Source organism: Hydrosulfovibrio ferrireducens (assembly GCF_046883345.1).
Classification (GTDB): Bacteria; Desulfobacterota; Desulfobulbia; order Desulfobulbales; family Desulfurivibrionaceae; genus Thiovibrio; species Thiovibrio ferrireducens.
In genome coordinates this window covers 57,672-138,564 of the sequence record NZ_JALKCW010000011.1, presented here as the reverse complement: position 1 = coordinate 138,564, position 80,893 = coordinate 57,672, and the positions used below count along the sequence as shown (strand labels likewise).

General features: G+C 57.3%; 72 protein-coding genes, 3 tRNA genes, 1 pseudogene and 1 riboswitch (1 of these 77 running past the window's edge). Of the genes and pseudogenes, 12 read left to right on the top strand and 64 right to left on the bottom strand.

Going from position 1 to position 80,893, the window contains the following annotated elements; all coding sequences use genetic code 11:
- The first annotated feature begins 292 nt into the window (after window positions 1-292).
- Together MWR57_RS05235 and MWR57_RS05230 are read left to right on the top strand one after the other, a co-directional pair.
- On the top strand, window positions 293-1,156 hold the full coding sequence (locus MWR57_RS05235; protein WP_423123740.1) for a DUF2971 domain-containing protein: 864 nt from the start codon (window positions 293-295) through the stop codon (window positions 1,154-1,156).
- 233 nt (window positions 1,157-1,389) lie between these two features.
- The gene (locus MWR57_RS05230; protein WP_423123739.1) at window positions 1,390-2,040 is read left to right on the top strand and encodes a DUF6962 family protein; all 651 of its coding nucleotides are present in this window, start codon (window positions 1,390-1,392) and stop codon (window positions 2,038-2,040) included.
- Window positions 2,041-2,240: 200 nt separating this feature from the next.
- Here MWR57_RS05230 and MWR57_RS05225 read toward each other — a convergent pair whose 3' ends face one another.
- From MWR57_RS05225 to MWR57_RS05055, 35 genes and pseudogenes are all read right to left on the bottom strand, one after another.
- Complete coding sequence (locus tag MWR57_RS05225; RefSeq protein ID WP_423123738.1) at window positions 2,241-2,996, bottom strand: histidinol-phosphatase; 756 nt, start codon at window positions 2,994-2,996, stop codon at window positions 2,241-2,243.
- 166 nt (window positions 2,997-3,162) lie between these two features.
- Window positions 3,163-3,351, bottom strand: a complete 189-nt coding sequence (locus tag MWR57_RS05220; protein WP_307633377.1) for a hypothetical protein — start codon at window positions 3,349-3,351, stop codon at window positions 3,163-3,165.
- 308 nt (window positions 3,352-3,659) lie between these two features.
- Window positions 3,660-5,807: a DNA translocase FtsK gene (locus MWR57_RS05215; protein ID WP_423123737.1), complete on the bottom strand. Its 2,148-nt coding sequence runs from the start codon at window positions 5,805-5,807 to the stop codon at window positions 3,660-3,662.
- 54 nt (window positions 5,808-5,861) lie between these two features.
- Complete coding sequence (gene nusB, locus MWR57_RS05210) at window positions 5,862-6,275, bottom strand: transcription antitermination factor NusB (protein WP_423123736.1); 414 nt, start codon at window positions 6,273-6,275, stop codon at window positions 5,862-5,864.
- A gap of 6 nt (window positions 6,276-6,281) precedes the next feature.
- Window positions 6,282-6,749 carry a 6,7-dimethyl-8-ribityllumazine synthase gene (ribH, locus tag MWR57_RS05205; RefSeq protein WP_423123735.1) on the bottom strand — a complete coding sequence of 156 codons (468 nt, stop codon included), beginning with the start codon at window positions 6,747-6,749 and terminating at the stop codon, window positions 6,282-6,284.
- 194 nt (window positions 6,750-6,943) lie between these two features.
- A complete protein-coding gene (locus MWR57_RS05200; RefSeq protein WP_423123734.1) occupies window positions 6,944-8,173 on the bottom strand; it encodes a bifunctional 3,4-dihydroxy-2-butanone-4-phosphate synthase/GTP cyclohydrolase II in 1,230 nt (409 codons plus the stop codon).
- A gap of 39 nt (window positions 8,174-8,212) precedes the next feature.
- Window positions 8,213-8,872, bottom strand: coding sequence for a riboflavin synthase (locus MWR57_RS05195; RefSeq protein WP_423123733.1), 660 nt, complete (start codon window positions 8,870-8,872; stop codon window positions 8,213-8,215).
- Window positions 8,873-9,051: 179 nt separating this feature from the next.
- Window positions 9,052-10,152 carry a bifunctional diaminohydroxyphosphoribosylaminopyrimidine deaminase/5-amino-6-(5-phosphoribosylamino)uracil reductase RibD gene (gene ribD / locus MWR57_RS05190; protein WP_423123732.1) on the bottom strand — a complete coding sequence of 367 codons (1,101 nt, stop codon included), beginning with the start codon at window positions 10,150-10,152 and terminating at the stop codon, window positions 9,052-9,054.
- Window positions 10,149-10,619: a transcriptional regulator NrdR gene (gene nrdR, locus MWR57_RS05185; protein WP_423123731.1), complete on the bottom strand. Its 471-nt coding sequence runs from the start codon at window positions 10,617-10,619 to the stop codon at window positions 10,149-10,151. Before nrdR ends, ribD begins: the two co-directional genes overlap by 4 nt.
- 3 nt (window positions 10,620-10,622) lie before the next feature.
- Window positions 10,623-11,072 carry a deoxycytidylate deaminase gene (locus MWR57_RS05180; RefSeq protein ID WP_423123730.1) on the bottom strand — a complete coding sequence of 150 codons (450 nt, stop codon included), beginning with the start codon at window positions 11,070-11,072 and terminating at the stop codon, window positions 10,623-10,625.
- 6 nt (window positions 11,073-11,078) lie between these two features.
- Window positions 11,079-12,335 carry a serine hydroxymethyltransferase gene (locus MWR57_RS05175; RefSeq protein WP_423123729.1) on the bottom strand — a complete coding sequence of 419 codons (1,257 nt, stop codon included), beginning with the start codon at window positions 12,333-12,335 and terminating at the stop codon, window positions 11,079-11,081.
- 140 nt (window positions 12,336-12,475) lie between these two features.
- On the bottom strand, window positions 12,476-12,898 hold the full coding sequence (gene rpiB, locus MWR57_RS05170) for a ribose 5-phosphate isomerase B (protein WP_423123728.1): 423 nt from the start codon (window positions 12,896-12,898) through the stop codon (window positions 12,476-12,478).
- Window positions 12,895-14,142 (bottom strand): beta-ketoacyl-ACP synthase II, encoded by a 1,248-nt coding sequence (gene fabF, locus MWR57_RS05165; RefSeq protein ID WP_479723946.1) that lies wholly within the window; start codon window positions 14,140-14,142, stop codon window positions 12,895-12,897. Before fabF ends, rpiB begins: the two co-directional genes overlap by 4 nt.
- Before the next feature lie 118 nt (window positions 14,143-14,260).
- A pseudogene (gene acpP, locus MWR57_RS05160) lies at window positions 14,261-14,500 on the bottom strand (acyl carrier protein); the annotation flags it as partial.
- A gap of 158 nt (window positions 14,501-14,658) precedes the next feature.
- Window positions 14,659-15,402, bottom strand: coding sequence for a 3-oxoacyl-[acyl-carrier-protein] reductase (gene fabG / locus MWR57_RS05155; protein WP_423123726.1), 744 nt, complete (start codon window positions 15,400-15,402; stop codon window positions 14,659-14,661).
- Window positions 15,399-16,592, bottom strand: coding sequence for an FAD-binding protein (locus MWR57_RS05150; protein ID WP_423123725.1), 1,194 nt, complete (start codon window positions 16,590-16,592; stop codon window positions 15,399-15,401). The genes fabG and MWR57_RS05150 overlap by 4 nt, the downstream gene beginning before the upstream one ends.
- A 127-nt stretch (window positions 16,593-16,719) precedes the next feature.
- Window positions 16,720-17,499, bottom strand: a complete 780-nt coding sequence (locus tag MWR57_RS05145; protein ID WP_423123724.1) for an electron transfer flavoprotein subunit beta/FixA family protein — start codon at window positions 17,497-17,499, stop codon at window positions 16,720-16,722.
- Window positions 17,499-18,653 (bottom strand): acyl-CoA dehydrogenase family protein, encoded by a 1,155-nt coding sequence (locus MWR57_RS05140; protein ID WP_423123723.1) that lies wholly within the window; start codon window positions 18,651-18,653, stop codon window positions 17,499-17,501. Before MWR57_RS05140 ends, MWR57_RS05145 begins: the two co-directional genes overlap by 1 nt.
- Window positions 18,654-18,716: 63 nt before the next feature.
- Window positions 18,717-19,694, bottom strand: a complete 978-nt coding sequence (locus tag MWR57_RS05135; RefSeq protein WP_423123722.1) for a beta-ketoacyl-ACP synthase III — start codon at window positions 19,692-19,694, stop codon at window positions 18,717-18,719.
- Complete coding sequence (gene plsX / locus MWR57_RS05130; protein ID WP_423123721.1) at window positions 19,691-20,740, bottom strand: phosphate acyltransferase PlsX; 1,050 nt, start codon at window positions 20,738-20,740, stop codon at window positions 19,691-19,693. The genes MWR57_RS05135 and plsX overlap by 4 nt, the downstream gene beginning before the upstream one ends.
- A gap of 12 nt (window positions 20,741-20,752) precedes the next feature.
- A complete protein-coding gene (gene rpmF / locus MWR57_RS05125; RefSeq protein WP_423123720.1) occupies window positions 20,753-20,935 on the bottom strand; it encodes a 50S ribosomal protein L32 in 183 nt (60 codons plus the stop codon).
- A gap of 231 nt (window positions 20,936-21,166) precedes the next feature.
- Complete coding sequence (locus MWR57_RS05120; protein ID WP_423123719.1) at window positions 21,167-21,685, bottom strand: YceD family protein; 519 nt, start codon at window positions 21,683-21,685, stop codon at window positions 21,167-21,169.
- A gap of 166 nt (window positions 21,686-21,851) precedes the next feature.
- Window positions 21,852-22,232 carry a cyclic nucleotide-binding domain-containing protein gene (locus MWR57_RS05115; protein WP_423123718.1) on the bottom strand — a complete coding sequence of 127 codons (381 nt, stop codon included), beginning with the start codon at window positions 22,230-22,232 and terminating at the stop codon, window positions 21,852-21,854.
- Window positions 22,233-22,331: 99 nt separating this feature from the next.
- Window positions 22,332-22,964 carry an MlaC/ttg2D family ABC transporter substrate-binding protein gene (locus MWR57_RS05110; RefSeq protein ID WP_423123717.1) on the bottom strand — a complete coding sequence of 211 codons (633 nt, stop codon included), beginning with the start codon at window positions 22,962-22,964 and terminating at the stop codon, window positions 22,332-22,334.
- Between the two features lie 81 nt (window positions 22,965-23,045).
- A complete protein-coding gene (locus MWR57_RS05105) occupies window positions 23,046-23,978 on the bottom strand; it encodes an MlaA family lipoprotein (protein ID WP_423123716.1) in 933 nt (310 codons plus the stop codon).
- A gap of 130 nt (window positions 23,979-24,108) precedes the next feature.
- A complete protein-coding gene (mlaD, locus tag MWR57_RS05100) occupies window positions 24,109-24,555 on the bottom strand; it encodes an outer membrane lipid asymmetry maintenance protein MlaD (protein WP_423123715.1) in 447 nt (148 codons plus the stop codon).
- A gap of 5 nt (window positions 24,556-24,560) precedes the next feature.
- The gene (locus MWR57_RS05095; protein WP_423123714.1) at window positions 24,561-25,316 is read right to left on the bottom strand and encodes an ABC transporter ATP-binding protein; all 756 of its coding nucleotides are present in this window, start codon (window positions 25,314-25,316) and stop codon (window positions 24,561-24,563) included.
- A gap of 8 nt (window positions 25,317-25,324) precedes the next feature.
- Window positions 25,325-26,113 (bottom strand): MlaE family ABC transporter permease, encoded by a 789-nt coding sequence (locus MWR57_RS05090; protein WP_423123713.1) that lies wholly within the window; start codon window positions 26,111-26,113, stop codon window positions 25,325-25,327.
- A 232-nt stretch (window positions 26,114-26,345) separates the two neighbouring features.
- A tRNA-Asp gene (locus MWR57_RS05085) sits at window positions 26,346-26,422 on the bottom strand.
- Window positions 26,423-26,427: 5 nt separating this feature from the next.
- A tRNA-Val gene (locus MWR57_RS05080) sits at window positions 26,428-26,503 on the bottom strand.
- Between the two features lie 132 nt (window positions 26,504-26,635).
- Window positions 26,636-29,047 carry an endopeptidase La gene (gene lon / locus MWR57_RS05075; RefSeq protein WP_423123712.1) on the bottom strand — a complete coding sequence of 804 codons (2,412 nt, stop codon included), beginning with the start codon at window positions 29,045-29,047 and terminating at the stop codon, window positions 26,636-26,638.
- Between the two features lie 44 nt (window positions 29,048-29,091).
- Window positions 29,092-30,357: an ATP-dependent Clp protease ATP-binding subunit ClpX gene (gene clpX / locus MWR57_RS05070; protein WP_423123711.1), complete on the bottom strand. Its 1,266-nt coding sequence runs from the start codon at window positions 30,355-30,357 to the stop codon at window positions 29,092-29,094.
- Window positions 30,341-30,961 carry an ATP-dependent Clp endopeptidase proteolytic subunit ClpP gene (gene clpP, locus MWR57_RS05065; RefSeq protein WP_423123710.1) on the bottom strand — a complete coding sequence of 207 codons (621 nt, stop codon included), beginning with the start codon at window positions 30,959-30,961 and terminating at the stop codon, window positions 30,341-30,343. The genes clpX and clpP overlap by 17 nt, the downstream gene beginning before the upstream one ends.
- Window positions 30,962-30,981: 20 nt before the next feature.
- On the bottom strand, window positions 30,982-32,298 hold the full coding sequence (gene tig / locus MWR57_RS05060; protein ID WP_423123709.1) for a trigger factor: 1,317 nt from the start codon (window positions 32,296-32,298) through the stop codon (window positions 30,982-30,984).
- A 135-nt stretch (window positions 32,299-32,433) separates the two neighbouring features.
- Window positions 32,434-32,517 (bottom strand) — tRNA-Leu (locus tag MWR57_RS05055).
- Between the two features lie 252 nt (window positions 32,518-32,769).
- A riboswitch (cobalamin riboswitch) is annotated at window positions 32,770-32,907 on the top strand.
- Between the two features lie 137 nt (window positions 32,908-33,044).
- Here MWR57_RS05055 and MWR57_RS05050 point away from each other — a divergent pair.
- The 3 genes from MWR57_RS05050 to MWR57_RS05040 all read left to right on the top strand — a co-directional run bounded on the left by MWR57_RS05050 (window position 33,045) and on the right by MWR57_RS05040 (window position 35,304).
- Window positions 33,045-33,173 carry a hypothetical protein gene (locus MWR57_RS05050; RefSeq protein WP_423123708.1) on the top strand — a complete coding sequence of 43 codons (129 nt, stop codon included), beginning with the start codon at window positions 33,045-33,047 and terminating at the stop codon, window positions 33,171-33,173.
- Window positions 33,173-34,564: a peptide-modifying radical SAM enzyme CbpB gene (cbpB, locus tag MWR57_RS05045; RefSeq protein ID WP_423123707.1), complete on the top strand. Its 1,392-nt coding sequence runs from the start codon at window positions 33,173-33,175 to the stop codon at window positions 34,562-34,564. Before MWR57_RS05050 ends, cbpB begins: the two co-directional genes overlap by 1 nt.
- A gap of 161 nt (window positions 34,565-34,725) precedes the next feature.
- Complete coding sequence (locus MWR57_RS05040) at window positions 34,726-35,304, top strand: flavodoxin family protein (RefSeq protein WP_423123706.1); 579 nt, start codon at window positions 34,726-34,728, stop codon at window positions 35,302-35,304.
- Window positions 35,305-35,491: 187 nt separating this feature from the next.
- Here the strand turns inward: MWR57_RS05040 and recO are convergent, their stop codons facing one another.
- From recO to MWR57_RS04975, 13 genes are all read right to left on the bottom strand, one after another.
- The gene (gene recO, locus MWR57_RS05035) at window positions 35,492-36,238 is read right to left on the bottom strand and encodes a DNA repair protein RecO (RefSeq protein WP_423123705.1); all 747 of its coding nucleotides are present in this window, start codon (window positions 36,236-36,238) and stop codon (window positions 35,492-35,494) included.
- 20 nt (window positions 36,239-36,258) lie between these two features.
- Window positions 36,259-37,392, bottom strand: a complete 1,134-nt coding sequence (locus tag MWR57_RS05030) for a helix-turn-helix domain-containing protein (protein ID WP_423123704.1) — start codon at window positions 37,390-37,392, stop codon at window positions 36,259-36,261.
- 33 nt (window positions 37,393-37,425) lie between these two features.
- On the bottom strand, window positions 37,426-38,403 hold the full coding sequence (locus MWR57_RS05025; RefSeq protein WP_423123703.1) for a SurA N-terminal domain-containing protein: 978 nt from the start codon (window positions 38,401-38,403) through the stop codon (window positions 37,426-37,428).
- Between the two features lie 80 nt (window positions 38,404-38,483).
- Entirely contained in the window at window positions 38,484-41,975 is a 3,492-nt protein-coding gene (gene mfd / locus MWR57_RS05020) for a transcription-repair coupling factor (RefSeq protein ID WP_423123702.1), read from the bottom strand.
- A gap of 64 nt (window positions 41,976-42,039) precedes the next feature.
- A complete protein-coding gene (bamA, locus tag MWR57_RS05015) occupies window positions 42,040-44,709 on the bottom strand; it encodes an outer membrane protein assembly factor BamA (RefSeq protein WP_423123701.1) in 2,670 nt (889 codons plus the stop codon).
- 158 nt (window positions 44,710-44,867) lie between these two features.
- Window positions 44,868-45,584 (bottom strand): ABC transporter ATP-binding protein, encoded by a 717-nt coding sequence (locus MWR57_RS05010; RefSeq protein WP_423123700.1) that lies wholly within the window; start codon window positions 45,582-45,584, stop codon window positions 44,868-44,870.
- 13 nt (window positions 45,585-45,597) lie between these two features.
- Window positions 45,598-46,833 (bottom strand): lipoprotein-releasing ABC transporter permease subunit, encoded by a 1,236-nt coding sequence (locus MWR57_RS05005; protein ID WP_423123699.1) that lies wholly within the window; start codon window positions 46,831-46,833, stop codon window positions 45,598-45,600.
- Window positions 46,834-47,166: 333 nt separating this feature from the next.
- Window positions 47,167-48,642, bottom strand: a complete 1,476-nt coding sequence (lysS, locus tag MWR57_RS05000; RefSeq protein WP_423123698.1) for a lysine--tRNA ligase — start codon at window positions 48,640-48,642, stop codon at window positions 47,167-47,169.
- Between the two features lie 60 nt (window positions 48,643-48,702).
- Window positions 48,703-49,785 (bottom strand): uroporphyrinogen decarboxylase/cobalamine-independent methonine synthase family protein, encoded by a 1,083-nt coding sequence (locus MWR57_RS04995; RefSeq protein WP_423123697.1) that lies wholly within the window; start codon window positions 49,783-49,785, stop codon window positions 48,703-48,705.
- 182 nt (window positions 49,786-49,967) lie between these two features.
- The gene (locus MWR57_RS04990; protein ID WP_423123696.1) at window positions 49,968-52,442 is read right to left on the bottom strand and encodes a glycogen/starch/alpha-glucan phosphorylase; all 2,475 of its coding nucleotides are present in this window, start codon (window positions 52,440-52,442) and stop codon (window positions 49,968-49,970) included.
- 220 nt (window positions 52,443-52,662) lie between these two features.
- The gene (locus tag MWR57_RS04985; protein ID WP_423123695.1) at window positions 52,663-54,135 is read right to left on the bottom strand and encodes a CCA tRNA nucleotidyltransferase; all 1,473 of its coding nucleotides are present in this window, start codon (window positions 54,133-54,135) and stop codon (window positions 52,663-52,665) included.
- A 157-nt stretch (window positions 54,136-54,292) separates the two neighbouring features.
- Window positions 54,293-55,186 (bottom strand): GTP cyclohydrolase, FolE2/MptA family, encoded by an 894-nt coding sequence (locus tag MWR57_RS04980; RefSeq protein WP_423123694.1) that lies wholly within the window; start codon window positions 55,184-55,186, stop codon window positions 54,293-54,295.
- Window positions 55,183-55,983 carry a glycosyltransferase family 2 protein gene (locus MWR57_RS04975; protein WP_423123693.1) on the bottom strand — a complete coding sequence of 267 codons (801 nt, stop codon included), beginning with the start codon at window positions 55,981-55,983 and terminating at the stop codon, window positions 55,183-55,185. The genes MWR57_RS04980 and MWR57_RS04975 overlap by 4 nt, the downstream gene beginning before the upstream one ends.
- A gap of 678 nt (window positions 55,984-56,661) precedes the next feature.
- On the opposite strand from MWR57_RS04975, the gene MWR57_RS04970 reads away from it, so the two are divergent.
- The 6 genes from MWR57_RS04970 (at window position 56,662) to MWR57_RS04945 (ending at window position 60,385) form a co-directional block, all read left to right on the top strand.
- Window positions 56,662-57,192 carry an REP-associated tyrosine transposase gene (locus tag MWR57_RS04970; protein ID WP_423123692.1) on the top strand — a complete coding sequence of 177 codons (531 nt, stop codon included), beginning with the start codon at window positions 56,662-56,664 and terminating at the stop codon, window positions 57,190-57,192.
- A gap of 120 nt (window positions 57,193-57,312) precedes the next feature.
- On the top strand, window positions 57,313-57,972 hold the full coding sequence (locus tag MWR57_RS04965; RefSeq protein WP_423123691.1) for a GIY-YIG nuclease family protein: 660 nt from the start codon (window positions 57,313-57,315) through the stop codon (window positions 57,970-57,972).
- Window positions 57,973-58,126: 154 nt separating this feature from the next.
- The gene (locus tag MWR57_RS04960; RefSeq protein WP_423123690.1) at window positions 58,127-58,594 is read left to right on the top strand and encodes an NfeD family protein; all 468 of its coding nucleotides are present in this window, start codon (window positions 58,127-58,129) and stop codon (window positions 58,592-58,594) included.
- A 32-nt stretch (window positions 58,595-58,626) separates the two neighbouring features.
- Complete coding sequence (locus MWR57_RS04955) at window positions 58,627-59,520, top strand: SPFH domain-containing protein (RefSeq protein WP_423123689.1); 894 nt, start codon at window positions 58,627-58,629, stop codon at window positions 59,518-59,520.
- 137 nt (window positions 59,521-59,657) lie between these two features.
- Window positions 59,658-59,867, top strand: a complete 210-nt coding sequence (locus MWR57_RS04950) for a dodecin family protein (RefSeq protein ID WP_423123688.1) — start codon at window positions 59,658-59,660, stop codon at window positions 59,865-59,867.
- A 140-nt stretch (window positions 59,868-60,007) separates the two neighbouring features.
- Window positions 60,008-60,385, top strand: a complete 378-nt coding sequence (locus MWR57_RS04945; protein ID WP_423123687.1) for a DUF2784 domain-containing protein — start codon at window positions 60,008-60,010, stop codon at window positions 60,383-60,385.
- Between the two features lie 321 nt (window positions 60,386-60,706).
- Here MWR57_RS04945 and MWR57_RS04940 read toward each other — a convergent pair whose 3' ends face one another.
- From MWR57_RS04940 to MWR57_RS04930, 3 genes are all read right to left on the bottom strand, one after another.
- Entirely contained in the window at window positions 60,707-62,149 is a 1,443-nt protein-coding gene (locus MWR57_RS04940) for a tetrathionate reductase family octaheme c-type cytochrome (protein ID WP_423123686.1), read from the bottom strand.
- Window positions 62,150-62,490: 341 nt separating this feature from the next.
- On the bottom strand, window positions 62,491-63,240 hold the full coding sequence (locus MWR57_RS04935; RefSeq protein ID WP_423123685.1) for a hypothetical protein: 750 nt from the start codon (window positions 63,238-63,240) through the stop codon (window positions 62,491-62,493).
- 2 nt (window positions 63,241-63,242) lie between these two features.
- Window positions 63,243-63,887, bottom strand: coding sequence for a RibD family protein (locus MWR57_RS04930; RefSeq protein WP_423123684.1), 645 nt, complete (start codon window positions 63,885-63,887; stop codon window positions 63,243-63,245).
- A 117-nt stretch (window positions 63,888-64,004) separates the two neighbouring features.
- Here MWR57_RS04930 and MWR57_RS04925 point away from each other — a divergent pair, with 117 nt between their 5' ends.
- A complete protein-coding gene (locus MWR57_RS04925) occupies window positions 64,005-64,964 on the top strand; it encodes a ParB/RepB/Spo0J family partition protein (RefSeq protein WP_423123683.1) in 960 nt (319 codons plus the stop codon).
- On the opposite strand, the gene MWR57_RS04920 is transcribed toward MWR57_RS04925, so the two are convergent.
- From MWR57_RS04920 to eno, 13 genes are all read right to left on the bottom strand, one after another.
- A complete protein-coding gene (locus MWR57_RS04920) occupies window positions 64,961-66,517 on the bottom strand; it encodes a DUF3369 domain-containing protein (protein ID WP_423123682.1) in 1,557 nt (518 codons plus the stop codon). The genes MWR57_RS04925 and MWR57_RS04920 overlap by 4 nt on opposite strands.
- Window positions 66,501-68,462 (bottom strand): PAS domain-containing sensor histidine kinase, encoded by a 1,962-nt coding sequence (locus tag MWR57_RS04915; protein WP_423123681.1) that lies wholly within the window; start codon window positions 68,460-68,462, stop codon window positions 66,501-66,503. Before MWR57_RS04915 ends, MWR57_RS04920 begins: the two co-directional genes overlap by 17 nt.
- 23 nt (window positions 68,463-68,485) lie before the next feature.
- A complete protein-coding gene (locus tag MWR57_RS04910) occupies window positions 68,486-70,669 on the bottom strand; it encodes a TSCPD domain-containing protein (protein ID WP_423123680.1) in 2,184 nt (727 codons plus the stop codon).
- A gap of 209 nt (window positions 70,670-70,878) precedes the next feature.
- Window positions 70,879-72,936 (bottom strand): sensor histidine kinase, encoded by a 2,058-nt coding sequence (locus MWR57_RS04905; RefSeq protein WP_423123679.1) that lies wholly within the window; start codon window positions 72,934-72,936, stop codon window positions 70,879-70,881.
- The gene (gene der / locus MWR57_RS04900) at window positions 72,929-74,269 is read right to left on the bottom strand and encodes a ribosome biogenesis GTPase Der (protein WP_423123678.1); all 1,341 of its coding nucleotides are present in this window, start codon (window positions 74,267-74,269) and stop codon (window positions 72,929-72,931) included. The genes MWR57_RS04905 and der overlap by 8 nt, the downstream gene beginning before the upstream one ends.
- Before the next feature lie 90 nt (window positions 74,270-74,359).
- On the bottom strand, window positions 74,360-75,406 hold the full coding sequence (locus tag MWR57_RS04895) for an aminoglycoside phosphotransferase family protein (protein ID WP_423123677.1): 1,047 nt from the start codon (window positions 75,404-75,406) through the stop codon (window positions 74,360-74,362).
- Between the two features lies 1 nt (window position 75,407).
- On the bottom strand, window positions 75,408-76,307 hold the full coding sequence (locus MWR57_RS04890; RefSeq protein WP_423123676.1) for a nucleotidyltransferase family protein: 900 nt from the start codon (window positions 76,305-76,307) through the stop codon (window positions 75,408-75,410).
- Window positions 76,308-76,355: 48 nt separating this feature from the next.
- Complete coding sequence (locus MWR57_RS04885; RefSeq protein WP_423123675.1) at window positions 76,356-77,192, bottom strand: LpxI family protein; 837 nt, start codon at window positions 77,190-77,192, stop codon at window positions 76,356-76,358.
- Complete coding sequence (gene lpxA, locus MWR57_RS04880) at window positions 77,179-77,982, bottom strand: acyl-ACP--UDP-N-acetylglucosamine O-acyltransferase (RefSeq protein ID WP_423123674.1); 804 nt, start codon at window positions 77,980-77,982, stop codon at window positions 77,179-77,181. The genes MWR57_RS04885 and lpxA overlap by 14 nt, the downstream gene beginning before the upstream one ends.
- A gap of 64 nt (window positions 77,983-78,046) precedes the next feature.
- Complete coding sequence (gene fabZ, locus MWR57_RS04875) at window positions 78,047-78,493, bottom strand: 3-hydroxyacyl-ACP dehydratase FabZ (protein WP_423123673.1); 447 nt, start codon at window positions 78,491-78,493, stop codon at window positions 78,047-78,049.
- Between the two features lie 76 nt (window positions 78,494-78,569).
- Complete coding sequence (gene lpxD, locus MWR57_RS04870) at window positions 78,570-79,643, bottom strand: UDP-3-O-(3-hydroxymyristoyl)glucosamine N-acyltransferase (protein ID WP_423123672.1); 1,074 nt, start codon at window positions 79,641-79,643, stop codon at window positions 78,570-78,572.
- Window positions 79,644-79,905: 262 nt separating this feature from the next.
- Window positions 79,906-80,190, bottom strand: a complete 285-nt coding sequence (locus MWR57_RS04865; RefSeq protein ID WP_423123671.1) for an integration host factor subunit alpha — start codon at window positions 80,188-80,190, stop codon at window positions 79,906-79,908.
- A 50-nt stretch (window positions 80,191-80,240) separates the two neighbouring features.
- Window positions 80,241-80,893, bottom strand: partial view of a phosphopyruvate hydratase gene (gene eno / locus MWR57_RS04860; RefSeq protein ID WP_423123670.1) — the 3' portion only. The gene runs 640 nt beyond the window's last position; 653 of the gene's 1,293 nt are visible here — the last part of the coding sequence; the start codon falls outside the window, past its right edge; the stop codon is at window positions 80,241-80,243.

The following is an 80,893-nucleotide window of genomic DNA, read 5'->3' as shown; positions in this document are numbered from 1 at the left end:
TTCCCCTGAAATGAAGAAAAGTGCATCGAAATATGGCAGAATCTCCCACAGGGTGGGTGCAAAGTTTCAAAGAACAATTTGAAAATCAGGGCTGACGGCAAGAACGCCTTCAGTGAAGACTCTTTTTCAACATCCTGCTAGGCCGTTTCCAAAAAACTGCATGTTATTCCGCTGATGATCAGCCTAGCGTGACGGAGAATCTGTTGGAGGCCATCATAATTTTCGGAATGATGACCTGAACTGTAGAATAACTTTTCATACGTCTAGGTAAAGACGCTGGGCATGGTCCACAATGAACACTCTTTATCACTACTGCTCGACTGCCTCGTTCCATGCGATCGTCCAATCGCATTCTCTCTGGCTTTCGTCACTGTCTCTATCGAATGACACGATGGAGGGAAAGCTTGTCGCCCAAGCCTTTACCCGCCTCGCCGAAAGGGACTCACTTGACCCATACTCCGTTAGCCGCCTTCGAGACGCTGTCGGCATCTTAGAGGAAATCATTGATGGCCTGGGCTTCTGCCTATCTGAAGACGGCGACCTGCTAAGTCAATGGCGGGGGTATGCGGCCGATGCGACTGGAGTATCCATCGGCTTTTCTGCCGAGTACCTGAACTGGCTCTCTGAAACACACAAGATCCACAATGAGTTGCGATTTTCTCTTCAAAAGATTGAATACGAATCTTCCGCCCACGAATCACACATAGAACCGACGTATCGCAAAATCAGGCAGTTCATCGATGCTGGGGCTTTTAAAACACCTGGCAGGCGAATGCTCCTCGATACTCGTACCGACGACAAAATTAAACAAGACAATGCGGCTATTAAAAAGGCGCAATCCCAGTTATCTCTGACTGTGCTACCCCTTTTTTCCGAGTTGTTTCACCTAAAGGCCTATGCATTTCGAGAAGAACGAGAATGGCGCCTTCTCTCGCATCTGGTGAAGGGTGGGGAAGATCACTGTTCTCATCGCGTCGTGCATGACCGCATCGTTCCCTACCGCAAGATCGAACTTGCAGGGCTAGAGCGTAGCCCCATCACCGAAGTAATCCTTGGCCCCAAACACGGCACGCCACCAAGGGTAGTAGAAGACTTCTTGAAGCAAAACCAATATGCCGTTGTCCGGGTTAGGGGCTCAGAAGCAAGCTATCGGTGAACAAGAGGGGATATCCCATTGGCACGCAGCCGAGCACCGGAGATGCTGCCGAAAAGGGGATTTGCACTGTTTGAGGCGAAGCCGAGTTTGCAAAGCCCCGGCAGCATCGAGGCGCGCCGGGCATCCCGCCGCAGGCGGGACAAGGGACACAGGGTGCCCTTTCTTTGGTTCGTTTCTTTGGGCAAGCAAAGAAATGAACAAACCCATTTATTCACTAACGAAGCGAGTTACCAGTGGCTCTTATCTCCTCCCCAACCGAACTCACCACCAGCGCCACCGATGCCCTCCTCGCCATCGAATGCGCCGTAATCATCGCACTCCTTCTGCGCACCGCACCTGCCGACCGCTGGCGCACAAACCTCTGGTGCTCAGTCTTTGCCCTCCTCGCAACCGCATCTTTCCTCGGCGCCCTGGCCCACGGCCTGGAAATGCCAACGCCCATGCGCACGGCACTATGGACCCCGCTCTACCTGAGCTTGGGAATTCTCGTGGTGCTGTTCATCGTGGGGGCTGTTGCTGATTGGCGGGGAAAAATGGCGGCAAAGCGCCTTGTCCCCTGGGGCCTCGGGGTGAGCGCTGCCTTTCTCGGGCTGACCGCGCTGCTGGGCGGGGCGTTCATCGTCTTCATCGTGTATGCGGCAACAATTCTATTGAGCGCTCTGGCCATCTACACCTTTCTGGCCGTTACCCCCCGTTTGCAAGGCGCCGCAGTAATGGCCCTGGCAATCCTGCTCAATCTGGCCGCAGCCGCAGTGCAGGCAAGCAATCTCTCGCTCCACCTTGTTTTCCCCTTTGACCACAACGGACTCTTCCACCTTGTCCAGATAGTGAGCACAGCGGTACTCGGGCTGGGAGTGCACCTCGGCATGAAGTCCTCTCCGTGATAGGTCTCCTCGTAGGTCGGCTTAGCGTAGCGTAACCCGACGTCTCAGGCCTTGGTACCGCGCATGGCAATGTTGGGTTACGCGATGAAACCGCTAACCCAACCTACTACTCCCTCCACATGGGCGATGATTCCAGCTTCACAGCCACCAGATTTTAACCACCTCGAATTCGAGGGGATTAAAAAATTCCTGTTTCCCCCCTACCACAACCGGTCAAAAAACCGCCCCACCTCACCGGGCCGATGCGCATCCGACCCCGCCACCAGCGGAACCCCCAAGGCCACAGCCTCGTCGATCAATGTGCGCACCGGATACTGCTCCCCCCGATGGGAAAACCCGGAGGTATTCACCTCCAAGGCCATGCCCTTTGCGCGCATCCCCTGAAAGATCTCGCTGATCTGGTGCCGGTGCGCCGCAGTAAAATGCACCTCGGGGTGATGCCGAAGCACGGCGTCCAGATGGCAGAGCACCGTGCCGGGCAGGAGTTCGACCGCTTCCAGCAGGGTGGCGAAGTAGTCGGAGGTCACCCGCTCCACCCCCTGCTTGCCAAGAGGCTCCAGATTACCCTTGCGGCGGCTCACCACGTTGTAGTGATGGCCATCGATCTCGTAGTAATGGAAGGAAATACCGACGCGGTCCCAGGTGTACCGCTGGAGAAATGCAAGAATCGCGGGGACTTGCTTGGGGTTGTAGCCCACCTCCACCCCAATCCCGATGCGGAGCCGGTCTCCATACACCTGTTGCAGCCTCTGGCCTTCGCCATGGTAGGCGGCAAAGTCCTCTTCGGAAAGCCAGGTGGCCTCGCGGTAGCGGATGCCGCATTCCAGGTGTTCGAGAAAGATCAGCTCCTCAAGCCCCTTGTCGATGGCGGCCACGACATACTCCTCCATTTCGCCGGTGGCGTGATGGCAGAGCCGGGTGTGGACATGGCCGTCGCTTTTGGGGTTGATCAGCATGGGTTTGCCGGATAAGGGGGAATATTCCTAAAACTGGGAGATCGCTTGGTTAAGACCATTACCGTTCGCGGTGAGCCCTGTCGAACCGCTGCCCTTTTGCTACTACGGGCCTTCAACACGCTCAGGCCGAACGGTATTGTGTCCTTATTTTGCTTAAAAGATCTACTCAGGCGTTGCCGCGGGGGAAGAAATGCAGCACCCCGTCGATCTCCGAGGTGTCGCAGACCCTACCCGGCCCGAGCTCGACAAACTGTTCAATGCCTTCCATGTTGATGGAAAACTGCTGGCCGTCCGGCATGTGGTACACAACCGTGCGGACCTTGGTTATATCAATGGGCGATCCAGCCACTCTCATATGCATTCCTCACCAAAATCCTATAAAAAAACAGAACATCGCTGTTCTGTAATTTAGTCATTCGTTAAACTATTACAAGCTGCCTGCGGAAAATAAAATGGCGCTGACAACTGCCCTTTCAAGTCCGCCAAACTACCTACCAACTTGTAACTTTTTAACTGGCATCACATTAATTCCCTCCCCCCTGGCGGGGGAGGGTTAGGGAGAGGGGGAACTTGCTGGTATCTCGCCTGTTGCAACTACCCCCACCCCCAACCCCTCCCGCAAGGGGAGGGGAGTTTTTCTGAAATATTACGAGGCACAAGGTACTAGTAATTTTTCCGGGCCAATACCTCGCGGGGCTTGGAGCCGTCCGCCGGGCCGACCACCCCTTCCTTTTCCATGAGTTCGATCATCCGGGCGGCCCGGTTGTAGCCCACCCGCAGCCGCCGCTGCACCATGGAAATGGAGGCTTGCCCGGTCTCGCAGACCAGGGCCACGGCCTCGTCATACTTTTCGTCCATCTCCCCGGAGTCGTCGCCCTCTGCTGCCTCGGATTCCTCGGCAAGCCGCAGGACGGATTCATCGTAGCGGGCAACGCCCTGTTCCTTGAGAAAGGTCACGATCCGCTCGGTTTCCTTTTCCGAGATGTAGGCGCCGTGGATACGCTGGAGCTTGCTGGTGCCGGGCGGCATGAAGAGCATGTCGCCCGCGCCCAGCAGGTGCTCGGCCCCGCTGCCGTCCAAAATGGTGCGGGAATCGATCTTGGAGGAGACCTTAAACGACATCCGGGTGGGAAAGTTGGCCTTGATCAAGCCGGTGAGCACATCCACCGAGGGGCGCTGGGTGGCGAGGATCAGATGCATCCCTGCGGCCCGCGCCATCTGGGCCAGCCTGGCCACGGCATCCTCGACCTCGCGGGAAGAGACCATCATCAGGTCGGCCAGCTCGTCGATGATGATGACGATGAGCGGCAGCTTGTCTGCGGCCTCGGCGTTGTAGCTAGCCAGGCTCTTGACCTTGGCCTCTTCCATCAACTGATAGCGGCGCTCCATCTCCCGCACCGCCCACAACAGCGCCCGGCTGGCCAGCTTGGGGTCCACCACCACCGGGTGCAGCAGGTGGGGAATATCTTCATAGCAGGAAAGCTCGATGCGCTTGGGGTCCACCAGCAGGAGGCGGACCTCCTCGGGCGTGGCTTTGAGCAGGATCGAGCAGATGATGGCATTGACCGCCACGCTCTTGCCCGAGCCGGTGGCCCCGGCGATGAGCAGATGGGGCATGCGGGCGAGATCGGCGATCACCGGATTGCCCACCACGTCCATGCCCAAGCCTATGGTGAGCCTGGAGGCGGCCTTTTGGAATTTCTCATGGGCGAAGATATCGCGGACATAGACGATATGCCGGGTCGGGTTGGGAATCTCGATGCCCAAGGCGGCCTTGCCCGGGATGGAGCCGACGATGCGCACGCTCTCGGCCTTGAGCCCCAGGGCCAGGTCGTCGGCCAGGGCGATGATCTTGTTGATCTTGACCCCAGGGGCCGGGGAAAACTCGTAGGTGGTGATCACCGGGCCCGGCGAGATGCCGACCACCTTGCCCACCACCCCGAAATCCTTGAGCCTTTCTTCCAGCTCGGTGCTGACCGCGTAGTAATAGTCGCGGTCCACGGCCAGCTCGGGGTTTTCCGACTTATCGAGCAAGGAGAGCGGCGGCAGCCGGTACTCGCCGCTGGCCGCGGGCAGGAGCTGAAAGGAGTCGTCATCCGTTCCGGTCTCAAGCTTTACCGGCTCATGCACATTGGGCACGATGGGTGCACCGTCGCCAGGGTTCGCCTCGACGGCAAGGGGAGCAACGCCCTCTCCTTTTTTCTTGTCCTGCTTGGCAGCGCCATTGTCTTCGGACGCTTGCCTGCCAGCCCAACGGCGGGCCAGGGTTTCGCGCAGGCTATGGCCCATGCGATAGGGGGAGAACCTGCTGATCAGCATCAAGGAGATAACCAGGACCACGACAAACAACAGAAAGGAGCCGGGACCGCCGAAGAACTGCTGGGCATACTGGGCCAGAAGGGTTCCCAGAAAACCGGCAACCGGATAGGTGTGCTCAAAGACGGTGAAAGAAGCCAGGGAGGTAAAACCGGAGAGCCCGGCGCTGGCCAAAAGAATGCCGGTGCAGCCGAAGACGATCAAGGGCAGGGTCTCCAGGCTGCAGTCCGGCGAGAACATCCGGATGGCGAAAAAAAGCAGGAGAAAGGGCAGCCAGAGGGAGGTGATCCCCAGAAGATCCATGAGCAGCCCGGCGACAAATTGGCCCACTGCCCCGCCCCAATTTATAGTGACCGCCTGGCCCAAAGGCTCAACCGCAGTGTAGCTGACCAGACAGAGGAGCAAAAAAAGGGCGACAAACACCCCGAATACGGAAAGTATCTCTCGCCCCAATGTTGGTTTTTCTTTTTCCTGCTTGTTGTTTCCTGGCGCCATTATTCTCGCAGATCAGTTCCGGTGATGGGAGCGCAGGCGGCCCTGCAGTACATGCTACTTTGCCTTGCCGATATTTTTCAGAATAGCATCAAGAATCCCGTTGATAAAGCCGGGAGAATCCTCGGCGCAGTATCGCTTGGCCAACTCAATGGCCTCGTCGATGGCCACGCGGGGCGGCACCTCCTCCTTGAACATCATTTCATAGGCCGCCAGTCTTATAATGTTGCGATCCAGCACCGACATCCGGCTGACCCGCCAGTTCACCGCGCTTTCCGCGATCTTGGCGTTGATCTCCTCCCATTTGTCGGTGATGCCGTACACCAGCTCCTGACCGTAGGGGATGGCCTTTTTGTTGATCTCGAAATTCTCGCAGAGCAGCGGGAAATTCTCCACCGCCGAGGTTGCGGTCATCTCCCCTTGGAACAGGGCATTGAGGGCAAGCTCCCTTGCCTTGCGTCGGTTTCCCATGAATGATCAGGCGAGCTGCGGCAGGAGGTTGACCATCTCGATGGCGGTGGCCGCGCACTCGGAACCCTTGTTGCCGGCCTTGGACCCGGCCCGCTCAATGGCCTGCTCGATGGAGTCGGTGGTCAAGACCCCGAAGATGATGGGCACCCCGGACTCCATGCTGGCCTGGGCAATCCCCTTGGTCGCCTCGTTGGCCACGAAATCGAAATGGGGGGTGGAGCCGCGGATCACGGCGCCGAGGCAAATCACCGCGTCGTAGCGGCCGGACTTGACCATCTTCTGGGCGACCAGCGGGATCTCAAAGGCGCCGGGAACCCTGGCCACCTCGATCTCCTTGTCCTTGACCCCGGAACGCATCAGGGTGTCCAGGGCGCCTTCCAGCAGCCGCTCGGCAATGAACGAATTGAACCGGGCAATGACAATCCCGAATTTCTTCCCTTCGGCCTGCAGTTTTCCTTCAAAAAATTTGGGCATCGTTATCTCCTCCAAAAAGTGTGCGACCGCTTAAGGGCTCTGCAATTTTAAATATACCGTCTACAAAATAACAGGTACGTCATTCCCGCGAAGGCGGGAATCCATAAACTGCTGGTTCTGTCCCCTCCCATGGATTCCCGCCTTCGCGGGAATGACGTCGAAGATAAGCGGTACTTTTATAACTGCCAAATCACTTAGTTGTTTTTCGTTTCCTTGCTGCCGGTGAACAGATCCAGCATATGGCCGAGCTTGTCCTTCTTGGCCTTGAGGTAATCGATATTTTCCGGCTCCGCCACCATCTCGATGGGCTGACGGCCCGTAACCTTGAGGCCATAGCCTTCGAGGCCGATGATCTTCTTGGGGTTGTTGGTAATGAGCCGCATCTTGCGAACCCCGAGATCCCGGAGAATCTGGGCGCCGATCCCGTAGTCGCGCAGGTCGGCCTTGAAGCCCAGATGCACATTGGCCTCCACCGTGTCCATCCCCCCCTCCTGGAGGGCGTAGGCCTTGATCTTGTTGATCAGGCCGATGCCTCTGCCCTCCTGCTGCATGTAGAGGACAATGCCCGCGCCCTCATGCTCGACCATGCGCATGGCGCTGTGGAGCTGGCCGCCGCAGTCGCAGCGCTTGGAGCCGAAAACGTCGCCGGTCAGACAGGAGGAATGCACCCGGACCATGATCTCTTTGTTGGAATCGATCTCCCCCTTGACCAGGGCAACATGCTCCAGCTCGTCCACATCGTTGGTGTAGACAATGGCCCGGAAATCACCGTAGCGGGTGGGGATCTTGGCCTCGGCGGCCCGATGGACCAGCTTGTCCTCGCGGGTCCGGTAGGCGACCAAATCGGCGATGGTGGCGATCTTAAGATCATGCTCTTTGGCAAAGATTTCCAGATCGGGCATCCGGGCCATGGTGCCGTCTTCCTTCATGATCTCGCAGATCACCCCGGAAGGGTTCAACCCGGCCAACCGGGAAAGATCAACCGACCCCTCGGTCTGGCCGGTGCGGACCAGAACCCCGCCGCGCCTGGCGCGCAGGGGAAAGATATGCCCCGGGCTCACAATATCGCTGGGTTTGGCATTGGGGTCGGCGGCCACCAGGATGGTCCTGGCCCGGTCCGCGGCGGAGATGCCGGTGGTGACCCCGGTGCTGGCCTCGATGCTGACCGTGAAGGCCGTTTCAAAGGGCGACTTGTTGTTCTGCACCATCATGGGGATCTGCAATTGCTCGAGATGATCCGGGGTCAGGGTCAGACAGATGAGGCCCCTGCCATGGGTGGCCATGAAATTGATCGCCTCGGGGGTGACCTTTTCCGCGGCCATGTACAGATCGCCTTCGTTCTCGCGATCCTCGTCGTCAACCAGGATGATCATCTTCCCGGCCCGGATCTCGTCAATCACCTCTTCAATGGAACTTACCGCCATGGTATCACCTCAAAACTTTCGCCGCTTGTGGCCGCACCCTTATTTCAAAAAGCCGTGCTCAGCCAGAAAAGCGGAATTGATTCTTGATTGTGCCCCGCCGCCATCAGCATCCTTGGCAGAGAGCAATTTTTCCACATACTTGCCGATCAGATCCACTTCGATATTCACCACGCTCCCCTGTTTCAGCTCCCCCAGGGTGGTAACCCCGAGGGTATGGGGGATGATGGAAACGGAAAAGGCCTTCGCGTCGATGCTGTTGACGGTAAGACTGATACCGTCGATGGCGATGGAGCCCTTTTCGATGATGTACTTGCCAAAACCTGCAGGCACCTGGAAGCTGAAGAGCACGAAATCCCCGAGGGGCTGGCGGGTCAGCATGGGGGTCGTGGCGTCCACATGGCCGCTGACCATATGCCCGCCCAGCCGGTCGCTGAGGCGCAGAGCGCGTTCCAGATTGACCACGCTGCCCACGGCCAGATTGCCGAGATTGGTGCGCTTGAGGCTTTCCGGCGACACATCGACCACGAAGCGTCTGCCGCTGATCTCCTTGGCCGTGAGGCACACCCCGTTGACCGCGATGGACTCGCCTTCCTCGGGATCGGGCAGATCAAAATCCGCAGCCACGGCAAAGAGCATCCCGCCGCCGGCCGGTCTTTTTTCCAGTATTCTGCCCTGCCCAAGTATGATCCCGGTAAACATGCTCTAGTCTCTATCCCTAGCTGTTAGCCAAGCCTCTCGTAAGACTCTTCCAAAATATATCCCCCTCCCTCGACGGGAGGGGGCCTGGGGGTGGGTGAAGTTGCAACCGGCTGACCTCATAGCCGTTTCCCCCTCACCCTACCCCTCTCCCGCAAGGGGAGAGGGAACTTCTTAGACTTTTATTTCTCGATCAGCCCTTCGATCAGTACATCGTTACCGAACCGCCGCACCCTGGTGGTGCTGAAACGCGGAGCATCCGCAACCTGCTGCAGCCCCAGAGTATCCACCAGCGGCACCCCGTCGCTGCCGAGAAAGATCGGGGCGACAAAGATCTGCACCTCGTCCACCAGATTGGCCCGCAAAAAAGCACCATGCACCCGGCTGCCCCCTTCGACCAGAACGGAGGTGAGCTGCGCCCTACCAAGCTCGCAGAGCACTGCGTCAAGATCAAGCTGGCCTGCGGCAGTAAGCCTGACCTGCTTGATGATTGCGCCTGCCTTGCCCAGAACCTCGGCCCGTTTTACATCCGCATCCGGCCCGCAAAAAATCCAGGTGGGGGCAGAGGAGGCCTGCTGCAGCATCCTGGCAGAAACCGGCAGCCTGAGCGCGGTGTCCAGAACAACCCGCAACGGATCTCGGCCCCTGCGGCCCGCCAATCTGGTGGTAAGCGCCGGATCGTCGCACAGGGCTGTCTCGCTGCCGATGAGGATGGCGTCCACCCGATCCCGCAAACGGTGCACCTGGCGCCGGGACTGCTCGTTGGTGATCCAAGCGCACTGCCCGGAGGCAAGGGCCAATCGCCCATCCAGACTCATCCCGGCCTTCATGATCACCCAGGGCAACCCGGTGGTGACATGCTTGCTGAATGGCCGGTTCAAGCTGTAGCATTCTTCGGCCAGCACGCCCTGCGTCACCTCAACCCCCTGCGCAGCAAGGGTCTGGCAACCGCCTCCCGCCACCAAAGGATTGGGATCGAGCATGCCGACCACCACCCGCTTGATCCCTGCAGCCAGAATGGCCTGGGTGCAGGGAGGGGTTCGGCCCGTATGGTTGCAGGGCTCCAGGGTTACATAGATCGTGGCGCCCCGGGCCTTTGCCCCGGCAGCCCTAAGGGCGTGCACCTCGGCATGGGGGGTTCCGGCCTTGGCATGAAACCCCGTGGCAATGAGCCGGTTATTTTTGACCACCACCGCGCCGACACAGGGGTTGGGCGAGGTGCGGCCAAGCCCCTTCCTCGCCTCCCTGATAGCCAGTTGCATCCAGGCGCGGTCATCTTTCATTGCGGCGTTTCTTCCGGCCCGCCCAGCATGCCTTTCAACTCGGCCATGAATTCGCTTAAGTCCTTGAACTGCCGGTACACCGAGGCAAAACGGACATAGGCCACGCCGTCGAGCTTGCGCAAGCCGTCCATGACCCGCTCGCCAACGAGCTTCACCGGGATCTCGCGCTCGCCCATGTCCTGCAGCTCCCGCTCCAGGGAATCGACAAACTCATCGATCTGCTCCATGCTCACCGGTCGTTTCTCGCAGGCCTTTTGCAGACCTTCCACCACCTTGTGCCGGTCCCAGGCCTCGCGGCGCCCATCCTTCTTGATCAGCATGGGCATGGTCACCTCGAGCCGCTCGTAGGTGGTGAACCTGCGGCTGCAGGCGTCGCACATTCTCCGGCGGCGGGTGATGGTGAAATCCTTGTTCAGGCGGGAGTCGACAACCCGGTTTTCCAGGTGACCGCAGTACGGACATTTCATAGCTTACCCCAACTGGACAACAGGAACTTGCGCCTCGGCCAACAGCAACGAGGACAGGCTGTCGGCATACCCCTCTTTATAATAGATTTTTTCAATCCGTGCATTGATCAGCATCTTGCTGCAGATGGCGCAGGGCATATTGGTGCAGTACAAGGTCGCACCTTCAACGCTGAAGCCGTGCAGGGCCGCTTGGATAATGGCGTTCTGTTCAGCATGCAGGCCGCGACACAGCTCATGCCGCTCCCCGGAGGGAATCCCCTGCTGCTCGCGCAGGCAGCCGATATCCAGACAATGGCTGACCTTGGCCGGCGCGCCGTTATAGCCCGTGGCGATGATGCGCTTGTCCCGAACGAGAATGGCGCCCACCTTGCGACGCAGACAGGTGGAACGCTGGGCCACCATCTCGGTGATCCCCATGAAATATTCGTCCCAGGATGGGCGGGTATCGGTCATGATCGGCTACTCGTTGTTCCGTTCCATATCCGGATACAGGGGAAAGGCATCGCACAGGGCGCGAACCTCAAGCCGAATACCGTTCAGGATTTCCTTGTTGCCACGGTTCTCGATGGCCCGGTTGATCCAGTCACCAATCTTGGCCATTTCCGGCTCCTTGAGACCACGGGTGGTCACGGCCGGTGTGCCAATCCGCACCCCGCTGGTGACAAAGCGGCTCTGCTGATCAAAGGGGATGGCATTTTTGTTAACGGTGAGACCGGCCTCTTCCAAGGCCTCTTCCGACTCCTTGCCGGTTGCCCCCTTGTTGCTCAGATCGACCAGGAGCAGATGGTTGTCGGTGCCGCCGGAAACAAGGCGGAAACCGTGGCGAACCAGTCCTTCTCCCAAGGCCTGGGCGTTTTTGACCACCTGAACCTGATCCTTCTTGAATTTCTCTCCCATGGCCTCCTTGAAAGCCACGGCCTTGGCCGCGATGACATGCACCAAAGGGCCGCCCTGGATACCGGGGAAGATCTTGCTGTCGAGCTTCTTGCCGTACTCAGCCTTGGCAAGGATCAAACCGCCCCGCGGACCCCGCAGGGTCTTGTGCGTAGTGGTCGTGACAAAATCGGCGTAGGGCACCGGCGAGGGGTGGACCCCGGCTGCGACCAGCCCGGCGATATGGGCCATGTCCACCATGAACAGGGCGCCGACCTTGTCGGCTATGGCGCGAAACCCTGCAAAATCGATAACCCTGGGGTAGGCGCTCGCCCCGGCCACGATCATCTTCGGCTTATGCTCAATGGCAACGCGCTCCACCTCCGCCATGTCGATGCGCTCGGTTTCCCTGTTTACCCCGTAGGAAACAAACGTGTAGAGCTGCCCGGAGAAATTGACCCCTGCTCCATGGGTGAGATGGCCGCCGTGGGCCAGATCCATGCCCAGTACCGTATCTCCCGGCTGCAGCGAGGAAAAGTAGACCGCCATGTTGGCCTGGCTGCCGGAATGGGGCTGGACATTGGCGTATTCGGCGCCGAAGATCTTCAACGCCCGCTCGATGGCCAGGGATTCGATCTGGTCGGCGTATTCGCAGCCGCCATAGTAACGCTTACCAGGATATCCCTCGGCGTACTTGTTGGTGAAAATGGAGCCCTGGGCCTCAAGCACCGCCTCGCTGACAATATTCTCGGAAGCAATCAGTTCGAGCTGATTGCTTTGTCTTGCCAACTCATGGCGGATGGAATTGTACACATCCGGATCACTCTCTTTCAAATACGACACTGCAGTATCCTTCATGGTTTATTATGTGTTAAAAATCGCGTTCAGAAAAAATAATCACGGCCGAAAAATTACTCCAGGTAATTCCGGCCGCGCAATGAAAAAGCGTGCATGGAGGCCCGCAGCAAGGCAGGCCCTTTTTCCTAGAACATATCAATCCGGCGCTGGTGCCTGCCCCCGGCAAATTCGGTGCTGACCCAAGCCCGGACTATTTCCGCAGCCAGGCCGGGACCGACCACCCTGGCGCCGAGACAGAGCACGTTGGCGTCATTGTGCTCCCGGCTCATCCGCGCGGTGAACAACTCATTGCCCAGAGCCGCGCGAATCCCCTCGCAGCGGTTGGCCACCATGGACATCCCGACCCCGGTTCCGCAGATCAAGATGCCGCGGTCACAATCACCGTTCTGCACCTGCGTGCAAACAGCCTTGGCAAAATCCGGGTAATCGACGGACTCGGTGGAAAAGCAGCCCTTGTCATCCACCGTATGCCCCAACTCCTGAAGCAGCGGGACTATCTCACCCTTGAGGCTGATGCCGCCATGATCGCAACCGATGGCAATCTTCACGGCTTGGCCTCGTATTGCTTCATGATCAATACCGCATTGGTCCCGCCGAAGCCAAAGGAATTGGACATGGCGGCCCGGATCTTCATCTCGCGGGCCTGATTGGGTACGTAATCCAGATCGCATTCCGGATCGGGGTTTTCCAGATTCATGGTCGGCGGGGCAATCTGGTGCTTGATGGACAGAGCGGTGAAGACCGCCTCGATGCCCCCTGCCCCGCCCAGCATATGGCCGGTCATGGACTTGGTCGAGCTGATGGCCAGCTTGTAGGCCTGGTCGCCGAAGGTCGTTTTAATGGCCCGGGTTTCCACCACATCGTTCAACGGGGTGGAGGTTCCGTGGGCGTTGATGTAATCAACGTCTTCCGGGTTCATCCCCGCGTCCTTCAAGGCCATTTTCATGCAGCGGACAGCGCCGTTGCCATCCTCGGGAGGGGCGGCCATGTGGTAGCCGTCGCCGCTCAGGCCGTAGCCGGCAACCTCGGCATAGATCTTGGCGCCGCGGGCCAAGGCATGTTCCAACTCTTCAAGGATGAGTACGCCGGCACCTTCGGAGATGATAAAGCCGTCCCGGTCCCGTTCAAAGGGGCGCGAGGCTTTTTCCGGCTGATCATTGCGGGTGGACAGTGCCTTCATCGCGTGAAAGCCGCCGACTGCCAGAGGGCAGATCACCGATTCGCTGCCGCCGGTAATGGCCACGTCGCATTCATCGTTGGCAATGGAGCGAAACGCCTCGCCCACCGCATGGGTTCCGGCGGCGCAGGCGGTGGTAAGGCAGAGATTCGGGCCCCTGGTGCCGTAGATAATGGAGATCTGGCCGGCGCCCATGTTGGGGATAACCATGGGGATAAAAAAGGGCGTAATACGCTTGGTTCCCTTTTCCATGGCCACCTTGTGATATTTTTCGATGGTGGGCAGACCGCCAAGCCCGCAACCCATGATACTTCCGACCCGGGGCGCGTTTTCCTCGGTAATCTGGAAGTCGGCATTGCGCAAGGCTTCCCCGGCAGCGGCGACAGCGTACTGCACAAAGAGGTCGAGGTGTTTGGCAACCTTCTTGTCGATGTGATCCTCGACCTGAAAATCCTTGACCTCGGCGGCAATATTTACCCCGACCTCGCTGGCGTCAAACCGGGTAATAGGGCCAATGCCGCTCTTGCCTGCGCACAGCGCGCTCCAGGTTTTTTCCACCCCTGTTCCCAGGGGGGTAACCAGTCCAACTCCTGTGACCACGACTCTTCTGCCCACGCTGATCCTCACAATCTGGTTGCAGAGAAAGGAAGGCCTTGACAGGTGCAATCACCCGCCAAGGTCCGTCCTCAGTTCTTCCTGCCAAGTACCTGCTGCCGACAAAAAACCGTTCGGCTCAACCGGCAACCTTGTTGACATGGTCGATGGCGTGCTGCACGGTGGTGATCTTTTCCGCAACGTCATCGGCGATCTCGATATCGAAAGCCTCTTCCATGGCCATGATCAGCTCAACCAGGTCCAGGGAGTCAGCGCCCAGATCATCAATAAAAGAGGCGCCCGGCACAACCTTGTCTTTATCCACGCTCAACTGCTCGGCAATGATATCAATGAGTTTTTCCTGTACAGACATGATCTTTTCTCCTTGCTTGTTTAGGTGCCGTTAAAAAACAACCTGTGCTTTCTTGACCATTGAGTTACGGCACCGTATGCCGTTCGCTGGGCCATAATTATTCAAGTTATTTTTCAACAACGGCTTACGGTAATATCTTACCAAGTTTTTGCTTATACAATATATCACATGAACATGCCGCCATTGACATGGATAAACTGTCCTGTCACATAGCGCGCATCGTCAGACGCCAAATAGGCAACAGCCCCGGCAATATCCTCGGCCTCGCCCAGCACCCCCATGGGAATCTCACCCTTGATCGTATTGGTGACCTCTTCGGAGAGATCGCGGGTCATATCGGTGACGATATAGCCGGGAGCCACTCCGTTTACCGTGATCCCCCGGGAGGCAAGCTCCTTGGCCACGGATTTGGTAAAACCGACAATCCCTGCCTTGGCCGCGGCGTAGTTGGCCTGGCCCGCGTTGCCGGCAAAACCGATCACCGAGGTGATGTTGATGATCCTCCCCCAGCGCTGTTTCATCATACCCCGGCTCACCGCCTTGGTGCAGAGGAAAACGCCCTTGAGATTGGTATTGAGGACCTCGTCCCACTGCTCGTCCTTCATCTTCATGAGCAGACCGTCCCGAGTGATCCCGGCGTTGTTCACCAAAATATCCACCCGGCCGTGCGCTTCAAGAATCTTCTTGAACGCCTCTTCGATCTCCCCGGCAACCGCGACGTTGAACTGGACCGCTTCACCCTTGCCGCCCGCGCTCTGGATGCTCTTTACTGTCTCTTCCGCAGCGGCCGGATTGCTCACATAGTTGACGACAACCAAGGCGCCAAGCGCTGCCAAGCGCTGGCAGATCGCCCGGCCAATGCCCCTGCTGCCGCCGGTGACTACGGCTATTTTCCCGCTCAGACTCATGCGTTTTTCCTATTTTTAAATTTCTCGATAAGCTTGGGCACGATCTCGAACACGTCACCGACAATGCCGTAGGTGGCCACGTCAAAGATCGGGGCATCGGCGTCACGATTGATGGCGATAATGGTGTCCGCGGACTGCATGCCAACCAGATGCTGGATGGCGCCGGAGATCCCGCAGGCGATGTAGACCTTGGGGGCCACGGTCTTGCCGGTCTGGCCAACCTGGTGCGGGTAGGGAATCCAGCCGCTGTCCACCGCGGCCCGGGAAGCGGCAACCGCCCCGCCCAGCACATCGGCCAGTTCGCGGATCATGGCAAAGCCCTTTTCGTTTTCCAAGCCCCGCCCGCCGGCCACAACAATATCGGCTTCGGAGAGATTCACCCGGTCGAGATCCTCCACCACCGACTCAAGCACCTTGACCCGGGGTTTGAGCAAGGATGCCCCCAGATCCACCTTGACAATTTCCCCTGTGCGCCCGGCATCCCTGGCAAGGGGTTTCATAACCAGCGGCCGCACCGTGGAGATCTGCGGACGGGTGTGCGGACAAACGATAGTGGCCATGATGTTGCCGCCAAAGGCCGGACGGGTCTGCAGCAACGCCCCATCCTCATCCCGGATCGCCAGATCCGTGCAATCGGCGGTAAGGCCGGTGGCCAGGGTGGTGGCAACCCGGGGGATAAATGATCTGCCAATGGCCGTGGCGCCAGCGAGAATGATCTCGGGCTTATGTTTTTTGGCCAAAGCGCTCAAGGCGTTGCCATACGCGTCATCGGTAAAGGAGGCCAGGGCCGGATCATCGACAACATATACCGTGTCAGCGCCGTGGGCGACAAGCTCTTCGGCCATGCCCTCGATTTTTGAACCCAAGAGCACCGCGGAAAGGAGAACCCCTCTTTTATCGGCCAGCTTGCGCCCGGCCCCGAGCAGCTCCAGGGCAACGGGCGCGAGCCTGCCATGGCGGCACTCCGCGTAGACCCAAACCCCGGACCAGTCATCCAGGTTGCCCTGGGTTGCCTTTTCCTCCCGCTTGATGGAAAGAGCGCCGACCTCGCAGACATCCACGCAACTGCCGCACAGGGTGCAGGTCTCGCCGACCACGGCGACACCGCCTTCAACCTTGATGGCCCCGAAGGTACAGGTGCTTTCACAGACACCGCAACCAATACATGCTTCTACATCAATCTGTAACATGAAGAATTCCGTTCGTCTGAGGCCGTCATTATACGAAGCCGTAACATTAAAAATGCCGTAATTCCGGCATAATGGGCCGTAACGAAATAGTTAAAATCGAATCATTATTTCGTAACGGCTCCTAATTCTACAGGAGAGGCGACAATTTTTCATACAATTGGGCAACCTGCTCATCGGGTGTGCCGGTAAGCATGGCCCGGTCCCCTTTCAGTTCCGGAGAGAATACCCGGACCACCTGGGTGGTGGAGCCTTTGAGCCCCAACTGCTCCGGGTCCGCCTCGATATCCGCTGCGGTCATCTTGGTGATATCGATCTTTTTCGCCTTCATCTTCCCCTTGAGGGAAGGAATCCTGGGCTCATTGATCTCTTTGACCACGGTGAACAGCGCGGGCAGCGGTACTTCCAGCAGGTCGTAGCCGTCATCCATCAGCCGCTCCGCCCGGATGGTATTGGCGGTGCAGTCGTTGATCTTGCGCACGTAGGCGACAAAAGGGATATCAAGACGCTCGGCCAGACCCGGACCCACCTGGGCGGTATCCCCGTCAATGGCCTGCTTGCCGCAGAGAATCAAATCAAAATCATCAATCTTTTTAATGGCTTGGGACAGGGTATAGGTGGTGGCCCAGGTGTCCGCTCCGGCAAAGGCGCGGTCCGAAACCAGCACCGCCTCGTCCGCCCCGCAGGACACTGCCTCGCGCAGCATCTCTTCCGCCTGGGGCGGCCCCATGCTGACCACGGTTACCGTGCCGCCGTACTGTTCCTTCAGACGAACCGCCTCCTCAAGGGCATGGCGGTCGTAGGGGTTCATAATGGCTTGCACCCCTTCCCGGGAAAGGGTGTTGGTTTTGGGGTCCAGGCGGACATCCTTGGCGTCCGGCACCTGTTTTACGCAAACGATGATCTTCATTAGGACCTCGTATACTCCTTGTTGAGTTCCTGACCAATAACATTCCGCTGAATCTGATTGGTGCCCTCGTAGATCTGGAGGATCTTGGCATCCCGCATCATCTTCTCCACCGGATACTCGCGCATGTAGCCATAGCCGGCCAAAACCTGGACCGCATCGGTGGTGACCTTCATGGCCATGTCGGTGGCAAAGACCTTGCATATGGAAGAGGCCTTGGACATGTCGTTCTTGTGGGCATCGATATGCTTGGCAGCCGAATACACCAAGGCGCGGCCCGCCTCGATCTGAATGGCCATGTCGGCCAGGATATGCTGCACGGCCTGGAAGGAGATGATGGGCTTGCCGAACTGCACCCGCTGCTTGGCATAGACCACTGCCTCATCCAGGGCGCCCTGCCCCAAGCCAACGCCGAGGATGGCGATGCCGGGACGGGATTGGTCCAGGGTCTTCATCACGGTGATAAAACCCATGCCGATCCGGCCGATCACCCTGTCCTTGGGAATCCGGCAATCCTTGAAGATCAGCTCCCGGGTGGACGAGCAACGGATACCCAGCTTCTTTTCCTTGACCCCGTAAGAAAAACCAGGATCGGTGTCCTCGACCACGAACATGGTGGCGCCGCGGGGCCCCTTGCTTTTGTCGGTGATGGCAATAACCGTATAGATCTGGGCCTCGCCCGCATTGGTGATCCACTGCTTGGTGCCGTTTAAGACCCATTCGTCGCCATCGAGCACGGCGGTGGTCTGGATGCCCGAGGCATCACTGCCTGCGTTGGCCTCGGTCAGGGCAAAGGCCGCCAGTTTCTCGCCGCTGGCGATGAGCGGCATGTATTTTTGTTTCAGCTCTTCGCTGCCGGAGATAAGAATCGGGTATGCGCCCAAGGCGCTGGCGGCAAAGGCGGTGGCCACCCCGGTACAACCGCGGGCAAACTGCTCTAGGGCCAGGACAATCTCAAAGCATCCGCCGCCCAAACCGCCATATTCTTCGGGAATATAGAGGCCATACAGGTCAGCCTTGGCAATGGCGGTTAAAATATCACGGGGATAGTCTTCGGTTTCATCCAATTCCGCCCGTTGCGGAACAATCATTTCATCGGTAATCTGCCGAGCAACATCCACGATCATCTGCTGCTCTTCGCTCAAGAAATAATCCACTGTGCCCCCTTGTAGCTCAATTACTTTGATATGCGGTTGGGTAATGACGCGGTCAACCGTTCCTTACCAACGGACCAGGGCTGCGCCCCAGGTAAACCCGCCGCCAAAAGTGCAGATGAGAAGCAGATCCCCCTGCAGCAATCGGCCTTCCCGGTTCGCCTCGTCCATGGCAATCGGTACGGTAGCCGCCGATGTATTACCATATTTATGCACATTAATATAGATTTTTTCGAGCGGCACACCGAGGTGATCGGCCAGGCTTTTCAGGATACGGATATTGGCCTGATGCGGCACAACCAGGGTGATGTCTGCAATGTGCAGCCCTTCTTTTTGAAGGACCGCGGTGATGGCATCCGCCATGGCCCGGACCGCGTAGCGAAAAACATCCTTGCCCACCATCTTGATAAAAGGGCCGTCGCTTGGCTGGGAGCACAAATCGGGATTCAAACTGGGAGCGCTGTCCATATGGAGCAATTCCCACAAGCGGCCATCCGCGTAAAGCTGGCTCGCCAACACCCCTCGCCCCTGATCGTTGCCTGTCACCAGGCAGGCGCCAGCGCCATCGCCGAACAACACGCAGGTATTGCGGTCCTGCCAGTTGGTGCGGGCGGAGAGATTCTCCGCGCCGATCACCAGGATTTTCATATCCGGGTTGTTGCGAATGTATTTGTCGGCCAGATCAAGGCCGTAGAGGAAGCCCGAGCAGGCGGCGTTGATGTCAAAGGCAAAGGCATTGACTGCCTCAATCTCTTTTTGAACGAGACAGGCACAGGAGGGCATGGCCTTTTCACAGGAAATCGTCCCGAGGACGATCATGTCAACCTCCGCCGGGGTGACCCCTGCCATGTCCAAGGCGCGCCGGGCTGCCACGCTGGCCAGCTTGGAGGTCTCCTCCCCGGCTCCGGCAATGTGCCGGGTCTTGATGCCGGTCCGGGTGGTAATCCACTCATCGGAGGTATCAACCATCTTTTCCAGATCCTCGTTGGTGAGGATCCTTTTGGGCAGGCAGGACCCTGTCCCAAGGATAACGGCACGGCTCATGGGGTTACTCCGGCAACGGGGGCATTCGTATCATCCTGTTGCCCCAGGAGACGATGGAGGGAAAGAAGCTCGAGTATCCGGTCATTGACCTTATTGCGGGCCATTTCAGAGGCAACTCGAATGGCATTTTTTATCGCCACGGCATTGGAACGGCCATGACAGACAATGGCATTGCCCTGGATTCCGAGCAGGGGCGCACCGCCATACTCGGCGTAATCAACCCGTTTCTTAAAGGAAGCAAAGGCATCCCTGGCCAGCAGATAGCCAAGTTTCGCCTTGAAGCTCTTGACGATTTCCTCCTTCAGCATGCCCATGACCGCCTCGGCCAATCCCTCGCTGAGCTTCAGGCAGACATTGCCGACAAAACCGTCGCAGACCATGACGTCGACATCCCCTTGAAAGGTGTCCCGGCCTTCGACATTGCCGATGTAATTCAGGGAACTTTGCTGAAACAGCTCGTGGGATTTTTTCACCAGGACATTGCCCTTCCCCCCCTCTTCACCGATACTGAGGAGGCCGACCCGGGGGCGATCATGCCCAAAGAGTACCTGCGAAAAAGCAGAGGCCATGACGCCGAATTGGAAGAGATGCTCGGAGCGGCAATCAACATTTGCGCCCACATCCATCATAACCACCGGACCTTTCAAGGTAGGGAAAATACCGGCGATCCCCGGCCGGGAGACATGCTCCAAGCGGCCAAGCAACTTGATGGCCGCGGCCAATGTCGCCCCGGAATTGCCGGCGCTGACAACAGCATCAACCCTGCCCTCTTTGTGGAGGGCAAACGCCTTCATGATGGAGGAGTCTTTTTTCTTGCGGATGGCGTCAAAGGGGGATTCATCCATGCCAACAACCTGGGAGGCGTGCACCAGATGAATCCGGGACGAAGGAGGACCATGGGATGCCAGAATGGTCCCAAGCAGAGCCTGGTCACCGATCAGGCTGATCTCAAGGTCAGACTCGCGCGCAGCCAGGACTGCCCCGGAAACCAGTTCCCCAGGGCCTCGGTCCCCGCCCATGGCATCCAGGGCAATATGCAATGCCATGGTGCAGCTCTACTACTCTTCGGTCAACTTGACAACCGTACGCCCCTTGTATGCCCCGCAACCAGGACAAAGACGGTGCGGCAGCTTCGGCTCGCCACACTCGGAGCAGGTCGAAACGGTTACACCACACAGCGCATCGTGGGAACGACGGATTCTGGTACGGCAATGGGAATGTCTTCTTTTCGGTAAAGCCATTACTTTTCCTCCAATTGGAAAGATCTCGGTTACAGCTTGTTGTCTGTAACGGGTTTTTCAAAAAAATTCAACAGGTTCAACAAAAATGACAGTTTTTTTGTCCCGCGACCTCAAGGAGGGAAAGATATCCCCAGCTTGACAAAAAAATGCCCGGCAATCGTCAGCGCCGCAAACAGGATGAGAATGGCCTGGCGCGATCAATAAAATCAAATCCACGGGGGGAATTACCCGTTAATGGACTTTCAACTTTGCCAAGACGCTGAATGGGGATGTTCCTGTTCCCTTGGAACAATCACAGGGGCCATGATTCAGGTTCGCTCCGCAGCCGGGACACAACCCCAAGCACTTGTCGCCGCAGAGTCTTTTCTCGGGCAAAGCAAGAAACAATTGCTGCGCAAGCACGGAAAAAACATCCACCACCGGCTCCGCAAGACAAACAACATCAAGCTCATCGCCCTTGCACAAGTGATCCGAAGCAATACCCGCCTCTTCCCCCTGGGCAAGCAACTCAAAAACAATCTCAAACTCTTCGTCCACGGTATGGACAAAAGGCTCAAGACAGCGGTCGCACTCAAGAACAACGGGAAGAAGCAAGGTTCCCGCAAGCAGCACCCGCCCTCCCTCTTTGTTCAGGGAAATGGCGCATGCTCCCGATCCTTGGCAGACGATCTCATCGCGAGGAATCCAGGCTCCGTCATCAACACGCAGCAATAGACCGTCAACCGGTATTTCATCCCACTTGATCCGCACGCATCACCCATCCACAACACAAAAAAAGAAGCAGATCAATATAAAGAAACACAGCCAGTTGTCAAGCGAATTCACAGCCGGGATTGTTTTTGACAGACGCCCACGTCCAACGAAGCTCCTATCGACAAGAGTTCGCGGGAGGAACAAAAAGAATAACTACAAGTTGTTACAACAAGCGGGAAAGCCGATCGCTCGCTTTGCCCAAACGATGACCAAGCACATGGATGATCCGGCGCAAAAGTTTCACGCCTAGTGCAGGCGCCTGCCTCAGCATCAGCTCCATCCGTTCGCGGGAAAGAATCAGGAGATGACTTTTTTCCGTGGCGACTACGGTTGCCTGCCGACTTTCGCCCTCAACAACAAAAATCTCGCCAACCAGACTTCCACGCTCAAGCACGGCAACCAGAATAAATTTATCAGGGAAAGTAGCATCCATCTTGACGGCAAGTTTGCCCCCGACCAGGAATCCCATAAAATCCGCGGGCTCCCCTCTTGTCATCACGGTTTCCCCTGATTGCCACTCTTTCCACTCAAGATAGGCAAACAACTCCGCCATCTCTTCAGCGGACAAAAAAGAAAATATATCGTGTAACTCCTCGGGCCGGTATTTCCCAAAAAGCATCTCTTCAGAGGCACCCATTTGCGTTTATTCCGCAGCTCCCTTACTGACCTTTTCTTCCAGCTTGGCAATGAGTCCGGCAAAATTCTCCTTGCTCATAATGCTGGCAAACTGAGTCCGGTAGTTGTTAACCAGACTCACGCCCTCCACCTCCACATCATAAACCGCCCAACGGTCATCGCTGTTTTTGAGCTTGTAATTAACCGGGGTTTCCACATTTTTGCGGATGAGATCACTATAGACAATAGCCTTATTCCCTTGCACCGCGGCTTTCTTAAAGACAACCTTTTCCCCGGAGTAGGTTTCTATCTTGGCTAAATAGGTGTTTTCCAGCAACGTCTTAAACAAAAAAACAAAACGATCCTGCTCCGCAGGGCTCCTTTCCCGCCAATGTCTGGCCAATGCACGCATGGACATTTCGCGAAAATCAAATTTCTTCTCGACGATGGTTACCATGCGATTTTTTCTCTCCGCCTTGCGAGACGGCACGGCGAGCTTTTCATCCTGCAGAATAGAAATAATCTCGTCAACGGCATCCTTCACAAACACGACCGGATCGGTTGCCGCGGCGCAGGAAATACCCGGATGCAAAACCGGCGCGGCGAACGCCAGAACACATACCGAAAAAACCATCAAATACCATCTGCTGCTGTTTTTCATTTTTGCCTCTACACTCTTATTCAATGGGTATCAACACTCTTATCGTCCAACCCGGCCTCGCTGAATCCAGCGATGGAGAGTCTATTTACTTCCTGACCTGGCGGATTCAAATTTTTCCCCGGCAGGCACCTCCAGAGCAGAAACCACGACAACCGGCTCGGCATGCGACCCCGGCAAACCCGACGCGACCGTATCCCGGACATATGTTTTTTGAGACGTGCTCGATAAAGCGATGTAGACAGAGTCACTACCCACGGCCACATCACGTATTTTCTTTTGCCGATACTGGCGGTAGGCGTCGCGCAGGGCCACATAGGGATCAATGGCGGACTCCTTGAAATCTTCATAATCCCCAAGGGTAAGAGAGGTGTTATTCACCTCCCTGCCGGCCTGCACAGCAACGCCAGCACCGGAATCGGACATGGAAAGGTAGGAGACCGGGCTCAAGAAAAAGTCTCCGGCCAGGCCGATGGTGTCACGCACATTCGATGGCCCGAGGATGGGCCAGCAGAAATAGATGCCTTCCCCCATGCCATATACCCCCATGGTTTGCCCCAAGTCTTCATCCTTGGGCAAAAGACCGAACTCATTTTTGGCGGGATCAGCCAAGCCAGCGATACCAAGGGTGGAATTGAGAAAAAAACGGGCGGTTTCAACACCACTGTCCGCAACTTTTCCTTGCAGGAGATTGTTTACAATCCGAACCGGCGCCAGAAGATTTTTAAAAAAACTCCGCACGCACATGCGCACGTCTTCGGCAATAAAATAGGAGTACCCGTGGGATGCAGGCTTGAGCACCCAAAAATAGAGTTTATCGTTAAAATGAAAAAAAGCACGGTTCATCGGTTCAAGAGGATCCGGGACCAGACCGATATCCCGCTCTTCCCCAAAAGCCGGCTCATCGTCAAACACCGCCTCCTGCCCCACGGCCATGGCTACTGATCCCGCCCAGATTGCCAGGCAACAGAAGCACACCCTGCACAGTTGCGAAATAAAGCGGTCTCGTTTTTCCATGATCATCCTCTTACCCGACATTGCTTGGCCTCGCTCGGGTGGCCCAGTGTCGCCAAGCCAAATAACAGGGGAGACGCAACCAGAATCTCCCCAAAACACCCCCCGGCACGATGCGTAACGGAGGCGTTGCTCAGACCCCCCCGAAAATATACTTACTCACCAACTCCTCAAGATCAACCGCGGATTCTGTTTCCATGATAAACCCGCCATCAACCAGCAGATCTTCGGAACCACCCTGGCTAATCTTGATATATTTATCCCCTATTATACCTTGGGTTTTAATCGAGGCAATGGCATCATCGGTTATTTTCACCCCATTATTGATCTGAAGCTGCACCTGGGCCTGATCATTTTCGCCCAAGGAAATCCCGCTTACCTTGCCCACGTTTACCCCGGCCATTTCGACAAGGGCTCCGCGTTTAAGCCCGGAAACATTGCCAAACGTCGCGTGCACCGAGTATGTCTTCTCCATGGAGAATACCGAAAACTCGCCCAACTGCAGAGACATATACGCAAAAGCCAAAAAACCAGCCAGAACAAAGAGGCCGACAATCGCATCGAAATTTACCTTTTTCATACCCTTTATTCCATCTCCCTGCTTAAATAAATCTTCCCCATGGTGTACTGCACAAAGGCCTGAATATCTGGGATTTCGCTCTGTTGAATATCTTCAGGGCTGGCAAAGGTGCTGAGCTTGCCCTTGTTGATCACAATGACCTGATCAGCCAAATTGAACACTTTGGGGATATCATGACTTACAATAATTGAGGTATATCCGAATTTTTTCTGGGTCTCCAGAAAAAGTTTATAAATCTCCAGGGTGTTTTCAGGGTCAAGTCCCGTGGTCGGCTCATCAAAAAGCATTATTTCCGGTTGCAGCATCAACGCCCTGGCAAGCCCCACCCTTTTCCTCATGCCCCCGCTGAGCTGGGCAGGATATTTTTCCTCATGCCCGGTAAGATCAAGTTGCGCCAGGATGGCAAGCACCCGCGACCGGATCTCCTCGCTTCCCATTTTTGTCCGCTCTTCAAGGGGCAAGGCCACGTTGGCAAAAACATTCAAGGAATCAAGAAGCGCCGAGCCCTGGAAAAGGACACCGAATTTTGTCCGCACCTCATTCAACGCCTTGGCGCGCATCTTGGTGATATCGTGCCCCTCCACCAGAATCTCTCCGGAATCAGGCCGCAACAAACCCAGGATGAGCTTCATGGTAACACTTTTACCCTGACCGCTCGGACCGGCAATCACCGTGGTCTTGCCGGAGTCGATGGTCATATTCACCCGGTCAAGAATGGTCTGCTTGCCAAATGCTTTTACGACATCTTTAAATTGGATCACCGCCTGACTCATAATAGTATCGCCGTAAGCAGATAATCCCAGATAAGGATCGCGATTGAAGAGAGAACAACCGCCTGGGTTGTCACCTTGCTCACTCCTTCAGCACCGAAACCGGCTCCGCGGATACGATGAACGAAATACCCCCTCCCCGCGCACACCCAGACGATCACCAAGGCAAAAACAAACGACTTGATAATGCCCATGTTTATATCCTGATTCACAACGCTCTGCTCCATACCGGACCAATACGCGCCGGGATTGACCCCCAACAGGCCACATCCTGCGAGATACCCGCCGAATATGCCGACAACATTAAAAATAAGGGTAAGAATCGGAACAGAGATGATCGTGGCCAGAAACTTCGGCGTGATAAGATAGCGGAAAGGGTCGATGGCCATGCATTCCAAGGCGTCAAGCTGCTCGCTGTTGCGCATGATCCCGATCTCGGCGCACATTGCCGAGCCGGCCCGCCCGGTAACCATCAAGGCGGTCAGAACCGGGCCCAACTCGCGGATCAAGGAGAGCGAAACCGCTGATCCCAGAGCCCCTTCCGAGCCAAATTTGCGCAGGGTGTAATATCCTTGCAGGCCAAGGACCATGCCGGTGAATCCTGCGATGAAGAATATAACCCAGAAAGAATCGGCTCCGATCAGACGCACCTGTCGAATCATGGCGGAAAAACGGAAGGGTCTTTTGAAAACGCCACCAAGACCCAAAACCAGAAAAGACCCCATGCGACCCAGATCTTCCAGGATCCACAAGGTGTTACTTCCGATTTTTTCCAGGTAACGAATCATAGGTTCCTCTTGCAGGCGTTTGCGCGACAACACGTTTGACAGCAAACGTTTGGGCAACCCGCCATGCCTTGCCGGTTGTGCGGCTTGCACCATCCCATAAAATGCTCATGTTACTCACGGGATACGGGCGGTGTCAAGCACTTGCTCCAAGCAAAACCGGGAATTTGGACCAATTGATTGAATTCAAAAAAAAAGGGATTAGCTTGTATGGCTAATCCCTTTATTTTTTTTATGGCGGAGTGGACGGGGCTCGAACCCGCGACCCCCGGCGTGACAGGCCGGTATTCTAACCAACTGAACTACCACTCCTCTTGTGGTGGGCGAAACAGGGATCGAACCTGTGACCCTCGGCTTGTAAGGCCGATGCTCTCCCAGCTGAGCTATTCGCCCCACATGAAGTGTGGCAAGATATACTCTTGCCACCCATAATCCGTCAAGCAAAAAACTTACCGCAGGCCAAAAATAAAAACCGCGAGGCCTACGCTTACCCAGCTTCCTGTCTGCAGACAGCAGCCCCCCATGTTAATGCGCCACCTTGCTTGCGGGAAGCACGCCTTCCACGCCAAAACCGCCATAGGGGATATCCTTGAAAAGACCTTCCCCTTCCTTGAGCACCAAGGCCTTGGCCAGGACTTCATCCACATGCTCAACCAGTTCCACGGTGAGCCCCTTCAGAATCTTGGCGGGAATTTCGTTCAGATCCGCTTCATTGTCCCGGGGGATCAGAACATGCTTGATATTGCCACGTCGCGCGGCAAGAAGCTTTTCGGTGAGCCCGCCAATGGGCAAAACCCTGCCGCGCAAGGTAATCTCGCCGGTCATGGCAATATCCCTCCGGACCGGAAGCTGAAGCAAGGCAGAGACCATCGAGGTCGCCATGGTAATCCCGGCCGATGGCCCATCTTTGGGAATGGCCCCTTCCGGCACATGGATATGGATATCGAGCTTTTGATAAAAATCAGGCAGCAGGCCAAGCTGCAAGGCACGGGTCCGCACATAGCTCAAGGCCGCCTGGGCGGACTCCTGCATGACATCGCCGAGCTTTCCGGTCACGGTGAGGTTCCCTTTTCCGGGCATCAGGGCGGTTTCGATCTGCAGCAGCTCGCCTCCCACCTCGGTCCAGGCCAGGCCGGTGGTAAGCCCGATTTTATCCCGCTCCTCGGCCAGGCCGAAACGGTACCTGACTCCACCCAGATACTTGGCAATGGCCGCATCGTTGAGCCGGTATCGCTTGTCCGTCTTTTTCTTTTGCCGGTCCCGGGCCACCTTGCGGCAAACCGAGGCAATGCTGCGCTCAAGATTGCGCACCCCAGCCTCCCGGGTGTATCTCCGGATAATCTCCAGGATCGCCGAATCGTTGAAGGTAATGTCTTCCCGATCGAAACCGTTGGCCTCCAACTGTTTCGGCACCAGGAACCCCTGGGCGATGTGCAGTTTGTCCTCTTCCGTATAGCCGTTGAGCTTGATCACTTCCATCCGGTCCTGGAGCGGGGCCGGGATGGCGTGGAGATTATTGGCTGTGGTCACGAAAAAAACTCCGGACAGATCGTAGTCCAGATCGAGATAATGATCGTTAAAAGCGACATTCTGCTCCGGGTCCAGCACTTCCAGCAGGGCGGCGGACGGATCCCCCCGGAAATCCATGCTCATCTTGTCCACCTCATCGAGACAGATAACCGGATTCACCACCTTGGCCTTCTGCATGGATTGAATAATCTTGCCGGGCAAGGCTCCGATATAGGTGCGCCGATGCCCCCGGATCTCGGCCTCGTCACGCACCCCCCCAAGGGAGAGGCGGACGAATTTGCGCCCCATGGCGCGGGCCAGGGACTTGCAGAGCGAAGTTTTCCCCACGCCGGGAGGACCAACCAGGCAGAGAATCGGCCCCTTGATCTTCGCAACCTGGGCCTGCACGGCAAGATACTCAAGGATCCGCTCCTTGGGCTTCAACAGACCATGATGGTCCTGGGCAAGGATTTCCTCCGCCGCCAGGATATCGATCTTCTCTTCGGTCTTTTCCTGCCACGGGAGGCTCAGAATGCAGTCGATATAATTGCGGACCACCGTGGCCTCGGCGGACATGGCCGGCATCATCTTCAGCTTCTTGAATTCCTGCTCCAGCTTGGTCCGGGCCGCTTCGGGCAGGTTTTTCTCCTGTATCGCCTTTTCCAGCCCCTCGAGCTCGGAAGAGGCATCCTCACCCCCCCCCATCTCCTTCTGGATGGCGCGGAGTTGCTCCGCCAAGAAGTAATCCTTCTGAGTCTTATCCATTTTTTTCTTCACCCGGGCCCGGATAACCTCCTCAAGCTCGGCGATTTCAATTTCCTTATGGATAAGGGACAAAACCTGCGCCAACCGTTCGACAACGGAAAAATTCTCCAGAATCCCCTGTTTTTCCTGCACATTCAGGGGCAGATGCGCAGCCAGGACATCGACAAATTTTGCAGGGTTCTCAATGCGGGCCAAGGATTTGATAACCTCGGCCGGCACCTTCTTGTTGTATTTGACATACTCCTTGAAACTTGCCTGGATCTCCCGCACATAGGCGGTTGCCTCCAGGCCACCCTCGTCCTCTGCCGCTTGCTCATCAAGCTGGACAACAAAGTAGTCGGCATTAGGCAGATGCTTCATGATCCTGCCCCTTCTCTTGCCTTCAACCAAGGCCTTGATCGTGCCGTCCGGCAAACGAAGCAACTGCATGACCGTGGCAATGGTCCCCACCGCGTGCACGCTCTCCTCGGTGGGATCGTCCTCGGCCGCATCCTTCTGGGTCACGAGGAAGATCTCGGAGCGCTTGGCCATCGCCTCTTCAAGGGCCTTTATGGAACGCTCCCGGCCAACCACCAGGGGCGCCACCATGTAGGGGAAGATCACGATATCCCGCAAGGGCATCATCGGATAGGCAACTTCCTGTTGGGGATCAAGCTCAGCCATAATATTCAATGCAACCGTGATGGGTTAAGGGACGTATCGCCGACTCAGGCGCTTTTCTTTGATTCCACGTCGTTATCGTACAAAATCACCGGATAATCTCCGTTCAGCACCACCTGCTCGCTGATCACGCATTCCCGCACGTTTTCCTTGGAGGGCAATTCGTACATGATATCGAGCATGGCCCGCTCCATGACCGTTCGCAAGCCGCGGGCGCCGGACTTTCTCTTGATCGCCTGCTGGGCGATGGCCTTGAGCGCGCCCTCGGTGAAGCGCAGCCGGATATTGTCAAAGGCGAAAAGACGTTCGTACTGCTTGGTCAGGGCGTTCTTCGGCATCCGGAGAACGCGGACCATGTCCTCCTCGTCCAGCTCTTCCATGGTCGCCACCACGGGCAGACGGCCGACCAGCTCCGGAATCAGACCAAAGCGCAGCAGGTCTTCCGCCTGCACCTGGGCCAGGATATCCCCCACCGACTTCTTCGGCTTGCCCACGACCTTGGCGCCAAATCCCATGGACTTGGTGCCGGTGCGCTGCTTGATCACCCCGTCCAGCCCGACAAAGGCCCCGCCGCAGATAAAGAGGATATTGGTGGTATCGATCTTGATGTATTCCTGCTGGGGATGCTTGCGCCCACCCTTGGGCGGAACACTGGCCACCGTCCCTTCGATGATCTTCAGCAGGGCCTGCTGCACCCCTTCGCCGGAAACATCGCGGGTGATGGAGGCGCTGTCCGATTTGCGGGCGATCTTGTCGATTTCATCGATGTAGATGATGCCGCGGCTGGCGCGCTGGATATCGTGGTCCGCGGCCTGAAGCAGATTCACCAGAATATTTTCCACATCCTCCCCGACATACCCCGCCTCGGTCAGAGTGGTGGCGTCGGCCATGGCAAAGGGGACATTGAGGATCTTGGCCAGGGTCTGGGCCAGCAGCGTCTTGCCGCTGCCCGTGGGGCCGACCAGCAGGATATTGCTTTTCTGCAGTTCGACATCGCTACCATCGTTGCTGCTCTGGGCCTCTATCCGCTTGTAGTGGTTGTGCACCGCGACGGCAAGAACCTTTTTGGCCTGTTCCTGGCCGATCACATACTCATCGAGATGGGCCTTGATGTCATAAGGCTTGAGGGTCGAAGCCACCATCTGCGATTCCAAGGCCTGCTGCCGGTCCTCGCTGACAATCTCGTTGCACAGATCGATGCACTCGTTGCAGATATAGACCGTCGGCCCGGCGATCAGCTTTTTGACCTCATCTTGGCTTTTTCCGCAAAATGAGCAGGTGACTTCCACTTCGCCGTTATGATCTTTTGCCATGACTATTCTCCTCTTCAGGATTCGCCCGTTTCACCAGCACCTTGTCAATTACGCCATAGGCTTTGGCTTCTTCGGCTCCCATGAAAAAATCCCGGTCCGTATCAACTTGAATCTTCTTGAGCTTTTGCTTGGTATGATGGGCAAGAATGGTATTCAGGGTCTGCCGCATCCGCAGAATTTCCTTGGCATGAATATCAATGTCGGAAGCCTGCCCCTGAAAGCCTCCCATGGGCTGATGCAGCATGATCCGGGAGTTCGGCAGCGCATAGCGTTTTCCCTCGGTGCCGGCGGCAAGGAGCACCGCGCCCATGCTGGCCGCCTGCCCCATGCACAGGGTGGCGATATCACACTTCACATAGTGCATTGTATCATAGATCGCCATGCCTGACGTCACGACGCCGCCTGGGGAGTTGATATAAAAGGTGATGTCCTTGTCCGGATCGTCGGCTTCCAAAAAAAGGATCTGGGCGATGATGATGTTTGCTATATCGTCATTTATGGCCGATCCCAAAAAAATAATCCGCTCCTTCAACAGCCGGGAATAGATATCATAGGCCCGCTCTCCGCGGGGACTCTGCTCAACAACCATGGGGACGAGATTCATACACTTACTCCTTCAAGAAGTTACTGGGGATCACTCACGCCCTTGGCAGCGGCCGGCACGATTTTCATCTTGGCTGCGTCAAGCAGGAAGGTTAAGATTTTTTCGTTCAACAGCTCCGCCATGAAGGGGAGGAGATCATCCCTGCTGGAAAAATATTTTTTCACTTCGCTGACCGGCATATTGTATTGCTCGGAGATGCGCTTAAAGCCTCTGTCGATGTCTTCATTTTCCAGCTTGAGCCCTTCCTTTTCCGCCACCTTCTTCAAAAGGAAATCGCCCTTGACCCGAGACTGGGCGGCAAGCTTATACTGTTCGACCAGGGCATCCCGGTTGAACCCGGCCGCTTCCAAGGTCATCCCCTGCCGCTCCAGATTGCTCTCGAGTTCCTTGATCATGGCCTCTATTTCATAGGCCACCAGCCGGGGCGGAATCTCGAAGTCATGGGTTTCGATCAGCACCCGCATCAGCTTGTCGGTAAGATCGCCCCGCTGGGCATCCTTCTTGGCCTGCAGCTTTTTTTCACGGATATGGGTTGTAAGCGCCTCCAGGTCGGCAAACTCATTGCCTACTTCCTTGGCGAATTCATCGTCAAGGGCAGGCAGCACCCGTTCCTTGACATCCTTGACATTGATCTTGAATTCCACCTTCTTGCCCGCCAGGATCGGATTGGCGAAATTCTCGGGAAAATCTATCTCCTGGGAAGCCTCCTCCCCTTTTTTCAGGCCAAGGAGTTTCTCCTCAAACTCTTTGCCGTACTGGCCGGAGCCCACATCAACCGAATAATTTTCGCCAACCACCTGCTTGATGGGATTGCCGTTATGGTAGCCCTGAAAATCAACCACGGCCAGGTGCCCCTTCTCGATGGCGCGGTCTTCAACGCTTTGCAGGGGGGCCATCTGCTTGCGCAGCGCCTCAAGCTCTTGGGCGATTTCCTCGTCCGTCACCTCAAGCGCGGTCTGTTCGATCTCAAGCCCCTTGTACTCGGCCAATTCAAACTGAGGCCGGACATCCACTTCCGCGGTATACGCAAAGGTGCCGTCCCCGACAAATTTCTGTTCGCGGATATCCGGATGCACCACCGCGTCGATCTTGCTTTTCTCCAAGGCGTCAAAGTAGGTATCCTGGATCAATTTTTCCGCCACCTCGTACTCAACCTTGGGCCGGTAATTTTTCTCCAGCACCTGCCGAGGCACCTTGCCCTTGCGGAACCCTTTGAGGGATATTTCGGAGTTCAGTTTCTTGTAGGCGGACTCCAGTTCCTGGGAAACCTGCGCTTCCGGCAGGGTTATGATCATTTTTTTGGTAAGCGAACTTACGTCTTCAACATTGATCTGCATGCAACACCTTCCTTGTTTGAAACATTTTCAACAACACGGTCATACAGTGAAAAACATTTTCCTGGGACCTGTTTCCACGGTACGGATAAGATATCAACCTGTACTCCGGCATTGACGCGGGAGCTGTTTTCCCTGTGGTGCGAGAGGGGGGAGTCGAACCCCCATACCAAAGGCGCTGGTTCCTAAGACCAGTGCGTCTACCAATTCCGCCACTCTCGCTTGAACATGGAAAAATAACCAACTTTCAAGTCACAGTCAAGGACGGCTTACGATCTTGTCCCGATTTAAAACCGATTTTCCCGGAGATGACCGGAGCCAACACCTTTTTTCCTCATGGCCGTACAGACAAAACTCTCTCCGCCGGCGCAACTGCTGCCCCATGCACCGCCATGCCTAAAATTCTCCACAACCACCCTTGACAAGCCGTCGAGAAAAATGGTTTATAGGAACAAATAAACATTTCATCATCCCGGAACACGGTGCAAATCCGTGGCGATCCCATCGCTGTAATCGGGGATGCTGGTCTCCACAGGGAATTTCCCGGTCACTCCCAAATCGTATTGTGGGGGGAAGGCCGCAGACCAGCAGACGATCCGAAAGCCAGAAGACCTGATGCTCATGTTTTTACGGCATGCGTTGCCGTGCGTCTGGGTATTCCCATGGAAACAGAACCCGGAGTGACTCCCCCATAGGAGTTGCTCCGGGTTTTTTTATGCCCGCAGGTCAACAATCAACAGGAGAACACCATGAAAGCAGAAAAACAGATCATCTCGTACCGTCGCCGCTGCAACCTCATAGGCCAGGGAACCGGCCTTTCCCATTATATCCTGCTCGCCCCCAGCGCCGGGACCACAACCGAGGACGGCGGCAAATAATGGAACAGGCTCACAAACAGACAGCAACACCCGTTTTCGCCAACACCGGCCATGGCCCGAATTTTTCCGTGCTGGAGATCGGCGACCCTGACAGGGTCGCGGTTGTCGAGGCAGACACGGCCTACTGGGCTCTGGTTGCTCGCCATGATTTGCCGCAGGCTCTTAACGGCTCCATGGCCGTGGATTTTCTGACCCGCGCGCCGGAATTCCACGCGGAAATGGATCACCTGCGCGCAGGGCTGCAACTTTCCGCCGCGTATGTAAACCCGACCGAGCGCTGCAACCTCAACTGCAGTTACTGCTACCTCCCCGAAGAGATGCGCAAAAACGGCATCGACATGGGGGAGGAAAAACTCATGCTCGCCCTTGAGCGATTGCGGCAACACTTCCGGAAGATCTTGCCGGAGGGGGTAAAACCGCAACTTATTTTCCACGGCAGCGAACCCATGGTTGCCAGGGAGGCGGTGTTTGCCACAATTGCGCGCTTTAAGGACGACTTCCATTTCGGCATCCAGACCAACGCTACCCTGCTCGACGACACGGCAATCCGTTTTTTAAGGGAGCACCAGGTCGGCATCGGCCTGTCCCTGGACGCCCCCACCGCGGAGGTCGCCAACCGTACCAGGAAGAATTGGCAGGGCAAGGGGTATTACGACACCGTGGTTGCGGTGATCAAAAAACTCGTCGATTATCCGGCCTTAAACGTGATTACCACCGTAACCCAGGCCAACGTCCATACCCTGACCGAAATGGTGGACTTTTACCACGGGCTGGGGGTGCGGGTGGTCATGCTCAATCCGGTACGCTGCACCCGCCAGGGCGGAATGGACCTGAAACCGGACAACCATGTGCTGGCCGAGGCTTTTTTCAAGGCGCTGGACCGGTCTTTCGAACTTTTTGAACAAACCGGCAGAAAACTGGTCATCGCCAACTTCGCCAATGTGCTGGCCGGGGTAATCGGCCCGACCGGCCGCAGGCTGATGTGCGACATCTCTCCCTGCGGCGGCGGGCGTTGTTTTTTTGCCGTTTCCGCGGACGGCGAGGTTGTCCCGTGCAGCGAATTCATCGGCATGAACGAGTTTTCCGGCGGCAACATCTTCCATGATGATCCTGCCGATATTCTTGCCAGCAAGCCCTTCCAGGAAGTAACCAGCCGGAAGGTGGAAAAAATTCTGCCCTGCGCAGGCTGCGCCATCCGGCACTTCTGCGGGGCCCCGTGCCCAGCCGAGATCTACAAAGTGTCCGGCAGCGTCAATGCCCCAAGCCCTTACTGCAGCTTCTTTGAGGAACAGGTGCGCCATGCCTTCCGGATAATCGCCCAGCAAAAAGAAGATGCGTATCTCTGGGACAGTTGGCAAACCGAAACAGAAATGTCCTACTGCTGGAAATAACATCTTTGCCCCACGCCAGCCGGGAGTCCTTCCCGGCTGGTTTTTTCCGAATTTCTTTCCCCTCTTTCCAATCTCGATTACAATACCGTGGCAGACACCCATGCTTACACGCAGGACAAACATCCCCATTCCATGAACGGGAAACACAGAAGGAGAATGCCATGAAAGTCGTCGCCTTTAACGGGAGCGCCCGCAAGGGAGGAAATACCGCAAAATTGTTGAATACCGCGCTGGAAGAGCTGTCTCTGCAAGGAATCGACACGGAACTGGTGGAGCTGTCAGGCCAGCCGGTCTCAGGCTGCATCGCTTGCTATCAGTGCTTCAAGAACAAAGACAGCCGTTGCGCCGTGGAAAAGGATATCATCAACGACTGTCTCGCCAAGATGATCGCTGCGGATGGCATTCTTTTGGGATCTCCCACCTACTTCGCCGATGTCTCCGCGGGGATGAAGGCCCTGATCGAACGGTGCGGCATGGTTTCCCGGGCCAACGGCGATCTGTTCAAACGCAAGGCCGGAGCCGGGGTGGTGGCGGTGCGTCGGGCCGGTGCCTATCAGGTATTCAACTCTCTCAACGCCTTTTTCCTGATCGGCCAGATGATCGTGGTGGGCTCCTCGTACTGGAACATCGGCATCGGCAGGGAACCGGGCGAGGTGGCCAACGACGAGGAAGGCATGAAAACCATGCGCGACCTGGGACGCAACATGGCCTGGCTTCTTGAGAAAATCAAAGCGGAATAAGCAATCAGCTCAATCCCGCCCAAGGCATCCCCCGGACGGTAACTGTTCAGCAGCGCCGCTTCGCTGCTGCCACAGATGCGCGGAAGAGGCTTGCGAAGTGTGCTATTGCACATGAGCAAGCCGATGACAGCTAAACGAGCGTAGAGCGAGACTGCGAAGCAGATGTGGTGCTGCTGGACAGTTACTCTCAGCCCAGGAAACTCCAGGACTGCACCTCCCGCTGCAAAAGATGGTTGTCGTACCGTTTCAGCAAGGCAACAGCCTCACGGGTAGCCGCCGGGGAAAAATGGAGCCGTTCCAGTTTGCCTTGCTCCATATCCTGAGCCCTGCGCAGCAATTGAATGGTTTGAATGGAAAGCGGTTGGGAGATGTTCCCCGTGGCCTGGGGTTCACACCGGCTGCACACCAATCCGTTACGCATGGTGCTGAAGCGGTACACAATGCCGGGCGCGCCGAGGAGACCGCAATCAAGGCAGCCTGTCAGATCGGGGCGATATCCCAGGATATCCAGCATTTTGACGTGGAAGAAAATGATCGTGCGATTGACAGCCCCACCGGCCAGAGCCAATCCTTCCAAGGCCCAGACAAGCAAGCGGAAAAGCTCCTCGTCACAGTCATGCTCCCGGGTCCAGTGCAGAACAAGCTCGCACAGCAGGGAGGCGGCGATGTACCGCTCATAGTTTTCCCGCAGCCTGGGGAAAGGGTTCAGCAATTCGGCCTGATCCAGGCGCATGAGCGAGCTATGACGGCTTGGGGCAAAATGAATGGCGAGAAGGGAAAACAGCTCCAGCTTGTTGACAAAACGTTTCTTGCTGCGCTTGGCGCCCTTGGCGATAAGCACGATTTTGCCATACTCGAGGGTATACAGGGTGACAATCTTGTCGGAATCCCCGTGATCCTTAACCTGGAGCACGATGGCCAAACCTTGCTGCAAGGACATCGGCTGAGACGAAGCTATTCAATCGGGAAGGAAACCCGGGCGCTTTCCATTGACTTGCCGATGGAAGGGACCGGTTTGCCATTCAAGGTAAGGGAAACCCCTCCGGCGTTTCCGACAAAAAGGGAAATCTTTTTCGCCGCCTGCAACACCAAGTGATCTCCGGGCTGGTAGATGGCGGACTTTTTCTTTTCCTTGTCTACCTGCACGGAAAGCCAGGTGGTCTCGGTGAATTTCGCCTCAAGAACATAATTCATTCCCGGCTGCTTCACCAACGAGGGTGCTGGAGACACTGACCCCACGGCAGCAGGTTTGCCCAAACCCTGGGATTCTGGGGTTTGCCCCGGCTTTTCCTTGCTGGCCCGGGGAAGAATTACGAATCTGCCCTCATCTGTTTTTTTTTTGATTTCGAGGGACTGATCCGGTTCAACCTTTTGGGCCTCCGCGAGATTTCCGGCCTTTTCAGGCACGGATCCCCCCCCAATTCCTTCCGGCTCGGTTTTCTCAGCTCCGGACAGCGGAAGAGGTGGGGCCTGTACCGCCCCATCCGTCACAGGCTCCGGTTGCCCTGCTTCCTCGGGGGTGGTTTCCCCAGGTTCGCCGGTTACCGGAGCGGGCAGCGGTTGCGGCTGCACCACGGCCGGGACATTGGTCTCTTGCCCTGGAACATCGGGGGGAGGGGCCGAGGAATTCAAGAAATTCAAGACCAGATACCCGGCAAGGAAAAGAACGCCTACGACAACAAAAAAAACGACGAAACGCCCGAAAGGGAAGGTCTGAACCTCGGCCATGGCCTCGCCGGCCAGAACCTCCTGGACGTTGATCTTTTCCGGTGGCTTGGCTTCTCCGGCATTCTGTTCGATATACCAGGCCAAGGCCTCATTGGGATCAAGGCCAAGATACTGCGCATAATTTTTTATAAAGCCGCGGGCGAAAACATCCGCGGGCAGGGCCTTGGGATTGTCCTCTTCAATGGCCCGAAGCGTTGAGGCATGAATGCGCGTCTTTTTCGCGATTTCCTCAAGCTCTTTTCCCTGGCTTTGCCGATGTCTTTTTAGAAAACTGCCAAGGGTTTCATCGGATCGTGACAAAGCTGCAGGTTGCTCGATTGCATCATCAGCGGATGGTGAATCCTTGGTCATGAGAGACATCCCTTTTCCTGAGGTTATGGGACACGGGCTAACCTAAAGTATTTTCTTGATATACGCCTGATCGCGAAGCTCTTTTACCCATTTCTGAAACTGGTTTTTCAGCGCATCTTCATACAGCCGCTGCCGGATCTGTTCCTTGACCGTTTCGTAGGAAGCCTGAATAGCCACATCTCCCCGGTCGGAAAGAAGCTTGAAAAACTGATACCCGTCCGGAGCCTCCTGGATGGCGCTCACCTGTCCCACTTGCAGCCCGGCAATACCCGCTTTCATGTAGGCAGCCATCTCCGACTTCCTGAAAACCCCGATATCTCCGCCATCCTTGGCCGAAGGCAGATCGGAGGCCTGCCGAGCCAGGACGCGGAAATCCTGTCCGGCAAGGGCCTGCCGCCGAGCCTCTTCAGCCCGCCGCCGGGCATCATCCTTGGCGGCCTGGGTGTTTTCCTTCCAGACAAAACCCATCTGCAAGACATGATAGGCGTCTTCTTTTATTTTTTGGGTATAATTTTTTTCGTAAAATTCACGGATCCGCTCCTCATTGACCACAACCCGGGAACGGATTTCATAATCGATCAGCCTTTCCTGCAGGATCTGGCTTCGGATGAGCTCCCGGTAATCTCGCTCGTTGGAGCCCATGAGCGTCATCTGCTGCCAAAATTTTTCCGCCGTGGTTTTGTTGCGCTCGACAATTCTGGCGATGGCGCTGTCCACTTCCGGGTCGCCCACGGAAATTCCGAGCTTCTTGGCCCGTTGTTCGACGATGAGCCGGTCAATAAGACTGGAAAGCACTTCCTCCCTGGCCTTCAGCAGGGTTCGCTCCACTTGCTCCGGCGGAGCCTCCTGGGTGATCCGGCGAAACAGCGCCCCTCCTTCCCGATTGAGGTCGGAGAAGGTAATGACATCATCGTTGACAATGGCGATGATGCGATCCACCACCTCCGCCTGGGCGGCAGGGGGGTGAAAAAAAGCAAGAAAACACAGGGCGGAGCATACAAGATGTAAGAAAAATTTCACCGATCCACTCATAACAGGTTGAAAATATTGTTTTTAATCTTATACGACTTTATAACCGCCAAATTCTACCACAGTCATTTTCAAATGTCATCTTCCGCGAGCAGGGCAAGGATCTTTTGCGCATTTTCGAGGGTTTGTTCCGGCAAGGCAGCGGATTGAGTTGTGATGATCAGCCGCGCTTCGGGGGTGAAACGGGCCCGCCCCTTGAATTTTTCAAGCAGACGCATGATCTTCTCCGGGGAGACCGGAGTTTTTTCATGAAAGGAGAACACCAGATTGCCCGGCCCTTGCTCCAGCTTGCTGATCCACAGCCGCCGGAGCAGGGTTTTCAGGACCAGCACCTCGAACAGATTGAGCGCCTCCTGGGGAAGCTGGCCGTAACGGTCGCCAAATTCATCCTTAAGGTCTAGCAACTCTTCTACCTGCTCGGCGTTGGTCAGCCGGCGGTAGGCGATATAACGCTGTTCCGTCGCCGGGATATACCGTTCCGGCAAAAAGGCCGAAATCTTGAGATTGATTTCAGGCTCGATCTGCTCCTGGGGCTGCTCCACGCCTGCGCCTTTACGCTTCAAGTCGAGAACCGTCTGCTGCAGCAGCTCAAGGTACAGGTCATAGCCCACCGCGGCGATATTGCCGCTTTGCGAGATCCCCAGAATATTGCCGCCCCCCCGGATCTGCAGGTCGCTCATGGCCAGCTTGAAGCCGCCGCCAAGCTCGTTGTAATCCATGAGCGCCCGCAGCCGCTGCTGGGCATCCTTGGACAAGCCGTCCAGGGAAGGGACCAGCAGATAGGCATACGCCTGCTCCCTCCCCCGCCCCACCCGGCCGCGGAGCTGATAGATCTCCGCCAACCCGAGCCGGTCCGCCCGGGTGATGACAATGGTATTGGCGTTGGGGATATCAAGGCCTGATTCGATAATGGTGGTGCAGACCAGCACATCGATCTCCCGCTTGACGAAACGGACCATGATCTCTTCCAGCGCCTTTCCCGGCATCTGGCCGTGGGCCACGGCCAGCCGCGCCTCCGGGACCAGCTTCTGCACCCTGGCCGCCATTTCCTGGATGGAATGGACCCGGTTATGGACCAAAAAAACCTGGCCGCCCCGCTGCAGCTCCTTCACCACCGCCTCCTTGATCACCAGCTCGTCATCGCGGGCCACGAAGGTTTTCACCGGCCTCCGAAACTCGGGCGGCGAGCTGATCACGGAAAGGTCGCGGATACTGAGCAGGGAGAGTTGCAGGGTGCGGGGGATCGGGGTGGCGGTCAGGGTGAGGACATCCACCTGGCTCTTGAGCTTTTTGAGTTTTTCCTTATGGGACACGCCGAAGCGATGCTCTTCGTCGATGATCAGGAGCCCGAGCCGCTTGAAGGCCACATCCTGGGAGAGCAGCCGATGGGTGCCGACCACGATATCCACCCGCCCCTGGCCCAGCTCCTGGATGATCTGCTTCTGCTCGGCCGGGCTGCGAAAGCGGGTCAGGCTTTCCACCCGGACCGGAAAGCCCTGCAGCCTTTCGCGGAAGGTGGCGGCATGCTGCTCGGCCAGCACCGTGGTCGGCACCAGAATGGCGACCTGGAAATTGTCGGCCACCACCTTGAAGGCCGCCCGGATGGCGACCTCGGTCTTGCCGTAGCCCACGTCCCCGCAGACCAGGCGGTCCATGGGCCGGGGCGCGGTCAGATCGTCAAGCACCTCGTTGATCGCCTTGAGCTGCCCTGGGGTCTCGTCGTACGGGAAGGACTCTTCCATCTCGTGGAACAGCTCGTCCGGCGGCGAAAAGGCATATCCCTCCACCATGGCCCGCCGGGCATAGAGGCCCAGCAGGTCCTGGGCCACCTTCCAGACCTCTTCCTTGACCTTTTCCCGCCGGGTCTGCCAGACCTTGCCGCCCAGCTTGTCGAGCTTCGGCTCGGTGTCGGAGAGCCCCTGGTACTTGCTGATCACCTTGAGCTGATCCACGGGCACGTAGAGCTTGTCCCCGTCGCGGTACACCAGTTGGAAAAAGTCGTTGGCAATGCCGCCCAGCACGATATTGACCAGTCCTTCATACCGGCCAAGGCCGTGGGCCGTGTGAACCACGATATCGCCGAGTTGAAGCTCCTCAAAGCTCACCGGCGGCCTGTTCCGCTGCACGCCCTTCTTTTTGCCCGCGCCCAGGCGCAACTCGCCGAACAGCTCGCTTTCCGAAACCCAGTGCAGCCTGGCATCAGGCAGATCAAAGCCAGCGGCAAGCGGCGAATCCACCAAGACAATCTCTCGACCAGCGGAAGCTGGCTCCAGCACAGGCGCTTCGGTTATGGCAACCGGCAAATCGTATTGACTAAGCAATTCCGCCATGTGCTCCGCATGCCGCCTGGTCCGGCAGGCAAAAAAAACAGCCTCTCCGGCCGCAAGCCAGAGGTGCAACTGCCGGGTCAGCTCCGGCATCATCCCCTGATTCTTGCGTTGCAGCTCAAGCTGCTGCTTGAGCAAAACATGGTTGCCGCAGGGTATCTCCAGGGTTTCCCCGTCTTCCATGTCCGGATGGGCAAAATCGTAGAATCGCCCCTGGGGAAAACGCGCCAGCCGTTCTCGCCATTCATTTTCCGGCAAAAATATCCGCTCCGGCGGCAAAACAGGCAGGCGGGCAGCGGCGGCCTCGGCGAAATTCGCCTCGATCCTTTCCCGGCAGAGGGCGAGACTCTCCGCGATTGCGGTTGGCGAGGAGAAAAAGACAATGGTCTCGTCCGGCAGGTAGTCGAGCACGGTCGAGGGCTTTTCGTGGAACAACGGCAACAGGAACTCAACCCCTGGAAACCGCCGGCGCTGCGCAAGGCAATCCTCCATCACCTTGACCCGCTCGTTGTCCCAAGCAAGTTCCGCCGCCGCCCCCTGGAACCGCTTGAGCAACAGCCGCAGCTCCTGCTCCGCGGCAGGATAGAGGATATCGCTCACCGGCAGGAGAACGACCTCCTCGAGATCTTCAACCGAACGTTGGCTGATGGGATCAAACCTGCGGATGGATTCCACGGTATCGCCGCAGAAATCGAGCCGGACCGGCATCTCAAAACCAGTGGGAAAGATATCCAGAATGCCGCCGCGCAGGCTGAACTCGCCAACCGACTGCACCAGGTTGGCCCCATCATAGCCACAAGCGGTGAGCGAGGCAATCAGTCCGTCACGATCGGTCTCTTCGCCGCGCATGACCAATTCGGCCAGGCTTGCAAGGGAAGCGCGGGGCAACACCCTTCTCAGCAGGGCCTCCACCGACATGACCAGAATCCAGGGCTTGTCCGCACTGTGGATGTGGAACAAAACGGCAAGGCGCTCGGCCACGGTGCGGCTGTCCGGCGACAACGGGGTATAGGGGGGGATTTCATGGCCTGGGAAATACAGGGCCGGGGTGTCGGCAAAAAGAGCCAGGTCCTGCACAAGGTGCTGGGCCGCGGTTTCGCTTGGCGTAAGGCAGAGGATGGGACGCTGCCCGAGCTGGGCCGTGCGGCCGAGATGGAAGGCGGCGCCGCTTCCCCGCAACCCGATGATGTTAACGGAACGGCCCTCGGTGAAGAGGGCCGTCAGTCTATTATCCATGTATTGTCTGTGTCGTAGCGAAAATGCCGGAAAAAGCCGGCACATTTCCCGAGGGGGCCATTTTCTAGAAAGCCCCGCCGATGCTGAAATCCCAGACCCCCTGCTGCTCGCCGTCTTTCGGGTCGAGATTGTAGCCCCATTCAAGGCGCAGGGGCCCCATGGGCGACAGCCAGCGGAAGCCAAGGCCGGTGCTGTAGCGAAGATCCGCGACATCCCAGGTTTCGGAATCGGTGTAGACATTGCCCAGATCAAAGAACACCAAGCCTTTCAGCCCGATATCCTTGACGATTGGGAAAATCCATTCCACGTTGGAGTACCACATCTTTTCGCCGCCCACCCGTGAATAGGTAACACCGTCGGTGTTTAACTCCAGCGGGCTGACCTTGCCGCTGTCAAACCCCCGGATGGTATTGAGCCCGCCCAAATAGAATTTTTCATATACCGGCAATTTTTTCTCTTCGTTTTCAACCACATAGCCGATGGCACCCTTAATGTGGAAGGTTGTTTCCCAGGGCAACGGATAGTACCAGCCGGAAGTGGCCTCGTACTTGGTAAAGGAGCTATCCCCCCCCAGAAGGCCGCCCGCATGTTTGATGGAATAGTTGGTGAGCCAGCCCTTTGAAGCGTCGGTGAATTTGTTCCGGGTATCCTTGGAAATACCGAGCCGGACATAACTTGTGGTCTCGATACTCATGGAATCCAGAATCGACTGGGAGGTATTCTCCAGCAAGATATCGGTCATCTTGGTGTCGTCGTAGCCATAGGCCCAGCCCAGGTTCCACTTGTTCCAGACCGGATAGGCAAAGCGCAGGGCCCCACCGGTGGAGTCCTTGGTATAATCGTCGTATTCCCGCGACCAGTTGTAGATATCATAACCGAACAGCAGCTTGGTGTCGTTGAGGTGCGGCTCGGTAAAGCTGAAATTGTAACGGTTGCTGTTGGCGCTGACATTGGCCTGCAAGGAGAGGCGCTGGCCCTTGCCGAGAAAGTTGTTTTCGCTGACCTCGCCCATGAACATCATGTTGTCCACCGAGCTGTACCCGGCCCCCACACTGAAGGTGCCGGTGGCCTTTTCCTTGACATCGACCACCACATCCATCAGCCCTTCCTGCACGGTCGGCTCCGGGGTGACGTTCACCTCTTCAAAAAACTCAAGCCGCTGCAGTTTTTCGCTGCTCTTTCTGATCGCGCTCGCATCGAGCAGACCGCCTTCCTTCACCTGCATCTCACGGCGAATGACCTTATCCCTGGTCCGGGTGTTGCCTTTGATGTTGATCCGGTTTATGTGGACCAAGGTTCCCTGGGCAATCTTGAGCGACAAATCCATGCGTTTGTCTTCCTCATTCTTGCTCAGCTTGGGTTCCACCTCGGCAAAGGCATAGCCACTCTCGGCATACCGGTCCGTCAGGCGCAGGACATCCTCCCGCAAGATCTTGCGGCTGAAGAACTTCTCCTTGCTCAATTCGAGCAGACTGAACAGGTCATTCTTCTCGCCGACAATGTCGCCCTCGATTTCGATGGTGCCGACCCGGTAGCGGTCGCCCTCTTGGATATCGAAGGTGACATAGAGCCAGTCGCCCTCATCGCTTATCACCGGTTCGCTGATCCTGGCCTCGATGTAGCCGTTGTTGTGATACAAGGCGCCGAGCCGGGAGCGGTCCTGCTCAAGCAGATCGCGCTTCAGCTTGCCCGATTCGGTAAACCAGGAGAGCAGCCCCTTTTCCGAGGTGGTCATCTCCTTGCGCAATTCCTTCTCGCTGAAGGCCTTGTTGCCGACAAAACGGATCCCCTTGATATACATCTTGACGCCTTCTTCTATATCAAAGGTGACATTCACCTTGTCATCGGCAACATAGTTGAGCTTGGCGGCGACGGTGGTGCGGTAGAAGCCCTTGTCCTTATAGAGTTTCCGGATATTTTCAACGGAGGTCTGCACCTCCTTGGTGTTGATGATGGTGTTGGGTGAGATGCTCACCACCTCTTTCACCTCTTTTTCCTCAAGCTCTTGTTCGCCGTTGACAAGAACCTGGCCGATTACCGCTTTTTCCTTGACCTGAAAGGTAATGTCCTTGCCCTTTTCCGTATCGGTGACGAGGATCTGCACATCGTCGAAGTAGCCCATCTGAAAGATATTTTTCAGATCCGCCCGCAACAGCTCCGCGGTATAGGGATCCCCTGCCTGGCTTTTAACCTGACGCAGGATAGCCCCAGAATCTATGCGGGTGTTTCCGGCAATGGCAATGGACTGGATAAGAAAATATTGGCCGGTATGGGAGAGAATGTCGTTGGCCATCTGGGACAGGGCTTTCTTCAGTTCGGTCTCGTTATTGCTGACCTGATAGTAAAATTTGGGCGGATTATTGCCGAAGATGTCATAGACGACAAAGTCCAGGCTGAGCTGCTCGCCAAGCTTGGTGATACTGCCGACCGCCACATAGTTGACCGCCGGGGATGAGATCAAGGGCTTCAAGGCCTCGGCCTTGGGCGGCCAATGCTCATAGCCGAGCTTTTGTTGCACTTCCTCCCTGGAGAGCATCGCCATTCCCTTGCTCCGCACAACCTCCTGCAAGATTTTGTCGCTTGCAACGACAAGTTGCTCTCCCCCTGCCGGGGCATTGATCCGGGGCGGCACCATGACGGTGTTCGGCTCGTTTCCGGCACCAAGGGCAACCCCGGCCAACGGCGGGATGGGCTGGGCCACAACGAGGAAAAGGAGTGCAACAACAATCTTCATGGCGCCCGAAAATCCGTGGGAGCCTGTCATGTGTCCGGCTGAGTTGTCTTGTTTCATTCTCTCGATTTCGCGGTGAAGTGGCTTGGGGCCGTCCCATGGGAGCGGACGGGTGGGCTATCTATTTAGCGTATCAGAATTATCAGGCCTTGGCCCAAGTGTCAAGAATCTTTGCTCTCTTCCCGAGTTTCATGCAATCCCCCGTCCCGCAAGGTGAGACAACGGCTCATCCTCCGGGCCAGATCAAGATTATGCGTCACCATGACCGTTGCCAGGGAGAGGGTTTCACTCAAATCGCGGATAAGCTCAAAAACCTTGAGTCCGCTTTTAGGGTCAAGATTGCCGGTGGGTTCGTCCGCCAAAAGAACCGCGGGCTTCATTACCAGGGCCCGGGCCAGGGCGACCCGTTGCTGCTCCCCGCCTGAAAGCTCCCCCACCTTGTGGCTTGAGCGGTTCAGCACCCCGACCCGCTCCAGAAGATATTCCGCATACTCAACAAGCTCGGAGCGTTTCCGCCCGGCAATCAATCCGGGCAGCAGGACATTCTCCAGGGCGTTGAACTCCGGGAGCAGATGGTGAAACTGAAAAACGAAACCAACCACCTGATTGCGAAACAGGGCCAACTGGTCATCGTTTTTTTCAAAAACATTTTCACCCCGGTAAAAAAGCTGGCCCTGGGTGGGCTGATCAAGGGCGCCCAAAATATGCAGCAGGGTGGTTTTCCCGGTGCCGGAAGCACCGACCACCGCGACCATTTCGCCTGCGACCAGCCGCAAATTTACCCCGGCAAGCACTTGCAGGCTGCCGTGACCGCTATATTCCTTGCAAATACCCCGCGCTTCAAAAAACAAGGGAGATTCGTGCGTGTTTTCGGACATGGAGCCGTCTCCTCTACTCATAGCGCAGGGCCACGGCCGGATCGACCTTGGCCGCCTGCCAGGAAGGGTACAGGGTGGCAACCAGGGTAATAACCGTGGCCGACAGGGCAATGAGGATGACGTCCGAGGGCAGGACCAGCACCGGCAAAGTGGAAATCGGGTAGACGTCGGGCAGGTCGATGAACTGGTAACGGCTCAAGAGCGCGCACAGGCCAAGCCCCCCCACCACCCCCAAAAAGGTGCCGGTAAGGCCGATAACCAATCCCTCGTAGATGAAGATACGCATGATGCTGCCGGAGGTGGCGCCCATGGATTTCAGGATGGCGATATCCTTGTTCTTTTCCATGACCACCATGATCAGGGTGCTGACGATATTGAAGGCCGCGACCATCACCACCAGGGCCATGATGATCGAGAGTGCCGTTTTTTCCAAGGCAAGGGCGGAAAAGATGTTCCGGTTCATCCGCATCCAGTCCTTGGCAAAGAAATTCTGCCCCAGGGCCAGTTCAATCCGCTTCGCGACCTTGTCCGCCTGATTGAGATCGGTGGTCTTCACCTCCAACCCATGCACCGCGCCGGGCAGATCAAAGAAGCGCTGCGCCGTTTCCAGCGAGACATAGGCCAGGGCGGAATCATACTCGTACATACCGGTTTCAAAAATCCCGACCACCCGGCAGGTGGATACCTTGGGCATAACCCCCATGGGGGTCAGGGGCCCGGAAGCCGAGATCAGTCGCACCCGGTCGTGGGTGGAGACACGCAACTGGACGGCAAGCTCCTTGCCCAGGATGATGCCCGGCACCGTTCTGGCGCCATCGGTCTTAACAGGGGCCAAGTCGGCTAAAGAGCCTGAGCGCAGATGTTTTTCCAGGCTGAGCACGCCTTGTGCAGTGGCAGGGTCAAGTCCGCGCAGCACGGCGCCAGTTCCGCCCTCGCCACCGGTGATCATGGCCTGGCTGTACAGATACGGCGTGACCCCGCTTACCCCCTCGACAGCCCGAACCGCGGCGGCAACCTCATCATAGTTGCTGATATTGCCGGTGTAATCCTGGACCACCACATGGGAGTTGATGCCCAGGATCTTGTCACGAAACTCGGAGGTAAAGCCGGTCATCACCGCCAGCACCACGATCAAGGCCATAACCCCGACCATGACCCCGGCAATGGAGATCAACGAAATAAGCGAGATGAAGCCGTGCTTGCGTTTGGCCTTCAGATACCGCAGGCAGACAAACCATTCAAAATTCACAATTTTCCTCTTTTTCCAAGTAGTGGCCGGTCACGATTCTGTATCTCCCCTCCCTTGACGGGAGGGGGTGCGGGTGAGTGAAGTTGCCGACAGCATCAGCTCATGCAGCTTCCCCCTCACCCTGTCCCTCTCCCGCAGGTAAGCGCAGACTCCGAGGGGAGAGGGGACTTTTTTTGCCTTCGGCAAGGTCTAACCGGGCAAGGCCCCCGGCTCCTCGGGAGGTGTAACCGTCCAGGAGCGCCGCAGATGCGCGGAAGAGGCCGGCGAAGTGTGCTCTTGCACATGAGCCGGCCGATGACAAAGCAGATGCCGTGCTCCTGAAGGTTACACGGCTTATTTGCTTTCGGGGCGCAGATGCGGAAAGAGGATGACATCGCGGATCGAAGGCGAATCGGTCAGCAGCATGACCAGCCGGTCGATGCCGATCCCCTCTCCTGCCGCCGGAGGCATGCCGTATTCCAGGGCGCGGACAAAATCCTCATCCATCTCGGGAAAAATTTCCTCATCGCTGCCCCGCTCGGCAATCTGCTTTTGCAGCCGCTGTTTCTGATCGATGGGATCGTTGAGCTCGCTGAAGGCATTGGCCATTTCCCTCCCGGTCATGAACAGCTCAAACCGGTCCGTGACCTCGGGGTTTTGCTCGTTGCGGCGCGCCAGGGGCGAAACCTCGGTGGGGTATTGGGTCACAAAGGTGGGGTTGACCAGCTTTTCCTCCACCAGCAGCTCAAAGAGTTCGGTCTTGGCCTTGCCGTGCCCAGACAAAGGCTCAAGGGCAATGCCCTTTTCCAAGGCGAGCTGCCGGGTGCGGGCCGGATCGGCAAGCAGATCCTTGTCAACCTTGCCCACCTCAATAAGCGCCTCATCCATGGTATAGCGTTTCCAGGGCGGGGAAAGATCCATCTCCTGCCCTTGGTAGCTCACGACCATGGAGCCGGTGACCTCGGCGGCGATATAGGAAACCATCTCCTCGGTGAGGTCCATGAGATCTTCGTAGGTGGCAAAGGCCTGGTAAAACTCGAGCATGGTGAACTCGGGATTATGCCGGGTGGAAAGCCCTTCGTTTCGGAAGTTGCGGTTGATCTCAAAGACCTTTTCAAAGCCGCCCACCAGCAGCCGCTTAAGATACAGCTCCGGAGCAATGCGCAGGTAGAGATCCATGCCCAAGGCGTTGTGGTGGGTCTTGAAGGGCCTGGCCGTGGCACCGCCGGCAATGGCCTGCATCATGGGGGTTTCGACCTCCATAAAGCCCCGGTTGGTCAGAAAATCACGGATCAAGCGGATGATCTCCACCCGCTTGCGAAAGGTGTCGCGCACCTCCGGGTTCATGATCAGATCGACATAGCGCTGCCGATACCGGGTTTCCACATCGGTAAGGCCGTGAAACTTCTCCGGCAGGGGGCGCAGGGATTTGGTGATCGGCTTGACACTTGCCGCGTCGATGGTGAGTTCTCCGGTCTGGGTGCGGAACAACACCCCGCCAAAACCGGCGATATCGCCGAGGTCGAGTTTCTTGAAGATCTGGTAGACCTCGGGCCCAACCTCGTCGCGCTTGACATAGATCTGGATGCGGCCGGATTCGTCCTGGATATGGAGAAAAGCCGCCTTGCCGAATTTGCGCAGCGCCATGATCCGGCCGGCCACGGATTTGACCCCATCTTCCAGGGGTGCGTCCGGGTTGTCGTTTTTCGCCAGGATATCGCTGATCCGGTGGGTGGGCCTGAAATCGTTGGCATAGAGATTGACACCCAGATCTGCCAGCTCCTGGGCCTTTTGACGGCGTTGCTTCAAAACCTGATTCAGTTCTTCCATTGCTCAATACTCAAACTTTTTATAGTGGTTGGATAAAAGAAAGCCGGACAGCGTCTGCATCTACAGATACTTGTCGCGCAAGAGTTTCGAAAGGTCTCGGGTCAAGGCCAGCACCTTTTTGGCGTGGGTCAGTGACAGGGAGCCGGTTCCGCAGCTTGGGGTTATCAGGGTCTGTTGCAGCAGAGACTTGTAATCCCAGGCCCCGCCCACAAGCTGAGCAGCCTGCGCTTCCCACCGGGCAAGCAAGGACTCCGCTGTTTCCCGCTCGATATATTCCTTCTCCGAGGTGGGCACGATCCCCCAGGCAATGATGCCGCCCCGTTCCAAAAAGGCGTAGAGCGCGTCCTTGCAGGCGGCCAGCTTGTCGAAAAACCCGTAGGCGTCAAAGCTGACAATATCAAGGGAGGTGGCGAGGAGAAATTCCCAGTCCGTGTTGGCGCAGACATGGATACCCACCAATCCGCCCGCCCCCTGGGCCGCACCGATGATCTCGTTGAGTTCCTGGCCTAGTTCATCCAGGGAAACGCTGAGAAAGGCGGAGGAGCCAAGACCGGCCAGGGCCGGTTCGTCTATAAAGAGAATAACCGGGGCCTGCGACGCAGCAAGAACCTGCACCTGCCAAGCAGCCTTGAGGGAAAGCCCCTTCACCACCATCTCCCGGATGGTCGGCTCGTAATAGGCAGCCCGACCTTCCCGGTCATGCAGCCCGGTGAGCAGGGTGAACGGCCCGGTCATCTGCCCCTTGACCGCGGCCACGGTCTTGCCGGCCACTGCCTCTTTGAGGGCAAAAAGACCCTGGGCCCTGTCCGGGCTCACGGCAAAGGGTGAGTCCGGCAAAAGGGACGGATCTTCAAGGGCGGCAAGATACTGCTCAAAATAGGCCAGCATCTCATCGGCAAAGGTCTCGGTCTGGATATCGAAATAGGTGCGCTCCCCCTCTTCGACAATGCCTGGCATCCCCTCGCTGAACTGACTGAGCATCCCTTCCTTGGGGTTGCTCGGCAATTGCGGCCACAGGGGAATGTCGGGGGTATGCGCAAAGATCAGGGAAAACGCTTCCCCTGCGTCCGCAACCGGCAGGCTGCCGATGAGGGTGGCCAGGCCGTTGGCCTGGAAACGGGAGGATGGATTGTCTTGGCTCATGGCATTGTCCAGTATCGGGAGCTGTGTAAACGGCGACGGCGCGTGCTGTACGCCTGATTGCAAAACAGGATGCCAAAAAAGCGAAATGCGGCTTTTTTAGCATCCTGTTAGCTATCAACAATAGGGCGAAAAGTCAATGTATTTCAGGGAAGCGCGGAGCCTTGCCGGACAAGGCAGTTCTCTTAATCCACCGGGACGCCCCAGATGTCGCGGGCATATTCCCGGATGGTCCGGTCGCTGGAAAATTTACCCATCCGTGCCACATTGAGGATGGACTTGCGGATCCAGTTCGGTTGATCGCGGTACAGCTCGCCCACCTCATTCTGGCAGCGGAGATAATCCTCCAGATCAAGGAGCAGCAGGTAGGGATCATTGTGATTGAGCAGCCCCTCAACAATCGGGGCAAACAGGCGGGTGTCGCCCTTGCTGAAATAGCCGTTACCAATGCTGTCCAGGGTGCGTTTCACCTCGGCGTTGTCGCGATACACGTCAAATCCGTTGCGGCGCGGGTTCCGTTTGGCCTCCTCAACCTCTTCCGTGGTCATGCCGAAGATGAAGATATTCTCGGCCCCGACCTCCTCGCGGATTTCGATGTTGGCGCCGTCCAGGGTGCCGATGGTCAAAGCGCCGTTTAAGGAAAATTTCATGTTGCCGGTGCCGGAGGCCTCGGTGCCCGCGGTGGAGATCTGTTCGGAAAGGTCGGAGGCCGGGAAGATCTTTTCCGCGACCGAGACGCCGTAGTTGGGGATGAACGCCACCTTGAGGCGATCGCCAATCCGTGAATCGTTGTTGACCACCTCGGCCACCGAAGTGATCAGCTTGATGATCAGTTTTGCCTTGAAATACGAAGGCGCGGCCTTGCCCCCGAAAACAATGGTCCGCGGAGGAGAGTCCGTATCCTCCCCATTGGCGATCCGGTGGTACAGGGTGATGACATGCAAAACGTTGAGCAGTTGCCGTTTGTACTCGTGGATCCGCTTCACCTGGACATCGAACAGGGTGTTGGGGTTGACCACCACCCCGCATTCCTGCTTGATGAGAACGGCCAAACGTTTTTTATTCTCCGTTTTCACCTTGGCCCATTTTTTCTGAAACTTGGCCTGACCGGCATAGGGCTCCAGGTTGCGCAGATAATCGAGGTTGGTGACCCATTCCCCGCCGATGGTGTCGGTGATCAGGCCGGCCAGGCCGGGGTTGCATTTGAGCAGCCAGCGCCGCTGGGTGATACCGTTGGTTTTGCAATTGAACCGGCCCGGATAAAACTCATGAAAATCCTTGAACAGCCGGGTCTTCAAGAGGTGGGTGTGCAACTCGGCCACGCCATTGACGGAATGGCTGCCCACGATGGCCAGATACGCCATGCGCACCCTTTTCACCGGGCCCTCCTCGATGATGGACATGGCGCGCAACAGATCATCGCGGCCAGGATACCGGGCCGCGACCTCGTCGAGGAACTGGCGGTTGATCTCGTAGATGATCTCAAGATGCCGGGGCAGCACCTTGCCCAACAGCTCCACGGGCCAGCTTTCCAGGGCCTCGGGCATTAGGGTGTGGTTGGTATAGCCAAAGGTGCCGACGCAGATCTGCCAGGCCTTTTCCCAGGGCACCGACTCCTCGTCCACCAGAAGCCGCATGAATTCGGGGATAGCGATGGCCGGATGGGTATCGTTGAGCTGCACGGCAATCTCATCGGCGAACAAGTCGAAATTATTGTGTTTTTTCTTGTGCCGCCGGAGGATGTCCTGAAAGGTGGCGGCCACGAAAAAATACTGCTGCTTGAGGCGCAGTTCCTGACCCTGCCGGATATCGTCCGAGGGGTAGAGAACCTTGGAGATCGTTTCCGACTGCACCTTCTCCTGCACGGCCGAGATGTAATCTCCCCGGTTGAACGAGCCGAGATCTAGCTCACGGGAAGCCCGGGCCGTCCACAAACGCATGTTGATGACATTGTCGTTGTTAAAGCCCGGCACCAGAACATCACAGGCCATGGCCATGATCTCTTCCGTTTCGATCCACTCGGTCCGCAGCTCGCCCTTGTTGTTGCGGTACCGTTGCACCCGGCCGTAATACTTTACCGGATAGAGATTCGTGGGCCGTTCATACTCCCAGGGGGTGCCGTAGCGCAGCCAGTTGTCAGGATGTTCCATCTGAAACCCGTCGACGATGCGCTGAAAAAAAAGGCCGTACTCATACCGGATGCCATAGCCGTAGGCCGGAACGCCCAGGGTGGCCAGGGAATCGAGAAAACAGGCAGCCAACCGGCCAAGACCGCCGTTGCCAAGGGCGGCATCCTCCTCTTCCTCCCTGATCTCCTCAAGATCGTAGCCCATCTCCTGCATGACATCCTTCATTTCATCATAAAAGCCGAGATTGATGAGGCTGTTGCCCAAGGAGCGCCCGATGAGAAACTCCAGGGAGAGGTAGTAGACCCGCTTCTTGCCCTTTGCGTAATAGCCCTTTTGCGTTGAGATCCAGCGTTCGATGAGAAAATCCCGAATGGTGTAGGCCAGGGCCTTGTAGAGGTCCCTGCTTCCGGCCCGCTGGGGGTCACGGCCGAGAAAGCTCAGCAGATGATGGTTGATCGTGGTCAGAAAATCCTTTTTGGAAAGAGACTTAAAGACCGCACAGTACGGGCCTTGCGGGATTTTGTTGTTCATGGTTATGGTCTACGTCCTGTCCGTTTGACTAAAATTGATAGAATCCCCCCACCTGCTATTTTATTGATTGCTTCCTTCAGAGTACAATGGCGCTGAAAAAACAGTCAAATGTATTTACGGGCTGTCATGGAATACCCTTGAATTTTTCCACCATCCTGTTTCCGCCCCTGCGCCGTTCACCCGGCTGGCTACCACCGTGTGCAGTGGCAATACCGTGTTGTCATAACGGCGCCGCCGATCCCTCGGCGTCAAGAAACATCCGCACCCAGGCCAGGGCCTGCTTGCGGTCCGTGACCAGTCCTTCCACCTGCGCCGCCTGCAGACCGTCGAGGATCTCCTTAAAAAGCGGGCCCGGGGCAAGGGCAAAAACCACAATGAGATCATGCCCCGTGATCAGCGGCGGGCTGGCTAATACCGGCCGGATATATTCCTCATATACCCCGTGCACCTCAAGCCAGAGCGCGGCCAGATTGCGCTCCATCCCTTCCGGCTTGCCCGGTCCCTGCCCGGCAAGGCTGTCCGCCATGGCCAGCAGAAAAAGAGCGTCCAGATCATCGCCAACCGCCTTGACCAGCCGCAGGCAGGCCTTGCGCGTGATCCCGGTGCGCAACCGGGCGTTACTGAGATGAAACGGCCACATATGCAGAGCAATGAGCCGGGCCACCCGAACACGGTCATCCTTGGGCCAGTGAAGCCTCTCGGCGATCCCGGCAAAAATCGCGGCGCCGGCCTGATCGTGGTTGTAAAAGGTTATCTTTTCCTCTACCAGCCTGTGCGTTTCCGGTTTGCCCAGATCATGAAACAGGGCGGCCCATTTCAGCAATACCCCCCGTTTTCCTTGGGCTGCCTCGCCAAATAGCCCGCCCTGTCCTGAAAAATACGCCTCCGGCGCCCTCAGGATTTTTTCCAGACACCGCAAGGCCTCCAGCGAATGCTCGAACACATCAAGATGATGGCTGGCAGGCTGGACAAGACCGCGGCCGGCAACAAGTTCCGGAAAGACAACCCAGAGAAGCCCTGTGTGGCCCATCTGCCCGATCGTCTGTCCGGCGCGATCCGAAGCCATGATCAGGCCAAACTCATAGGCAACCCGCTCCATGGCCGGATCTGCCAGCAACTCGGCATGGGCGGCAATGGCCCTCTCGGTCTCGGGTTCGATGGCAAAACCCAAGGCCGCTGCAAAGCGGTAAGCCCGCAACAATCGCAGGGGATCGGCCAGCAGATTGGCCACGGCCGGCACCCGGATGCGTTTTTGGGCAAGGTCGGCCGCACCGCCGCAAGGATCGATAACCGTGCGCTCGGCCAGGGCGCCGGTCCCGGGGGCAAGGGCAACGGCCATGGCGTTGATGGTGAAATCCCGCTGGCCGAGGTCCTTTTCAATGGTGGTGGTGTGATTTCTGAATCCGGAAAAATCAAGGGTAAGCCCCTGCCAAACAACCCTGGCCACGTCTTCCCCCTCATCAAGCAAAACAAAGGTCCCGCCCAGGAGCCCGCCGACCTCGCGGGCGCAGGCCACGGCTCCCTTCGGCACCGTGAAATCAAGATCCCTGGCCGCCACCCCCAGCAGCCAGTCCCGCACCGGCCCGCCCGCCACATACATGGGCTGCCCGGAACTGCGCGCAACCCGGCCCAGGGCCCGGCGCAGCTCCTCGGGGTACGTTTGCAGCCAATCCTGGGTCAATGCTGTTGCCATGGAGCCCTTACAAAAATCTTCACGCTCATTACTTCGGAGAGGTGATTCGCCTAAAAAGCGGTTCTGCCCGAAACGAATATGCCGGGCAGTCGCACCCCCTCCCGTCGAGAGGGGAGTCAGAATCACAACGCAGGTCGGCCACTACTGCCTAAACCTCTCACAGATGCCTGACGATTTCAGCCAGACTGGTTTCCAGCCTACAGCAGACATCGTGGATATGGATGCTCTCCAGGCTCAGCGAATCGATCACCACCAGGGTTTCCGGCGGCAACACCTTGCCGAACCGCTCCCCGGCCCGCCGGGCCACCTCCCGCACCGCGTCCTCGGCAAACTGCGGCTGGCTGTGCGAGGTGTAGACCAGTTGCGCCTCGTCGGTCCTTTTCAGCAGATCCTGGGTCACATGCAACGCCTCTTCCAGACAGGCCAACAACTCGGGGATGCTCGGGGCAAACCCTGTTGACTGCATGGACAGGGTGGTCTGGGAGCGCTGCGAATGGGTGGGCAAGGGGCACGCATCCCCTTCCTTGCGAAACAGGGTCTGGTTGTAGGCCTGGGTGCAGGGGCAGGCGGTGATGTGGGTCACGCCCACCCCGAACACGGCCACGCTCTCCAGCTCCTCCCCCTGCTTGGCGAGCTTCAGGTCAAGGCTGACCGCAATGGAATCCACCGACTGCCTGTTGCTGACCATGGCCGTGCGGATGAGCGGCAACTGCCCGGAAAGCCTTACCCTGCCGCGATTTGCTCCCTGGCGCGCCATCATTTCCCATCCGAGCTGCACGCCGTAGTCGCGGAGATCGGAAAACTCCCGATCGTACAGGCCGGCAATCACCTCCTCCATGCGGGACATATGGATGCCGCGGACCTCCGCGGCCAGATTCACCTCCAGCCGGGCCGCAAAAGGAATCAGCCCTTCGGGCAGCCGGACCCAGACGGTTTTCCCGCAGATGCCGACCTCGGGCAGGGGCAGCCCAAAGGCAGGATGCTGCTGGGGAATGTCAACCCCTTCCGCCAGCACCCGGGCATGATCTTGGGGGGATATGGATGGTTTCAAATGAGCTCCTCCTGTTTCAAGGAAATATACCACTGTTGAATAGTCTGCCAATCCCCCTGTTGCCGGGTCCATTCGGCCAGGGCCTGAAACCGGACAAGATTCTCGGCCGCGGCCCCGGTTTCCGCCAGGGCACAGGAGACCGAGGCCAGCAGGGTCTCCAGCCGTTCGCTGTTCGCACCATTGCACAGACTGCCATGATGGAGATACCGCAGGGTGATGGGTTCCTCCCCGCAAAAGCCAAAAGGGAACCGTTGGGCAAGCCGGATAAAAAAAGACCAATCCTCGCCCAGCTCTCCGGAGCCGAAGCCGCCCACCGCAACACAGGCCCCCTTCTCCACCGCCATTGCCGAGGGGACCAGAAAACACCAGCGGGACAACGCGGCAAGGCAATGCCCTTCCAAGGCCATGCCCGGCTCGGGGAGGCAAAATTCCCCGCCGCCGACCTGATCGCAGTTCCTGGTCACGCCATAGGCCACCGGAAAGCCGCGGGCCATGGTCCGCACCAGGCGTGCGACATGACCCTCCAGCCAGACATCGTCGGAATCAAGAAACATGACCACCTCACCGCACGCCTCGGCAACCCCGGCGTTTCTCGCCAGACCAGGCCCAAGGCCGGAGCGGTGCAGCAGCCGCACCCCGGGAAACCGCGCGGCAACCAGGGCAGCGGTGTGGTCCGTCGAGCCGTCGTCCACGACAATGATCTCGCTCACCGGAATATCCTGCGCCATCACGCTGGCAATGGCCCGGCAAGTCATCTCCGGCCGGTTTCTGGTGGGGATTACGCAACTGATTCGCATGGCCGTTGTGATGATTCCTTTTGCTCTGTCTGACGAGGGTGCGCTGTGCCGGGCAGGAAGACGCCCTGCCCACTCTCCAGCATAACACATAAAACTGGACTGCTCCAAGGGGATGGATTCGGCATGCCTGTCTGAACAAGGCGGGAGGCGGGCAGGGTCTCGACCGATTTTCTCCTTGCCTTTCAATCCCATGCCACATAGAATCACTAACTGGTGGAACCAACGGAAAAATTACCGGAACCGCTCTTTTTTCAAAACTGGAATTAAGTACGGTGTCCCCAGAATTCACCAAAGGACGATCACAAAATGGTGCATCCTCATACAACTCTGCAACCCCTTCTCCAAAATCTTAACCTTGGCTCTTCTGTCGCTGAATTTGATGATCTACTTTATAGCGCGCGCGTAGATACATCTGCTTTCAGCGACATTTTTTTATGACAGAGTAGATCTCGTGCCTGGCACGAAGGGATCTGGCAAGACAGCCCTTTTCAGAATTTTCGTCGATTTTTTACCGGAGACCTTGCTTCAAAGCCGGAAAGTAGTAATTGCTCATGGTGTGCAAAAACAAGGCGACTCGGTTTTCCATGCCTTTAAAAATCAGCCCGTAGCCCGTAGGATGCGGTGAGGGACGAACCGCATCGATCGAGTTCCCCACACAATCAACAACCTCGGACACCTATGGTTGAATATCGGCGGCCAAAGATCACTGGTGGCTCGTATTTTTTCACCGTCAACTGTGCCGAACGCCGGGGCAATCGGACTCTCACGGAAAATATCGATTTACTCCGGCAGTCGTTCTCGAAAGTGAAACGGTCGCATCCGTTTTCCATCGATGCCATAGTGGTTCTTCCAGAGCATCTCCATTGCATATTCACCTTGCCGCATGGGGACGCCGATTTTAAAACAAGGTGGGCATTGATCAAGGCCGGATTCTCCCGCGCTTTGCCGGCCACCGAAAGAAGATCATCGAGCCGCATAAACAGGGGAGAGCGGGGAATTTGGCAACGGCGCTATTGGGAGCATTTGCTTCGGGATGAAGTCGATTTTGAGCGCCATGTCGAGTATATTCATTGGAATCCGGTAAAACACGGCTGGGTTGAGCAGGTCAAGGCATGGCCTTACTCGAGTTTTCATGATTACGTCAGGAAAGGTTTGTGTCCCGAGGATTGGGCGAGCGAACCGAGCAGCGGTGTTTGTGGTGGTGAATAACCCGAGCGGTGCACGATCGATGCGGTTCGTTCCTCACCGCATCCTACGGGCTACGGGCTAGCTCAATAATAATATTGTTGGGCGCCATATACAGAACTCAAGTATCAACAGGAAATCATAATGGCCAATGGCTTCATCTATGTTCTGCTGAACCCAGCATTTCCCAATATGGTCAAGATTGGGCTAACCGAAGGCACCTCGGAGAGACGAGCTCGCAATATTTCTTCAGCTACAGGCGTCCCGACCGATTTTATTGTCTTGTACGACACTCTCGTTAATGACGTAGAGGAGGCTGAAAAAGAAGTTCACGCATACTTCTCTGATTATCGCGTTAATAAGAGAAGAGAATTTTTTTATGTACCACCGAAACTAGCAATCCGTGCATTGATTGATATCACGCAGAAATATCCCGTCTCCCCTGCTCTAGCTGCTGCCATCGACGATGCTCTGCCAATGCTTAAATCACGATTCCCCAAGTTTCTCGACCCAAATATTTTTAGTATTCGAATGATTACTGTCCCTGGTTCATGCTATCTAAAGATTGGCAGGAGCCTTAATGGGCTAGAGGAATACTCAGAGGAGGAACTTCCCCTAGGAGGACTTAAAACACCGGAAACGGTTACGCCCGAGGTAGTTGAGCACAACGCAAAGTTGCTAGCGACTTTGGATGAATACGACTGGATCATGGTTTCAGACATATTTCCCAAAGAAGTTGCTTTACAGATTGCGAAGGAATGGGAAGGCCCGGGAGGAAAATTGGAGCAGCTTAAAATCAAATAGCACTCGAGGAAAATACAGAACGTGCTGATTGAGAACTTGCGCCTAACCCATCATTCAACGGCCTGCGCAAAAAGCCGCGCAGGCCGTTGAATTCAAACGTAATACCCCCCATAATAGGCTCGAATTTTTCAAAAATCTACAACAAGGAAGGACAATGGAAAACATCCTCTGGTGGCACTGGATTGTCCTGGGAATTATTCTGATACTCATGGAAATCGTGGTGCCCTCGTTCACTATTTTCTGGTTCGGCCTGGGGGCGGTGGTGACCGGTCTGCTGCTGGCCGCGCTCCCGGACGTTTCGCTGAAGTGGCAATTACTGGTTTTTTCCGCGTCCAGTCTCGGGTTTACCTTTTTCTGGTTCCGTTTCTTCGTGCCACGAAAAAAAACCAAAACCCTGCTGGCTGATGACCAGACAGCCATCGGCCAGATGGGAATTGCCGCCACCCGGGCCCTGGTTCCGGGAGAGCATGGCCGGGTGGCGTTTTCCGTCCCGGTGCTGGGGGAGGAATCGTGGATGTATCTGGCCGACGAACCCATTGAAACAGGCAACCGGGTTCGGGTTATCGCAATTCTCGTTTCAGACCAGGGAGAACGGGTTCTCAAAGTAAAAAAAGTGCTGTAACGGAGTTTAATCTTCACCTGGAGGAATATTATATGGATGTGGGACTCATTATCGTCGTTGCCATTCTGGTTCTTGTGTTTGTGACCATTGCCAACGGGGTCAAGATCGTGCCGCAGGGGTATGAGTTTGTCATCATGCGGCTCGGCAAATACCATACGACGCTGACGCCGGGCCTGAACCTGATCATCCCGTATATCGACACCATTGCCGCCAAGGTGACCAGAAAGGACATCTCCCTGGATATCCCCAGCCAGGAGGTCATCACCCGGGACAATGCGGTGATCATCACCAACGCCATCGCCTTTATCAACATCCACACCCCGCACAAGGCCATATTCGGCATCGATTTCTACGAACACGCCACCAAGAATCTGATCATGACCAACCTGCGGGCCATTATCGGCCAGATGGACCTGGATGACGCCCTCAGCTCCCGGGAGCAGATCAAGGTGAAACTTATCCAGGCCATTGCCAATGATCTTGAGGATTGGGGCTTGACGGTCAAGAGTATCGAGATTCAGGACATCAAACCATCGGCGACCATGCAGGCCTCCATGGAGCGGCAGGCCGCGGCGGAGCGAATCCGTAGGGCGGCCATCACCGAGGCCGAAGGCGAAAAACAGGCCGCTATTCTGACGGCGGAAGGCCAGAAGCAGAAAGCCATCCTGGAGGCGGAGGGCGGCCTGGAAGCATCGCGAAGGGACGCCGAAGCCCGGGTCGTTCTGGCGCAAGCCACCAAGGATGCCCTGGCCCTGGTGCAACAAGGTATCGGCAACGAGCAGTTGCCTGCCCTCTACCTGCTGGGCGAGAAATATATTGGCGCCTTGCAGGAGCTGGGTCTTTCCGGAAACGCCAAGACCGTGGTCCTGCCCGCGGATCTGCCCGCAGCGCTCCAGGGGATGTTTGGCCTCAAGGTTGGAAAATGACCTGCCGGTTGCTCGCTGCGGTTTCAGGCAAATACAGTTGACAGCACCACTCATCACCGTGGTACTTACAAAGAAGCAGGCATCAACAGGTGAAAGTGCGGGAAGTCTTTTCATAACCCCCAACAGAGGAGACAACCATGTCAGGAAGCGTCTACAAAATCATCGAAGTGGTGGGCACCAGCACCGAATCATGGGAAGCGGCGGCCCAAACGGCAATCGACACGGCGAGCAAGAGCCTGAAGGATCTCCGGGTCGCCGAGGTCATCAAGCTGGACATGAAGATTGAAAACGGCAAGGTGACCGCCTACCGGGCCAGGGTTTCGCTTTCTTTCAAGTACCATTCGTAACCGCACCAGGCCAAGGGGGCACACGGATTGCACTGTCATCAGTGCCCCCTTCGCTCTTCCTCTCCAGGGCAAATTACCCGCGCGGGATCGCCCCCTGCGGCCACCTTCCTTGATCCCTAAGACGAAATCAGCCCCAGCCAATGATCTACCGCATAGCCGCCGACTGCGTCCTCCTGCTCCATCTCGCCTTCACGCTTTTTGCCGTTTTGGGAGGCTTGCTGGTGCTGCGCCGCCCTTCCCTGCTGTGGCTGCATCTTGGCGCAGTGTTTTGGGGGGTGGCGATCGAGTTGGCGGATTGGATCTGCCCGCTTACGCCGCTGGAAAATTTTCTGCGGGAAAGAGGCGGCGAGGCAGGCTATGCGGGAGGATTCATCGAGCATTACATCGGCCTGATTCTCTATCCCGAGAACCTGACCATTGCGCTGCGTTATTTGCTGGGCCTGGGGTTGGTGGCGGTGAACCTGCTCATCTACGGCTATATCTTCTGGATACGCCGCCGCAGGAAGCCCTTGGCTTAAAGCATTACCAGCCTTTCCTCCCCGATCCTCACGAGCGGACTAAAAAGCCTCTCCATTGCTTGCCCAAAGAAACGAACCCCAAAAAGGGCACCCCGACACTTGTCCCGCCACAGGCGGGATACCCGGAGTGTATGGCCCGCATGGGGTACTCCTCGATGCTGCCGGGGGTTTACACACTCGGCTAACGCCTCACACAGCGCAAAGCCCTTTTTCGGCAGCCTCTCCGGTGCTCGGCTGCGTGCCAATGGGGAAAAAACTAAAAAAAAGCCCCCTTCCTCGGAAGAAGAAGGGGGCTTAGGGAGGGTGCGGAAACCAGGAATATTACTTCTTCATCCTGGCAGCGCCTTTTGTTTTCATGGGATCGCCCTTGTAGCCGAGAGCCTTCCAATCGAGACGGCCTTTTGCGGCGTGGCAGTCGTTGCACTTCAGGGCCTGGCTTGCCGGGGCAACCATGTGGTTGATCCGCCAGTACATGACGGTGGGGGCAAAATCGTAGCTGCCGCTGTATGCCAACCCGGAGGCCTCGCTGCCGGCCCTGGCCGCCTTGTTCCAGTCAAAATTCTTCCAGTAGGCATCCTTGTCTTCCTTGTTGGTCGGCCAGACCTTGGGAGTCAGGAAGTACTTGTTTTCCTTATCGTAGATCTGCTTTCCGGTATGCACCTTGAAGGGATAGATCTTGGCGGTCTTGTCCTTGATGCTGCCCGTAGGCGCATTCAACTCGGTGACCTTGGACGGATCGATCTTCTCGCCGCGCAGATAGACGGTGGCGTTACCGTTGTACCATTTATAGGTGGGCTTCACGTCTTTCTCCCACTTGAAATGGCCTTTCTTCTTGTCGTAGCCGTCGCGTTTCTCCGTGCCGAACACCTGCTCGTCCACCTTGATGTCCTGACCGGCTGTGGACCAATCCCACTCCACCTTGGTGGGCATGGCCTTGGCAAAGGTGGGGATATGGCAGGTCTGGCAGGCCACGGTGGCGGTATGCGTGTTCAGCTTGGCATTCTTGTGGGGCTTGGCGTCATGACACTGGGTGCACTCCAGATGATTCTTGCCGCCGGGCGTGACGATCATGGAGTTGCCCTTGATCTCATGCTTCTGGGTGGTGTGGCACTCGGTGCACTGAAAATTCAGGCCGTCGGAGCCCATGTGCACGTCAATGGCCTTGGTGGGATTGACCATGGACGAATCGATATCCCCGTGCTTGACGTTGTTGCCGCCGCCGCCAAAGCCATGGCAGGACACGCAATTTTTCTTGGCAGGCTTGCCGACGCCCTGGGCCACGGCCACCAGATTAACGGGTTTGGCGTCCAACTCCGGGTTGCCGGTGAAGCCAAAGGGCATGCCGGCGGCGGGAGGCGCTTTCTTGTAGGTGCCGGTGGTGTCATGGCAGACCAGGCAATCCACCTTGTTCTTGTCGGTGAAATCGAAGGTGGCATCCTTCCAACCGTAGCTGATATGGCAACTCGTGCAACGGGGCCAGTTGGAATCAACGGAGATGCAAAAATTATTGATGGCGTTTTTCTTGCCCAGCGCGACCTTGCCCTTCTTGCCGGAGATCTCCTGCTCGCTGGCCCAGGTCCAGTGGGTGGTTTTCATGATGTCCGTTGCCGCGTCCGCATGGCACTCGAGACATTTCTTGGTCACATCCATGGGCGTGGCAAAAGGACCGGTGATCGCCTTGTGCGCCTCACCGGCATAGGCCGATCCGCCGACCACCACAGCCGACGCAACCAGCATTGCCGAGAATACACGGGATTTTTTCATAGCCTTTTTCTCCTCCTTATAAAAAATGAACGGTTACTCTTCCCCTTTCCTGGCCCCATGACAGAGGCGATATAGGCAGCATATTGCGGTTACAAGAAGCAAATTGGGTGCCAGGCCCCAACAAAACAAGCAAAGGGATGAATTCGCGTGATAAAAGCAAGGCCAAGGGGCTCTGCGCCACCAGGAAAGGGGCGCAATGTAATTTGACCAGGAGGGGTGAACACGGGATAACGCAGGAGAACAACAAGAAAAAACAACACAAGGCCGCAAAATATCTTGCGCCCGTTACCGCGAACCGGGCGGAGTATTGCCCTGATTTTGGCAGATCGATCGCCCGAGCGCTATACGCGCCGGTTGCCGGGAGGAAAACAGAGAGCCGCCTCGCGGACCCGACCGGCCAGGCGATGCTCAATATACTCGCCAACCAGGGGGAGCATGTCGTCGAGGTACTGACCGATCTCCTTTTCCGTTGCCGTGGTCAGGGTCTGGCAGAATAGACATTTCCGCTCGCCCCCGCCCGTGGAGGGCAGGCCGAAATCCTCCAGCACATGCCGGGTGATCATCTGGTCGTCAAAATCCTCGTAGACCGGGAAGGTGGTGTTGATCCCGAACCGGGCCGACAGCTCCCGGATCTTTTCCATGAAAACCGGGGTCTGCTCGGGGTAATGCCCCTGCTTCTTGGTATAGCCGGCCACGAAATGGGGGACGAAATGCTCATGGCAATAGACGATGGCCCGGGCGTGCATCCCGAGTTTACAGGCCACGCAGACAAGATTTTTCCCGTTGTAGCGGGGCATCATTTCCTCATAACGGTCGAGCCACAGCCCCTGAAACATCCGGCCCATGTCAAGCTCCACCATTTCGGCCTCCGGAATCTTCTTGGGATCGGAGGCATTGGCCAGCAGGATTTTGTGCGCGGCCAGAAAACGGTTTCTGGGAAAATCGGCAAAGCGGCCCATGCCGTTGAGCATGTGGAGGAGATGGATGCGCACCGGCCTGGGCAGGCCGGGATGATGACCGGCGCTGGCCAGGGCATAGAGGGCGAGGGAATCCGTCCCTCCGGAATATAAGATCGCCAGTTCCTGCTGCATGGTCATTCTCCTTTGCCTACCCGGTATTTCAAAAAGACTTCCCCGGTTGGTGCTGCCTCGCACGAAACCAGGGCCAGCGGCAGAAACGGCTCCCCCAGCGGCTCAGGGCCGCCACACAGGGAGGGTGCCCCCTGAGCTCCGGAAATCTTCGGGGTCAGGGTGAGGAGAATCTCATCGACAACCCCTTGCCGCAGGCAGGCGAAGTTCAACCCGCCGCCGCCCTCGATCAGCACCGAGGCCGCGCCGAGTTGTGCCAGATGGGCAAGGGCCGCGGCCAGGGAAAGCCCCCCTCCGGATGCAGACGGCAGGGGGACGACCTGGGCCAGCGCACCCAGCCTGTGCCGCAAGCCGGCAGCCGTTGCCGACCCGGTAAAGATAAGGGGAGGCTCCCCGTGCTGGAAAACTTTTTTCCCCACCACGGGAATATCGCCGGACTCGGTGATGAACCCCCTGATCCGGTGGGGCAAAAGAACCCCCTCCGGCCCCCGCATCTCCGGATCGCCCTGGCGCAAGGTTTCCGCGCCCAACAGGCTGGCATCGCTTGCCGCCCGCATCCTTTCGAGCAACCCGCGATCAAGCGGGCTGCCGGTAAGGCCGGGGCCGATGCGTCCGCAGATGGTGCTGGCCGCGATGATGGTTACTTTCACGTTGCCCCTCTTGAAAAGAGCCTACAGGTTTTCATTGACAAGATGGGCCTTTTTTCCCATAGAGTCAAGCAACCACGACACTCGAAAAACCTCCGCCCGTTGCCAATGAGAATACCCATGCCGCCGACCTTCCGTTCAAGCCTCGTCAACCTGCACCACATCAATTTTCAGGATTTCAGCAACAGCCTGACCCCGGAAGAAGCACGGGAACCAAGCCCTGCGCTGCTGGATTCCGTTGCCCGAGCCGGGATTCTCCACCCGCCCATCCTCAGGGAACAGGGGCGAACCAGCATGGAGATCGTCACGGGCCGCAGACGGCTGCTGGCGGCCCAGCAAACCCTGCACTCCATCTCGACCATCTGCCTGGTTCTGCCGGCGGATACCCTGCCCGCGGAAACCCTGGCCATCAATCTGGAAGACACCGTGCTCCGGGGCGACATTTCCGTGGTCGAGCAGGCGATCTTTTTCCAAAAGATCCTCGCCCACCTGGATGAGAACGAGGCGGCCCAAAGGTTTCTCCCCGTTCTGGGACTGGAACCCCACCGCCATCATCTGCACAGCCTGTTGCCGCTGCTGCGGCTTGAAGAACACCTGCTCACCGCGCTCCACGAAGGCCGATTGCATGAAGGGGTGGCCAGGGAATTGCTGGCCCTGAACTTCACCGACCGCCTCTCCCTCTATGAGGTCATGGAGATTCTGAGCCTCAGCGTCAGCAACCAAAAAAAAATCACCATTTCCTGCCGGGAGCTGGCAGCCAGGCACAACACCTCGGTCATGGCCCTGCTCAGCCAGCCCGAGGTCCGGGAAATCCTTGACCCGCAGGAGACCAACATTCCCCAAAAAACAGCCCGGCTCATGCAGTGGCTCACAGAACAACGCTTCCCGAACCTCACCGAGGCGGAACAGGAATTCCGCGCCTTTACCGCCGCGCTCAAGCTGCCCAACGGGGTGGCCCTCAATCATTCACCCTCCTTTGAACAGGACCAGGTACACCTCACCATCCCCTTTACCAATCGGGAAGCGCTGCGCACAACCTGGCCGCTCATCGCCGACGCCTTGAAGGCGCACGAGGGCTAGCCGGCCAGGTTGGCTCTGATGGCCAGGATCGTGTCTATATTTTCAAAAAAGAGATCCACCAGAATCGGGTCGAAATGCACGCCGCGTTCCGCGCGGATAAGATCAAGGATAGCCTCCATCTCCCAGGCCTGCCGGTAAGTACGGTCACTGCCCAGGGCGTCAAAGACATCGGCAAGGGCGGTGATTCTGGCGCTGATGTGGATATCCTCCCCTTTCAAGCCCTTGGGATACCCGCTGCCGTCAAACTTTTCGTGATGCTGCATGGCAATGACGATCGCGGCCTTGACAACCTCCCGGTCGGAAAGACCCAGCATCTCCTGGGCCCGGCTGGTATGGGTCTTCATAATCTCAAACTCGGCAGCGGTGAGCGGCCCGGTTTTGTTGAGAATGGCATCGGGGATGGCGACTTTGCCGACATCATGCATGGAGGAGGCAAGACGGATCACCTCCACCTCCCGCGGGCTCATGCCATGTTTTTCCGCGAGCAGCCGGCTGTATTCCGCCACCCGATGGACATGGTTGCCGGTCTCAAGGGAACGCATCTCGGCAAGCTGGCCCAGGGTATAGATGATCTCCTTCTGGGTTCCCTCAATTTCCTGGGTTAAAAGCACATTTTCGTAGGCCACCTGGACGTTGCCGCAAAAAACCTCGATCATCCTGCGGTCAAGCTCGCTGAGATCGCGCCAGCCCTCGAGATAGATAACCGTTTCCTCCCCGCGCTCACTGCAAAAATACCCGATGTACCGGTTGTCCTGGCAGATGGATTGCTTGAGCGCCGTGGCCTGCTGGACATAGGCAAGAACCTTGGCCGGCAAATCTCCCCCAACCTCGGCATCGAGATACGATTCGTAGACCCCGGTGGCGGCAAGCATCTTGAAACTGCCCTGGATATTGGCCACCGCGATCCCGGAAGTCCGGCAATAAAGGGCGTTTTCACTGAGATGGAGGATGGCGACCAGTTGGGTAAGAACCCCGCTGGCCAGATTGGTGACCGAACGGAGGCGGCAGATGGAGGTGGCCGCATCGATGATCTTTTCCAACCCCTTGCGGTTGGCTTCGATGGTAAGGATGTCCCGGTAGGAGCGCAGGGAAGCCACCATGGTGGTGAAGAGCTTCTGGGCGGTAAGCTCGGTTTTCTCCTTGTAATCATTGATGTCATACTCAATGATCACCTTCTCCGCCGGCGCCTGGCCGGGCTGGCCGGTGCGCAGGATGATCCGGACAAAGGAATTTTTCAGCTCCTCCCGGATATGGCGGACCACATCGAGTCCGGCATCATTTTTTTCCATGACCACGTCAAGAAAAATGATGGCGGTGTCGGGATGCTCGGCAATGAGTTCCCTGGCCTCCCTCCCGGAATAGGCGTGCAGAAAGAGCAGCCTTTTGTTCTCGTAGGAAAAGTCGGCAAGAACCAATTTGGTGACGGCATGCACCTCTTCCTCGTCGTCAACCACCAGCACCTTCCAGGTGCCGTTGGCCCCGGGCTGTTGCCCGGAAGAACCAGGCCCCTCCGGCTCATCCGCAAAAAAAACCGCCTCATGTGACTCCACCATGCGATACCCCCCCAGGTATGGCGGCCGGGAAAAGCAGAACAAAGGATGTTCCCTTTCCTGGCTTGCTTTCACAGGTAATTGACCCCAATAATTTCTGGGTCACAAGATTATATACGATATGCAGCCCTAAACCGCTCCCCCCTTTTTCCCTATTTGTCGTAAAAAATGGATCAAAGGCGTGGCTGACCAGATCTTCGGTCATGCCCTTGCCGTCATCGCTGTAGCAAAACCGGACATTGCCCCCCTCCAGCCCTATTTCCACGAGCAGAACGCCGGCCTGATCCCCATCGTAGGCATGGGTCAGCGAGTTGGTGATGAAGTTGGTGACGATCTGGGAAAAGGCCCCGGGATAGCTGTTCAGCTCCAGATCCTCGGGACAGGAGATCTCCAGGCGATGACCGGTGTTCTTTAAAACCGGCCTCAGGCTCAGGCAGACCTCGGCCAGGTATTCCTTGACCCGAAATGTCCTGCGCCCCTCCCCGGACTGATCCACCGCCACCTGCTTGAAGCTGCGGATGAGTTCCGCGGCCCGGTGAAGATTGGAAAAGATCAGACTCGCCGCATCCTGGCAAAGGGCAAGATACCGGTCAAGATCACCGCGTTTCATCCGCCCTTCCCCGTAGAGGGCCACAATCTCCCTGGTCTTGTTCTCCAGATGCGACGCCGCGGTTACGCCCACACCCACCGGGGTGTTGATCTCATGGGCAACCCCCGCCACCAGATCCCCCAAGGCCGCCATCTTCCCGGATTGCACCAACTGCGCCTGGGTCTGTTCCAACTGCCCCAGGGTTTCCCGCAATTCCAGGTTGGCGGCGTCCAGACGGGCGGTACGTTCCATGACCCGCCGCTCCAGGGTTTCGGTCAGGGCGAGCAGATCGCGTTCAGCCTGCTTGCGCACGGTAATATCTTCAAACACCACAACCGTACCCATGACCGTTTCGCCTTCCACAAGGGGGGTGCAGACAAACTCCACCGGAAAAACAGCGCCGCCTTTTCTGGCAAAATAGCTTTCCCCCCCGCGATTTTTTCTCCCCTGGCCATAGGCCGCGCACACCGGGCAATCCTCCCGGCCATGCGGTTCGCCGTCCCAGCGCACATGATGGGGAAAATCGTGCAGATGCTTGCCGATCAATTCCGCCTCATCATACCCAAGGATCTGCAATCCCGCCAAGTTGACAAAGGTTATGCGCCCCTCGGTGTCCAAGCCATAGATTCCCTCCCCGGCGGATTTCAGGATCAGCTCGTACTCCCGGTGCAGCCTGGCAAACTGCTCTTCCGCGGCGTGACGCACCGCAACCTCTTTCTGTAGCAAGAGATTGGCGTCCTCCAGGTCGGCGGTCCGTTCGCGCACCCGTTCCTCAAGCCGGTGGTGGGCCGCGGCAAGTTTCTGCTCCGTCTCCAGGCGCAGACCGATCTCTTTTTCCAGGGGAGCAAAGGCAATACGCCTCAGAGTGAACCACAGGGCAATTCCGGCGATCGCCGTGAGGAAAAACGAGGCAAGCCCCAACTGCCAGTGGAGCTTGCGCAAAAGAGCATCCACCTCGCCGGAGGAAGCCACCATCTGCAGGCTCAGCAGCTTCTTGCCCTGAAAGTGCACCTTCTCTTCGACCAGAAAGACTTTTTCCCCTTCGCCCGGACGGCTGAAAGCAAAAAGATCCCTGCCCTCAGGGTCGATGGCGGCCAGGCGCACCACCTCGGGATGCTCCTCGCCCCAGCGCCGGACGAATCCGTTTATCCAATCGTAGTCATACTTGAGGGACGGCTCAAGAAAATTGACCGCCATCAGTTGGAGATCCCGGCGGACTTGTTCTTCCGCCCTGGAAAACAAAAAATTCCGTTGATGCCGGGCAATGATGATGTCGCCCAGCACCATGAAAAAAAACAAGACGGCCATGAAAGCCATGACCGCCTTGCTGTATCTGCCCTGCTGCGGGCCTGATTGCATGTAACCGCCCTCTTTTTCGTTCGTCAACAGGAGGAATACCCGCAACTCACGCACTGGTTGCAGCCGCCGCTGCGCCGCAGGCTGATCTTGCCGCAAGCCGGGCAAGAGGCATAGGAGGACGGCTCGGCATAGGGTTCGGGATCCTGCTCCACCTCGCCTTCGCCGCTCTTGTCAAGCACCTTGGCCAAGGCGGCGGGGATTGAATAGACCCTGCCCAGCGAGGCGCTGATCCAGGCGCCGTCCGAGGAGATATCCTCCAGGGTCCGGGCGATCTTGCCCACCAGCCGGTAATCGTGCTGGAGCGCCACGGAAATGACCCTCCCCAGGGCCTCGCTCATCCCGTGCAGAGTGGAGCCGGACTTGGTGGTGTTGAGGAACACCTCGCGCACATGCCCCTGGCCGCCCTTGTTGGCCGTGATATACAGCGGGGCAGGCCCACGGAACTTGTAGGTGGAGCCGCTGCGCACGTCCATGTCGCAGAATTCGCAGGTCGCCTCAACCTTGCCGCCGTGATCGCTCAACACCCCTTCCATGGAAGAATCGCGGAACATGGTGATGCCCTTGAGGTTGCTCTTCCGGGCATATTGCAGGATCTTTTTGATATCAGCCACCGTGGTGTCGGCGGGCAGGTTGATGGTCTTGGAAACCGCGGTATGGTTGAAGGCCTGGCACGCCTCAAGAATCCGGATCTGCTGGTACGGCTCGATCTTGTGCGCGGTCTGCTCGGCAACCCACTCCAGCTTCTCTTCCTCGTACTGGTAAAACTCCAGGGGCACCAGGATGAACTCCTTCCAGGAATCATCCACATCCTTGACCTTGCGGCGCTGGATCATGGAGAAATAGGGCTCCACCCCGGTGCAGGCCACCCGCATCAACTGGGAGATGGACCCGGTGGGAGCCTGGGAGGTGGTCACCGAATTGTACAGCCCGCCGAGCTTGCGCAGGGTGGTGAATATCTCGCTGGTCCGCTTGCGCCACTGAGCCTTGTTGGGCATGTCCGATTCGATGAAGGCAATGGCCTCGCTGTCGATCTTGTCGACATAGGGCATGTTCCATTCCTGGGGGGTGAGCTTTTTCTGCTTGCCTTCCTTTTTGATGAAATCGGCATAATCAAGACTGCCCTGCATGGAGCCCAGCATCAGGACCAACTGGGTCGCCTTGGCAAAAAGCGGGGCCTCGTGCTCATCGGCATAGGAAACGCCGAAATGGTTCATGGCGTGATGCAACCCGGTAAAACCTATGCCGATGGGCCTGAACTTGAGGGTATTGGCCTTGATCCGCTCAATGGGGGGGAAGCCGCCCAGATCAAGGATTTCGTTGCCGGCAATGGCCGCAAGCCTGGCCGCCTCGAACACCCCGTCGAAAAACTTGCCCTTGTCCTCCTGGAGACACTTGGACAGGCAGACGGTGAGCAGATTGCAGGCAGTATCCTTGGTGGAAAGATATTCTCCGCAGGGATTGGAGAAGATCGGATTGTATTTGGCTGGCACCGGGGTGTTGGCCAGGCTTTTTTGGGTGAAGAGCAGGCCGGGGTCACCGGATTTCCAGATGTACTCGGCCACCAGATTGGTAAGCTCCTCATCGTCCCAGAACTTCTCGTTGGTCACGTTGAGCGAGATGTTGCAGCCGGTGTAGCGGCCGGGATTATCCCCCTTGAAGGAGATGAACTCCTTGACGTCCTTGATATCCCAGTCCGCCTGAATCATCAGGGCGCCCCGCCGCTTGCCGCCCTGGCTGATGCGCTCGGAAAGATGGGAAAACCCCTTGGCAAAGGAAACCGGGCCGGAGGCAAGGCCCTGGCCGTTATCCACAATGGTGCCCTTGGGCCGGATCTTGGTCACGTCGATGCCGCCGCCGCCCGCATGCTGGAAGATGCTGACCAGATCGCGCTCCATGTCGAAGATCGCGTCGGTGGAGTCTTCCACGTCGCCCAGGGGATAGCAGGAATAATACCCGGCCCGCCGGGTATAGGGGTTGCCGCCGTTCATCAGAAAAGGGGTGGCAGTAATGATGGTGCCGTGGATCAGGGCCTTGGCGACCGCAGGATGCTTGAACTGCTTGCTGACGCGCAACAGCACCTGGGTCATGTCCTTTTCCATGGGCACCCCGGTTTTATTGTTGCGGATAGCATACCTGGCCTGCACAAGATACTCTTCAAAACGCTCCCATTCCTTCAGCGCTTCATCAAAACTGATCGGTAAATCCATCGGGCACCCCTTGGGTAAATGTCATGATTGTAACGGAAATAAAACACGATATGGCGCATCGCTCGCATACGCCACCACAATATATGGTACATCATACCCAAAGAGGGGCGTGGGAGGAAGTACTTTTTACGAGAAAAAAAGGGAAGGATATCCCGGCATTGCCACCCATCCCTGGGAAAAGGCCGACGGCAGAAGGAAACTGCGGATCGCTACAGGCGCTTAGACTGAAAAAGGGGCAGTTGAACAATAAAAATCGAGCCCTCACCGGGTCTGCTTTTGGCGATAATCCTTCCGCCGTGCCGGGCGACGATTTTTTCGCAGGTTGCCAAGCCGATCCCGGTTCCGTCGTACTCATGCCGACCGTGCAGCCGGACAAAGGGCTGAAAAATCCGCTCCGCATGCTTTTCCTCAAAGCCGATGCCGTTATCCTGCACCGTTATTTCATAGATTTTGCCCGGCAGCATTCTGCCTTTTACCTCGACCAGGGGAGGAATGCTTTTCTGCCGGTATTTCAAGGCGTTGGCAATGAGATTCTGGAAAAGCTGCCGGAGTTGGGTTCTGTCTCCCTCAATGGCCGCAAAAGTTCCCAGGCCGATGGTTCCCCCCATCTGCCGGGTTTTCTCCTCAAAATCATCCATCACCTCACGCAGGAGATCATCCAGGTCAACCGATCCGAAAGGGTGATGGCAGTTGCGCACCTTGGAAAGTTGCAGGATATTGTCCATCAGCTCCTGCAACTGGTGTCCGGCCTTGAGAATGCGCCCGAGAAATTCACCTGCCTTGCCGTCGAATTTCTCGGGCCATTTGGCCAGCAGCCGCTCGGCAAAGGAGACGATCAGTAGGAGCGGCTCTTTCATATCGTGGGAAGCCACATGGGCGAACTGCTCCAGTTCGGCGTTGGAGTGCCGGAGGCGCGCCGCCACCCGTTCCAGTTCCTGCTGCGCCTGCTGGCGCTCGGCCACCTCCAGCAGCAGTTGCCGGTTCACCGCCTCGGCCTCCTGGGTTCTCTCGTCCACCATCTCCTCCAGCCAGACCCGGTACTCCTTGAGCTCATCCTCCATCTTGCGCAGCTTGGTGACATCGGAGAAAACCCCGGTGGCATAGCCGCCAACAGCCTGGGCCCGGTCATGCACCCAGAGCCATTTCCCTTTTTTATGACGCAACCGGTAATGGAGATTAAAATCCCGCTCCTTGCTAAAGAGCAGGCCATACCGCTTGCGGACCTCGTCAACATCCTCGGGATGAACGTGGCTGAATCTGCTCTGCCCGAGCAGATCCTCCGGCTCGTACCCGCAGATCCGTTTCACCTTGGGGCTGACATAGACCAGCCCCCCCTCTGCATCCGCTCGCCAGGCAACATCGGGAATATTCTCAACCAGGGTCCGGAACTGTTCCTCGCTTGCCTGAAGGGCCAGCTCAATGCGCCGCTGCTCGGTGATATCCTGCAGCACCACAATACCGCCGGAATCTTCCCCGTTCACAAACCCCAGGGAGGTGCCGCTCATCAGCACCGTCCGGGTTTCCCCGGCAACCGGAATAGCAATCTCGATACTGGAAAAGGAACCCTGTTCGGACAGCACTTTTTCCAGCAGACAGGCTTCGCAGACCGCATGCCCCAAGACCACATCGCAGGATTTGCCGATCAGCGTCTCCCCGCGCACCTTGAAAAAATCCTCAAAGGCGTCATTGACATCCACCAGGCAACGCTCCCGATCCACGATAAAAGCCGGCTCGGCCATCCGCGAAAACACCGCGGCATAGCGCCTTTTTTCGTTGAGAATATACTGCCGCGCCTTGCGAAGCCTGTGCAGGACAGAACCACTTTCCTCCTTGACCCACTGACTGACGGCAGCGGCTTCCATCCGGTCGAAAAAAAGTGCGCATCCGGCCCGAACCTGCTCGCGGTTCCCCTCTGACAAACAGAGGAAAAAAACCTGACGGGCGCATTTTAGCAGAGAGAAAAAAATGGTGAACGACAGACCAAGCGGCCTGAAGGTGCGCACGGCCTCAAGACCGGCTGCGGCGGGGAGGTCGCGGGCGCGACCGGCTGGTTGGGGCGGAATGAGTGTGTCTGCCGCGGGATATGCGGCAAGAAAAGAGGCGAGATCTTCGGCAAGGCAGACGAGATACAGTTCCCAAGACTTTTCCTGTTGCGCAAGATGCCGGGCATAACCGGATTCCTCGGCCAAGGCGGCAAAAGCCGCATACACGCCCGGCCCATCAGAGCGTAAAGGAAAAAGCCTCTCCTCTTTAGGGTCATTAGCCATATTCTTTGCGTTGCCGTTCCTTCAGGATAATCTTGATGGGGATGGCGTCCAGCTTGAGCCCGGCCCTGAACTGGTTGAGCAGATAGCGGAGGTAGGAGAAATGCACCCCCTTGGGATAGTTGGCAAAAACGATAAAGGTGGGGGGCTTGGTGGAAATCTGGGTCGTGTAGTAGAGCTTGAGGCGCCTCCCCTTGTGCATGGGCGGATTATGCCCCTCCAGCGCATCCTGCAGAATCCGGTTGATCTTGCCGGTTGAAAAGGAGCCGCAATACTGTTTGTAGATCTTCGCCACCGTGGGCAGCAACTGCTTCACCCCTGCGCCGGTAAGGGCGGAGATCTTGAGCACCGGGGCATATTCGACAAAGCTCGTGGCCCGGGCAATCTCCTCCATCAACTGTTTCTGCCGCTTCGCATCGCCGTGGAGCAGATCCCATTTGTTCACCACGATCATACAGGCCCTGCCCCGTTCAAAGGCATAGCCCAGCACCTTGGTGTCCTGCTCGGTGATCCCCTCCCCCGCATCTATGAGGATCAGCACTATATCGCAGCGTTCCAGGGCGCCCAGGGCCTGGAGCACGCTGAATTTCTCGAGCTTCTCCTGCACCTTGCCTTTGCGCCGGATCCCCGCCGTGTCGATGAGCAGGTACGGCTGCTTGCCAACGGTAAGCAGGGTGTCCACCGAATCCCTGGTGGTGCCGGGAATATCCGAGACCACCATGCGCTCTTCGCCCAGCAGCCGGTTGATCAGGGAAGACTTGCCCACATTGGGCCGCCCCAGGCAGGCCAGACTGATGGTTTCCGGCGGGATGTCTTCGGATTCGGGAAAAACCGGCAGGGTTTCGAGCAGGGCCTCAAAAAACGGCTTGACCCCATAACCGTGCGCCGCGGAAACAGGCCAGAGCCTGTCCACCCCCAGCTCATAAAATTGGGGAATGAGCTTCTGTTCAAGCTCCGGGCTGTCCACCTTGTTGACCAAAAAATGCACCGGTTTTTCCGTTCGCCGGAGATAATCCGCCACCTCGTAGTCTTCCGGCAGCACCCCCTCCTTGCCGTCCAGCAGGAAGAGGATCACATCCGCCTCCCGCATGGCCTGCATGGTCTGTTCGCGGATCAAACCGGCCATCATCTCCCGGCCGTCGCCCTCAATGCCGCCGGTGTCGACCAGGATAAAAGTCCGCTCCTCCATGGTCACCTGCTCATAATGGCGGTCACGGGTCACGCCGGGGGTGGGGTCGACAATGGCTTTGCGGCTCTTGGCGAACCGGTTGAAAAGGCTTGATTTGCCGACATTGGGCCGGCCGACCAGGGCAACGATGGGATATCGGGTTTGCATGGGAGTTATGGGGTTCCGTGTTGTTTTAAGAAGCCGCGAGAAAATACCCGCGCCGCATGCCATGCTGTGCTGCCGCATGCGGCGTTATTTTCAAACGACGGCTTCCAGAAGAGTTCGCGCCTGTTCCACCACAGCGCGCAGCGAGGGGAAATCCCGCCCCTGCGGCGCATCCAGGTGCTCGTAAAGGGTGGCGGCGGCGGGGTTGATGAACTGTCGAAAAAAATCTTTCCCCCGATTCTTGGAAAGAAAGGCAAAAGCTCCCAGAATCTGCAGGTTGCGCTGCAGGGTCATGTAGTAATATCCCTCAATGAATCGTCCCCGGTCAAGGGGAATATGAGTGGCAAGCGCATCCAGGTAGAAGCAGAGAAGGGCCTGTTGCCGGGGCGGGGACAAACCGGCATAGGGATCGATGAGCAGGGAGGCGAGATCATACCCCAACGGCCCCAGTCTGGCACCCTGAAAATCAATAATTCTGACTTTTCCCTCGCAGATCATGAGGTTGCGCGATTGAAAATCGCGGTGCAGGATAAAATCGGCGGGTTCCTGCATGGCCCGCTCCGCCAGAAAGGCAAACTCCTGGTCAAGCCCTTGGGGCAAGTCGCTCATCCCCAAAAAATCCTCGCACAGGGCCTTCCGGAAATAGCCGGATTCCCTGGTCAGCATGAGGGCGCGGTCATAACGGGGGGTATCCCAGCACCACTCCGGCTGAAACCCTCGGCGCGTCTCGGTCTGCAAATGAGCCAGGGCGGCAAGGGCCTGATGGTAATAGGCCTCCGCCTCCTCCGCCTCCTCCCCCTCCGCACCATGCAGGAGGAGCAGATCATGAAGCTTGGTGTCGCCGAGATCCTCGCAGAGGATAAGACCGCACTCCTCGGCAAAGCCGTAGATCCGAGGAACCGGCACCCCATGGGTGAAAAAATGGCAGCCTATTGCATGGGCGGCCCGCGCCTCGGCCATGCCTTGGGGTTGGCCGGTGCTGGGCAACACCGCCAGCAGGGAAAAATCGCCCACGGCAAACCGGTAGAATTGCCGGTCGGAGCCGTCCCCGGCCATCCTGTCCGCCGCCTGCATCTCCTGGGGAAAACCCTGTGCGGCCAACAACCTGCCCAGGGCCAATCTGTGCTGATCCGTTAACACCTTAATTCCCCCCAGTAATGATACTGTCGGTCACGATGGCGCCGGGGGCAACCCTGGCCCCATCCCAGACCACGGCCCGGGTAAGGCTGGCCCCCTCCCCGATGGTGGCCCCGTGCCCGACGGCGACCCAGTCGTGAAACGAGACCCCGGAGCCGAGCACCACGTCTTTTGCGAGATAGAAAGGAGAGGCACCGCGCTCCGGGAAAAATCCGGGCATCCTCCCCTTCAGCACAATATCCTCATGGAGCTGCAGATAATCCGCCGGGGTGCCCATATCGGTCCAGAAATGGCCGGAAACGACCAGGGACTGGATTGTGCCGCCGCGTTTCAGCAAGTCGGCATAGCAGTCGATGATGTTGTAGAAAACGCCCTCGGGGATCAGGGAGAGAACCGCCGGGTTGATGACCTGCACCCCGGTGAAGGCCAACAGGCGTTCGCCCTCACCGGCCGGACCGGAAAAGCCCACGACCCTGCCCGCGTCATTCACCCGGACATTATTGAAACGCGGGCAATCGTGCAGCACCATGGTCACGTCCGCGCCGGAGGCGCAATGGCTCGCATGGACCGCAGCCAGGTCAAGATCATGGACAATATCGCCATTGACCGCCAGAAAGGGATCCGCGCCAAAATGGCTTTGCGCCAGGCGCAGGCCGCCCCCGGTTCCCAGCTCCAGCTCTTCCAACTGGACATGAACATCCCTCTGCCCCTGGAGCATGGACCTGATCTGCTCCCGGAGGTGATGGGCATTGACCACGATGCCCTCTGCCCCGCTCCGGCGGAGCTGCGTCAGGGTATGGGTCAGAAGGGGGGAATCGAGCACCGGAAAGAGCGGTTTGGGACGTTTCAGGGTATAGGGCCGCAGACGTGTCCCAAATCCTGCAGCCAGAACCATGGCTTTCATGAGATGTTCATCCTGATGAGTGATGATCGACAACGAGAAACAGCGAAATTACACAGACAGGAGTCCATCCGGCAACTCCTCGACCCCGACCACGACGATTCCAGCCCGATTCGCCGCCTCGATCACAGCCTCCCGGTCAAAGAGCAGGGATTGGCCTGTTTCCACCGCCAGAACCGCAGCCTTGACCGAGGCCATGGTCTCGATGGTTTTTACGCCGATGGCAGGAAGATCGAAACGGAAATCCTGCTTAGGCTTTTTCACCTTGACGACCACGACCTTTTCTTTTCCCAGCGTGCCGCCCCGGGTGATGGCGGCATCCGTGCCCTCAATGGCCTCCACCGCCAGCACGGTGCGGTCCCGGACCACCACGCACTGCCCGATATCCAAAGCGCCGATGGCCCGGGCGGTTTGCCAGCCGAAACGGATATCCTCCATCTGCTCGGCAGTGGGTTTTTTCTTGGTAAGCACCCCCTTGGGGAAGAGCAGATCCTTGAGATAGAGGGTGGACTCCAGGACGTGAATACCTTCCTGCTCCAGAACCCCGGCCACTGCCCGCAGGATCGCGTCGTCCTGGCGGATGTCTATCTTGTTCCACAGGGTCAGCCCCTTGAGGTCCGGCCAGACATCCTTGAAAATCTTGGTTTTGGTGATGGCGCCCAAAAAGACGGTTTCCGTAACGCCATGTTCCCGGAAAAAACTTATGATCCGCCCCAACTGGCCGAGTTTTACCCAGCAGAACCGGTCGGCCACGGTTTCGAGCTCTGGCCAGGACTCTCCCTGGTGCGCCACGATCACCACCTCGCGCCCCGCCTTTTTGGCGGCCTCGGCAAAAAGCTTCGGAAATTGACCGCCGCCGGCGATGATGCCGATGCTATTCTTCGTCATCACCGGCCATACGCACGGCCCCGCGTTTCGAGGTGGCAAAGAAATTCACCAGCTTGGCAACCGGCGCGCAATCGGGAATCTCCTCCAGAGTCTTGGCAAGCGCATCCTGGAGCAGCAATTCCGGGCTGCGGAAGATAATCTTGTACGCCTGCCCCAGTTTTTTGATCTCATCGGCGGAAAAACCAGACCTTCGCAAGCCGATGCGGTTGATCCCGGTCACCCGCATCTGGTTGCGGATGCCGGCCATGATCACATAGGGGGGCACATCCTTGCTGAGCCCGGACATGCCGCCGATGTAGGCATACTCGCCGATGCGGACAAACTGGTGCACGGCGGTGAGCCCCCCGATGATCACCCGGTCGGCGACCTCGACATGCCCGCCCAGGGTGGCGGCATTGGCCATGATCACATGATCCCCGACCACGCAGTCATGGGCGATGTGGGTGTATGCCATCAGCAGATTGCCGCTGCCCACCGTGGTTACCCCATGGCCGCCCGGGGTGCCGCGGTGGATGGAAACATACTCCCGGATCTGATTATCGTCGCCGATGACCAGCCGAGTGGGCTCGTTGTTGTATTTCAAATCCTGGGGCGGCCCGCCGATATTGGTGAAGGAGCCGATGGTATTGCGGGCGCCGATGGTGGTAAGCCCCGTGATAACGGCATGGGGGCAGACCACGCAATCAGGGCCGATCTCCACCCCTTTCTCGATAACGGCATAGGGGCCCACGGTGGTGGAGGCATGGACCTTCGCCTCGGGATCAATAACTGCGGTAGGATGTATGTTCATTGCGCCTTCGCTTGGGTTTGGTTGGTTGAAACATCAAAAACGGATGAAAGACTTCCGGGGACGCTCAGGCAAAAGTTGCCATGAGCTCCGCTTCGGCCACGAGCTTGCCGTCGACATAGGCCTTGCCGTCCATTTTCCAAAACCTGGCCTTGCGCTTGCTCACCGAAAGCTCGTAATACAACTGGTCTCCAGGCACGACCTTTTGCCGGAATTTCACGCCGTCAAGACCTGCAAAATAAACGAGCTTGCTGGCAACCGCCTCGGGATCGGTGACATAGGCAAGGATCGCCCCGACCTGGGCCATGCCTTCGAGGATCAAGACCCCTGGCATAACGGGTTGCGAGGGAAAATGCCCCTGGAAAAAATTCTCGTTCATGGTCACGTTCTTGTACCCCCGGATGGATTCGCCGAGGTGCATCTCGACAATGCGGTCCACCATGAGAAAGGGATACCTGTGCGGTAAAATCTTCAGGATTTCCAGGATATCAAGCTGCTGCAAATCAGAATCCATGCCACCTCTCCTCTCTAGTTACTGGGCCGAACCGACGCCGGGTCATCGTTGCTGTCCGCGGCGACCAGTCCGCACGCTACCCGTTGCTTTCAGGACTATCCTCTTCGCCCGGCGTTATTGCCCGGGACAGCTCGGCAATCTGCCGTCTCAATTCCCGCATCTCCCGTACCATTTCCGGAAGTTTCGCATAGGCCGCGCTGGCGCGTAGCCAGGTTTTGTGGGGGATGGCCGGAATGCCGGCCACGATGGCGCCAGGTTCCAGGCTGTTATGCACCCCTGATTTGGCCGCAACCATTACCCGGTCCCCGAGGTGGATGTGCCCGGCAAGACCGACCTGCCCTCCCAAAACCACATTGTTGCCGGTGGTAGTACTGCCGGCCATGCCCACCTGGGCGACAACCATTGCGTCCTCTCCGATCATCACATTATGACCAAGCTGCACGAGATTATCGATCTTCGTCCCCCGCTTGATCCAGGTCTTGCCGAAGGTGGCCCGGTCAATACAGGTATTGGCCCCGATCTCCACATCGTCATCGATCTGGACCACGCCGACCTGGGGCCGCTTGACATGGCGGCCGCTGCCGTCGGTGGCATAGCCGAAACCATCACTGCCGATCACGGTTCCGCTGTGGATGATAACCCGGTTCCCGATCCGGCAGCAGCGGCCGATCGTTACATTGGCATACAGCACCACATCGTCGCCGATAACGGCGTCGTCATACACGACCACCCCCGGATGAAGCGCTACCCGCTGCCCAAGCCGAACCCGGTTGCCAAGATAGACCAGGGGGCTGATGGCAACCTCGGCGGGGATATGACAATCCTGGCCGACAACCGCCCGCGCATCGATGCCCGTGGCGACAAACGGTTCCGCGACAAACAGGGCATGGATGCGGGCCACGGCAAGGTAGGGATTCCTGACTCGAATCGCAGGCACGCTGATTTCGGTAACCGAATTCGGCACAATGATCGCCGAGGCCTTGCATTCGTCGAGCCGGGCCCCGCGTTTGAGATCGGCGACAAAGGTTATCTCGCCCTTGCCGGCACTGTCAAAATCGGCAACCCCGCCGATGAGCACCTCGGGGTCGCCAACCAGCTCTCCTTGAACCAGAGCAGCCAGTTCCGCAAGACGTTTCTGTTCGTAGGCCATATTCGCTCCCTCTCTCTGCGCACCGGACGCACAACAGCATTCCGAGGCATAAGAAAAAAAGTTCACCGTTGCTCACAACAACCGCAACATTAAAAACGCCATGATCCGGATAAGGAACCGCACGGAAATGGTCGCACGACCATGCTTGCCTCGCCACGGCCCCTAAAAAAAAAGACGGGCTGCCTCCTTGCTGCCAAGGGAAACACAACCCGTCTTGCGAAACGTGTCAGCGCCGAAAATCCGCGCCCCGGGAGAAGGGGGGCTAGTCTCCGTTGATCCTGGAACGCAGAAGTCCGGAGGGCTTGAAGGTCACAACCTTACGGGCTTCCAGAATCAGTTCATCTCCGGTCTGGGGATTTCTCCCGCGCCGGGCATTTTTCTTTTTCACGTTGAACTTGCCAAAACCACTGATCAACAGATCCTCACCGGTATTCAGGCATTTTTTAGCAATGCGCAGAAAAGCCTCAACGGCCTCGGCAGCCTGGGCCTTGGTGAAATTGTGATTTTGATAGACCTTTTGGACAAGATCCGCTTTTGTCAGGGTCATGGGGCACCCTCCTTTATTGGCTCATAACATGTTCAACTAACTGATAATTGTCAAGAAATATATTTCAAGGCGGTCTTGCCGGCATACCTGCCCGCAGCGCCAAGCTCCTCCTCGATCCGCAGCAACTGGTTGTATTTGGCGACCCGATCGGTACGGGAAGGAGCGCCGGTCTTGATCTGGCCGGTGTTCAGGGCCACACTGAGATCGGCAATGGTGGTGTCTTCGGTCTCACCGGAACGGTGGGAAATGACCGAGGTATACCCAGCGCGATGGGCCATTTCCACGGCATCGATGGTTTCCGTCACCGTGCCGATCTGGTTGAGTTTGATCAGGATGGAATTGGCCACATCCTCTTTAATGCCCTTGGCCAGAATCTTGGTGTTGGTGACAAAGATATCGTCCCCGACAAGCTGCACCTTGCCCCCCAGTTTCTTGGTCAGCTTGCCCCAGCCAGCCCAGTCGGCCTCGGCCAATCCGTCTTCAATGGAGACCAGCGGATATTTTTTCACCCAAGCCTCATAAAAGGCGATCAATTCATCCGCCGACTTATTGGCCTTCTTCTCCGCGGCAAGCACATAGCATTTTTTCTTGGGGTCATACAATTCGCTGGCAGCCACATCCAGGGCGATGAAAATATCCTTGCCCGGCTTGTAACCGGCCTTGACAATGGCCTCCAGCAAAAATTCCATGGCCTCCTCGTTGG

What these genes read in the sequence shown, in the direction of transcription:
- MWR57_RS05235 (WP_423123740.1), top strand. Translation starts at nt 293, where the DNA reads ATGAACACTCTTTATCACTACTGCTCGACTGCCTCGTTCCATGCGATC.
- MWR57_RS05225 (WP_423123738.1), bottom strand. Translation starts at nt 2,996, where the DNA reads ATGCTGATCAACCCCAAAAGCGACGGCCATGTCCACACCCGGCTCTGC.
- MWR57_RS05220 (WP_307633377.1), bottom strand. Translation starts at nt 3,351, where the DNA reads ATGAGAGTGGCTGGATCGCCCATTGATATAACCAAGGTCCGCACGGTT.
- MWR57_RS05215 (WP_423123737.1), bottom strand. Translation starts at nt 5,807, where the DNA reads ATGGCGCCAGGAAACAACAAGCAGGAAAAAGAAAAACCAACATTGGGG.
- nusB (WP_423123736.1), bottom strand. Translation starts at nt 6,275, where the DNA reads ATGGGAAACCGACGCAAGGCAAGGGAGCTTGCCCTCAATGCCCTGTTC.
- ribH (WP_423123735.1), bottom strand. Translation starts at nt 6,749, where the DNA reads ATGCCCAAATTTTTTGAAGGAAAACTGCAGGCCGAAGGGAAGAAATTC.
- MWR57_RS05200 (WP_423123734.1), bottom strand. Translation starts at nt 8,173, where the DNA reads ATGGCGGTAAGTTCCATTGAAGAGGTGATTGACGAGATCCGGGCCGGG.
- MWR57_RS05195 (WP_423123733.1), bottom strand. Translation starts at nt 8,872, where the DNA reads ATGTTTACCGGGATCATACTTGGGCAGGGCAGAATACTGGAAAAAAGA.
- ribD (WP_423123732.1), bottom strand. Translation starts at nt 10,152, where the DNA reads ATGAAAGATGACCGCGCCTGGATGCAACTGGCTATCAGGGAGGCGAGG.
- nrdR (WP_423123731.1), bottom strand. Translation starts at nt 10,619, where the DNA reads ATGAAATGTCCGTACTGCGGTCACCTGGAAAACCGGGTTGTCGACTCC.
- MWR57_RS05180 (WP_423123730.1), bottom strand. Translation starts at nt 11,072, where the DNA reads ATGACCGATACCCGCCCATCCTGGGACGAATATTTCATGGGGATCACC.
- fabG (WP_423123726.1), bottom strand. Translation starts at nt 15,402, where the DNA reads ATGAGTCTGAGCGGGAAAATAGCCGTAGTCACCGGCGGCAGCAGGGGC.
- MWR57_RS05150 (WP_423123725.1), bottom strand. Translation starts at nt 16,592, where the DNA reads ATGTTACAGATTGATGTAGAAGCATGTATTGGTTGCGGTGTCTGTGAA.
- MWR57_RS05145 (WP_423123724.1), bottom strand. Translation starts at nt 17,499, where the DNA reads ATGAAGATCATCGTTTGCGTAAAACAGGTGCCGGACGCCAAGGATGTC.
- MWR57_RS05135 (WP_423123722.1), bottom strand. Translation starts at nt 19,694, where the DNA reads ATGAGCCGTGCCGTTATCCTTGGGACAGGGTCCTGCCTGCCCAAAAGG.
- plsX (WP_423123721.1), bottom strand. Translation starts at nt 20,740, where the DNA reads ATGGCATTGCATATTGCCCTGGATGCCATGGGCGGGGACCGAGGCCCT.
- rpmF (WP_423123720.1), bottom strand. Translation starts at nt 20,935, where the DNA reads ATGGCTTTACCGAAAAGAAGACATTCCCATTGCCGTACCAGAATCCGT.
- MWR57_RS05110 (WP_423123717.1), bottom strand. Translation starts at nt 22,964, where the DNA reads ATGAAAAACAGCAGCAGATGGTATTTGATGGTTTTTTCGGTATGTGTT.
- MWR57_RS05105 (WP_423123716.1), bottom strand. Translation starts at nt 23,978, where the DNA reads ATGGAAAAACGAGACCGCTTTATTTCGCAACTGTGCAGGGTGTGCTTC.
- mlaD (WP_423123715.1), bottom strand. Translation starts at nt 24,555, where the DNA reads ATGAAAAAGGTAAATTTCGATGCGATTGTCGGCCTCTTTGTTCTGGCT.
- MWR57_RS05090 (WP_423123713.1), bottom strand. Translation starts at nt 26,113, where the DNA reads ATGATTCGTTACCTGGAAAAAATCGGAAGTAACACCTTGTGGATCCTG.
- lon (WP_423123712.1), bottom strand. Translation starts at nt 29,047, where the DNA reads ATGGCTGAGCTTGATCCCCAACAGGAAGTTGCCTATCCGATGATGCCC.
- clpX (WP_423123711.1), bottom strand. Translation starts at nt 30,357, where the DNA reads ATGGCAAAAGATCATAACGGCGAAGTGGAAGTCACCTGCTCATTTTGC.
- clpP (WP_423123710.1), bottom strand. Translation starts at nt 30,961, where the DNA reads ATGAATCTCGTCCCCATGGTTGTTGAGCAGAGTCCCCGCGGAGAGCGG.
- tig (WP_423123709.1), bottom strand. Translation starts at nt 32,298, where the DNA reads ATGCAGATCAATGTTGAAGACGTAAGTTCGCTTACCAAAAAAATGATC.
- MWR57_RS05050 (WP_423123708.1), top strand. Translation starts at nt 33,045, where the DNA reads ATGAAAGCAGAAAAACAGATCATCTCGTACCGTCGCCGCTGCAACCTC.
- cbpB (WP_423123707.1), top strand. Translation starts at nt 33,173, where the DNA reads ATGGAACAGGCTCACAAACAGACAGCAACACCCGTTTTCGCCAACACC.
- MWR57_RS05040 (WP_423123706.1), top strand. Translation starts at nt 34,726, where the DNA reads ATGAAAGTCGTCGCCTTTAACGGGAGCGCCCGCAAGGGAGGAAATACC.
- MWR57_RS05030 (WP_423123704.1), bottom strand. Translation starts at nt 37,392, where the DNA reads ATGTCTCTCATGACCAAGGATTCACCATCCGCTGATGATGCAATCGAG.
- mfd (WP_423123702.1), bottom strand. Translation starts at nt 41,975, where the DNA reads ATGGATAATAGACTGACGGCCCTCTTCACCGAGGGCCGTTCCGTTAAC.
- bamA (WP_423123701.1), bottom strand. Translation starts at nt 44,709, where the DNA reads ATGAAGATTGTTGTTGCACTCCTTTTCCTCGTTGTGGCCCAGCCCATC.
- MWR57_RS05010 (WP_423123700.1), bottom strand. Translation starts at nt 45,584, where the DNA reads ATGTCCGAAAACACGCACGAATCTCCCTTGTTTTTTGAAGCGCGGGGT.
- lysS (WP_423123698.1), bottom strand. Translation starts at nt 48,642, where the DNA reads ATGGAAGAACTGAATCAGGTTTTGAAGCAACGCCGTCAAAAGGCCCAG.
- MWR57_RS04995 (WP_423123697.1), bottom strand. Translation starts at nt 49,785, where the DNA reads ATGAGCCAAGACAATCCATCCTCCCGTTTCCAGGCCAACGGCCTGGCC.
- MWR57_RS04990 (WP_423123696.1), bottom strand. Translation starts at nt 52,442, where the DNA reads ATGAACAACAAAATCCCGCAAGGCCCGTACTGTGCGGTCTTTAAGTCT.
- MWR57_RS04985 (WP_423123695.1), bottom strand. Translation starts at nt 54,135, where the DNA reads ATGGCAACAGCATTGACCCAGGATTGGCTGCAAACGTACCCCGAGGAG.
- MWR57_RS04975 (WP_423123693.1), bottom strand. Translation starts at nt 55,983, where the DNA reads ATGCGAATCAGTTGCGTAATCCCCACCAGAAACCGGCCGGAGATGACT.
- MWR57_RS04970 (WP_423123692.1), top strand. Translation starts at nt 56,662, where the DNA reads ATGGTTGAATATCGGCGGCCAAAGATCACTGGTGGCTCGTATTTTTTC.
- MWR57_RS04965 (WP_423123691.1), top strand. Translation starts at nt 57,313, where the DNA reads ATGGCCAATGGCTTCATCTATGTTCTGCTGAACCCAGCATTTCCCAAT.
- MWR57_RS04960 (WP_423123690.1), top strand. Translation starts at nt 58,127, where the DNA reads ATGGAAAACATCCTCTGGTGGCACTGGATTGTCCTGGGAATTATTCTG.
- MWR57_RS04955 (WP_423123689.1), top strand. Translation starts at nt 58,627, where the DNA reads ATGGATGTGGGACTCATTATCGTCGTTGCCATTCTGGTTCTTGTGTTT.
- MWR57_RS04950 (WP_423123688.1), top strand. Translation starts at nt 59,658, where the DNA reads ATGTCAGGAAGCGTCTACAAAATCATCGAAGTGGTGGGCACCAGCACC.
- MWR57_RS04945 (WP_423123687.1), top strand. Translation starts at nt 60,008, where the DNA reads ATGATCTACCGCATAGCCGCCGACTGCGTCCTCCTGCTCCATCTCGCC.
- MWR57_RS04940 (WP_423123686.1), bottom strand. Translation starts at nt 62,149, where the DNA reads ATGAAAAAATCCCGTGTATTCTCGGCAATGCTGGTTGCGTCGGCTGTG.
- MWR57_RS04935 (WP_423123685.1), bottom strand. Translation starts at nt 63,240, where the DNA reads ATGCAGCAGGAACTGGCGATCTTATATTCCGGAGGGACGGATTCCCTC.
- MWR57_RS04925 (WP_423123683.1), top strand. Translation starts at nt 64,005, where the DNA reads ATGCCGCCGACCTTCCGTTCAAGCCTCGTCAACCTGCACCACATCAAT.
- MWR57_RS04920 (WP_423123682.1), bottom strand. Translation starts at nt 66,517, where the DNA reads ATGGTGGAGTCACATGAGGCGGTTTTTTTTGCGGATGAGCCGGAGGGG.
- MWR57_RS04915 (WP_423123681.1), bottom strand. Translation starts at nt 68,462, where the DNA reads ATGCAATCAGGCCCGCAGCAGGGCAGATACAGCAAGGCGGTCATGGCT.
- MWR57_RS04910 (WP_423123680.1), bottom strand. Translation starts at nt 70,669, where the DNA reads ATGGATTTACCGATCAGTTTTGATGAAGCGCTGAAGGAATGGGAGCGT.
- MWR57_RS04905 (WP_423123679.1), bottom strand. Translation starts at nt 72,936, where the DNA reads ATGGCTAATGACCCTAAAGAGGAGAGGCTTTTTCCTTTACGCTCTGAT.
- der (WP_423123678.1), bottom strand. Translation starts at nt 74,269, where the DNA reads ATGCAAACCCGATATCCCATCGTTGCCCTGGTCGGCCGGCCCAATGTC.
- MWR57_RS04890 (WP_423123676.1), bottom strand. Translation starts at nt 76,307, where the DNA reads ATGAAAGCCATGGTTCTGGCTGCAGGATTTGGGACACGTCTGCGGCCC.
- MWR57_RS04885 (WP_423123675.1), bottom strand. Translation starts at nt 77,192, where the DNA reads ATGACGAAGAATAGCATCGGCATCATCGCCGGCGGCGGTCAATTTCCG.
- lpxA (WP_423123674.1), bottom strand. Translation starts at nt 77,982, where the DNA reads ATGAACATACATCCTACCGCAGTTATTGATCCCGAGGCGAAGGTCCAT.
- fabZ (WP_423123673.1), bottom strand. Translation starts at nt 78,493, where the DNA reads ATGGATTCTGATTTGCAGCAGCTTGATATCCTGGAAATCCTGAAGATT.
- lpxD (WP_423123672.1), bottom strand. Translation starts at nt 79,643, where the DNA reads ATGGCCTACGAACAGAAACGTCTTGCGGAACTGGCTGCTCTGGTTCAA.
- MWR57_RS04865 (WP_423123671.1), bottom strand. Translation starts at nt 80,190, where the DNA reads ATGACCCTGACAAAAGCGGATCTTGTCCAAAAGGTCTATCAAAATCAC.